Below are 115,343 nucleotides of genomic sequence, written 5' to 3' on the forward strand. Positions count from 1 at the left end.
CAGTTGCCACTGGATACTGCCTGATCCGAATAATGCACTTATTACCCCTTATTGCCAGATCAAGTTTGAAAATGGCGAATATCACCTTATAGATATTCAAGGTGGAATCGGTATTAATGATGAATCGCCTCAATTTGAACAACAACGACATATAAAAGTTAAAGATGGTGATGTTTTCCGTATCGGTTCTTATCAAATTAGATCACATTTGAAAGTCGTAGAAGTGGAAACGGAGCAACGTTATCGTGTGGCAGAAACTGCAGCTTCTAGTGTGCAAGAAACTTCTAGTGTACAAGAGACAACGCCCTCATATATTCCTCAACTCGATATTGATTTGCCAGTGGTGCGAGAGGTTCAAGCATCGAAAACCGAGGTTGAACCGTCCATAAAACAAGATGACCAGGAAAAGGAACTAAGGATGTCACCTTCAATCACTATCAGTACCAATGAAATTAATGAACCATTAGCAGCGAGTATTGCAGGGCTGTTAGCCATCCATAGCCGACAAGATAATTCTTTTCATTTATTAAATCGCAGTTTCCAGCCGATTCAAGATAACCCACTACAAATGGGATTAACGCCAGAAGAAACTAAAGACCTGATGTTTGGTGAAGAACGTAGCCTATTTCATCTAGAGCCTACTCAAGCGATTGAAAGTAGTTTTAAATCCATAGAATCACACAGCGAGCGAATGCATCAAGCAACAGAATTAGCCTTAAAATATTTACTTAATGAATTTTCACCTGAAACCTTGTTAAAGCGTTTTGAAACTTATCGTAAAAATGCACCAGATAATGTTGATAAAGATGCTTGGGCTTGGAAAATGTATCAGTCGTATTTTTCCGAGTTGACGTCGGGAAGACAAAAAGGTTTTGAAAAGCAGTTTTGGGAAGTGTTAGAGCAGTCATACGATACGTTACAACGTAAACATCCTTGAATGGAAATGAGCTTAATTTAAAAGCCTCTTACATTAAATTGGCCTCTATGCCCAAGTAACTTGGATATAGAGGCCTTGTTTTATATACCCAGTTACTAGGGTATCGTTTACTCTACTTCAATGATGCGCATGCAGTTCGTTGAACCCACTAAGTCCATCACATCGCCTTGCGTGATGATGACTTTATCGCCTTTCTCAAGTAGTCGATTTTCTTTTAATGTGGCAATAGCCGCTAATGCGCAAGGTAGGCCAGAACCAGCGTCATGCTCAAAAAATACTGGTGTCACACCACGGTATAGTGCTGCTCGGTTAAGAGTACTTTCATTACGAGATAGCGCAAAAATTGGCAGGCCAGAACTTAAGCGAGACATCATTAATGGGGTGCGTCCTGATTCAGTCATTGAAACAACAGCAGTGATGCCTTCCATATGGTTGGCTGAGTACATGGTTGCCATTGCAATGGTTTCTTCTGCTGATTGGAACTTACGATCTAGGCGATAATTTGACACATTAACTGATGGCATTTTTTCAGCACCAACACAAACTTCTGCCATTGATTTGACGGTTTCTACTGGGAAACTACCTGCTGCGGTTTCCGCAGAAAGCATTACCGCATCGGTACCATCAAGAACGGCGTTCGCTACATCCATCACTTCTGCACGTGTTGGCATCGGACTTGTGATCATTGATTCCATCATTTGTGTGGCAGTAATTACATTTCGGTCTAGGCTGCGTGCGCGTCGAATCAGTTGCTTTTGTACACCAACGAGCTCTGCATCACCAATTTCTACCCCTAGATCGCCACGTGCTACCATCACCACATCAGAGGCTAAGATAATATCATCCATGCTCTCTTCGCTGATAACCGTTTCTGCGCGCTCAACTTTGGCGACTAATTTAGCTTCAAGACCAGCGTCACGCGCTAATCGACGTGCATAATGCATATCTTCGCCATTACGTGGGAAGGAGATAGCAAGATAGTCCACTTTGATTTTTGCAGCCGTGATAATATCTTGCTTGTCTTTTTCAGTTAAAGCATCAGCGGATAAACCACCACCTTTTTTGTTGATGCCTTTATTGTTGGAAAGAGGGCCAGCAACGGTGACTTCGGTATGTACTTTATTGCCATCGACACTGGTTACTTTTAGTTGAACTCGACCATCATCAAGTAAAAGAATATCACCAGGACCAACATCTTTTGGTAGTTCTTTATAATCTAAACCAACAGCATGTTGATCACCTTGGCCTTTTTCAAGATCACTATCAAGTGTAAATTTATCACCAATATTTAATTGAATTTTGCCATCTTTGAAGGTTGATACACGAATTTTAGGGCCTTGTAAGTCACCTAAAATCGCCACATGAATGCCTAGTTTTGCTGCAATAGTGCGGACTTTTTCTGCTCGAATAATATGGTCCTCAGCCGAACCATGTGAGAAGTTCATTCGGACAACATTAGCACCAGCTTTGATGATATCTTCTAGTACATTATCTTTGTCTGTGGCAGGGCCAAGGGTCGTGACAATTTTGGTACGTCTTAAACGTTGAGACATGCATAACTCCATCTATATTTTAAAATTTCTTTTACGTTATCACTAATTGAACGGTGATTTTAGTAAATACTGTGAATAAATGTATCCACTCTATTATAGAGCGTACTTGCGAAAAGGTGTTTTATCATACAAATGTCTTACTAATTGAAATTTAACCGTGATATTTGTCACGCAATGGTTGTATGGGGCTTCACAATTAGTTCGCAGTGTAAAAAAATTGAGTTGGTTTTTTTTAAGGAGTACTTTATGTACATGGCTCAACCTGGTCACATTGATCAAATTAAGCAAGTCAATACAGGTCGTGTATATAAACTTATCGATCAATTTGGCCCAGTCTCTCGTATCGATCTATCAAAATTAAGTGGGTTGGCGCCAGCTAGTATCACTAAAATTTCGCGTGAATTAATGGAAGGGCACTTAATTCATGAAACGGTAGTACAAGAGTCATTAAGTCGGGGTCGTCCAGCTGTGGGGCTGCAAACCGATAATACTGGATGGCAGTTTTTGTCTATTCGATTGGGTAAAGGCTACCTAATTATTGCTTTACACGAACTTGGAGGGGAGGTTGTCACCGATTATAAGGTCGAGATAGAAGCCTCTGATCAAATTCGATTACAACAACAAATCTTAGATGAAATTGAAAGCTTTTTTGTTCAGAATGCCCACTTAGTTGAGCGGATGACCAGTATTGCAGTAACACTCCCTGCTTTGGTTAATTTTTCTGAAGGCGTGGTTATTCAGATGCCACATTTTAATATTAAAGATTTAGCTCTAGGCCCTGCGATTTATGCTCAAACAGGCGTGCCAGTTTTTATTGCCAATGATACCTGTGCTTGGGCTTTGGCAGAAATGCTATTTGGCCATTCACAAGAAGTTGATAATTCATTATTAATTAGTAATCACCAAGGCGTTGCGGCTGGAGTGATTTTAAATGGACGTTTGGCTTACAGTCGTAATGGCAACATCGGTGAGTTAGGGCATATTCAAATTGATCCTGATGGTACTGTATGTGAGTGTGGCAAACGTGGTTGTTTAGATACGGTTGCGTCTTCTCAAGCTGTGTGCCGTGTTGTGACAGAAAAAGTCGCGCAAGGCGAGCCAACAATATTATCGAGCACTAATATTACGATGGAAACAATTTGCTCAGCGGCTTTAGAAGGTGATGAATTAGCCAAACAAGCTATTGAGAAGCTAGGGAGAGATCTAGGTAAAGGCATCGCTATTATGGTAAATATCTTTAGCCCTGAGAAAATTTTATTAGGTGGTGCATTAACCAAAGCAAAATCGATTTTATTTCCAGCCATTGAACAAGCTTTGCAACAGTATAGTTTACCGATCTTTCATAAAGATGTGCCTTTAGTGGAAAGTAAGTTTTTTACTCAAACGACTATGCCAGGTGCGGCATTGATTAAGCAGGCACTTTATGATGGTTCGTTACTCTTGAAGGTGGTTGAAGGCTAATTTCGATAGAGAGTGATATTAATCAAGTGAATAAAAATAAAGCCAGCGTAATTGCTGGCTTTGTTGACTATTATGAACTCATTAAAGGTTTATGATTTAAATAGTTTATTTCTTTCTGGTTGAGCATCAATGCATTGACCGTGAACCTCTTGGCTTTCTGCTGCCATCAGGTAAACGTACAGCGGCATGATATCTTCGGCCGTTTTTAGCAGATTAGTGTCTTCCGCAGGATAAGCTGAGGCTCGCATTTTGGTACGAGTTGCGCCTGGGTTAATCGCATTAACGCGAATAGGGGTGTCACTGAGCTCATCTGCCAGAATTTGCATCATGCCTTCGGTTGCAAATTTAGAAATGGAATAACTTGCCCAGTAAGCTTTACCAATATGACCAACCGTTGAAGAGGTGAAAACAATGCGGCCGTTTTCTGATTTCTTAACCAGAGGCAGTAATGCTTGAGTCATTAGTAGTTGCGCTTTGACATTGACTTGCATCACTTCATCAAAAGCCTTTTCTTCAATTTGTTCAAATGGCGTGATCGAACCTAGTAGTCCCGCATTATGTAAGATGCCATCGAGTTTACCAAATTGATCTGCAATCGTATCTGCCATATCAAGGTAGTTCTGTTTGGTTGCCCCTTTCATATCAAGAGGGATAATCGCCGCTTGTGGATAACCTTTCGACTCGATCTCATCGTATGTCGCTTCTAGTTTGGACACGGTGCGCCCTAGTAGAATAACGGTTGCGCCATGTTGAGCGTAATGTAAGGCTGCTTCTTTACCTATACCATCACCAGCACCAGTGACTAAAATGGTTTTTCCAGTAAGAGCTGAAGGGGAAACTGAATAATTCACCGTATGTAATCCTTAATCTAACTGTATGTCATGTATATACCCAAGTAACTTCAAAATATAACGATAGCTATACCTTGAAGTCACTTGGGTATATGCAATAATGTACCGCTATTTCAAAGAATAAGTGGTTAGCATCAACGTAAACTCGCTTACCATACACTAAACCGCAAGTTTTGAGGGAATGATATTGGAATTTTTGTTGGATTATGGGCTGTTTCTAGCCAAAGTCGTGACGTTCGTCGTTGCGGTAATTGCATTGTTTGTTGGCATTAAAGTAATCGGTGGCAAGGGCGGTCATGCGAAAGGTGAATTGCAGATTACTGACTTGTCAGAAAAGCATACTGAAACGGTCTCACAACTAGAAGAGCACTTACACGATGAAGCATATTTAAAAGCTCGTCATAAAGCTCAAGAGAAAGAACAAAAAGAAAAGAACAAAAAAGAGGCGAAAGAAGCGAAAAAGGCCGCGAAATCTGGTGAGCTGGTTGATACTCGTAAGCCTCATTTATTTGTTTTAGATTTTAACGGTAGCATTGATGCCAAAGAGGTCTCTTCTTTACGTGAAGAAGTTACCGCGATTCTTTCTGTGGCTAAAGAAGGAGATGAAGTATTACTTCGTTTAGAGTCTGGCGGTGGTATGGTTCATGGCTATGGGCTTGCTTCTTCTCAACTCGATCGACTTAAAAATGCCAAGATTCCATTAACTATAGCTGTCGATAAAGTGGCGGCAAGTGGTGGTTATATGATGGCATGTGTTGCAGATAAAATTGTTTCTGCGCCATTTGCGATTGTTGGTTCTATTGGTGTTATCGCGCAAATTCCGAACTTCAATAAATTGCTGAAAAAGAATGATATTGAGTTTGAGCAAATGACAGCGGGTGAATATAAGCGCACCTTAACCATGTTTGGTGAAAATACTGATAAAGCGCGCGATAAGTTCAAACATGAGTTAGAAGAAACTCATGTACTATTTAAAGACTTTATTCGTGAGCATCGTGCAAATCTTGATCTAGAAAAAGTCGCAACCGGTGAGCATTGGTTCGGTACTCAAGCATTAGCGTTAGGGCTGGTGGATGAAATTAAAACTTCAGATGATTTGATTGTCGCTGCGACTAAAGAAAAATCAGTGCTCGCATTACATTATGTTCGCAAGAAAAAATTGTCGGATAAAATTTCTGGCAGTGCCGCGAAAACGGTTGATAGTATATTACTGAAATTGATATCTAGAGGTCAGCGTCCAATCGTATAATGGATACCTCTAATGAGGTAGGTGCATGAAGAACTGATTTATATCAATCTTTATTGAATTAAGCTCACATCATGTGGGCTTTTTTTTTAGATTGATGATTTTTTATTTTCAATCTTTTATCGTGGTTTTAGCCGATTTTCGCAGCTTTTTGGTGGTTTTTCATTAATAGTCTTTTGTTGTGAAATTAACTTTTTCTCACTTTGAACTATGATTAGAAAGCTTGAATTTGATCACATTAAAACGCAATATTCAGCCATCATCCTTACTTTGTATCTAATCGTTACGAGAGAAAAAATGGAAAATAATCAATTTGAATCGTTAATGCCCGCGGATATGGCCAAAAAGGCCGCTGAAGCTGGCGTCTATAAAGTGAATAAATCCTTCTTTAAAACATTTATGCTGGCAGTGACCGCTGGTATGCAAATTGGTATTGCATTTATTTTTTACACTACGGTTACTAGTGGTACTGCTGACGTTGCGCCAGGTTTTTCACATTTTGTTGGTGGTTTAGCATTTAGTTTAGGTTTAATTCTTGTCGTGGTTACTGGTAGTGAATTATTTACTAGCTCAACGTTAGTCGTCGTAGCGAAGGCAAGTGGTCTTGTGACTTGGGGACAATTAATCAAGAATTGGGCACAAGTTTATTTTGGCAACTTTGTCGGTTGTATTTTGCTGGTTGGTATTATGCTCGTTGCTCAACAATATATGAGCGATGCGGGTGGTATCGGTTTGAATGCCATGCATATTGCGCAGCATAAAATGCATCACTCATTCGCATCAGCTGTTGCACTTGGCACTATGGCTAATTTATTGGTATGCATCGCGGTCTGGATGTCTTATGCAGGCCGTACATTAACCGATAAAGCGTTAATTTTGATCCTACCTGTTGCCATGTTTGTATCATCAGGCTTTGAACATAGCATCGCAAACATGTTCCAAATTCCATTTGCAATTGGTATCAAAAATTTTGCACCTGCTGAATTTTGGGAAATGACAAACACGACAGCAAGTCAATTCGCTGATCTAAATATGGCAGATTTTGTAATGAATAACCTTATACCAGTGACTATCGGTAATATTATCGGTGGTAGTGTGTTTGTTGGTTTGTGGTTCTGGTCAATTTACCTACGTAAATAACCGTAAAATAAAATATACCCAAGTAACGTCAAGTAGAAAGATGCCCTAGCTGAGACTAGGGTATCTTTTTATCTATACCCAAGTAACTTGCCCTTCGGGAGCTTCATTCAAACCTTTATGCCGCGTCAGATTGGTTTGAAAGGTGTTTACATTCCTTCGCCAATCTTCCTTGCCTAAAGGGTTGAATGGTAGCTCTGAATCCTGCATCTTGAAGTCACTTGTGTATATACCCAAGTAACTTGCCCTTCGGGAGCTTCATCCAAACCTTTATGCATCGTCAGATTGGTTTGAAAGGTGCTTTTCCTTCGCCAATCTTCCTTGCCTAAAGGCTTGGATGATAGCTCTGAATTCTGCACCTTGAAGTCACTTGGGTATAAAGTGTAATTTCTGAATCAGTGTACCGTATTTTCTAAGGTGAACTCTTTAGATAAATGATGTGCTAGATATTTGAACATATTAAATACCGCAGTGGTTTTTTCAGTTGGTAATCCTTGTTCATCTAAGAAATATTCACCTTTGAAGATCAACACATCATCTTTTTCCGTGACGGATGTGGCGCGCATTCCTTCCATATAATTTGCATGTTCCTGAATGACTTGGTTTGCAATCAGAAGGAGTTCAAATTCGGAGATGGCTTTTTTACTACTCATAGTGGCCTACTTAGAATGAAAGTTAAGGTTTGGTTGAATATCATTAAATAAGGCGCTATTGTCCGCCTCAATTTGATTCCAAAGTTTATACCTAACTCGTTGCTTGGTATAGCGAATGGCAGTAAAAAAATCTGAATATTGTTTTTCAAAAATCGTAGCAGATGAGCAGTCGTCTTTTGGCATCTTAGTTGGCGATATGTCGTTCATTCAGAATGAAAAGTGAAAAAACAGGTTGATCTTATTTAAAACTCACTCGATAGTAAAAAAAGAAGCAATTAATTAAAGCAGCGTGCGTAATCAATAAACGCGACCTGATGAGGATGTTTAAAATTAGTTATGGGCAAATCTCTTGTTATTGTAGAGTCACCAGCTAAAGCGAAGACTATCAATAAATATCTTGGAAAAGATTTTGTTGTGAAGTCGAGCGTTGGCCACGTACGTGACTTACCTACTGCCGGCCAAAGTAGTGGAAAAAAAGCGGCCGCGATTTCAACTAAAGGTATGAGCCCTGAAGAAAAAGCTCGTATCAAAAAAGAAAAAGATAAAGCCGCCCTCATTAAAAAGATGGGTATCAACCCCTACCAAGGCTGGGAGGCGAATTATCAAATCCTTCCTGGTAAAGAAAAGGTTGTTGCTGAACTACAGAAATTAGCTAAAGACGCAGATTGCGTTTATCTCGCAACCGATTTGGACCGCGAAGGGGAAGCTATTGCGTGGCACCTTCGTGAGATCATCGGTGGTGATGATGCGCGATATAAGCGAGTGGTTTTTAACGAAATTACCAAAAATGCTATTCAACAAGCGTTTGAAACGCCAGGTGAATTGAACTTAGATGGTGTGAATGCTCAACAGACTCGACGCTTTTTAGACCGAGTGGTAGGCTTTATGGCATCACCTCTGCTTTGGAAAAAAGTGGCGCGTGGTTTATCTGCTGGCCGTGTTCAATCGGTGGCAGTAAAACTATTGGTTGAACGTGAACGCGAAATTAATGCGTTTATTCCTGAAGAGTTTTGGGATATTCATGCCGATACTACGACGTTAAATAATACTGATTTTCGTTTATTAGTCGCCCAGCAAGGTGGCTCAGCTTTCAAGCCAGTTAATGAAGCGGAAACCAAAGCAGCATTATCGGTACTTGAAAAAGCCACTTACGAAGTTTGTAAGCGTGAAGATCGTCCAACTTCAAGTAAGCCTTCTGCTCCATATATCACTTCAACCCTACAACAAGCGGCAAGTACTCGCTTAGGCTATGGGGTGAAAAAGACCATGATGCTTGCTCAGCGACTCTATGAGGCGGGTTACATCACTTATATGCGTACAGACTCAACTAACTTGAGTAAAGAGGCTGTAGAGGCTTGTCGTGAGTTTATTCAATCTGAATTTGGTGATGCTTATTTACCCGCAAGTCCTTTAGCTTATGGTAGTAAACAAGGTGCTCAAGAGGCTCACGAAGCGATTCGCCCATCTAACGTTGAGGTAAAAGCTGAAGACTTGAATGGCATGGAAGCAGATGCTCACAAACTTTACGCACTAATTTGGAATCAATTTGTTGCTTGTCAAATGACACCAGCAAAATACGATTCAACCACAGTGAGTGTTAAAGCTGACGACTTTACGTTAAAAGCCAAAGGTCGCATCTTGAAGTTTGACGGTTGGACTCGTGTTCAGCGTCCAATGGGCAAAAATGAAGATCAAATTTTACCAGAAGTGAAAGTTGGCGATACTTTATCGTTGAAACAGCTAGATCCTAAACAGCACTTTACTAAACCGCCAGCACGTTATACCGAAGCGGCATTAGTTAAAGAGCTTGAAAAGCGTGGTATTGGTCGCCCGTCGACTTACGCATCGATTATTTCAACTATTCAAGATCGTGGTTATGTAAAAGTCGACCAGCGTCGTTTCTATGCAGAAAAGATGGGTGAGATTGTTACTGACCGCCTAGATGGTAGTTTTAATGATCTGATGGATTATGATTTCACGGCTCGTATGGAAGAGAAACTCGATAAAATTGCGGAAGGTAATTTAACTTGGACTCAAGTTCTCGATGAGTTTTTTGATGCGTTCACTGCAGATTTAGATAAAGCAGAGTTAGACGAATCTGAAGGTGGCATGATGCCAAATAAGATCGTTGAAACTAGCATTGAATGTCCGACTTGTTCGCGTCCAATGGGCATTCGTACTGCTTCAACGGGGGTGTTCTTAGGTTGTTCTGGCTATGCACTGCCACCAAAGGAGCGTTGCAAAACCACCATTAACTTAGGTGACGAAGAAGGTGTTGTTAACGTTTTAGAAGAAGACGTTGAAACAGCCGCTCTTCGTGCTAAAAAGCGTTGTCCAATTTGTGAAACTGCAATGGACGCTTATCTAATCGATGACAAGCGTAAGATGCATGTTTGTGGTAATAACCCTAACTGTGATGGTTATGTGGTTGAGTTCGGTGAGTTCAAACCAAAAGGTTACGATGGCCCATTAGTTGAGTGTGACAAGTGCGGCTCAGATATGGTGCTGAAAAATGGCCGTTTTGGTAAGTACATGGGTTGTACTAACGAGGAATGTAAAAACACTCGTAAGATCTTACGTAATGGTGAAGTTGCGCCACCAAAAGAAGATCCGGTGCATTTCCCGGAATTACCTTGTTCTAATTCTGATGCTTATTTCGTACTACGTGATGGTGCTTCTGGTTTGTTTATGGCAGCCAGTAACTTCCCGAAATCTCGTGAAACTCGCGCACCATTAGTTGCTGAAATGGCAGAATACAAAGATCGTATTTCTGAAAAGTTCCACTACTTAGCCTCTGCACCAGTTGCCGATCCTGATGGGATCCCAACAGTGGTTCGCTTTAGCCGTAAGTCGAAAGAACATTACGTGCGTTCTGAAGTGGATGGTAAGCCATCTGGTTGGACTGCGCTGTATATCGACGGTAAGTGGGAAATTACAGACAAGCGTAAAAAAGCGAAAAAGTAATTTTCGGGTTTGAGTAATAAAAAAGAGCTTAATGTGTTGGCATTAAGCTCTTTTTGTATAAATTGGTTCCTGGTTCCTGGTTCCTGGTTCCTGGTTCCTGGTTTGCTACGCTAAGGCGACTGCTTCGACAGGAACGCCGCTATGAAAACGAAATTCAGCTTCTTCTCTCTGAATGAGTTGTGCTTCTCGTTCACCTATTAATCGTATTCGTTCAGAAATATCTTCCCCAGCAATGGCTTCAGCTAATGCTAGGTAATCTTGATAATGACGTGCTTCTGAGCGTAATAACGAAACATAAAACTTATTTAGCTCGTCATCTAAAAACGGTGCCAGTTTGGCAAAGCGTTCACAAGAGCGCGCTTCAATATAAGCACCGATAATCAACTTATCAATTAGGGCTGCGGGCTCGTAGGTTCTGACCGTTTTCATTAAACCTTTGGCGTAAGTTCCTGCGGTAAGGTTTTGATAAGGGATGTTTCGGCTTTCCATAATTTCTAATACTTGCTCAAAATGATGGAATTCTTCTTTGATTAACCGCACCATCTTATCAACCAAATCTTGACCATGCTCAAAGCCATCTTTTACGGTTAGGCTACTAGATTGCATAATGCTTTTTTCTGGAAACTCAACATTACGAATACACTTGTAGACATAATCTTCATAAGGTTTAGCCCATTGCATCAGCGTTTGATTACTTTGCTCATCGACCGCATATTTTCGCACCATAAACATGGCCGTTTGAGCGGCTTTTAATTCACAAAAGACTGTAGTTAAATTTCTAACTAAAAAATGAAGAGAAAATCGAGGGTTTTCAAAGATATAAAAGACAATGTTTTTATACTAAGCTTTTGTTTTTATATTTAATTTTAAAAGTAAAGCATTGTTTTTAAAGCAATATGCACTCGCAATACTTTAGAGGCGACGATGTGCATATTGATTATTACTATTCTTATTTTATTTATTTGTTGAGTAAGTTAGGCGAACCAGAATGGAAGCGAAATTCCGTATCATCAGAAGTGATTAATTCTGCTTCAACATTAGCGAAATGTTCAATGCGATCTGAAATGTCTTTTCCTGCTATTTGCTCGGCAAGCTCTAAATAATCTTGGTAATGCCTTGCTTCTGATCGAAGAAGGGAAATGTAAAACTTACCGATTTCTTTATCTAAATGAGGGGCGAGTTTAGCGAAACGCTCACACGAGCGAGCTTCAATAAATGCGCCAATGATTAACTTATCAATCAAAGCTTCTGGCTCATAAGTTCGGACGTGTTTAATCATTCCCTTGGCATATCGAGAGGCAGTAATAGGGCGGTATTCTAATCCCTGACTTTCAATGATTTCTAACACTTGATAGAAGTGGTGCAATTCTTCTCTGATCAGCAAAACCATCTTATCAATCATATCTTGACCGTAAGCACAGCCATCTTTGGGTTTAATTGATTTAGAAATGTTGCTTTTGCCTTTGAGTGTTTCAAGGCTACCCATTCCTTTATATGCAAAAAGCTCATAAGGTTCGACGAGTTGGGTAATTTGTTCTTTGCCTTCATCCGTCAATACATATCGTTTAAGTAAAAACACCGCACTTTGAGAAGCTTTTAACTCACACAGTAAATGATCCCGTAAAATCACGGATAGATTTTCAGGTTTGCGTGCTTCTTCAATCCAAGCGTCAGGAGTGGAGCATTTGAGGAAGTTGTTGATAGGTTTTAGTAGGTCCGTTGTCATAAGGATTCTTTCAAATAAATAATAAGATTATACTTTATATTAAAAATTGAAGTTCTAATAAGGTTTAGAATTTATAGCAATAAATAATGGTTGATTATTCATATGCTTCTGAATTTGTATGTGTAGTATAAGATAACATTGGAAATGTTTATAATCATTCGTAACCGATAGGAAAAATCTTACGCATACTCAACTTTATTTTGATCAGTTCAGAAAAGAAGTTAAGATTGATTTTAACATTCAGTTTGATGCTTATTTGATTGATGGTTTGATCAAGCAATATATGGTAGTAATTTGATGCTCTGTTAGTTACAGGACATTTTCTTAAGCTAAGGAGTAGTTGTGCAAATCGATGTTAAGGGTAAGGTTCAAAATCTCACATTATCGCCTAGTGATCGTCTTGTTCCAGTGTTCGAGGCTATTGTTAACTCAATTCAAGCAACTAAAAAAGATGGTAAAGCGGAACTGGTTGTTACTGCTTTTCGTCAAACGACTCAAGAAGTATTGAATGCAGATGACCGTAAATTTCAGCAGATAGAGTCTTTTGAAATTGTTGATTATGGCGAAGGATTTAACTATGACAACTATCAGTCTTTCAAAACAGCTGAATCAACTCACAAATCTAGTTTAGGTTGTAAAGGTGTTGGTCGCTTCACATGGCTTAAAGCTTTTGAAACTGTAGAGGTAGAAAGTGTCTATCTCGATAATGAAGAAAAGAAAAAACTAACTTTTGGTTTCTCCGTTGATGATGTTGATTTTGAAAGTGAAAAGTTAATCAATATGGAACAAACAGATAAGGTGATGACTAAGGTTTCCCTTAAAGAAATCCAAGAACCTTACAGAAACCGATTGCCGAAAGACCTTGATAATATAGCATCAGAGATCATCGAACATTGCCTTATCTACTTTCTAGAAGGCAAAATTAAATCATTTCAATTACTAGGTGATTGCGGTGAAAGTATTGACCTACTAGTCCTTTTTGAAACGAGCTATTCAAATGAAATAGCAAAAAGAGAGTTTTCAATTGGTTCTAACCGATTTACAGCTCATTTCTTTAAAAACGTTAAAACTAGCAAACAGAAAAATCATAAAGTCTTTCTCTGTGCCGATTCTCGTTCTGTAAGAGGTTGCACACTAAAAGAATATGAAGAAAATATACCGCCTATTTTTGAAGATATTGGTGGTGTTAAATTTAATTATTCTATTTATGTTACTTCTTCTTATCTTGATCAGTATGTTAACCAAGAGCGAACAGGATTTAGAATCGCTGACAAAGTTGATCTATGTGATGAATATGATGATACCCCTGCAATCAACACGATTATTATAGAGTTGATGGTTTATGGAAGAACTGTATTCGAACCGTTTCTCGAACCTATGTACGCAAAACACAGAGAGACGATTGAACGATATGTTAACCACGCAGGTTATGAGTATCGTCATATCATCAAAAATCGCCCACAGTGGTTAAAGAAAATACCGTTTGATTTGCCTGATGATAAGCTTGACCTTGAACTACACAAGCTTAATCGAAATTACGAGATTGAATTAAAGCAAGAAGCTCAGCGTCTGAAAGACGAACTAAAGCATAGTAAAATTAAAAATTACCCTGCTTATAAACAATCTTTGCAAAAATATACAGAAGATCTAAATGAGGTTGGCAAATCAAATCTTGCTAAGTATATCGTGCATAGAAAATCTGTAATCGATGCTTTGGAGTTCAGCTTAGAGTTTCAAGATAATGATAAATATGCGCTCGAAGATACAGTTCATGACATTATCATGGCAATACGCTCTACAAGTGATGATGTTCAAGAACATAACTTGTGGTTGATTGACGAACGTATGGCTTATCATAAATGTCTTGTTTCAGATAAATCATTCAAATCCGTAACGGATATTGACTCTACAAAACGACCTGACTTATTAGTTTTTAACAACCCAGTTGTATACGGTGATGATAAGCGAGAAACATCTACAGCTATCATTGTCGAGTTTAAACGGCCAATGCGTGATGACTATAACGATTCAGATAATCCTGTCGATCAGGTCACTAGGTATGTTCAAAAACTAAGAAAGCCTGATCAGATTAGAGATGCTCGAGGTAGAGAGATACATCTAGATAAACGTATACCAATCTATTGCTATGTTATTTGTGATTTAACTTCTTCAATCCGTGACATTCTTGACGTTAGAAATTACAAACCACTTTTAGATAATCAGGGTTATATCTTCTACAATGATAATCTTAACACTGTGATTGAAGTTATATCGTTTGATAAACTTTTGCGTGATGCGAAGAAACGAAACTTAATCTTATTTAAAAAATTGAATTTAGAGTGATGACACGATAAAGCCACCGGAAGGTGGTTTTTCATTAAGAGGATGTCTCAAACGTGATTTTCCCACAGAATAAACACTTAGAATTATCACAACTTAACTTTTCAGGAAGTGCATTTTTTGATTAGTTGATGTGTAGCCTTACTTTTCTTTTGACAAAACTTAACCTAATGGTTTGGAGATGATTCTAAGCAATACGCACACCTATGCCTTCTGCTCACAATTGCAGTGATCAATCAGCAAGGCGTTTAAATGTTTTGGTTGTTTGGCTTTTTCTATCCAAGAGTCTGGTGTTGAGCAATGCAGAAACTGGTGTATGGGAGTGAGTAATTCTTGGTACATGGTCAATTAACGTTAGTGGTGATGGCAGGGGATTTTATCACATAATGGCCCATTTTCGTTATTCAATCTGAATGTAGAACTATGAAAATGACACGATAAGCGTTATAACTAATCTTTATAAGAACTGTATCGTGTAAATGGAGAGGGAAGCCCATATGAAGTTACAACAGCTGAGATATATTGTTGAAGTTGTGAATAACAACCTTAATGTCTCTGCTACGGCGGAAAATTTATATACTTCACAGCCGGGTATTAGTAAGCAAGTTCGTTTGCTGGAAGATGAATTAGGTATTCAAATTTTTGAACGTAGTGGCAAGCACTTAACGACGGTGACTCCAGCGGGTCAAGAAATTGTACGTATTTCTCAGCAAATCTTATCCCGAGTAGAAAGTATTAAAGCGGTGGCAGGTGAGCATACTAACCCTGAAAGTGGCACTCTCAACATTTCGACTACTCACACTCAAGCACGCTATGCCTTACCTGATGTGATTAAAGGTTTTACCGCGCGTTATCCAAAAGTGTCTTTGCATATGCACCAAGGTACTCCGAGCCAAATGTCAGAGGCAGTTTCTAAAGGTACGGCTAATTTTGCAATTGCGACAGAAGCGCTGCATTTATATCAAGATGCCATCATGCTGCCTTGCTATCATTGGAATCGTTCTATTGTCGTTCGAAAAGATCACCCTCTGGCACAATTAGGAAAGGTAACGATTGAAGAGTTGGCTAAGTACTCTTTGGTCACTTATGTCTTTGGTTTTACTGGTCGCTCTGAGTTAGATACGGCATTTAATTTAGCAGGCTTACAACCTAAAATTGTCTTTACTGCTACAGATGCTGATGTGATTAAAACTTATGTTCGTTTGGGGATTGGGGTTGGTGTTTTTGCTAGTATGGCGATCGATAAAGAGCAAGATGATGATTTGGTGGCCATTGATGCCAGCCATATCTTTGGCGCAAGCACCACGAGTATTGGATTTAAACGCGGTACTTTCTTAAGAAGTTATATGTTTGATTTTATGGAACGCTTTGCTCCTCATTTAACCCGTCCGGTTGTCGAAAAAGCGATTGGTTTGAAGAATAACCAAGAAATAGAAACCATGTTTAAAGATATTGAGTTACCCGTTCGTTAATGTGTGAATCCCTCTCTCAGCGCTTTTCTGTACTAGATAAAGCGCTGATTTCTACTCAAGAATTTTGGCGAACCGAGCCGTTCCATTTAAGCATAAATGAAAGCTTACCTTGGCAAGCTGACCTAGATCTCTGTGAATTTCTGATCAACTTAGAAGTTGAAGAGATTGAGCAGCTAAAAGGAGATACTTCAAAGCTAGTTGAGTGTTTAACCCCTTTTATTCCTACTTTAACCTGTTTATGGGCTCAATGTGAATTAGAGAGCTTACCGCTAACTGATGAGTATGATACGCATCATTTAAGTGTTGGGATCCCGGGGAGAAAATGGCAACAAATCACCGCAATGGGAAAAGTAGCACTACAAGTTAACCGTTCTGATCAAAATTGGTTGGAATGGTGTGCAGGAAAGGGCTACTTAGGGCAATGGTTAGCGCAGCAATCACAACTTCCTGTGGTAAGTTTTGAATGGCAAGAAAGCTTATGTGTAGCCGGTCAGGCTTTGGCGGATAAACATCAACTTCCGGTGACCTTTGTTCAAGGAGATGCTCTATCTGATGATTGCCGTAAGGTTTTTAAGTCCAATCAACACGCGGTGGCATTACATGCATGTGGTGATTTACATGCCCATTTGATTGAGCATGTATGTCAGCAAAATTTATCTGGCCTGACGCTTTCCCCTTGTTGTTACCATTTAATTCAAGATGACGCTTATCAAGCGCTTTCAACACTAGGTAAACATTCACAACTTCATCTTTCAAAAACAGATCTCAGGATACCACTACAAGAAACGGTGACTGGTGGAGAGAGAGTGAAGCGTCATCGTGAACTTGAGATGACTTATCGTTTGGGTCTAGATTGTTTGCTGCAAGATGTTAGCAATCAACAAAGTTATACGCCTATTCCAAGTATTAAAAAATCACAACTAAGTCAAGGGTTTGCTAACTTTTGTCAATGGGCGAAAGAACAACGAAATTTAGATGTTGAGCTTAAGGAATTGGATTATTGGCAGCAAAGAGGACAAGAACGCTTTATTCAAATGGAGCGTTTGAGTTTAGTTCAGCAAGCCTTTCGAAGGCCGCTTGAAATGTGGTTAGTGTGTGATAAAGCCTTACGTTTAGAACAAGCGGGATATGATGTTTCACTTAGCACTTTCTGCCAACGAGACATCACACCTCGCAATATCCTTATTCAAGCGATTGAGAAGTGATTACTCTAACGCTTGTCTTGCATCTATGTAGGGTAGACCAAATTCTTCAGCGACTTCTTTAATGGTTAACTTACCATCGATAACATTTAATCCTTTTAAAAAGCCCGCATTTTCTAATAAAGCCTGTCGATAGCCTTTGTTCGCAAGTTTTAGAATATAAGGCAATGTCGCATTGTTAAGTGCGAAGGTCGAAGTTCTAGCAACGGCACCGGGCATATTCGCTACACAGTAATGGACGATATTATCGACTATGTAAGTTGGATCTGCATGAGTCGTAGCATGAGAGCTTTCAAAACAGCCACCTTGATCAATGGCAACATCGACGAGAGCTGAACCAGGCTTCATGGTTGTTAAATGTTGCTTATTGATAAGTTTTGGCGCAGCTGCTCCCGGAACTAATACCGCACCAATAATGAGATCAGCTTCGGTAACTAACTGATCAAGAAGTTCTCGAGTTGAGTAGGCCACTTTTGCAGAGCCTTGAAACTCCTCATCTAGTTTGCGAAGTGTGTCGATATTTTTATCTAAAATCGTCACATCAGCACGTAATCCTACTGCCATTCTTGCGGCGTTAGAGCCGACTACGCCACCACCAAGAATAAGCACTTTTGCCGGCATAACCCCTGGTACACCTGAAAGAAGTAAGCCACTGCCTCCGTGGGATTTTTCTAATGTTTGAGCACCTGCTTGGATAGACATTCGACCTGCAACTTCAGACATTGGCGCTAATAGTGGCAGACGACCCATATTATCTGTTACAGTCTCATAGGCGATACAGATGGCTTTGCTCTTTATTAGGTCTTCCGTTTGTGGAAAATCTGGTGCGAGGTGCAAATAAGTGAACAATATTTGTCCTGGTTTGAGTAAAGCTCGCTCAGTGGATTGAGGTTCTTTGACCTTAACAATCATATCTGCAATAGAATAGATCTCTTTTGCAGTGGGAAGAATGGAAGCGCCTGCGGCGATGTAATCGTTGTCACTAAAGCCGATACCGGCTCCAGCATGACTTTCGATAAACACTTGATGCCCGTGAGAGTATAGTTCTCTTACGCTAGCAGGGATCATGCCTACACGATATTCGTGGTTTTTGATTTCTTTTGGTACGCCAATTTTCATTCTGAACCCTCTTTTATTAGTGGTTGTTATGTCTGTCTAAAGGCTTAGTAGCTGGGCTAATGTAAAGTGTAGTTATGATTTAGTAATATTTGATTCTGAATATAAAGAGAATGTAGAATATATTTTTGCAGGGAAGTAATTAAGGTGAATATCAATGACAGATAATTATAAAAAGCCATCAAAGGATTTAGACAGGATTGACCGTAATATTCTAAATGAATTACAGAAAGATGGTCGAATTTCGAATGTAGAGCTTTCAAAACGTGTTGGTTTATCTCCAACACCTTGTTTAGAGCGTGTAAGACGCCTAGAACGCCAAGGCTATATTACCGGTTATACCGCACTACTTAATCCACAGTATCTTGATGCATCACTTTTAGTGTTTGTTGAGATTACATTAAACCGTGGTGCACCTGATGTGTTTGAACAATTCAATACCGCAGTACAAAAATTAGATGATATCCAAGAATGTCATTTAGTTTCTGGCGATTTCGATTACTTATTGAAAACTCGTGTATCAGATATGAGTGCTTACCGTAAGCTATTAGGTGACACTTTACTGCGCCTTCCTGGTGTAAATGACACGCGTACCTACGTGGTGATGGAAGAAGTAAAACAATCAAATCAGTTAGTGATTCAAACTCGATAACTAGGGTTTGTTGACCTTTTGTGATTATTTTTGCAGCGAGTTGTTGGGTATTTATACAAGGCAGAGGCTCCGCGGTGTAGCTAGCCTACACGAGAAGCCGATAACGCAGTTGAAATGACCAACAAACGCTGCCCGAAGGGTTAGGCTAAAAGCGTATTATGCTTCGTTAAGTCTCATTGACTTAGAATAGCTAGGTTACAATCGACTTGCCTCGCCTAAAACGCTTTTATCTCGAACAAAATCTAAGCATCAAAGATCAACAGACCCTAGAATATGTTCAAATGGTGTCAAGATGCGTTCAAATCTTCCTTTTGACGCTGTTTGGGTATAGGTTTTTCCACCTATTTCGGTTATTGTTATCGAGTGTTGTCTACCGAGCGGCTTAGGCCGCTCGTCGTATTTTGGACCACCGAGTGAATTATCCTTATTTTCATACCTAACTTGCTATTTTCAATAATGCAATAAGGTTTGACGTCATGTCTAAAATAAGAATAAGCGCCCATTAACCACTCGGAATAGGGGAACGTTTTGTTTACGTATAGTAAAAATATTTTCAAGCAAGGCAAATCAAAAACCGTCACCATCATCAAAGCGAAAGAATCTAAGTCGAGACCTCGTCTTAATGGTTCGCAACGTTTGAAAGAGTGTGGTTTGATCTTAGGCTTATTGATTGCCATTTTAATGATGGTGGCCCTTTTCTCATTTAATCCAGCGGATCCATCTTGGTCACAAACTGCATGGGGTGGTACAGTCCATAATGCTGGTGGTTATATCGGATCTTGGCTTGCAGATACTTTATTCTTCACCTTTGGCGTATTTGCCTACCCATTACCTTTTATCATTCTAGGCGCAAGCTGGGCATTTTTCCGTTCACGAGATGAAGGGGAGGGGATTGATTTTCTTCTATGGGGCACACGTCTACTTGGTCTAACTATCATGCTGTTAACTAGCTGTGGTCTAGCAGATATTAACTTTGATGATATTTGGTACTTCTCATCGGGCGGTGTCGTAGGGGATGTTTTAACCTCGGTTGCCACCCCGGCATTGAATATTTTAGGGTCAACTCTAGTCTTTATGTTTTTATGGGGTGCTGGTTTTACGTTATTAACCGGCATTTCTTGGTTGAGCATTGTTGAACATTTAGGGCAAGCGACTTTACGTTTTACCCAGCGTTTATTTAATCGCGCGCGTCACTCAGAACCGACTACCTTATCAGCGAACCATTACCAACAAGCTGAACTAAGTCAAATGCATATTGAAGGTATTGATGATGATGCTCTTTCTTTAAAAGCAGTTGATCTACAACAAGATGATGAATTTGATGTAGTTGATGATGTGCAAAATGTTGAAGCTGAGCAGAAGAAAAAGCCACGTTTTAATATTCATTTCCCACGTAAATCAGTGAAGAAAGCTCAAATTGAACCGAGCACACATGGTGAGCCAAACCTAGATCTTAGCGAAGACGATCTGGATGATCCGTTATTCTCAGCACCTTCAGCATCCGCAAAAGCTGTGCCAGTGCAATCTACTCAAACGGCAGAAATGGACCCGGAGCAAAAGGTGAGAACTCAGCAGACAATGAGTTCAGCATCTTCAGATATTACCAATAGTGCTGCGACACAATCATCAAATCGTTACCAAAATCCAAATGCAACGATTGCAGAATTGGATCAGCAAGCGGTTTCTGAAAATGACTTTGTTGAGCAAGAAGTTAATACTCCTGCTCCAGTACAAGCACCGATGCAAGCTCCTAATCAAACGCCTCAACATGTATCATCAGCAGTTGCTGAAGAGCAAAGTACAAGTAAGCCAGAAACTGCCATCGATGATATTGCTTTAGATGAAAATACTCCTTCAATAGGAAACCTTGATTCTGTTCTCGACGATGAATCTGAGCCATCTCAAACGGCATTTTCTGTAGATACTACGGCTGAACAAAATATTGCGGCACAACAGGCTAGTGAGCAGCCAGTAGTAGAACAGTCACCGCAAACTCACTCGCCTGCTGAGTCAACTCTTGTTGCTAATACGATAAATAATCAACATCTAGCCGAAGCGGCCTTGAATGATTCTTCATCGTCAGCGCATTCTGCAACTGAACAAACAGAATCTACTCAAACTCATTCAGAGTTCAATACTCAAGCCGAAAATGCTCAACAGCCAGTCATTCAATCGGAAGAGGTTGCTCAACCTGAGCAAAATCAAGCAACCGATCAAGATGCAGATGCATTCCGAAATATGGTTGCGACAGCACAAGCAAATGCTTTGGCATCACAAAACCCGTTCTTGGTTCAACAAGATGCAAATTTACCGGTACCAACATCACCAATGCCAACATTGGAACTGTTATATCACCCAGAAAAACGTGAAAGTCATATTGACCGCGATGCTTTGGAAGAGATTGCTCGCTTGGTTGAATCTAAGCTTGCCGATTATAAAATTGAAGCTCGCGTAGTGGATATTTTCCCCGGTCCGGTGATCACTCGTTTTGAATTAGATTTAGCTCCAGGTGTTAAAGTTAGCCGTATTTCTGGTCTTTCTATGGACCTTGCTCGTTCACTATCTGCTATGGCGGTACGCGTAGTAGAAGTGATTCCAGGCAAACCTTATGTTGGTTTAGAGCTACCAAATATGAGCCGAGAAACGGTTTATTTATCGGATGTAATTAGTAGCGAACAATTCCAAAAGAATAAGTCGCCAACTGCTGTCGTCCTAGGGCAAGATATTGCTGGTGAAGCGGTGATTGCGGATCTGGCTAAAATGCCTCACGTATTAGTTGCGGGTACCACCGGTTCTGGTAAGTCGGTTGGCGTAAACGTGATGATCTTAAGTATTTTGTATAAAGCGACCCCAGAAGATGTACGCTTTATTATGATCGATCCGAAAATGTTGGAACTATCGATCTACGAAGGTATTCCTCATTTGTTGTCGGAAGTTGTGACTGATATGAAAGATGCCTCAAACGCTCTACGTTGGTGTGTTGGGGAGATGGAACGTCGTTATAAATTAATGTCAGCATTAGGCGTTCGTAACCTGAAAGGTTATAACGAAAAGCTGAAAATGGCTGCTGATGCAGGTCATCCAATTCATGATCCATTATGGCAACCGGGTGATAGCATGGATGAAATGCCACCTCGTTTAGAAAAATTGCCATATATCGTAGTGATCGTAGATGAATTCGCTGATCTGATCATGGTCGTTGGTAAGAAAGTAGAAGAGTTGATCGCACGCTTGGCTCAAAAAGCACGTGCGGCAGGTATTCACTTAGTGCTGGCAACTCAACGTCCATCGGTAGATGTTATTACCGGTCTGATTAAAGCCAACATTCCAACTCGTGTCGCGTTTACCGTATCAACGAAAACGGATTCACGTACTATTTTGGACCAAGGTGGTGCTGAATCACTACTTGGTATGGGTGATATGCTGTATCTACCGCCAGGCTCAAACCACACCATTCGTGTTCATGGTGCGTTTGCCTCCGATGATGATGTGCATGCGGTAGTGAATGATTGGAAAGCACGTGGTAAGCCCGTTTATATTGATGAAATTGTTCATGGTGAGCCAACTGCAGAAAGTTTATTACCAGGTGAACAATTAGAAAGTGAAGAAGATGCTGATCCACTTTACGATCAGGTGGTTGAATTTGTAACAGAGTCTCGTCGAGGTTCAGTGTCTGGTGTTCAGCGCCGCTTTAAAATTGGTTATAACCGTGCTGCAAGAATTGTGGAACAACTTGAAGCTCAAGGTGTCGTAAGTGCACCGGGGCATAACGGAAACCGTGAAGTAATTGCTCCACCACCGATTAAGCAATTTGATTAATTAACGGTTCAATAAACCATTGATTGAAAGTGCAACAATTGCAAAATCAGGTTTTTATAATGTCGAGGATGGATATGAGAAATTGGCTACTAGTGTTGTTGTTGGCAAGTACCAGTGTTTTGGCAGCACCGAAAGATGAGTTGAATGCTCGATTGAGTCAGAATGATGGCTTTAGTGCGGATTTCACTCAAAAAGTGACGAGCCCTGAAGGTGAAGTGTTACTTGATGGTAAAGGAAGTGCAGATATATCACGACCAAGCTTATTCCGTTGGAAAACATCTGCGCCAGATGAAACTCTGCTCGTTTCTGATGGTAAAAATGTTTGGTATTACAGTCCATTTGTCGAGCAAGTGACGATTTTAAGTCAAGAGCAAGCCACCGCTCAAACACCGTTTGTATTGCTAACTCGTAACCGCGCCAGTGATTGGGCGAATTATGATGTTACCCAATCGAATGATACTTTTACTTTGAAGCCAACCGCAGCAGATACATCGGTAGGTACATTCCAAATTAAAATTAATGCTAAAGGTGTGGTTCAACAGTTTAATGTGATTGAACAAGATGGCCAGAAAAGCCAGTTTGAGTTTAGTCATTTTTCTATGAAGAAACCTGATGCTGCAATCTTTAGTTTTAGTGTTCCTAAAGGTGTTGAGGTTGATGACCAACGTCAATAATCAGGTAGGCTATACCGAAGTGACTTGGGTATACAATGAATAATTTTAGTTTAGATTTTTCAGCTGATGAAGACTTTCGCCCACTGGCCGCTCGAATGCGGCCAGTGTCGATAGAGCACTATTGTGGTCAGCAGCATATTCTAGGACCTAACAAACCATTACGTAGGGCGTTAGAAGCGGGTCATTTGCATTCAATGATCTTGTGGGGGCCTCCGGGCACAGGTAAAACGACACTTGCAGAAGTGGCGGCCAATTATGCCAATGCTGAAGTAGAGCGAATTTCTGCTGTTACTTCTGGAGTAAAAGATATTCGTCTGGCGATTGAAAAAGCTCGAGAGCATAAACTATCTGGTCGTAAAACAGTTTTGTTTGTTGATGAGGTACATCGCTTCAATAAAAGTCAACAAGATGCGTTTCTACCACATATTGAAGATGGCACTGTAACATTTATCGGCGCAACTACTGAAAACCCTTCTTTTGAATTGAATAATGCACTTTTATCTCGTGCTCGGGTGTATAAACTAACTTCACTTGATCATGCCGATATTATGGCGGTGCTTAAACAAGCGATCCAAGATCCTGAACGTGGTTTAGGTAAAGTTGCGGCAGTATTTGAAGATGAAGTACTTGAGCGTTTAGTCGATCTTGTGAATGGCGATGCTCGTATGTCACTCAATTATCTTGAGCTATTGTATGATTTAGCCGATGAAAATTCACAAAATCAAAAAGTTATTACCTTAGCTTTATTAGCGGAAGTTGCTGGTGAAAAAGTTGCCCGCTTCGATAATAAAGGTGATATGTGGTACGACTTAATCTCTGCGGTACACAAATCGATTCGAGGCTCTAACCCTGATGCGGCACTCTATTGGGCGGCACGTATGATGGCAGCGGGCTGTGATCCTTTATATATTGTTCGGCGCTTATTAGCTATTGCGTCTGAAGATATCGGCAATGCTGATCCTAGAGCAATGCAAGTTGCGATTTCTGCTTGGGATTGCTTTACAAGAATTGGACCAGCAGAAGGCGAAAGAGCAATTGCCCAAGCGATCGTTTATTTAGCTTGTGCACCAAAAAGTAATGCGGTTTATACGGCTTGGAAGCAAGCACTTTCTGATGCTCATAATCAACCAGAATTTGATGTACCACTGCATCTGCGTAATGCTCCCACCAATTTAATGAAAGACATGGGTTATGGGCAAGAGTACCGTTATGCGCATGATGAGCCCGGAGCTTACGCAGCAGGTGAAAATTATTTCCCTGAGGAAATGGCCGATACTCGTTATTATTTTCCGACAAATCGTGGCTTAGAAGGAAAAATTAACGATAAGCTAGAGTATTTGGCTGAATTAGATGCAAAAAGCCAACAAAAGCGCTATCAAAAATAGTGCTTTTTGGGTATCTTTTTAACCTAGTGCCTAGTTTATTTTAGATAATGACGTTAGACACTATAAAATCTTCTTAAAAGTAGCTTATAGGCTGCTTTAATCACACTTAGACCAACAGGATTAGCAATGCTTGATTCTAAATTATTTCGAACTGAGCTGGATAATACAGCTGCCAAATTAGCCCGCCGTGGCTTCACGCTGGATGTAGAAACCATCCGTAGCCTAGAAGAACAACGTAAGTCTTTACAAATTAAGACCGAAGAATTGCAGGCACTGCGTAACTCCCGTTCGAAATCCATAGGCCAAGCGAAAGCAAAAGGTGATCACGATGAAGCCGCACGTATTATGGCGGAAGTCGGAAACTTAGGCGCTGATCTTGATGCTGCAAAAACGGCTTTAGCTGAACTGCAAAATAAGCTAGATGAAATTACATTCTCAGTTCCAAACTTACCCGATGATTCTGTACCAAATGGTAAAGATGAAAACGACAACGTAGAGGTTGCTCGTTGGGGTGAGCCGAAAGCGTATGAATTTGAATTAAAAGATCACGTTGATCTCGGTGAGATGGGCGATGGTTTGGACTTTGCTAGTGCAGTAAAAGTAACCGGTTCACGCTTTATCGTAATGAGAGGCCAATTTGCTCGTCTGCACCGTGCTATCGCGCAATTTATGCTAGATCTACATACTGAGCAGCATGGTTACACAGAAATGTATGTTCCATACCTAGTAAACTCAGATAGCTTATTTGGAACTGGTCAACTACCTAAGTTTGGTGAAGATCTATTCCACACTCGCCCGCTAACTGAGCAAGTGAGTGATGAGCCATTAAAAACATTGTCATTGATTCCAACAGCGGAAGTGCCAGTAACGAATCTAATGCGTGACACCATTACAGATGAAGCAGATCTTCCTGTAAAAATGACAGCGCACACACCATGTTTCCGTTCAGAAGCGGGCTCTTATGGTCGTGATACTCGTGGTTTGATTCGTATGCACCAGTTCGACAAAGTTGAATTAGTACAGGTTGTTAAGCCTGAAGATTCAATGGCTGCACTGGAAGAGTTAACGGGTCATGCTGAAAAAGTACTACAATTGCTAGAACTTCCTTACCGCAAAGTTGTGTTGTGTACTGGCGATATGGGCTTTGGTGCAGTTAAAACTTATGATTTAGAAGTGTGGGTACCAGCGCAAGAAACATATCGTGAGATTTCTTCATGTTCTAACTGTGGTGATTTCCAAGCTCGTCGTATGCAAGCTCGCTTCCGCCGTAAAGGTGAAAAGAAACCTGAGTTACTACACACGCTGAATGGTTCAGGTCTTGCAGTTGGTCGTACTATGGTGGCGATTCTAGAAAATAACCAACAAGCGGATGGTCGTATTGAAGTACCTCAAGTACTGCGCCCATACATGAACGGTTTAACTCATATTGGTGGGTAGTATTTCGCTTAAAGCAACGTAATGTTTTACCACTTTATGAAACTCATCTAATAAAAAACCGAAGCGTTATGCTTCGGTTTTTTTGATCTATTCCTAAGTGGCTCCAATATGTAGAATTCAGAATTATGCTCTATGCCTCTAGGTATAGCATTCAAGTTTGCAGCTATTGGTATTTAAATATTTAAGGTTTACCGATAACAATTTCGTGATTATTTTTCTGCTTTGGCAGATTTATCATCATCTTTAGCTGTTGTCTTTTCTAGTTTAACGCGTGGTTGTACATATTTATGCGATACATCCACTAAGGCAGTATTATCAATGAAAGTACGACCTAGCAGTACAGGGTATTGAAGGTGAGTACGGTCTGTTAAAGTAAAGTCAGTTTTGGTTTTGTAGTCGCCGACTTGTACTTCCAATTGTACTACTGGGCGTGATGGCGATGGTTCTTCAGATGTTGATTGTACGACTTCTACCCAGCGAGTTACTGGGTAAGTCATCGTTTTACTTTGCCATTTTTTATGGGCGAGTTTGAAATCAACAAAGCTCTTACCATCTTTCTTATAAGTTTTGATATCGAGTGCACTAATCGAAGAGGATGTCGCGCCGGTATCAACACGAGCCAGTACATTACGATTAAGTGGTTTGATATATATCCACTCTTTCTCACCTAAGATCAAGTTACCGTTTGAGGTGTGAGTTTCAACGTTAATTTCTTGTGGTGTCACTTTACTTACAGGTTGTGCTTGTTCGGCTGCTACTACTGAGAAAGAGCAAGAGAATAAAGCAATAAGTAACCATTTAAACATATTAAGTAAACCTTAAATTTATTGGGTAAAATCTCTGGGTTAATGTTAACACAAACTCTTGATGTTACAGAATAAGCAAAGTACGCATTTTGCTGGTTACTTACAATTGTTATCAGTTTGCTATTTTTAGCGTTTACTTGGGGATATATTGAAAGCAATCATCGTTATTGAGGGCGAATTCAATTGTATCAACCAAGTGAGTGACCTGTTCAGGTGTAGTAATAAAAGGCGGCATAATGTAGATCAGTCGTCCAAATGGCCGTATCCAAACACCATTTTCAATAAATAGTTGCTGAATATTTTCCATATTGACCACCTGATAAGTCTCTACCACGCCGATAGCACCGAGCCAACGAACCGATTTGACACGTTGGTGATTTTGAAGAGCGGGTAGTGTGCTTGCAAAAACTGACTCTATCGCTGCCACTTGATGTTGCCAGTGCCCTTGCTTAATAATCTCCAAACTGGCGCTAGCAACCGCGCAAGCCAAAGGGTTTCCCATAAAGGTTGGCCCATGCATAAAGCAACCAGATTCTCCGCTACAGATAGTATCGGCAATAGTTTGACTCGTCAGTGTTGCTGAAAGTGTCATATAGCCACCGGTTAACGCTTTACCCAAACATAAGATATCCGGCTCAATACCTGCATGTTCAAAAGCGAACAGTTTGCCAGTACGACCAAATCCTGTAGCAATTTCATCTAAAATTAACAGTAGTTCATATTGGTCACATAGCTGACGGACCTCCTTTAAAAATTCAGGATGATAAATCCGCATCCCTCCTGCACCTTGTACGATCGGCTCTAAGATCACTGCCGCAATTTCTTGATGATGTTTGGCGATTTTATTTTTAAAGTCCGTTATGTCTTGCGGATCGTAAGTAGGCCATTGGCCTTGATTAATTTGGTAGCAACTTGGTGACTTGGCAAAGATATGTTCTGGTAAAAAGCCTTTATACATTTTGTGCATAGAGTTATCTGGATCGGTCACTGACATTGCCGCAAAAGTATCACCGTGATAACCATGTGAAAGGGTCAAAAATTTAGTACGTTTAGATGATTCAGGTATTTCAGCATTTTTAGTGTGCCAATATTGCATCGCCATTTTTAAAGCGACCTCGACCGATACTGAACCCGAGTCGGCAAGAAATACTTGTTGCAGACTTTGTGGCGTTAATTCCAAAAGGCTTTTGCAAAGTGAAATGGCGGGGTGATGGGTTAACCCTCCAAACATTACATGCGACATAGCGTCTATTTGCTTATGGGCTGCTTGATTGAGCTGCGGGTGATTGTAACCGTGAATTGCTGACCACCATGAAGACATACCATCAATCAGTGTTTCGCCACTCTCTAATTCAATATGTACACCATAAGCTCTACTGACCGGGTAACACTTTAGCGGAGCAAGCGTTGAAGTGTAGGGATGCCAAATATGTTGACGGTCAAATTCTAGATCGCAGCTTACCTTAGTATGATTGTTCGTTATTAAGTTCATTGTAAACCTTGTTATACTTATTTGGTTGACATGTTATCTTGCTTGATTAGACTAGCCAAGTTTTTGACATAAGATTTTTACATTAAGGCTTTTTAGATAAGGAAGAATTGTGGAAATAAGGCATAACTGGACTGTACAGCAAGTGCATGAATTACTTGATAAACCATTTATGGATTTATTATTTGAAGCGCAGCTTGTACATCGAGAATTTCAACAAGCGAATCACGTTCAAGTCAGCACATTACTTTCAATTAAAACAGGAGCTTGCCCTGAAGATTGTAAGTATTGCCCTCAAAGTGCCCATTATCGAACTGATGTAGAGAAAGAGCGTTTAATGGAAGTAGAGCGAGTATTAGATGCCGCTAAAAAAGCTAAAAACTCAGGTTCAACAAGGTTCTGTATGGGAGCGGCTTGGAAGAACCCTAAAGAGCGTGATATGCCGTATTTGATGGAAATGATCAAAGGGGTTAAGGATATGGGGTTAGAAACCTGTATGACACTTGGTATGTTAACGCCCGAACAGGCTCAAGATTTATCAAATGCAGGGCTTGATTATTACAACCATAATCTTGATACCTCCCCAGAATTCTACGGCAATATTATTACGACTCGAACTTATCAAGACCGTCTCGATACTCTCTCTCATGTTAGAGATTCAGGTATGAAAATATGTTCAGGGGGCATTATTGGAATGGGGGAAAGTGTCAGTGACCGAGCCGGTTTACTCGTTGAGTTAGCGAATTTACCTACTCATCCAGAAAGCGTGCCGATCAATATGCTGGTTAAAGTCAAAGGCACGCCAATGGAAAATGTTGATGATGTTGAACCATTCGACTTTATCCGCTTAATTGCTATTGCACGAATTATGATGCCATATTCTGCTGTACGTCTATCGGCAGGGCGTGAAAATATGAATGAACAAATGCAAGCGTTGTGTTTTATGGCTGGAGCTAATTCTATTTTCTATGGTTGCAAGTTGCTGACGACGCCAAACCCAGAAGAAGATACCGATCTGCAATTGTTCAAAAAGTTAGGTATTAATCGTTTAGAAGTGCATCAAAAACCGGATGAAGTGCAAGAAAGTGATTTAATCGAGCGAGTCATCGAACGTGTCGTTACTCGGCCAACGAAAGATGATTTGTTTTATGAAGCGCAGAACTAGTCATGATGTCTGATTCAAAAATCCAGTTTGATGCAAAAATCCAAAAAGCTTTAACAACTCGGCGTGAAAAAGGGTTACAAAGAAGTACTCAAGTTTTTTCACATTTTTCTGATAATCGGATTTCACTCTCTACATCGAATGCAACCGCTGAGTCTACGCCGTATATCAACTTTTCGAGTAATGATTATCTAGGTCTTGCCCGTGAGCCTGAATTAATCTCAGCCTGGCAGCAAGGACTCAATCTATATGGTTGTGGTAGTAGTGCTTCTCCTACCGTAACGGGGCTATCTATGGCTCATCAAAGCTTGCAAGATAAGTTGTGTGAATGGTTGGGATACCCTAGAGCGGTATTGTTCAATTCTGGCTTTAGCGCCAATCAAGCCTTGCTGTTTACCTTATTGGATAAACACGATCATCTTATACAAGATAAATTGAATCATGCTTCTTTGATGGAAGCTGGCATGCTTAGTCCGGCGCCAATGTCTCGCTTTAAACACAATGATATGAATGACCTTAGTTGTAAACTTGCCGCGCTTTCATTATCACAAGCCAAGCTAGTGGTATCAGAAGGTGTGTTTAGCATGGATGGGGATGTCGCACCATTGAATGAGCTTTCACATCAATGCCAGAAGCATCAGGCTTGGCTAGCCATCGATGATGCTCATGGACTAGGGGTACTAGGGGCATCAGGTGCAGGTGTTACTGAATTATTAGGCATTAAACCCAACATCTTAATTGTGACGTTCGGTAAGGCAGTAGGACTTTCAGGAGCGGCGATTTTATGTGATGAAAGCACGGGAGAATTCTTGAATCAGTTTGCGCGGCATTATGTTTATTCAACCGCAATGCCTCCAGCACAAGCTTATGCAATTAGTTATGCGATTACTATGATCCAACAACAAACATGGCGGCGTGAAAAACTCATTGAATTAGCTGAAATCTTGCATGAGTCACTCTCAACTCTTTCTGGGTACAGAGTGACTAATACCGCTATTAAGCCTTTGATATGTGGTAGTAGCCAACAAGCTATCGATTTATCGAGCTATTTAAAGCAGAAAGGAATGTGGGTTGGTGCCATTCGTCCACCGACAGTCCCCGCCAATTCTGCAAGGTTAAGGATTACCTTGAGTAGTTGCCATTCACCACAACAGGTCTCACGGCTTACTCAAGAAATTATTCAATATTATCAATTAAATAAAAAATCAAGAGGGCACGACTGATGGCCTTAGCATTAGATATTGAATGCCGAGATGTAGATAAAATAGCCGTTGCCCAAGCGTTTAGTAAAGCAGCGAAGACCTATGATCAACACGCTGCTTTTCAAAGACAAGTTGGACAACTGTTGATGGATAAACTATCGCATGATTTATCAGGGTTGAAAGTGTTAGATCTTGGTTGTGGTACGGGATATTTCACACAACTACTTGCATTACGTGGCGCGCAAGTAACGGCATTTGATTTATCCGATGACATGCTAGCGGTGTGTCAATCTCGCTGTACTAACTTGCCTGTTACTTACTTGAAGGGAGACGCTGAGCAGTTACCATTTGAACCACAAAGCTTTGATCTGATTTTTTCCAGTCTTGCATTGCAATGGTGTCATCAGGTAGATGCTTTAATGATATCACTCGTCCGAATATTAAAACCGCAAGGGAAACTGGTCTATTCAACACTTTTACAAGGGTCATTAATTGAATTACATACCGCATGGCAACAAGTAGATCAACAATACCGACATGTGAATCAATTTCATCAAATAGGTTACTTAAAATCGGCGGCATCTCAATCGGGGGCGAGTCAATGTCAGTTAGAAAGCCTTCAAATAATACTTAATTATTCTTCGGCAATTGAGTTAATGAAAGATTTAAAGGGGATTGGTGCGACGTATGTTTCAGGGCGTTCGCAAGGTTTAACTAAACCGAGAACCTTATTACAAGTCGATCAGGCGTATCGAATGTTTAAAAAATCGAATGGTGAACTCCCTGCCACTTATCAAGTTTGTTTAGGAGAGCTGACAAAATGAGTCATGGTGTATTTATTACAGGTACCGATACTGAAGTCGGAAAAACTTTAGTATCTCAAGCATTAATTAAGGCTTTTGCTAAGCATAATTATCGTGTTTCGGGATTTAAACCTATCGCAGCGGGCTGTGAACTTACCGAGCAAGGTTTGGTTAACGAAGATGCTTTAGCATTGCAAAAAGCGTCGAATGTTGAGTTAAGCTATGCTGAGGTTAACCCTTTTGCTTTGTTGTTACCAACATCACCACATATTGCTGCTAAACGTGAGTCAGCCACTATTGATTTTGAGCAGTTAGATATCAGCTTAGGGCTGCATAAACTCAAATCTGACATAGTCGTGGTGGAAGGCGCGGGTGGTTGGAAAGTCCCAGTTTCGGATAGTGAATTTTTATCGACTTGGGTTAAGCTGCAAAAGTTACCGATTATTATCGTAGTCGGTATACGACTTGGCTGTTTGAATCATGCTTTACTTACCTTAGAGTCAATTAAAAGTGACGGTTTAGAGATAGTCGGTTGGGTGGCCAATAAGGTCGATCCTTATTTTGGTTGTTATGACGAGAATGTTTCTTTTTTAGAAAGGCATATTACCGCGCCCAAATTAGCTGAAATCCCTTACTTATCTGCATCGGAAATGATAAAAGCGGAACAATACATTGATTTAAGTTTACTCAAGTTAGAGTGATTGAGTCACTTAGGTATAAATAAGACAAAAGCTGCATAATGAACAATATGCAGCTTTTGTTTTTTTGGATTGTTATCGAGACTTATATTATTGAGCTTGGTACTTCTCAGGAACCAGAGTGATAGGTTGTTCTGATTTCTTTTCTGCTAAACCTAAGCGCTCTTTTGCTTCTTCTTCCGATAAACCTAAGTGGCACGATAATAAATCGATCGCCATTTGGTAATTTTCCTTATCTGCCATAGTTATCATCCTTATTTGTAACCGTTATGGCGTTAAAATAAGGTGAATAAGTGCTATGAGCAATACGACTAAAGTATAACTGAGCGACAATTAATTAGGAAAAGGACTAATAAGCCTTATTATTCATTTACTTGAATATTAACCTACGAAGCATATATTTGAGCGCCTCGTCACAAATTGTATGCTTAATGAGCGCATGTGGGGTGATAGTTAATCAGTTTTATAGGAGTAGATAGAGCGACATTAAATGTTTCAATTTAGCGCTTAACCTTGAACTGAAAATGAATGACTATATCTATACTTAAACCGTGTTGGTATATACCGAAGTGACTTGGGTATACATTGTTTTCTCACCGTAGCCATAAGGTTATGATGATTAATGAATAAATAGTTTCTCAATGGAGACAGAAAGAATGAAACGAGTGATGTTATTTTTAGCAACCAACTTAGCAGTAGTGCTAGTTTTAAGTGTTGTTTTAAATATAGTTTATGCGGTAACCGGCATGCAACCAGGTAGTCTTTCTGGATTATTGGTGATGGCAGCTTTATTTGGCTTTGGTGGCTCATTCATTTCATTGTTAATGTCTAAAAAAATGGCATTGCGTTCTGTTGGTGGTCAGATAATTGAGACTCCAAGGAATGAAACAGAACATTGGCTAGTTCAGACGGTAAGTCGTCAAGCTCAGCAAGTCGGTATTGGTATGCCAACCGTGGCTATTTATGATTCACCAGATATCAATGCTTTTGCAACAGGTGCTAAGCGTGACGACTCTTTGGTTGCGGTATCTACCGGATTATTACATAACATGACTCGTGATGAAGCTGAGGCTGTACTGGCCCATGAAGTTAGTCATATTTCTAATGGTGATATGGTTACGATGACTTTAATGCAAGGGGTCGTGAATACCTTTGTTATCTTCTTATCTCGTACAATTGCAAATCTTGTGAGTTCAAGAGATAACGAAGAAGGTGGTGGCACTAATATGATGAGTTACTTTTTGATCTCTATGGTGCTTGAATTGGTATTTGGCTTTTTAGCGAGCTTTATTACTATGTGGTACAGCCGTCACCGTGAATTCCATGCAGACGCTGGCGCGGCAAACTTGGTCGGTAAGCATAAGATGATTGCAGCTCTTGAACGTTTAAAAATGAGCCACGAACCACAGCTAGAAGGTTCAATGATGGCATTTGGCATTAATGGTAAGCGCACCATGATGGAGTTACTAATGAGTCATCCACCGCTTGATAAGCGTATTGATGCATTACGTAATTCGTAAGAAAGGCTCTATCGTGTAAACCAATCCTCGCCTCTTATCGGGTAAAAGCGATAAGAGGCGAATTGTTTTAAATATGTGGCTCGATACTTGGGCATTTCACTGCTCGTTGCTCGAAAATGAGCCTAGTTCCTAGTTCCTAGTTCCTAGTTCCTAGTTCCTAGTTCCTAGTTCCTAGTTCCTAGTTCCTAGTTTTTTGATTAAATCTGCTTCAACAATTTTCAATGCTTCTAATGCAATGTTCGGATCGATTTCATTAGATTCCAGCAAATAAATAAGATCGACCGCCAATTTTATTTCTTCCGGCGCACAATCTAATGGGTTAGGTTGATGATTATTAGTAGTCATTACTTGGATTATGCCTTTCTCTATATGTAATTTGTTTTTCTATTTTTAATTTCGCTGATTGGCAACGTTCTAGTCGTTGTTCTGCAACTAAGAGATCTTGTTGAGCTTTTGCGCGTTGAAAGCTGCTACAGTGATCAACTTGATGTGTCTTTTGCAGCACTAAATCTTTCAGACGTATTTCCCACTCTTGGTGCTGAGATAAATCTTGATAAAGTTCGCTGATAGGCTTGCGATAATGACTGCTATGCTTTATTTCGTTATGGCGAATAGAACCTGTGGCTAATTCACGTTGAATGGCTTCCAATTGCGCTATTAACTTCTGAGAAAGGTGTTCAGCTCGTAACTGAGTCAGCCTGTTTGCTTGCTGTTCTCGAATGATGCTGTCATAGGTTGCTTGTGCTTCTGAAACACATGGGACTAAGAAACGAGCTCTACAGCTAAAAAGGTGCTCATCAAATAATGGCTGATGATGCTCTCCCTTTTGTCTATCTCGCTGAGCGGCTTGTTTGGCTAAGGTATCGAGCTTAGCTGCAATATCGCTGAAATGACTCATATTTACCTCAATTAAAACCAGGCTTCATAAGCTAACTTTATCGCCATAACACTCACTACGGTAACAAAAACAGGGCGAATGAATGCCGCACCAAAACGGATTGCTGAATGTGCACCAACGTAAGCGCCGGCCATCAAACACAGCCCCATCGTTAAACCTAATGCCCAATTAATATGACCTAATATGGCAAAGGTAACGAGAGAGGTAAAGTTACTAGTGAAGTTCATGGCTTTCGCTACGCCAGATGAAAGTAAGATATTCATCCGGTATAGAGCCATGTTACTGACTGTCCAAAACGCACCAGTGCCGGGGCCAATCGCACCATCATAAAACCCGAGAGTGAGTCCTTGAATAACTTGTTTTTTATGCGTTTTAACATCAAAGTTTGGCATATCGTTGCTGTTGCCTTTTGGCGACTTATGAAAAATAGTATAAATCGCCGTGGCTAGAATAATTAAAGGCAGTAACTTTTCTAACCAATCTGTACTGATAACATTAACCACAAGCGTACCGCTAATTGCACCAATTAAGGTAGCAATAAAGGAGCGATACCAGAACTCAGGTGTGAATAGACGTTTCTTATAATAAGTAAAAGCGGCAGTCGAAGATGCAAAAGTAGCAGACAGTTTGTTGGTACCGAGCGCCAAATGGGGAGGTAGACCAATGGAAAGTAGTGCTGGTACAGTGAGCATACCGCCACCGCCAGCCACCGCATCGATAAAACCAGCAGCAAAAGCAACAAGGCCCAGAATGATAAGCATCGTTGGGTCTAACATTTCCATAAATGATCTTCTTAGTTAGTATTCTATTTTCCGCTTAAAAGGCGGTAGGGCATCGAGTAATGATTTGCCGTAGCGTTTAGTGACTATGCGACGGTCTAAGATCACGACTCTACCAGAATCTGGCTCTTTCCGCAGTAAACGTCCAACAGACTGAATCAGTTTTTTACTGGCTTCGGGAACAGAGATCTGTAAAAACGGATTTCCACCTTTCTGCACAATATATTCGGAGTGTGCTTCTTCGACAGGTGAGGTCGGAACACCAAATGGAATTTTGGTAATGATCAGGTTTTCAAGTAACTTACCCGGTAAGTCAAGCCCCTCCGAAAAACTTCCGGTGCCAAAAATCACGCTGGTTTGGCCAAATTGGCAATACGCTTGGTGTTTATTGAGTATTTCAGTGCGTGAGCGTTTACCTTGAATTTGTAGATTCCATTTTTCTTTTAATGCGATAGATTCAAGCTTTTCTGCAACTTGATTCATTTGCCAGTAAGAAGAAAATAAAATTAAATTCGCTTTCTTTTCTTCAATATAGTTAGGCAGAATTTCACACAGATATTTAGTGAAATCGGGGTGCTGTGGTTCATATTTTACATTAGGGATCAGTAGTTCAGCATTATTTTGGTAATCAAAAGGTGATGCTAATGCCAGAAACTGGGTAGCGTCTTCGGTTTTCTGGCTAACGCCAGCCTGAATTGCAAAGTACTGAAATGAGTTTAATGCCCTCATGGTTGCCGATACTAGTACCGCACCAGCACAGCGACTCCACAATTGGCGATCAAGTTGCCAGCCAACTTCTAGCGGCGATACACTAATAATAAAGTCATCTTCCCGTTCAGGACTAATTTCTATCCAACGAGCAAGTGGCGCGCCTTTATCATGATTCGGTTCAGCCATTAAATGCCATACTTTAGCCAGATTTTCTAAGCGTTGTAGATAAAAGCCTGATTCAGCGAGAGCTGGTTCAGCAAGGCGTGAAGATAACTCACCATCTTTAACTCGTTCTGAAATCAAATCGGCGATTTTATTCATGGCCTGATGCGCTTTCTTACTCAATACTTTTAAGCACTTAGACTCTTCTTCTAACCAAGCAGGCAATTCTCCATGCTCAAAGCGATAAATACGCTCTTTAAATTCGTTGGCATTAAATCGAGTGCTTAATTGAGTGAGGGTTGGGATCAGCTGTTGGATGGCATCTTGTAATTCATTTCTAAATCGAGAGCTACGTTTGGCATCAGTCAAATTTACAATTTTTGCTACGGCTTTATTGAGGTTTTCTAACCAGCTAGCCGCGCCTTTCAAACTGGCGGCAGCAGAAGCATGTTCACGAGCTACATTCGGTAGGTGATGCGCTTCATCAAAAATATAAATACTTTCTTCTGGCTCAGGCAAGATCACACCTCCACCAAGATCGGCATCGGCCATCACTAAGCTGTGGTTGGCAATAATAATATCGGCTTTATCAAGATCTGCTCTCGCTTTCTGAAAAGGGCAGTCACGATGCGAAGGCATGGAGTTATTGCAACTGTGCTTATCACTGACGATGGTTTTCCAAATATCGTCGCTAATGGTTTCTGGCCAACTATCTCTGTCACCATCCCATTTTTGAGTCGAAAAGGCTTCATATAAATCTTGTAGTTGTTTTATATCTTGCTGCTTAGGTTTGTTCTCAAACATAGCCATCTGTTGGTCATCTTGTTGTCCACCGGAGGCTAGCATCAATTTTTCAGCGCAGCAGTAACGCTGACGTCCTTTCGCTAATAAAAAAGTAAAAGGGGTTTCAACCAAGCGCCGATAAAGGGGCATGTCTTTATTGATTAATTGTTCTTGTAAAGCGACTGTTGCGGTAGAAATAATGATTTTCTTTTCACCAAATTGGGCGAAAGGTACAGATGCCATTAAGTAAGCCAATGATTTGCCAATTCCGGTACCTGCTTCAGCCACAATAATTCGATTGGATTTATGATAGTTACCTGCCAGTGTTTTGGCGATCTCTGCAACTAGGTAGTTTTGAGCTCGGCGAGGAATAAAGCCATCTAATTGGTGAGAGAGATTTTGATAGCTGTGTTTGATGGCTTTTTGAATATTGGCAGATAGCATGCTTGAATTCCTTAATTGAACAACTGGATATTATCACAGTGGTCTAATGAAGTAACCTGCCGAATATGACGACTTAAATATATACCCAAGTAACTTCAAGATGCGAGTTTCAGCAAGAATAAAACAAGCTTTAGGCAAGGCAAATTGAATATGATCATAGTGATTCTATCTCTACTCAATTTAACGCGGCATAAAGCTTGTTTTAACTTGCCCTTCGGGAGCTTCATCCAAACCTTTATGCCGGGTCAGATTGGTTTGAAAGGTGCTTACATTCCTTCGCCAATCTTTCTTGCCTAAAGGTTTGGATGATAGCTCTGAATTCTGCATATTGAAGTCACTTGGGTATAAGGTGATATGAAAGGAATGTGACTTAGATTTATTTAATAAGCCATTACTGTCACCGAAAATGATAAACGCATTCAATGTCGTATAGGTCGAAATTTCACCGTTTAGTCACTGTATTGTCACAAAAAATAAGATCGGAATCACATATTGATGCATGAGATTTACTATTCACGAGCGTTTGTATGGCTTGTGTCTATTTTGGGTTTAAATTCTGTTTTTTCAGTGTATTTTGGTTTTTTGATGCGAGGTTTTTATGTTTTTTTAGTTTTTACCTCTGTATTTGTGCTTTTTATTACACTTTAGATGGCTGCTTTTCTTGTTCCTTTCTTTGGTTTTTTATTAGGCGGGGTTGTTTAAGTTGTTGTTTATTATTTGTTTTTATGTTTTTTGACTGGTAATTTACTTTTTTTTATTAAATTTGACACTTTCAGGGAACTTATTGCAATCTTTAGGTGCGAATCAGGTGTAGCGCTTGTTGGCTCGATGTTAACGAGCGATAAAATAAAAAAAGAAAGGAATCCCAAAGGGAATTTCAAATTAATAAAAGGCAGTGGATTATTATGAAAAAATCGCTTTTAGCTCTTGCTGTATCAGCAGCAGCATTCACAGGCGCAGCAAGTGCGGCTGAAATTCTAAAAACAGATGAAGCGTCAGTTGATTTTTATGGTCAATTACGTACCGAAATGCGTTTTTTAGATAAAGATGATTATAGTGCAGATCTTTCTACAGGCTCTTCGCGTGTAGGTGTAGATGCTAAATATAATGTAACAGATAGTTTTGGCGTTTTAGGTTTAGTCGAAGTTGGTGTTCCTTCAAATGATGATGGTAATGATGTTACAGTACGCCGCCACTTAATCGGTTTTGCTACAGATTTTGGTACTGTACAATTCGGCCGTGATTGGACTACTTCGGATGATCTAGGTGGTACAGATTATTCTTACTTCTTCGGTGGTACAGGTAACTTATACGGTCAGTTAAATGGCGCGCTTGCAGAGTCCCAAATTAAATACTCTCTTGATCTTGATAACTGGTGGGTTAAAGCAACTTATGGTTTAAATGATGACTCAACTAATCAAGATTTAGCTGAAGGTTTTGTGGGTGCATCTTTTGGTGCGTTTAGCTTCCATGCGGGTGGTGGTTACAACCGTAATCATGAGTATGGTGCTAGTGCAACAAGAAGTATTGATGTAAGCAGTACTTATTATGAAGCAACAGGTGTATTTGACGTTACTGATGCTTTACAATTAAGTGCTACATATTACGGTTCGCAAATCGATGTTGAAAATACTGACTTTGATGTTGACCAAAATGCAATTTCTGTTGGTGGTTACTGGACATTTGTTGAAAAGACCTCTTTGTACGCAGGCTATGAATATGTGAAACAAGATGCTGGTGACTACGGTGATGAAGATGGTAACAATGCCTTTGTTGGTGTTGAATACAAGTTTGCTAGCTGGGCTCGTGTATTTGCGGAAGTTGGTTATGCTGACGGTGCGACATTAGGTTTTGTTGATGAAAATGATAACCTTGTTGGGCCTACAACAGCAGATAGCGAAACAAACTTCGGCCTTGGTGCTCGCGTTTACTGGTAATCAAAGATTAAAGTTATGCTAATATCAAAGCTCGGTTTTTACCGGGCTTTTTTATTTTTTAAATAAGGGATGTATATGAGTAAGAAGTTTTTCTCTGCAGTAGGCTGCATTGCATTATTAGCGAGTCAATTGGTCCATGCTGAAGTTCAAATCCCAATTCCAGATAGTGTTAACCTACTGGTCGTTAATTCTCTCAAACCTAAAGTTGAAAAGGGCGGCTTGTTTGGAACTGATACTTTAATTTTGCCTGATGGTGAAAACCAAATTGTATTTAAGTTTCAACCCGGTGTAATGGAAAATGATACCTTACGTCGAGTATACAGTGATGTTATCGTTGCGAAGTTTACGGCTCAAGATGATGAATTGACATTTGTATTGCCAGAGTATCGAGATTTGAACCAAGCTCGTAATGAAATTAATGATTTTGAATGGTCTTTAGTCGATACTCAGGATAACGCTATTGATGTTAAAAAAGAGCCGTTATCAACGACAGGCGTTCAGCTTGGCCGCAACTTTATTGAAGATGTGATGGATTACAACATGCGAGGTGGTGTTGCAGCGATAACTACAGGATCTGTGGTAGCAAAGAGTTTACCAATGAATACTCAAACTAAGCCCGATAGTGAAAATATCTCTCAATTGAAAGCTTGGTACTTGAAAGCAAATGAGCAAGAACGAAAAGATTTTCAAATTTGGTTAATTGACCAAAAATAATAACCAAAATAGATGATGAAAGAAGCGGTCAGTGTGTCGCTTTTTTTCATTGAAAGCTCTGTGTAGTACTTTATTTTATGGGCAAACGGTTGCTATTCGGTGTCATATTGCTGCAATCTAATTTGATGGCTACAATTCAAATTCCTGTTCATAACCTACATAATCTCTATGAAATTCCCCGGCCAACGTAAATCTAAACACTATTTCCCTGTTGATGCTCGTGATCCGCTTGTCAGTCAAGCTCAAGAAAGTAAGCGAATGTCTCGTACTCATATTATCGGTATTGATCAAACTTTGGTTGATATAGAGGCGAAAGTAAGTGATGAGTTCATCGAAAAATATCAATTGAGCAAAGGGCACTCCTTAGTTATTGATGATGAAAAAGCAGAAGCATTATATAACGAATTAAAGGAATATGATCTCGTTACTGATGAATTTGCAGGTGGAACAATAGGGAATACATTACATAATTACTCCGTACTAGCTGATGATAAATCAACCTTATTAGGTGTGATGAGTAATAGTATTAAAATTGGCAGTTATGGATATCGCTACCTTTGTAATACTTCTAGCCGTATGGATTTAAATTATCTACAAGGCGTAGAAGGCCCAATTGGTCGTTGTTTTGCATTAATTAGTGAGAACGGTGAGCGAACCTTTGCAATTAATGAAGGAAAAATGAACCAGTTATTACCAACCAGTATCCCTGAGCATATTTTTGAAAATGCTTCAGCCTTAGTATTAACTGCCTATTTGGTACGTTGTAAAGCGGGTGATCCTATGCCTGATGCAACAATGAAAGCGATTGAATACGCAAAAAAATATGATGTTCCAGTGGTTCTTACTCTAGGAACTAAATATGTGATTCAAGATGATCCTGAATACTGGCGTAATTTTGTTGAGCAGAATGTTTCTGTTTTAGCAATGAATGAAGAAGAAGCTGAAGCTTTAACTGGAGAACATGACCCTTTATTAGCCTCAAATAAAGCGCTAGATTGGGTTGATTTAGTATTATGTACTGCAGGCCCTGTTGGATTATATATGGCTGGCTATACCGAAGAAGAAGCAAAGCGATCAACAAGTTTGCCTTTATTACCTGGCTCGATTGCTGAATTTAATCAGTATGAATTTAGTCGCCCAACGATTCGTTCTCAATGTAAATATCCAATTAAAGTGTACTCTCATATTGCACCTTATATGGGCGGTCCTGAGAAAATTAAGAATACTAATGGAGCCGGTGATGCGGCATTATCTGCGATATTGCATGATATGGCGGCTAATAAATATCATAAAGAAAATATCCCTAATTCAAGTAAACATGAATATCCATTTTTGACTTATTCATCTTTTTCCCAAGTATGCAAGTATGCTAATCGCGTAAGTTATGAAGTATTAGCACAACATTCGCCACGTTTATCTCGAGGCTTACCAGAGAAAGAAGATAGCTTGGAAGAAGCATACTGGGAAAGATAATACCAACTATACCCAAGTAACTTCAAGATGCGAGTTTCAGCAAGATTAAAACAAGTTTTAGGCAAGGCAAATTGAATATGATCATAGCTATTCTATCTCTATTTAATTTAACGCAGCATAAAGCTTGTTTTAGCTTGCCCTTCGGGAGCTTCATCCAAGCCTCTTCTTTTTTATAATAGAAAGGCTGCGTCATATTCGTTCGAAAGGTAATTACATTCCTGTACGAATCTTTCTTGTTTAAAGACTTGGATGACAGCTCTGAATTCTGCATCTTGAAGTCACTTGGGTATCAATGAATTAGATGACCAGAAATTGGGTATAGAAAGAGGCGAATAAAAAAGGGAGCTAAATGCTCCCTTTGTTGTTAATAATTAAATTATTATTTGATTAGGAAATCATCAATTGATTTACCTGCATCAAGAGCTTCTTGAATTGCAGAAGGCGTACGACCTTGGCCTGTCCAAGTCTTACGCTCACCATTTAAAGTATATTCATATTTTGCAGGGCGTGGCTGACGTTTTTTACGTGATTTAGATTTTGATTCACTGCCGCTCATTGCTGAGATAAGATCTTCTAAATCAATGCCGTCTTTTGCAATCATTGCCGCGTACTCGGCTAATTTAGCTTCACGTTCTGCTTGTTCAGCTAATTCTTTTTCTTCAGCTTCTTTTCTTTCTGCTACAACAGTAGTCAGTTTTTCTAGTAATTCTTCTACTTCCGCTAGGGTAAATTCGTCACGAGTGAAAGCACGAAGACTACGAATATTTAGTAACGCTGATTTTTTGATTTCTGACATGTTTGGATCCTATACAGTAGAATTGCTGAATTAAGTTTTATCTAAAATAAATATCCTTTCTAGATAAAGTTAAACTAATTTTATATAGCTTATCTTTTTTAGTCAAAAAATATATTTGTCTAAACAAAGAAATTTGAAGCCCATTTAATATTTATACTCAAATAACTGAGATATATACTATTACAAATAATATTGTTAATTTAGCTTTTGATTTAATATTTCATTTAATCGCTACAATTAAGTTTACTGGTTGTTTTTTGGTCGACATGGAAATGTTCGACTTTTGTCTTGCCATTTGATTTTTGATCATTACAATGAGCCGAATCTTGCTAGAACCCTTTGTAAATGTCCTGAAAAATGGTCATTTGTAAGGTGAATGTTTTAGTCTGATGTAGAGGCGCAATATTTATTAGTAATACGTTTTAGGGTGATGCCTTTGAGAGCGTATGAAAGGAAATATTGCCGAAGTAAGAGCTAATCAGTGCGTTTTGATTAGTTAGGCGTATCAGAGCCACTTGCTGGGGTTGCATTTAATAAGTGTAACACTGCCATAGTTTGCAGAGTGCTAATCTTAAAGATTGCATGCTGTGTTTTGTTACTATGGAGCGCTACTGTAGACACATGAAAGTGATTTGACTTTCAACGTTTATCAACAAGATGATTTATTGTTTTACGACTATACTCTTCAACAATATCCTTTCTGCAGTAGATCTCTAACCTATTTTGGTTTTTTTGATCATGAACTTAATCGATTTTACTTCTTCCGCCGCATCGTTGCTGCCTCCGGCAATTGCCTTAACGATGGCCATTCTGACCCGACGTGTTCTTTTATCACTTGGTTTTGGTATTTTGCTTGGTGCATTTTTGTTAGCTGATTTTTCGTTATCAGGTGCATTAAGCTATACCAGCTCTACCGTAGTTGGTGTATTTGTGAGTGATGGTGGATTGAACTGGGATAGCCTTTTTATCCTACTTTTCCTGGTTCTTCTTGGCATGATGACAGCCTTGTTAACGCTTTCAGGTGGTACTTATGCTTTTGCTGAATGGGCACAAAAGCGCATTAAAAGCAAAAGAGGGGCACAATTTCTTGCTGCTTGGTTAGGGGTATTTATCTTCATTGATGATTACTTCAATAGCTTAGCGGTTGGCGCAATTTCTCGCCCTGTGACTGATCGCTTTCAAGTTTCTCGTTCGAAGCTAGCTTACATTCTCGATTCTACTGCTGCACCTATGTGTGTGATTATGCCAGCGTCTAGCTGGGGTGCTTATATCATGACAGTAGTCAGCGGTATTTTAATTTCACATGGTATTACAGAATATTCGGCTTTAGGCGCATATATGCGTTTAGTCCCGATGAACTACTATGCGATTTTTGCTTTATTAATGGTATTTGCCATGATCTGGTTTGATCTTAATGTTGGCCCTATGCGTAGGCATGAGATTGCTGCAGGTCAAGGTAAAACGGATGATCGTGACGAGAATGCACCAGATTTAACAGAAGAGTCAGAAATTAAAGAAAGTAAAGAAGGGACGGTTTCTAACCTCATTCTTCCAATTGTTGCTTTAATTGTCGCGACCGTGTACTTCATGATTAGTTCAGGTGCAGATGCGTTAAGCGCTGATGGCCAAGCATTTAGCTTATTGAAAGCGTTTGAAAATACTAATGTTGGCCAGTCTTTATTCTATGGTGCGTTAGTTGGTTTGATTTGTGCTGTAGGAACAGTATTAAAACAAAAAATGCCAGCAAAAGATGTGTTAGTTACTTTATGGATTGGCGCTAAATCAATGTTCGGTGCGATTTTGATTTTAGCCTTTGCATGGGCTATCGGTGCGGTAATTAAAGATATGGGGACTGGGGCTTATTTATCGACACTAGTGGAAGGTAATATTGACGTACATTGGCTACCGGTACTATTGTTTTTACTTTCTGGTTTGATGGCATTTTCAACCGGAACGTCTTGGGGCACATTTGGCATCATGCTACCAATTGCAGGCGATCTTGCGGGTGCGACAGATTTAGCGCTTATGTTACCTATGTTGAGCGCAGTACTTGCTGGTTCTGTATTTGGTGACCACTGTTCTCCAATTTCAGATACTACAATTTTGTCATCGACAGGTGCTTGTTGTAACCATATTGATCATGTATCTACTCAGTTACCTTATGCATTGGCAACCGCGATAGTCTCATCTGTAGGTTTTATCGTTTTAGGCATGACAGATTCTTCTTTGATGGGCTTTGCTGCCGCAAGTGTGACGTTTGTGGTTTGCTGTGCAGTGATGTCGGTTATTTCTAAATCAAAAATGAAGAAAGCCATTATTTAAGTTCTGATTTTATTTAAGATATCAAAGGCTGAGTTAAAGAATAACTCAGCCTTTTTGTATATACCCAAGTAACTTCAAGATATTGAAAATTTCCGCTATCAAGCCTTTTCCTACGCAATTCCTGACCATCTAATTAATGTGATTGGTATGTCTTCAGAAGCAGAATTTACGTAGAGAAAAATAATTCAAATAAAGGCTTGAAAAAATATTCGAGCTTGGGTAGTGTGAAGTTATTGAAACTGATTGAGTAAACAGACACATGCGCACATTGAATATTAACATTCATCATCACCATCATCCTGTTATATCTTGCGGGTGAGTGTGTGCATCCGGAAGATACCTCTTCCGGACGTGAATCAGTAAAAAGATTCAAACCCTCGGAAGAGTTTTCTCTCCGGGGGTTTTTTCATTTAGGGACGTTAAAAATAACAAACCAAAAACACAGGGATAGAAATATGACAAATTCACGATTAAGAATTGCGATTCAAAAGAAAGGCCGCTTGAGTAAAGAATGCCAAGTTCTACTTAAAAAGTGTGGTGTTAAATTTAATATTGCTGGTGAAAGACTAGTAGTACACAGTGAAAATATGCCAATTGATTTGCTGTTAGTTCGTGATGATGACATTCCTGGCTTGATCATGGATGGGGTGGTTGACCTTGGCTTTATCGGTGAGAATGAATTAGAAGAAGTACGCCTAGATCGTAAAGCTGAAGGTTCACCATGTGAATTTAAAGCTCTACGCCGTCTAGATTTCGGTGGTTGCCGTTTATCTATCGCCATTAATAAAGATGAAACTTACAACGGCCCACAAGATTTAGCGGGTAAGCGTATCGCGACAACTTATCCACACTTATTAAAAAGCTATATGGATGAGCAAGGCATTAACTTCAGCACTTGTATGCTAACCGGGTCGGTTGAAGTTGCACCTCGTGCAGGACTTGCAGATGCAATTGCAGACTTGGTTTCAACCGGAGCGACTTTAGAAGCCAATGGATTAAAAGAAGCTGAAGTGATTTTCCGCTCGAAAGCGACGTTAATTCAACGTGTCGGTGAGTTTTCAGCTGAGCAAGATAATTTGATTGAAAAACTACTCACTCGTATGCAGGGTGTGATTCAAGCGAAAGAATCAAAATACATTATGCTACATGCTCCTTCCGATAAGCTTGAGCAAATTAAACAATTATTGCCGGGTGCTGAAGACCCTACAGTTCTGCCGTTATCTCAAGAAAAAAATCGTGTTGCAGTACACCTTGTTAGTACAGAAAACTTATTCTGGGAAACCATGGAAGGCTTGAAAGAACTTGGTGCAAGTTCGATCTTAGTGTTACCAATTGAAAAAATGATGGAGTAAGTAATATGAAAACCGTCGTTTGGCAATCATTAAGCGAAGAGCAACAAAATGCAGTACTTGAGCGCCCAGCAATTAGCGATGGTGCCAATATCACCTCAATTGTTTCTGATGTATTAAATCAAGTAAAACAAGATGGCGATACTGCAATCAAAGAGTTAACGGCTAAGTTCGATAGAGCGACGCCTGATTCTATTCGTGTATCGGAACAAGAAATTGATCAAGCGGCAGCACGCTTATCTGATGAAATGAAACAAGCGCTAGAACAAGCGCACAAGAACATTTCGGTATTTCACAAAGCGCAAAAAGCACAGCCATTGAGTGTCGAAACGCAACCAGGCGTAGTGTGTGAACTCGTGACTCGTTCTATCAACAAAGTTGGTTTATATATTCCGGGTGGCAGTGCGCCATTACCTTCTACGGTATTGATGCTAGGTGTTCCTGCACAAATTGCTGGCTGTAGGAAGGTGGTGCTATGTTCACCACCGCCGATTGCTGATGAAATTCTGTATGTAGCGAAATTGTGTAATATTGATGAAGTCTACAATGTTGGTGGTGCTCAAGCGGTTGCAGCAATGGCTTATGGTACTGAGACAGTTTCTAAAGTAGATAAAATCTTTGGCCCAGGTAATGCTTTTGTGACCGAAGCAAAACGTCAAGTAAGCAATGATTTCCGTGGTGCTGCTATAGATATGCCAGCAGGTCCTTCTGAAGTATTAGTGATTGCCGATGAAACTGCTGATGCTGATTTTGTGGCTGCGGATTTATTATCACAAGCCGAACACGGCCCAGATTCACAAGTCGTGCTATTAACGCCATCACCTATGATTGCTGATCAAGTAGCAGAAGCTGTACAGCAACAGCTTAAGTCTTTATCTCGCAGCGATATTGCAAAGAAAGCTTTAGGTTCAAGTTTGATTGTGATTACTGAATCTTTGACTCAATGCGTGTCGATTTCAAACTTCTATGGCCCAGAGCACTTGATTGTTCAGACGAAGAACCCTCGTGAATTATTGCCCTTACTTGATAATGCAGGCTCAATTTTCCTTGGTAAATGGTCACCTGAATCAGTAGGGGACTATGCCTCTGGTACTAACCACGTATTACCGACTTATGGTTACACTCGAACCTATTCAAGCCTAGGTTTAGCTGACTTCTCAAAACGTATGACAGTGCAAGAGTTATCCAAAGAGGGTTTGAAAGGCTTAGCTCAAACTGTCGTCACTATGGCAGAAGCGGAAGGGCTAGATGCACATAAACGTGCTGTGACGATCCGTATCGACAGTATTTGTAACGAACAGTTGAATCAGCAATAGGCAGGTAGAACATGGAAAAGTTAGCCCGTAAACAAGTTCAAGCTTTAACACCATACCTGTCGGCTCGCCGTATTGGTGGTAGTGGTGATGTTTGGTTAAATGCTAATGAGTCACCGTTTGATAATGAATACAAAACCAATTTTACTCGCTTAAATCGCTATAGTGAGTGCCAGCCTAAAGACTTGATTGAAGCTTACGCAAGCTATGCAGGAGTGTCAGCTGAGCAGGTCTTAACTTCTCGCGGTGCTGATGAAGGTATCGAGTTACTTATACGTGCTTTTTGCGAACCGAACCAAGATGCGATCCTTTATTGCCCACCGACTTATGGCATGTATGCAATTAGTGCAGAAACGATAGGTGTTGAACGTAAAATCGTACCTTTAACGCAAGAATGGCAGCTTGATTTAACGGCTATTCAAGCGCAGTTAGATAATGTTAAGTTGGTATTTGTCTGCAGTCCAAATAACCCAACAGGTAATCTGATCAAGCGAGAAGATATCGTTGCGTTGTTGGAAATGACACAAGACAAAGCCATTGTGGTGATGGATGAAGCCTATATTGATTTTTGCCCTGAAGCCTCAACAGTCGATTTACTTGAACAATATCCTAACCTAGCCATTTTACGAACCATGTCGAAAGCCTTTGCTCTTGCTGGATTACGTTGTGGTTTTACCTTAGCTAACGAAGAGTTAATCAATGTATTATTGAAAGTGATTGCTCCGTATCCTGTACCGATTCCAGTGGCTGAAATTGCTTGTCAGGCATTATCTGAAGCAGGGCTTGCGCGCATGAAATATCAAGTACTTGATCTTTCGGCTAACCGTGCTTATTTACAAGCGGGTTTATCAATGCTGCAAGGCGTGACAGTTTATGACGGTTGGGGTAACTATCTGCTTATTCAATTCCCAGAAGGTGATGCAATGTTTAAAGCTGCGTGGGATAACGGCATTATTTTACGTAACTCGCTAATTAAAGATTGCGTTCGAATCAGTATCGGTAATCGTGATGAATGCGAAAAAACCTTAAGCTTTATCCGTAATCAGATTAGTGCCATTGCGTAGCTTATTAACTTATATACCCAAGTAACTGGGTATAAATAACAGCATATAAAAAATTTGAGCCATCAAACTTAATTGGTGGCTGCTCTAAGAAAGGAAGTCAATGTGAGCCAAGCTAATAAAATTCTTTTTATCGACCGTGATGGGACCTTAATTGTTGAGCCGCCGGAAGATTTTCAAGTTGACCGTTTAGACAAGCTGAAATTCGAACCTAATGTCATTCCGGTATTATTAAAACTGCAAGATGCAGGTTATCGTTTAGTGATGGTAACCAACCAAGATGGTCTAGGTACCGATAGCTACCCTCAAGCTGATTTCGATGCCCCACATAATATGATGATGGATATCTTTTCATCACAAGGCGTTAAGTTTGATGATGTATTGATTTGCCCACACTTTGATGCTGATAACTGTACTTGTCGTAAACCGAAATTAGGTCTAGTCAAAGACTATCTACAGCAAGGTAGAGTCGACTTTAAAACGTCAGCAGTCATTGGCGATCGTGCAACCGATTTACAACTCGCAGAGAACATGGCGATCCGTGGTATTCAGTACAACCCTGAAACTATGAACTGGCTTGATATCTTAAAAGACCTAACAGTCAATGCTCGTACTGCCACCGTTGTTCGTACTACCAAAGAAACCGATATTCGTATTTCAGTTAATTTAGATGAACAAGGTGGCAACCAAATCTCAACCGGTATGGGCTTTTTTGATCACATGTTAGATCAAATCGCTACTCATGGCGGTTTTCAAATGAAAGTGGACGTTAAAGGTGATTTACACATTGATGATCACCACACCATTGAAGATACCGCTTTAGCACTTGGCCAAGCGTTAAAAGAAGCACTAGGTGATAAGCGTGGTATCGGTCGTTTTGGTTTTAGCTTGCCAATGGATGAATGTTTAGCGCAATGTGGTTTGGATTTGTCTGGCCGTCCTTACCTAAAGTTTGACGCTAAGTTCAGCCGTGAACAAGTAGGCGATTTATCCACTGAAATGGTGGTGCACTTCTTCCGTTCATTGACGGATACCCTGGCTTGTACGCTTCACTTATCTTCAACGGGTGATAACGATCACCACATTATCGAAAGCTTGTTTAAAGCCTTTGGACGCACTTTTCGCCAAGCGATAAAAGTGGAAGGTAATGAATTGCCAAGTAGTAAAGGAGTGCTGTAATGGGATCAACATCTATCACAAATGATGCTCAAAAAGTGGTGATTATTGATACCGGGTGCGCCAATGTTTCATCAGTCCGATTTGCCATTGAGCGCTTGGGTTATGCTGTCACAATTTCAAAAGATCCAGAAGTGGTGTTAGCCGCTGATAAACTCTTTCTACCGGGCGTTGGCACGGCTTCTGAGGCCATGAAAAACCTAGAAGAGCGTGACTTAATTACATTAGTTAAGAAGGTCGAAAAGCCATTGCTTGGAATTTGTCTTGGCATGCAATTGCTGGGCAAACTGTCTGAAGAAAAAGGTCAACAAGGTAAATCAGAAGTCAATTGCCTAGGTTTATGTAGTGGTGAAGTACGATTAATGGATACTGGTGATTTACCATTGCCTCATATGGGCTGGAACACAGTGCAACCACAAGAAGGCCACCCTTTGTTTAAAGATATTCCAGCAGACAGTTATTTCTACTTTGTACACAGTTATGCCATGCCAGTCGGTGAATATACCATTGCAAGTTGTGAATATGGCAATCCATTTACTGCCGCAGTACAAAGTGGCAACTATTATGGTGTGCAATTTCACCCAGAACGTTCTTCGAAAGCGGGCGCAAAGTTGATTCAAAACTTTCTTGAGCTAAACGTGTAAGCACGAAACGTATAAAAGGAAAAGATAGGATGATAATTCCTGCATTAGATTTAATTGATGGACAAGTCGTACGTTTATTTCAAGGCGACTATGGGCAAAAAACCGAATACAAAGTGGATCCTGTTGAACAATTTAACCTTTATCATCAAGCTGGTGCCGATTGGTTACACTTGGTGGATTTAACGGGTGCAAAAGATACTTCAGCGCGTCAACTAGACTTGATTGCTAAATTGCTTGCAGGCACACCCGCTAATATCCAAATTGGCGGTGGTGTACGAACTGAACAAGATGTGATTGATCTACTTGAAGCAGGTGCACAGCGTGTGGTGGTCGGTTCAACTGCGGTTAAACAACCAGAACTTGTGAAAGGTTGGATGGAAAAATACGGTGCTGAAAAAATTGTTTTGGCATTAGATATCAATATTGATGAGCAAGGCGTACGTCGTGTGGCGATTTCTGGTTGGCAAGAAGACTCAGGTGTGACGATTGAAGCCCTCATTGATGATTATCTAACCGTTGGCTTAAAACACGTGTTATGTACCGACATCTCCCGTGATGGCACTTTAGCGGGATCTAACGTTGAGCTGTATATCGATTTATGTAAACAGTACCCACAAGTGCAATTTCAATCTTCTGGTGGCATTGGTAGCCTAGAGGATATCGCTGCACTTAAAGGGACAGGGGTTGCGGGTGTTATCGTCGGTCGAGCACTCCTGGATGGTAAGTTTACCGCAGAGGAGGCATTCTCATGTTGGCAAAGCGAATAATTCCGTGTCTTGATGTTAGAGATGGCCAAGTCGTTAAAGGCGTGCAATTCCGTAACCATGAAATTATCGGTGACATCGTACCGTTAGCTCAGCGTTATGCGGAAGAAGGCGCTGATGAGCTGGTGTTTTATGATATTACTGCTTCTAGTGATGGTCGTGTGGTCGACAAAAGTTGGGTTGCTCGCGTAGCTGAGGTGATTGATATTCCGTTCTGTGTTGCTGGTGGGATTAAATCTGCGGAAGATGCCGCGCGGATTCTCGAGTTTGGTGCGGATAAAGTGTCTATCAACTCTCCAGCCTTAGCGAATCCTGAATTGATCACTGAATTGGCAGATAAATTTGGTGTGCAATGTATTGTGGTAGGTATTGATTCATACTACGACAAAGAAACAGGAAAATACCAAGTTTACCAATTTACAGGTGATGAAGAACGCACGAAAGCCACTAAGTGGGAAACCCGTGATTGGGTGCAAGAAGTGCAAAAGCGTGGTGCGGGTGAAATTGTATTAAATATGATGAACCAAGATGGTGTGCGTAATGGTTACGATATCGATCAATTGAACATGGTACGTGAAGTGTGTCAGGTGCCTTTGATTGCTTCTGGTGGTGCGGGCGCCATGGAGCACTTTGCTGAAGCTTATCAAAAAACGAATGTTGATGGTGCGTTAGCTGCATCAGTTTTTCACAAACAAGTGATCAACATTGGTGAACTAAAACAATACTTAAAACAACAAGGCGTGGAGATACGTTTATGAGTGAAGCATTAACAGAACAAACCACGTTTAACGCGTCAGAGATACAAGCTATTTCAGCGCGTATTGATTGGGAAAAAGTCGATGGTTTAGTACCTGTCATTATTCAAGATTACCGATCAAGCCAAGTACTAATGATGGGCTACATGAATAGCGATGCATTGCAAAAAACCGCCGATACTGGTTTAGTGACCTTCTATTCTCGTACCAAACAACGTCTTTGGACCAAAGGTGAAGAATCAGGAAACAGCCTAGGTTTAGTAAATCTTGCGCTAGATTGTGACAACGATACTTTACTTGCTAAGGTGAATCCCATTGGTCCTACTTGCCATACCGGTACCACCACCTGTTTTGATGGTGATCAACAAGAAGAATCCCAGTTGGTGTGGCTTCATCAACTTGAGCAACTACTGGCTGCCCGCAAGAGTGCCGACCCAGAGTCTTCCTACACTGCAAGTCTCTATGCTCGTGGCACGAAACGCATATCGCAGAAAGTGGGCGAAGAGGGCGTTGAAGTCGCGCTTGCGGCAACGTCGGGTGACAAAGCGGAATTGATTTGTGAGTCAGCAGATTTGATCTACCACTTGTTTGTACTGCTGCAAGACCAAGGTCTATCGTTTGATGATGTCATTAATAAGTTGAAAGAACGTCATAAGTAATTCTCATTAAGAGACTTGAAATGAAAGGCTAGGTATTTTTACCTAGCCTTTTTTGTGTTTGGTGACTTTTAAATTAATTACTTTATATACCCAAGTAACTTCAAGATGCGAGTTTCAGCAAGAATAAAACAAGCTTTAGGCAAGGCAAATTGAATATGATCATAGTTATTCTATCTCTATTTAATTTAACGCCGCATAAAGCTTGTTTTAACTTGCCCTTCGGGAGCTTCATTCAAACCTTTATGCCGTGTCAGATTGATTTGAAAGGTGCCTACATTCCTTCGTCAATCTTCCTTGCTTAAAGGTTTGGATGATAGCTCTGAATTCTGCATCTTGAAGTCACTTGGGTATATATCAATCAAATATAATATTTACTATACAATTGTGTAGTATTTTCTTGTCAAAGTAGTAAGTAATGCTTACTATATTTAGGTGTTCACACTTTGTATTTTTTATTTAAAACCAAAGTGACTCTCTCTAGCTGTTTTCATAAGGCTCTTATTGAAGGTTTTTCATGACTAAAACACCTGTTGGTTACCTACTGTCTGATGTATCACGTCTGGTTCGCAAAAAATTTCAGAATGATCCTGAGATAGGTTGTATTACTTTGGCGCAAGCAAAAGCATTAAACATCATTGCTCGCAACGAAGGCATTAAACAGGTTGAGTTAGCAGAATTATTAGAAATAAAACCAATGACAGTAGCAAGAGTGATTGATCAACTCGTTGCAGAAGGGCTAGTTAAACGCTGTGCTAGTCCTTCTGATCGACGAGCTCATTTGATTTACTTATTACCGGAAGCTAAATCACGTCTCAATATTGTGAGTAGTGTGGGTAATAAAGTATGGGAGTCAGGATTAGCAGGTCTAACCGAGCAGCAACGTGATCAATTTATTGCCACACTTGAGCACATCCACCGAAACTTATCAGACAATTAAAAATTTACTTTAGGTAATAATATGGCTAACGCACCAACTCAATCTATGGAAGAGGAATTACCTCAACCATCGCCTAAAAAATCAAAGTTTAAGTCTAAGCGCTTTTTACTTTTATTTGTTGTTCCACTGATCTTAATTGCTGGCAGTATCGTACTTTACCTGCATGGCGGTCGCTATGTAGAAACGGAAAATGCTTATGTAAAAGCCGATAAAACACCAATTAATGCTGAAGTGGCTGGCCGTGTAATTAACGTTCCAGTTGAAGAAAATCAGCATGTTAAAAAAGGCGACTTACTAGTACAGATCGATCCTACCCCTTATGAATATGCAGTTGATCGAGCTAAAGCCAACCTTGCTGATGTACGAACCGAATTGGAAACCTTAAAAGCAGAGTATCAAAGCAAATTAGCGAATATTGATGTGGCGCAAAGCCAACTAGATTACGCGCGCATTGAAGAAAAGCGTCAATATAACTTGCGTCAAAAAAATTATTCTTCTGAAGCAGATTATGATTCAGCGAGACAGAAAACCTTATTATTTGAACTACAAATAAACGCTTTACAAAAATCACTAAAACAAGTCGCTGAAAGCCTTGGTGGTGATCCAGAAGCACCAACTGAATTGCATCCTAAATATCAATTGGCATTAGCTGAACTTGATCAGGCAAAAAACGATTTAGAGCACGTTAATGTTTATGCACCAAATGATGGTGTAGTTTCTAAAGTATTAGAAGATGGACAATATATTACGTCGAATAGCACTACGATGTTGTTAGTGGCGGATAAGAACTTGTGGATCGAAGCTAACTTTACTGAAAAAGAAATGACTAATATCAAAGTCGGTCAAGAAGTGGATATCGAGATTGATTATGCTCCTGACCATCAATGGAAAGGACATGTAACAAGTATTAGCCCTGCAACAGGTTCTGAGTACTCAGTGATTCCAGCACAAAATGCAACGGGTAACTGGGTTAAAGTGACGCAACGCTTGCCGATTCGTATTTCAATTGAAGAAAAAGAAAATATGCCAACATTACGTGCCGGTTTAAGTGCCATTGTGACCGTTGATACTAAGCATACCCGTAATTTGTCATTTTAAGGCTAGGTTATGAGCGAAGTTACATTACAAGCTAACGAAAAAGAAGAGGGTGCGAAAAGGCTCCTGATCACTTTTTCGGTAATGTTAGCAACTATTATGCAAGCCTTGGATACTACGATTGCGAACGTGGCATTGCCACACATGCAAGGCTCAATGGGCGCAACTCAAGATCAGATCTCGTGGGTCTTAACCTCTTATATTGTTGCTTCTGCCATTGCTATGCCTTTAACCGGTTTCGTGGCCGCTCGTATTGGCCGTAAGCGTTTATTCATCTATTCGGTAATTGGCTTTACTATCGCGTCGGCTTTATGTGGTGCGGCACAATCGCTTGATCAAATTATCTTATTCCGTTTATTACAAGGAATTTTTGGTGCAAGTTTAGTCCCACTGTCACAGTCAGTCCTGTTAGATTCTTACCCTAAAGAACAACATGGTTCTGCGATGGCTTTATGGGGTGTTGGCGTAATGGTTGGTCCGATCCTTGGACCGTCACTCGGTGGTTGGTTAACCGAGTATTATAACTGGCGTTGGGTATTTTATATTAACATCCCGTTTGGTGCCCTAGCTTGGTTTGGTATTGCGGCTTATGTAAAAGAAACGGCAATTGAAGCCGATAGAAAGTTTGATCTGTTTGGTTTCACGCTTATTGCTTTTGCTATTGGATCATTGCAGTTATTTCTTGACCGAGGTGAGTCGCAAAACTGGTATTCCAGTATGGAGATTGTGGTCGAATCTGCAGTTGCTGCATTGGCATTTTATATGTTTATCGTCCACATGTTTACTGCGAAAAAGCCGTTCCTCGATCCTGAAATGTTTGCCGATAGAAATTTCGTAGTCGGTATTACTATCGGCTTTATGATGGGCGTGGTGTTACTGGCCACTATGGCACTATTGCCGCCATTTATGCAGAGTCTGATGGGCTACCCGGTACTTGACGTTGGACTCCTACTGACACCGCGTGGTTTTGGTACTATGGCAGGAATGTTGATTGTTGGTCGTCTCGCCCGAAAAGTGGACCTTCGTTATTTGATGGTTACCGGTACATCTTTAATGATTTTTTCATTATGGGAAATGACGTTATTTAATGCTGAAGTGAGCTCTTGGGATATTATACGTACGGGTGTCGTACAAGGGCTTGGGTTAGGTTTAGTGTTCGTACCTTTATCAACAATGACCTTCTCGAGCTTACAGCCTAAGTACCGCACAGAAGGAACGGCACTATATAGTTTGATCCGTAATATAGGTAGTAGCATTGGGATTTCAGCAGTAACTACTTATTTGGCGCATCGAGTTCAATATAACCATGAAGTGTTTGCTCAATACATCACACCATTCAGCCATTCATTACACATGGCAGCAGAAAAAGGCATGTATGACATTACAACTCAAGCTGGTTTATATGCGATTGATGCTGAGGTTAATCGACAAGCTGCAATATTAGGCTACTTACAAGATTACCGCTTAATGATGTTTGTGTGTTTGATTATGCTACCGATGATTTTTTTGTTTAAGAAGAGCCGTTAGATTAAACAACCTTAGATAAAAAAAGGTCCGAATATGTGTAGCGAACATATTCAGACTGCTTTTTTATTAACTTACTTACCCGCAACACTTCTTAAACTTTTTACCACTGCCGCATAGACAAGGATCATTTCTGCCTATTTTAGTATTGGCAATAGTTTGCGTGAGGCGAGGATCAATTTTATCTTCTGGCATCACACCATCGATATAGCACCAATGGCCATCTTCTTTAACAAATCGTGATCGCTCATGTAGGCAATATTGTTTGCCGTCTTCTGAGAAGTAAGCTTTAAACTCTACGAAACCTTCGTTGTCAGAAGGGGCGGGTGTATCAAGTACTTCTAGTCGTACCCATTCACTTTTAATCGATTGAGCAATGGCTTCGGCTTCTTGCTCTGCTTGGCAAGATGAATGATAGGTTTGAATGACAAACTCTACATTATCGAGCACATGAGCGCAGTAACGGGCACGCATCAGTTGTTCCGGCAATTGAGCATTAAGGGGATTTTGGTGAATAGGTTGACAGCATTGGTCATAAGGTTGCTGGCTACAGCATGGGCAAAGCATAGTGTTCTCTTTACGGTTGATTAAGAAGCTTGCCTTCTAAGCGAAGGTGATGATATTCAGGGGTAACCCAATTGAGTGCATTATCATAGAACTGACGAGTTAGCTCAGGGGAAATGTGAAGTTTATCAGTAAACCACTGAATACTTGAATTATCTTTTTTCTCATAGGCAATTGCCAAGCCTAAAATATCACCGAGAATACCGGTCTGTTGCGATAGCGCATTAATTGCAGCTTTGTTCAGTGGTAAGGTTTCAACTAGGTGACAAAGTGGTTGTTGAAGGAGTTTATCAAGTTGTGAAAACATGCCAACAAAATAAGCGTGTTCGGCATTTATTTTGAATTGATCCAATGCCGCGACTTGTTCACAGAAGTGGGCTCGATGCATTGAACTGAGATAATAATCCGATGGTGTCCACTCATGGGCTGCGGTAAGCGATAATTCAATAAAGAATTTGATTTTATCAAGGCCGAGAATATTGAAAGCATCTTCAAATGAGGTAAAGGTTTTGGATGAATAGGCATTGATAAACCGCATCAGCTTATAGGACATCGTAATATCATAGCGAATTAATCTTTCGATTAACTGGTAATCAATTGGAGTCTGATTGATGGCAATTTTTAGTTGATCAACCGTGAACGAAGATGATTCAATTCTTCGATGTTTGATTATTTCAGGTTCATGCAATGCATAGCCTTGGAAAAAGTCGAACCCAACCTTTTCAGCTTCTTCTAGTTCTTGTCGGTTTTCAATTTTTTCAGCTAAATAATAAAGTTCATCAGTTTTATGAGCTTTAATGAATTTGACAATATCTGATGTGCTGACTTGTTTTATATCGAATTTTATCGTGTGGATATAAGGTAGGAAACGCTCCCAGCTAGGAGAGGGGATAAAGTCATCAAGTGCTATTTTATAACCTTGTTGATGCATGTCACGTATTGCTGAGAATAATTCGTCATTAGGTTGGCAGTCTTCAAGTATTTCGATCATCAATAAGTCTGCAGGAAAAAGTGTTGGAATTTTTTCTATTAAACTTTGATAGGGAAAATTGACGAAGTATAAAGTATTCTCATGCCCTTGAGCGTTAGTAAGAAAAAAATGTTCAATTAATAATCGACTGGTAGCCAACTGTGGGTCCACTGAAGGGAATTTATTTTTAAAGCCTTCACGGAATAATAACTCATAAGCAACAATTTGCTTATCGATATTTACAATAGGTTGGCGTGCAATAAAAGAATACATCCTTGAATCTCTTTGCTTAGTTAACCAGAGTGATTTCTTATTATTAGAATCTCGGGTTTATTATTAATTAACTTATTAAACAATATAGAAAAATAGAAAAGCTTTCTAGGCTTCCTGCTACAAAGTCACAAGTTTGTTAGTTGACTCATAAATTCACAACAAAAAACATACGCTCTCTAAGAGACTTGTTACCAGAGTCACCATCTTTGCGTTGCTAGGGCCTGTTGATCTTTCGTTAAGTCTCACTTACTTAGAATAACTAGGCTACAATCGACTTGCCTTGCCTAAAACGCTTTTATCTCGAACAAAATTTAACCACGAAAGATCAACAGCCCCTAGTATAAGGATAGGTGAAAAGTCTGTGAATGGCTTGAATTTCTCAAGGTTTTCCAGATGCCAAGGTTTTTATCCAAGAGAGCGTTGCTGTAATTCACAACCATTTTCATTACAGACTAAGATAGAACCTTGAGTGTACCAATCACCAAGTACGATTCTAGTGGCAGAACCTTGATTTGTTTGATGTTTATGAGTGTTAGGGCGGTGTGTATGACCATGGATCATATGAGTGACATGGTGAGATTCAAGTACATTGACGACCTCTTCAGGAGTCACATCCATGATTTCCATTTGCTTAAAGTGCTTTTGCTGTTTGATTTTATTTTGTACGTTGGAAACGATCTTTTTTCTTATAAACAATGGGATACAGTGAAATAGGCGTTGTAACCACTTCTGATGAACGGTTCTACGAAATTCTTGATATTTCTCATCTTTGGTACAAAGGGTGTCACCGTGCAAAATAACAGTCGGTGTACCATAAAGATCTATAACTGCAGTTTCTGGCAGTAATTGCATTCCAGTTTCTTTACAAAAACGCTGACCCAGTAAAAAATCACGATTGCCTTGTATGAAATAACAGGCAACACCACTTGCCGTTAGTGCCTTAAAGGCGTCTTTAATAGTGACATTAAAAGGTGAGTTATCATCATCACCGATCCAAAATTCAAATAAATCTCCGAGTACATACAGTTTTTTAGCCATCGGTGCTTCTTCTTGCATAAAACGAAGAAAACAAGCAGTGATATCTGGACGTAGGGGGGATAAATGAAGATCAGCAATAAATAAGGTGGTCATGAATTATCAAATTGTATGAGAAAAATAAAAGGGGACAGGGCCCCTACAAATTCGATGCTTTTATACTTTTCGTACTTGAAGCTGCAGTTTTGTTGACGGCGTTCACTCGCCCCAATTACTTAGGCAAGCTAAGCTCATGGGGTGTTACTTACTTGTCGCCTCACTGCAACTCCAATTACTTTGAGTATATTATGCTTCGATTGTTGTACCGGTAATTACAACATCTTCTAATGGTACGTCTTGGTGCATACCGTAAGAGCCAGTGCTTACTGTTTTGATTTTTTCTACTACGTCCATGCCTTCAACAACTTCCGCAAACACACAGTAACCCCAACCATTCATTGTTTCAGATTTAAAATCTAGGAAAGTATTGTCATTAACGTTGATGAAGAACTGAGAACTTGCTGAATGCGGTTCCATCGTACGGGCCATTGCTAATGTACCTACTTTGTTACTTAGGCCATTATTTGCTTCGTTCTTAATTGTTGCGCGAGTTGCTTTCTCTTTAAGACCAGAAGTCATACCGCCGCCTTGAATCATAAACCCATCGATAACACGGTGGAAAAGAGTGTTGTCGTAGAAGCCATCTTGGCAATACTGTAGGAAGTTAGCCGCTGTTTCAGGTGCTTTTTCTTCGTTAAGTTGAATTTTAATATCGCCGAAGTTGGTGTGAAGGATGATCATGGTTAGGTCCTTTATCATTGGATTTAATTGGTATTGCTACTTGAGAGGTAGATTTTATAGCAACTTATCTCTAAAGCAACTTTAAACGTTATTATACCCAATGATAGCCCATTAAAGTTAGGCTTAATGTCGACTTAATTAGCTGATTCGGTATAATCGAAAAATTATAATTTTCACCAGACGCAGAAAGAGATCATGTTAAAAATATATAACACCTTGACCCGCCAAAAAGAGGAATTTAAACCCATTCATGCTGGAAAAATTGGCATGTATGTTTGTGGTGTGACCATCTACGATCTCTGCCATATTGGCCATGGGCGTACTTTTGTGTCGTTTGATGTGGTGTCTCGCTACCTACGCTTTGTTGGTTATGATCTAACTTTTGTACGAAACATTACGGATATTGACGATAAGATCATTAAACGTGCGGCAGAAAATAATGAAAGCTGTGAATCATTAACGGAACGTTTAATTGAAGAAATGTACGCAGACTTCGATGCGCTCAATATTAAGCGCCCGGATGTAGAGCCTCGTGCTACTCATTATATTAAAGAAATCATTGAATTAGTTGAGCGTTTAATTGAGCGAGGATTTGCCTACGTTGCTGATAATGGTGATGTGATGTTTGAAGTGAAAAAATTCGAACAATACGGCAAGCTATCTGGTCAGGATCTAGAGCAATTACAAGCTGGTGCTCGTGTTGATGTTGAAAGCGCAAAACGTAGTCCTATGGATTTCGTGGTTTGGAAAATGTCGAAGCCAGGTGAGCCTACATGGGAATCACCTTGGGGGCCGGGTCGCCCAGGTTGGCATATTGAATGCTCGGCAATGAACTCTTCTATCTTAGGTCACCACTTTGACATTCATGGTGGTGGTTCAGACTTGCAATTCCCGCATCATGAAAATGAAATTGCACAATCTTGCTGTGCTCACGATACGTCATACGTAAACACTTGGATGCATAGTGGTATGGTGATGGTTGATCGTGAAAAAATGTCTAAATCTCTAGGCAACTTCTTTACGATTCGTGATGTGTTAAAGCACTACGATTCTGAAACCGTTCGTTATTTCTTGATGTCTGGCCACTATCGTAGCCAGTTAAATTATAGTGAAGAAAACTTAAACCAAGCTCGTGCTTCACTGGAACGTTTATACACTTCTTTACGTGGTTTGGATTTATCTGTTGCGCCTGCTGGTGGTGAAGAGTTCGTCGCTCGTTTTAGCGCAGCAATGAATGATGACTTCAATACGCCAGAAGCTTACTCTGTGCTATTTGATATGGCTCGTGAAGTAAACCGATTGAAAACTCTTGATATGGATAAGGCATCGGCACTTGGGGCTTTAATGCGTGAATTAGCTGATGTGATCGGTATTTTACACCAATCACCAGAAGCGTTCTTGCAAGGTGAAGCGGGTAGTGATGATGAAGTAGTTGAAATTGAAGGGTTAATTAAGCTACGTAATGATTCTCGTGCGGCAAAAGATTGGGCAAACGCTGATCTTGCTCGTGATAAGTTAAACGAGCTGGGTATTGAGCTGGAAGATGGCCCTGATGGTACTACTTGGCGTCGTAAGTAAGGCGTCGTAAATCTGAATAATAAATAGGGCTTGTGGTATGACTGACATACTGCAAGCCTTTTTCTCGAAATTCGAAACTGATAACTAGAAAGGCTTTTTCTTTTGGCACAGATGTATTTTTATTACTCAGCGATGAACGCGGGTAAATCAACAACACTGCTTCAATCTTCTTTTAACTACTGTGAACGTGGTATGAACCCAGTTATATTCACAGCTGAAATTGATAACCGTGATGGTGTTGGTAAAGTGAGTTCTCGTATTGGTTTGCAGTCAGATGCACATTTATACAATGACACTACAGATATGTTTAATGCGGTTAAAGCTTTATGTGAAAAGGAAAAAATTCACTGCATCATGATTGATGAATGCCAGTTCTTAAATAAAGAACAAGTGTATCAATTAACCGAAGTGGTCGATAAATTACACATACCTGTATTATGTTATGGCTTGCGTAGTGATTTCTTAGGTGAGTTATTTGAAGGTAGCCAATATTTACTTGCTTGGGCTGATAAACTGGTTGAGCTAAAAACCATTTGCCATTGTGGACGTAAAGCTAACATGGTCATTCGCATGGATGAGCAAGGTAGAGCGATTGCAGAAGGTGACCAAGTAGCGATTGGTGGTAATGACCGCTATGAGTCAGTATGTCGTCTTCATTATAAAGAAGCATTAGGTAAATAACCTCAGCTGCGGATAACTAGAAGTCACTCAATACAGAACTTTAGGCGTCTAACTTCGTTAAAATCAACGCAATAGACCAGCTATTGACTTGTGATTTTGCCTTGTTATCCATCCCAAATGGCAGCATTGATAAAAAGTCATTAATCCCAGATGCCTGACAGATGTTTTTATCATTTGCATATCAGTGGTTAGCTCCATTATTGTGACACTCTTATCCGAAGCTGAGGTTAAATCACCTCAATTGAGGTCAAGTGATCGCCGACGCTAGGGGATTACTTTATAAAGCGTAAAATTAGGGCCTATGACTCGCGCTGAGTTATAGGCCCTTTTGTTATCTTTTCACTGTAAAACTATTTTCTGTAAACCTAGCTTCTGAAAACTACAGCTTAGAACTGTGGTTTTGAGGCAAATTGTTTTGCAGCATAAGCAACACGCTCTTCCGGCTTAGGGTAATCCAATGGCGTGCCTAGGTTTTCGATATGTTGTAAACGAGGCAGTAAACCAGCGCCATTAGCAATTTGGATCGCAAGCCCAGGGCGAGCATTGAGCTCTAGTACCATTGGGCCTTCTTCTTTATCCAATACCATATCGGTACCCATATAACCTAACCCGGTCATTTCCCAAGCACTGGATGCTAATACCAAGAGTTTTTCCCAATTGGGTACGACTAAGCCACTAAGTGGTTTATCAGTATCTGGGTGATGGGTGATAGGGCGGTCAAACTGAACAGCACGTACTGCCCGGCCGGTTGCAATATCTAAGCCCACGCCAACCGCACCTTGGTGCAAGTTCGCTTTGCCATCCGATGCGGCAGTAGAACACCGCATCATTGCCATAACAGGGTAACCTTTAAACACGATAACACGGATATCTGGCACACCTTCATAGCTGTAGCCATCAAACGAAACATCATCGAATTTAATTAGATTCTCAACTACCGCAACATCATTTTTGCCACCGAGCGAGAACAGGCCTGCTAATGCATTACTAATATGGCGCTCAACATCTTGTTCGTTAATCGCTTGACCTGATGGTTTAATGTAAACCCCATCTTTATGCGAAATAATAACCAAAATGCCTTTACCACCAGAGCCACGAGCCGGTTTAATAACAAAACCCGGCCAGTCTTTTACCATGGCGTGGATACGCTTTACTTCAGCTTGCTGACCAATAACACCAATCAACTTAGGTACTGTTGCACCGTGCTCTTGAGCAATGATTTTAGTTTTTAGTTTGTCATCCACTAGTGGGTATTTAGAACGGTCGTTATAGCGCCCAATATAGGCGCCATTACGTTTGTTCATACCCATAATGCCTTTAGCGTGTAGCTTTTGAGGAGACGTAAACATTGAAAACATCGTTTAGTCCTCCGCTAATGGTTTAAATCTTTTCAGTTCTAGTAGGCGATATCCAGTGTAGTTACCTAGCGATAAGATGCACGCTAATACGATGAACTGAGTACCGATGAAGTTGAAAGTAATATGTTGAACATATGGGTTAGTCATCGCTAAGTAGATAAGCACAGCGGTGAGTAGTGAGCCACCACCTTGCATAAATACTTCTTTTGCGCCTTCTTCTTCCCATAGAATAGACATACGTTCAATTGTCCAAGATAGAATGATCATTGGGAAGAACGTAATGGTTAAGCCTTGTGTTAATCCAATATTAAACGACACGATGGTGAAGATAGAAATAATTAAGATTACGGTAATAATTACCGCCGATATTCGCGACACCAGCAGTAAGTTAAGTTTGGATAAATAACCCCTGATGATTAAGCCTGTACCTACAATCAGTAAGAAACCGATGATACCTGGTAGTAGCTGAGTCTGAACAAAGGCAACCGCAATCAGTACTGGCATGAAAGTACCAGATGTTTTTAAACCGATAAGAACACGTAAGAATACAACGATTAACGCACCGATAGGGATCAACATGATGGTTTTAAACATCGCTTGTTCTTCTAGCGGTAGGCTATGAATTGAGAAGTTCAGCAAGTTATCAGCAACCACTTTCTGCTTAGTTGCACTACTTGGTGAAACGTCTTGAGCCAGCATTGAGAAGAATACTTTACTGTTTTTACCACCGATAACATCTAGTAATGAAACGTTCGATTCATCCCAAATTAGCATGTTACCTTGTTTACCCTGTTCAGTGCTTTCAGGATTAAACAGTTGCCATACTTCACCATCCCACACTTCAATCATAGGAATGATAGATTGGCGACGACGACCATCTTCTAATTCAATAACACCAACAGTTTTACTGTAGATTTCAGATGAAGATAAGATTTGACCAATTGCTTCAACTTTACTGAAGTCATCTAGAAGTAGGGAAGCATTTTGGTTGTCAGGATCGTTGAATTGTTTGATTAACTCACGAGCAAATGTTGTGTTATCTGCAGAACGTTCAGAAGCTTGGGTCGTAATTGCATCAACCGCTGCTTGTTGTGGACCAGTAAAAGTAGGTGCCACTAAGTCAGTTTCTACTGGTGGTAAAATTTCTGCTTGTGATTGAGGATCCACTAAGAACTGAGTTTTGTAATAAATGGTTTGTGGACCTTTTGCATCACGTACCGACCATTCAGCTCGACGGCCAGTATCAGTATTAATATAAGATAAACCATAGCCAGGTGATGAAGCACTTTCATCAATTAAGGTAAACCCATCTTGAGTATGTGGCGCAGCTAAAGAAACTTTAGCAGGGCCTCCTGAGGCGGTAAATTCTACGCGAGCTTCAATATCCCATATTTGTCGAGATTCACCTGGTCCCCAAGGAACACCATAGTCTTGATGACGCATGACGCTCAAAGTGAGCCCGGTGATAACAAGTATGGCAATGAGAAAATAAAATGGCACTCTAGACGTCATAACTTTTCCTTAACCAGTCTAAATTAATTGTTATTAAAATTATTTTTGTATACCCAAGCAACCTAAATCTTGAGGTCACTTAGATATTTGTGTTGGTGCTTTAGATTCAATAAACTCTCGGCTTACATCGACATAAGCAACATCTTGAATAAATTCACGGCCCAATAAAATAGGATAATCCATTTGAGAGCGATCAGCTAAAGTGAACTGAGCTTTTTCATGTACGCTGCCAATTTTTATCCAAAGTTCAACAACAGGTCTTCGTTCTAAAGAATTAGTACTCGATTGTCGAATTTTAACATGGCGAACGATGGGTGCTTCTACCCATTTACGATCTTCAGGCGCAGTTTCATCGGATACATGGAATTTAACCCATTTTTTTCCATTACGCTCAAATTCTTGTAAATCAACGGCATTAATTGAAGACGTTGTGGCTCCGGTATCGACTCTCGCGATAAAAGCACTTTTAACGATATCTATATCAATACTTTCTAATGACCCCAAGGTCACCATGCCAGGACGAGTTTGTGGTTCAAGGTTGGTCACGACAATATTTGAAGTTGCCGATGGTGAAGATGTCGTGGTTTGGGCTTTACGTGCTGTGGTAATAAAGCGTTGTTGATTGTGTTTTAAAACTTCAACTTCATTATTCAAATTAATGACTTCTGACTCTAAGCTCGCAATATAGTCAGTCTGTCTATCAAGGTTTGAGTCGAGCTCTTCAATTCTATTGGAAAGCTTTTCTTCGCTTTGATTAATGGCTGCAATGGTTTGCTCAGAATAATGTTCTCCGGTCATGTATGCACAACCTGAAAGTGAACCTAGGGCAAAAACTGCAAGACCTAATGATTTTTTGAGCATATTAAACCGTTATCATCCATGTTAAGTATTTGTTGTGCAAAGTTTAGCGTATCTCGATCCGACCGTGAAGCGCTTTCATCTCATGTAAGAAGATACTTTGCTTATTTAATGAACCATCTTTACTTTTTGTGATGAGCTAGCTTTTCATTACGGATTTTTGGCGATCAAAATAGCACGGCGAGGGGCTGGGTAGCCTTCAACCGTTTTACTTGGATCATTTTGATCAAGATAATCCGGTAATGAATTGTGAGTCATCCAATTGGTACTTCTTTGTTCTTCGGTAGACGTGATGTTTTCATCGACAATTTTCACATCAATAAAACCGCATTTTTCTAACCATACCTTCAATGCCTTGGCTGAAGGGAAAAAGTAAACATTACGCATTTGCGCGTAGCGATCTGCTGGTACTAATACTGCATTCTCATCGCCTTCAATCACTAAAGTTTCAAGCACTAGCTCACCACCAGACACTAATTGGTTTTTTAGTTGAAGTAGATGATCAAGCGGTGAGCGACGGTGATAAAGCACACCCATGCTAAAGACAGTATCAAAGGCTTTTAGTTCAGGTAGCTGTTCTATTCCGAGGGGGAGTAAGTGTGCGCGTTGATCGCCGCCCATTAACTTACGGATCGCTTCAAATTGAATTAAGAATAAATGAGATGGATCGATACCGACACATAAGCGAGCACCGGCACCAAGCATGCGCCACATGTGGTAACCATTTCCACAACCAACATCTAGAACTGAACGATGCCTTAAATCGGAGATGTGAGGTAGAACTCGATCCCATTTCCAATCTGACCGCCATTCGGTTTCAATATCCAAACCATGAACATGATAAGGCCCTTTTCGCCAAGGGTGGAAGGTGCGTAATAAGCTCTCAAGTTTTTTTTGTTCACCTAATGCAAAAGGTTGGTTGTTGGTAATACTAACTTGAGAAGTAATATCGATATTATCTGGTTTGATATCTGTTATTTTGTTGAGTGCTTTTATCCAGCGTTCAAAGTCGCCATGCTCAGCATTCTGCCAATCAGTCAGTTGTTGAGGTAGGGTATTCAACCAAGGTTGCAGACGGACATCTTGAGCAATCAGTTGATAAAAATTGGCAAAATTAAACATAACACTCTTTCTATTTTAAATACGGATATCGGGTATAGCTGAATCTTAAGGGTAAAAACCAGTTATTTAATGGCAAACATTGAACCAAAATTAAAGCATTGAAACCATACTTCGTAGCTGCTAAAGCCAATTTTTTCAAATCGTTGCTTGTGGCTTTCAATCGAGTCTGGTCGCATCACATTCTCTATCGCACTACGTTTTTGGCTAATTTCTAATTCACTGTAACCATTGGCACGTTTAAAGTCATGATGTAAATCGATCAATAATTCGTGTGCAGCTTGGTTTTCGAAAATGTACTTTTCAGATAAAATTAAAATGCCGCCCGGACGCAGCCCAGCATAGATCTTTTCGAGTAAAGAATAGCGGTCTTCTGGCGATAAAAATTGCAACGTAAAGTTCAGAACGACGACAGAGGCATTTTCAATTTTAATGTCTCGTATATCCGCTTCAACGACATTGACCGGGGTGTCTGAACGATAAGCATTGATGTGTAGTTTACAGCGTTCAATCATGGCTGGAGAATTATCTACTGCAATGATTTGGCAGTTTTCTTGCTCAATATGGCGACGCATTGATAACGTCGCCGCACCTAAAGAACAGCCTAGGTCATACACATTCGAACTTGGTTTGGCAAAGCGCTCTGCTAGCATGCCAATCGCTGAGATAATATTGCTGTAACCCGGAACCGATCGCTGGATCATATCTGGAAAAACTTCTGCCACTCTTTCATCAAATGTAAAGTCGCCCATTTTGTCTATTGGGGCTGAAAAAATCACATCACGTTGGCTCATGACAACTCACTTGAAATTAGTTTACTAGCCGAACATTGCTAATTGGCTAGGTGAAGATATGTTCTTATTTTAAGGGAAGTTGGCATATATCGCTATTGAGTTTGCAGGTTATTTGATTTTATTTCAGTTTACTGACGTAACCGAGCGATTTTTAACCGCATTCGGCTTTTTTATTGTGCGTAGGCTAGTGATTTAATAATTTTTCTTTTAGTTGGCTTGGTCATTGAGTTGGATAACTTATGAGCGGTTAACACACCTTTCACTCCTTTACTCGCGAAAAGCCAATAAATTGTGCTTCCGGTGGTCGATTTTTATCTGTTTTCCAAGTATAAATAGGAAAAGTTTTTTATACGGTGTTTTTGAGCGCTCTGCTCCACCGAAAATCATTCATTATTTAAATAAGAGATTGGGAAATTCATTATGCGCACCCAGTATTGTGGTCACCTGAACAAGTCCCTAGCAGGACAAACTGTAGAACTTTGCGGATGGGTTAATCGTCGCCGTGATCTAGGCGGTCTAATTTTTATTGATATGCGTGACCGTGAAGGAATTGTTCAAGTTGTTATCGACCCAGATATGACTGAAATTTTTGCAGAAGCAAACCAACTGCGTAATGAATTCTGTATCAAATTAACCGGTGAAGTACGTGCTCGTCCTGATAGCCAAATTAATAAAGATATGGCAACAGGTGAAGTTGAAGTGTATGCAACTGGCCTTGAAATCATCAACCGTTCTGAAGCACTACCTTTAGATTTCAACCAAACGAACTCGGAAGAGCAACGTTTAAAATATCGTTATATTGACCTACGTCGTCCTGAAATGAGCGATCGTATTAAACTACGTGCTAAAGCTTCAAGTTTTGTTCGTCGCTTCTTGGATGATAACGGTTTCTTAGATATTGAAACCCCTGTACTGACGAAAGCAACGCCAGAAGGTGCACGTGACTACCTAGTACCAAGCCGTGTCCATAAAGGGAGTTTCTACGCACTTCCACAATCACCTCAGTTGTTTAAACAATTGTTAATGATGTCGGGTTTTGACCGTTACTACCAAATCGTAAAATGTTTCCGTGATGAAGATTTACGTGCTGACCGTCAGCCTGAATTTACTCAAATTGATATCGAAACCTCGTTTATGACCGCTGACCAAGTTCGTGGCGTAACTGAGGCTATGGTTCGTGATATGTGGCAAGAGCTACTTAATGTTGACTTGGGTGATTTCCCAGTAATGCCATTTTCTGAAGCTATACGTCGTTTTGGTTCTGATAAGCCAGATCTTCGTAACCCACTTGAGCTAGTGGATGTGGCTGACTTAGTAAAAGATGTGGAATTCAAAGTGTTCTCTGGTCCTGCAAATGACGAAAAAGGACGTGTTTCAGTCATTCGTGTTCCTGGTGGCGCAGCATTATCTCGTAAGCAAATTGATGAGTACGGTAGTTTCGTAGGCATCTATGGCGCGAAAGGTCTTGCTTGGATGAAAGTGAATGATCTTGAAGCCGGTGTTGAAGGTATTCAATCTCCAGTTGCTAAGTTCTTAAATGAAGAAGTGATCAACGGTATTCTTGAGCGCACTGGTGCTCAAACGGGTGATATCATTTTATTCGGTGCAGATAAAGCCAACGTGGTATCTGAAGCAATGGGTGCTCTACGTATCAAGCTTGGTCTAGATCTTGAGCTTACTGATCTGCAAGCATGGAAACCACTTTGGGTCGTTGATTTCCCAATGTTTGAAGAAGATGATGAAGGTAACCTGCATGCTATGCATCACCCATTCACTTCTCCATTAGGCGTAACAGCAGAAGAACTAACAGCGAATCCAGCAGCCGCGAACTCGAACGCTTACGATATGGTATTAAATGGTTATGAAGTGGGCGGCGGTTCAGTTCGTATTCACAATGCGGAAATGCAATCAACAGTATTTGATATTTTAGGCATTGATGAAACCGAACAACGTTTGAAGTTTGGTTTCTTACTGGATGCTCTAAAATACGGTACACCACCTCATGCAGGTTTAGCGTTCGGTCTTGACCGTCTCGTTATGCTACTTTGTGGTACTGATAATATTCGTGATGTGATTGCTTTCCCTAAAACTACGGCAGCGGCTTGTCCTTTAACTAACGCTCCGAGTTTAGCAAATCCAGCAGCACTCGAAGAATTATCGATTGCGGTGACGGCAGCGAAAGAAAAAGAATAATCGAATAAGTCATATTGAGCGATCAATAACGCGAATAAAGCACCCACACTTGCTGATGTGGGTGTTTTTGTTTTTATCGCTGGTTATACTTTCAATACTTACGAATATAAATAAAGAGACAGTATGTCCATCATACTTGGAATTGATCCCGGTTCACGTATTACAGGCTATGGCGTTATTCGCCAAGAAGGGCGGCATTTGCACTATTTAGGCAGTGGTTGTATCCGCATGTCAGAAGAGGCTTTACCTAAGCGTTTGAAGCAAATATATGCTGGGGTATCAGAAATTATTACCCAATTTCAACCAGATGTCTTCGCGATAGAGCAAGTCTTCATGGCAAAAAATGCTGACTCTGCGTTGAAGTTAGGCCAAGCGCGTGGCAGTGCAATCGTGGCTGCAGTGAACGCTGATTTACCAGTTTATGAGTATGCAGCAAGGTTGATCAAACAAGCAGTGACAGGAACGGGTGGCGCAGATAAATCCCAGGTTCAGCATATGGTAAAAAGTATGCTTAAATTGCCAGCAAAACCTCAAGCGGATGCAGCGGATGCACTGGGTGTGGCAATTTGTCATGCTAATACTAATAAAACGCTTATTGCATTAGCAGGTAAAGCGAGTGGTGCGAAACGCGGCCGTTATCGTTAATAAAGATATAATACTGGATGTTTATCCAGTTAATTATTATGATATCTAAATTGAATAAAAATCTTGATAAGCTTGCCTTTACTCGTTGAGCTTAATGAAACAAAAATAAGGAACATAAAGTGATTGGTCGCTTACGTGGAATACTAATTGAAAAACAACCACCAGAAGTTTTAATTGAAGTCTCTGGGATCGGCTATGAAGTGCAAATGCCAATGAGTTGTTTTTATGAATTACCGAATGTAAACGAAGAAGCGATTATCTATACTCACTTTGTCGTTCGTGAAGACGCTCAATTGCTCTATGGGTTTAATACCGTTAAAGAGCGTGCGCTATTCCGTGAAGTTATTAAAGCGAATGGTGTTGGCCCTAAACTAGGTCTCGCTATTCTATCTGGTATGACAGCGTCGCAGTTTGTCACTTGTGTTGAACATGAAGATGTCAGTACTTTAGTGAAATTACCGGGAGTCGGTAAAAAAACCGCAGAACGCCTTGTGGTGGAAATGAAAGATCGCCTGAAAGGCTGGGTGACGCACGATTTATTTACTCCTGCTACCGATGCCGCGGCAATGGATTCAATTGCAGATTCACGTACCACTCACAATGCACAAGATGAAGCGGTTAGCGCACTAATTTCACTTGGCTATAAACCACCAATGGCTTCAAAAGTGGTTTCTCAAGTGGCTGGAGCTGATATGACGAGCGAAATGATCATTCGCGAAGCTTTAAAATCAATGGTATAGGCTGCTAGCCTGAGGTTAATTTAATGATAGAAGCGGATCGCTTAATTGCAGCAGATAGCCCGGTTTTCAAAGATGAAGATATCATCGACCGCGCGATTCGACCAAAACGCTTAGAAGATTATCAAGGGCAAGATCACGTCCGCGACCAAATGGAAATCTTTATTAAAGCGGCTCAATTACGTCATGAGCCACTTGACCATCTATTGGTTTTTGGTCCTCCAGGTCTAGGTAAAACGACGCTAGCAAATATAGTTGCCAATGAAATGGAAGTGAATATTCGTACTACCTCTGGACCTGTCTTAGAAAAAGCTGGCGACCTTGCGGCATTGCTGACCAACCTAGAAGAAAACGATATCTTATTTATTGATGAGATCCACCGTTTAAGCCCAGTGGTTGAAGAAATCTTATATCCAGCAATGGAAGATTATCAACTGGACATTATGATCGGTGAAGGCCCTGCTGCTCGCTCAATTAAAATCGATCTACCGCCCTTTACTTTAATTGGTGCGACAACGCGTGCCGGTTCGTTAACGTCACCTCTGCGTGATCGCTTCGGTATTGTACAGCGTTTAGAGTATTACAAAGTGAAAGACTTACAACATATTGTAAAACGCAGTGCTGATTGTCTAGGTTTATCGATGGAAGAAGAAGGCGCGTTAGAAGTGGCCAAGCGTTCTCGTGGCACACCTCGTATTGCAAATCGATTATTACGTCGCGTACGAGATTATGCCGAAGTAAAAGGTAATGGTCATATTTGCCTTGATACGGCAGACAAAGCGTTGAATATGCTAGATGTCGATAATCAGGGATTTGATTACATGGATAGAAAGCTTTTATTGGCCATTATGGAAAAGTTCTCCGGTGGCCCTGTTGGTTTAGATAACCTAGCTGCCGCAATCGGTGAAGAGAAAGATACTATTGAAGATGTGATAGAACCTTATCTGATTCAGCAGGGTTATTTACAAAGAACGCCAAGAGGGCGGATTGCTAGTGATAGAGCCTATCTGCATTTTGGCTTAGATAGACCGGCTTAAGAACAATTTGACTGAATAACGTACAAAAGGGTAACGAGGTGTTTGTTACCCTTTTTTAATACTTGCATGCCAAGCTGACTGCTCTAAAATCCACGAGATTAACGTGTTACAAGAATTCCTACATTAAAAAGACATAGAAAACACATAATATACCCAAGTGATTTGCAAGTTCCAGAATTCACTTGGGTATATTCTGTATTTTGTTCAAAAATAGTTTAGAAACCTTTTGAAACATCTGTGCTTAATGCGTAATATTAGCGACAACTATATTAGATAGTGCTTAACAAAATAATAACCATTTAGGCACATTTTTGTAACAAACCAAAGTGGTTTTGTTGAGTGTGTTTACTTTAACCATCCTAATCGTTGTATGAAGCTTGTTTCAGGCTCGGATAGCGACATAAAAAGGAGTTACCATGATTGATGTTGTTGATCTATCGCGATTGCAATTTGCAATGACAGCGATGTATCACTTCCTATTTGTTCCTTTGACTCTTGGTATGGCATTTTTACTTGCCATCATGGAGTCAGTTTATGTAATGACAGGAAAGCAAATCTACAAGGACATGACTAAGTTCTGGGGTAAGCTTTTCGGTATTAACTTTGCTCTAGGTGTTGCCACAGGCTTAACCATGGAGTTTCAGTTCGGTACTAACTGGTCATACTATTCACATTATGTAGGTGATATTTTTGGTGCGCCTTTAGCTATCGAAGCATTGATTGCATTCTTTTTAGAATCAACAATGGTTGGCTTGTTCTTCTTCGGTTGGGATCGTTTATCAAAACGCCAACACTTAGCAGTAACATGGCTAGTGGCGATTGGCTCTAACTTCTCTGCACTTTGGATCTTGATTGCTAATGGCTGGATGCAAAACCCAGTTGGTTCAGAGTTCAACTACGAAACAATGCGTATGGAAATGGTGAGCTTCTCTGAAGTGATCTTTAACCCTGTTGCGCAAGTTAAGTTCGTTCATACCGTTTCGTCTGGTTACACTTGTGGTGCGATGTTCATCTTGGGTATTAGTGCATACTACTTACTTAAAGGTCGTGATATTGCATTTGCTCGTCGTTCTTTTGCTATCGCCGCTTCTTTTGGTATGGCTGCGATTTTATCAACACTCGTACTAGGTGATGACTCTGGTTACGAGCTTGGTGACGTACAACAAGCAAAATTAGCAGCAATTGAAGCAGAGTGGCACACAGAGCCAGCTCCTGCAGCATTTACTGCATTTGCTCTACCAAACCAAGATGAGATGAAGAATGACTATGCGATTCAAATCCCATACGCATTGGGTATTATCGCAACTCGTTCTTTAGATAAAGAAGTGAAGGGTATTTCTGACCTTGAAGTAGAACATGAAGCTCGTATCCGTAATGGTATGATTGCTTATGATTTACTTGAGAAATTGCGCGCTGGTGATAAATCAGATGCAAACGTTGCAGCATTTGATGAAGTGAAAGGCGATTTGGGTTACGGCTTATTGCTTAAGCGTTACACCGATGATGTCTCTCAAGCATCAGAAGAGCAAATCCAAAAAGCGGTAAAAGATTCAATTCCGCAAGTTTGGCCACTATTCTGGTCATTCCGTATCATGGTTGCCGCTGGTGTCATTATGTTAGGTGTGTTTGCTTTTGCCTTTATCCAAACATGTCGTCAACGTATCGAGAAAAATCGTTTCTTACTTAAAGCTGCGCTGTTCAGCATTCCACTACCATGGATTGCGATTGAAGCTGGTTGGTTTGTTGCGGAATATGGTCGTCAGCCATGGGCAGTTGGTGAAATTCTACCAACAAATGTTGCAGCATCTGCATTATCGCGCGGCGAAATATTAACCTCAATTTTTGCAATCATTGCGTTCTATACTTGTCTGTTAATCGCAGAAGTATACTTGATGGTTAAATTTGCACGTAAAGGTCCTAGTAGCTTAAAGACAGGACGTTATCACTTTGAGCAAAACGATACCTCTTTAGAAGGTAAAGTTTCTCGTGAAGTTGAAGCATAAGCAGGGGATAATTCATGTTTGATTACGAAGCATTACGATTTATTTGGTGGGTACTGATCGGCGTATTATTCGTCGGTTTCGCTATCGCCGATGGTTTTGATATGGGTGTCGGTGCATTAGTACCTATCATCGGCAAAACTGACACTCAGCGTCGTGTGATGATTAACTCCATCGCACCACACTGGGATGGTAACCAAGTTTGGTTGATCACTGCGGGTGGCGCATTATTTGCGGCATGGCCTATGGTTTACGCAACATCATTCTCAGGTTTTTACCTAGCGATGATCGTAACATTGGCAGCACTTTGGTTACGTCCTGTAGCTCTAGATTACCGTTCAAAAATTGAAACAACAAAATGGCGTAACAATTGGGACATCTGTATCTCAATCAGTGGTTTCGTTCCACCGCTTATCTTTGGTGTAGCATTTGGTAACTTATTGCAAGGTGTGCCATTTGAACTGAATGAGTTCATGATGTCTCAGTATCACGGTAACTTCTTTGGTCTACTAAACCCGTTTGGACTTTTATGTGGTCTAGTTAGTGTATCTATGTTTGTTCTTCAAGGTTCAACATGGCTACAAATGAAAACATCTGGTGATGTTTACAACCGTGCACGTACTGTTTCGACTATTACAGGTTTATTAGTTGCAGTGTTATTTGTTGTAGCTGGTTTCTGGGTTCAAAACATTGACGGTTATGTTCTGAAAAGTGTGATAGACCATAACGGACCTTCAAACCCACTTCTAAAAGAAGTTGCGCGTGAACCAGGTGCGTGGATGACTAACTTTGCGACTTACCCGCTAATGTGGATTGCTCCAGTACTTGGTGTTGTCATGGCATTACTTGCAGTGGTGGCAACCAAAGCACAAAAGGGCGCTTTAGCATTCCTTGCTTCAAGCTTAACTTGTGCTGGTGTGATCTTAACTTCTGGCTTTGCAATGTTCCCATTCGTAATGCCATCTAGCTTAGATCCAAACGTAAGTTTCACATTATGGGATTCAACATCGAGCTTGTTAACCCTAGAAATTATGACAGGTGTTGCTTTTGTTATGGTTCCTGTGATTCTTAGTTATACGGCATGGACTTACTACAAGATGTTTGGTCGTCTTGATGATAAGTACATTGAAGATAATAAAAACTCACTTTACTAAGGAGCAATCATTATGTGGTACTTTGCTTGGATTCTAGGCGTATTACTTGCCTGTGCATTCGGTATTATCAATGCTCTTTGGTTAGAGCATTCAGAAATGATGGATGAGGATCGTGAATAATATTAGTCAAAAAATGACTGATATACACGCACCAATGGATAGGGCTCTTTTAAGAGCCCTGTTTTTTATCGTGACTGTGTTTCATATCAGTATGTTCATGTGGGAACCAAGAGCCTATGCTGAACAAATCGGTGGTTTTCACTCTTTGTTAACAGTTTTGTTTATTTGGTCTTTATGTAGTTCGTTAATCTATTGCGTCGGTTTCAAACCGATTTTATGGGTGTGGCAAATACTGTTTAGTCCGTATTTTTCAGGTTCAATTCTTGTCTACTTTACGGCGCTTTATTTTCTATAAAGTTACCCTTATTTTCACATGGTTAACCTTTGTTAAAAATAGCGATTTAACAAAGAGAACAATTGAAATTAATATTTTAAGTCACCATTATTCACTTTAGTTATGGTGGCTTTTTTGTGTTTAAAAAATAGGCACATTTAAATAGGTAGAGTATGAGAAAACACCAATTAATACATATTTAAACAAAAAAAAGTTAGAAGGTTATTATTCAACGCATTAAGTTGCTGTATAGTGATTTGAGTACTTTTTTAATCAAAGCAACCGTTTTGGATAAAACCAGCCTTAAATAGGTAACAACGTGACAGAACAAACAAAAATGACATTCAAATGGCCTATCACCATTTACTATGAAGATACTGATGCGGGTGGTGTGGTATACCATTCAAATTATTTGAAATTTTTTGAACGTGCTCGTACTGAATTACTGCGCGCTCAAGGTATTTCACAAAATACATTACTTGAACAAGAAATTGGTTTTGTTGTGAAACATATGGACATTGATTATATCCAAGGTGGGAAACTTGATGAGCATCTTGAGGTCTTAACATCAATTGTCAATTTAAAAAGAGCTTCTATCTCATTCTGTCAGGAGTTAGTCAATCTTGAAGGCAGAATCTTGTGTAAAGCAACGGTTAAGGTAGCCTGTGTCAACATTAAACAGATGAAACCTCAAGCCATCCCAAGCACTATTATGTCGGAGTTTGCCCGTGTCAGCTGATATTTCAATTTTTGACCTTTTTTTACAAGCCAGCCTACTGGTTAAGATTGTGATGCTAATTTTACTTGGAATGTCAGTATTATCTTGGGCTGTCATTATAAAAAGAAGTAAAATCCTTAATAAAGCGGCTAAAAATGCAGCGTCATTTGAAGAGAAGTTTTGGTCAGGTGTCGATTTATCGCAGCTATACCACGAAGTGAAAGCACGAAAGAATAACCTTCTTGGTTCTGAACAAATCTTCTATGCTGGCTTTACTGAGTTTGCCCGTTTGCGACGTACTAATGGCGCATCTGCTGAATACGTAATGGAAGGGGCTGGCCGTTCTATGCGTGTGACGCTTTCTAAAGAAATGGATGAGCTTGAAAACCAGTTACCATTTCTTGCAACTGTTGGCTCAATCAGCCCGTACATCGGCTTGTTCGGTACAGTATGGGGCATCATGACAGCTTTTATTGCACTAGGTGAAGTTAAACAGGCGACATTGGCAATGGTTGCACCAGGTATTGCTGAAGCGTTAGTGGCGACCGCAATGGGCTTATTTGCTGCTATTCCAGCGGTAATGGCATTTAACCGTCTAAGTAACCAAGTTACTAAGCTAGAGCATAATTACGCAACGTTTGCCGAAGAATTTCACAGCATTTTGCATCGCCAAGTAATGGCGGAGCATAAGGACTAAATTATGGCGGGTTATGTTCGTAAAAAACGCCAATTAAAAGCTGAGATTAACGTTGTTCCTTATATCGACGTTATGCTGGTATTGCTGATTATTTTTATGGTGACTTCACCTTTTGTTACCCAAGGGGTAGAAGTGGAGTTACCTAAGACAGAAACAGCAAAACCAGCGTCTGATATAGCAGGAGACTCAGATGCAAGCTTCATCATTGTTGAAATTGATAAACAAGGCAACTTGGGTGTCAGTGTGAATGATGAAGACATGGAACGTGGTTTATCGATGAATGAAGTGATCACCCGAGTTAAAGCTGAACGTTCGCTTTCTCCTGACTCACCGGTTGCCGTTGGGGGGGATCAACAAACCGCTTATGCTGATGTGGTACTGGTACTTGATCAATTAAATAAAGCGGGCATCGGAAAAGTAGGTTTACTAACAGATATTAAAGAGAATCGCTAATTTGTTAATGCTTAATAAAGAATACAAATCGGCTATATTGATCTCGGTTGTACTGCATATTATTTTGTTTGTACTGCTCTTAGGGGGATCATGGTTTTCTGATGACGATAAAAAGCCAAAGCATCAAATGGTTGAAGCCGTCGTTATTGATCCTAAAGCAATTGAAAAGCAAGCGAAAAGTATTCGAGACCAACGTGATGCAGCTAAGAAAGCGGAACAACAACGGGTTGAAAAGCTTCGCCAGCAAGCAGAATTACTAGAACAAAATCGTAAGAAAGAAGAAGAAAGGCTGCGTAGGCTTCAAGAACAAAAAGTACAGCAAGAAAAGCAAGCTCGGGAAGCTGAAAAGCAGAAACAGCTAGCGGAAAAACAAAAGAAAGAAGAACAGGAAAAAGCTCGAATAGAGAAACAACGAGCGGAAAAAGCAGAAGCAGAACGTAAAGCAAAGGCAGCGGCAGTAGCCAAAGCAGCAGCAGAGAAAAAAGCGGCTGAACAAGCGAAAGCTGCAGCAGAAGCAAAAGCCGCTGCGGAAGCTAAGGCTAAAGCTGATGCAAAAGCTAAAGCGGAAGCAGAAAAGCGCGCGAAAGAAAAAGCACAACAAGAAGCGGCAGAAAAAGCTCGCTTAGCAAGAGAGAAAGAAGCGCAAGAAGCCGCACTCAATGATATTTTCTCTGGCTTAGAAGCAGAAAGTGCACAAATATCATCGGCGCGACAAAAATATGTTGCTTCAGAGTTGGATCGCTATGGCGCGATCTACAAGCAAATGATTCAGGAAAAATTACTGACGGAAGACTCTTTTAGAGGTAAGTCATGTAAAATTAACATCCGTTTAGTACAAACAGGTAGCGATGCTATTGTCAGTAAAGTGACACCTATTGATGGTGAGTCGGCTGTATGTTCAGCGGCAAAACGGGCAATAGCACAAGTGGGCAATTTCCCAATGCCGAAAGAACAAGATGTCGCCAATCAATTGAAGAACATCAATTTGGTTGTTGATCTGTAAATAAGGAATATTCAGTGATTAAACGATTTTTATTAGGGTTATTTTGTATCACCATGGCCGTGAGCCAAACGGCCAATGCAGCATTGGAGCTGGTGATCACCGAAGGGACCAACTCCGCTCGTCCTATTGGCGTCGTGCCATTTAAGTGGGAAGGCTCGGGTCAACTACCACAAGATGTGTCGGCGGTTATCGCATCGGATCTACAACGCAGTGGTAAGTTTAATCCGGTGGCAACCTCTAAAATGCCACAAACGCCATACAATGATTCTGATATTGATTTCTCAGCGTGGAATAACCTAGGTGTTGACTCATTAGTGACAGGTAGTATTACGCCAGCAGAAGATGGTCAATATGTGATTGAATACCAACTGTCTGATATTGTGCGCGGCCAATTAACTAATGGACAAAATAAAGCGCTAAATGATAAAGGCCAGTTAGTCTTATCGAAAGATTACCTATTATTTAGCAAGCGCGCAGTGGTGCCGGCTAAACGTCTGCGTGAATACGCACACCGTATTTCAGATCTAGTTTATGAAGAGCTAACTGGAGAAAAAGGGGCATTTCTAACTCGTATCGCTTATGTTGTGGTCAATAACAGTAGCAACTACCCATACGAATTAAGAATTGCGGACTATGATGGTTATAACGAGCGTTTAGTGCTTCGTTCTAAGCAACCATTGATGTCTCCGGCTTGGTCGCCAGATTCTCGTAAACTTGCATATGTCAGCTTCCAAACAGGTCGTGCACAGCTTTATATGATGGATATCTATACTGGGAAAACCGAAGTATTAACTGCTTTCCCACGTCATAATGGTGCACCAGAGTTTTCACCAGATGGTAAAAAACTGGCATTGGTTTTATCTAAAACTGGTACGCTACAGGTGTATATCTTAGATTTGGAAACACGTAAGTTAACTCAAGTAACCAACGACCGTGCTAACAATACCGAACCATTCTGGATGCCAGATGGTAAATCACTTATTTTTACATCGGATAGAGGTGGCTTGCCACAAATCTATAAGGTGGACTTGTCTAATAAATCCACTACTCGATTAACATGGCAAGGCAGTCAAAATCTTGGTGGGCAAGTAACTCCTGATGGTCGATTCTTAATTATGGTGAATCGTGGCCAAGGTGGATTTAACATTGCAAAACAAGATTTAGAAACAGGGGCAGTTCAGGTGTTAACAAAAACACAGCTGGATGAGTCTCCAAGTATTGCACCAAATGGTAGTATGGTGATATATAGCTCTATGTATAATAGACAAAATGTTCTATCAATGGTTTCTCTTGATGGTCGTTTTAAAGCTAGACTACCGGCAACCAATGGACGAGTGAAAGCTCCCGCTTGGTCACCATTTTTATAAAATTAAAGATAGTTTGACAATATAAGGAAGAAAAATATGCAACTTAATAAAATTCTAAAAGGGCTAGCAATCGCTCTACCTCTACTAACAGTAGCAGCTTGTAGTTCTAGCGATGATGCAGCAAATGCATCTGATTCTCAAACCACAGCACAAGAAACAGCAGTTGCGACTCCAGTAGATGAGAGTGCAGCACTATCTGAACAAGAGCAAATGGAGCAGCAGCTTCGTGAAAACTCAACTGTTTTCTTCAAGTTCGATACTTCTGAAATCTCTTCTGAGTACGAAGATATCCTAGCAGCACACGCTAAATTCCTAAGCAACACGCCAGATGTTAACGTAACTATCGAAGGTTATGCTGATGAGCGTGGTACTCCAGAGTACAACATTGCACTTGGCGAGCGTCGTGCTGAAGCAGTATCTAAGTACCTACAAGCACTAGGTGTTCAAGCTAGCCAAATCTCTATCGTGAGCTACGGTGAAGAGAAGCCTCTAGAAATGGGTCAAACTGAAGCGGCTTACTCTAAAAACCGTCGTGCAGTTGTCGTTTACTAATAGGCGATAATTATGTTTGGTAACTTAAAGCGAGTTATTACGCTTTCGTTACTAGTAAGTGCAGCAGGCCCAGTGCTTGCTGCATCTGCTCCAGTATCTGATCTCAATGACTCCCACATCTCATCTTCTGGATCTTCAGAAACGAATGCTCAACGTCTGCAACGTTTGCTAGATAACAGCAACCGAGTACAGGCTCGTCTTCAACAACAAGTTGATAGCCAAGCTGCTGATCTTAGTAGCCTACGCGGTACTATTGAACGTAATAATTACGATATGAAGCAAATGGTCGAGCGCCAACGTCAATTATTTATTGAGCTTGATAAACTTCGCTCAGAAGTTAATGAGCTTAAGAAAAATGGTGTATCTCCCTCTACCACATCTACCGCTGCCGCAGGTGATGTTGCAGCATCTTCTGAAGTGATTAAAGCTTCCGGTGACGAGCAAAGCGCTTACCAAGGTGCCGTCGACATGATCCTAAAAGATCGCAACTACGATGGTGCGATTGTTGCGTTAAAAGATTTTCAAACAAAGTACCCAAACTCAGGCTATGCCGCCAATGCACATTATTGGTTAGGGCAACTGTATTTTGCGAAAAAGCAAGATGTAGACTCAGCGAAAAGCTTTGCCGCAGTTGTGAGTTATAAAGACTCTTCAAAACGTGCCGATGCTTTGGTGAAATTGGGTGATATTGCCAAGCGCAATAATAACGATACCGCAGCGAATAAATATTATCAGCAGGTGATAAGCGAATACCCGAACTCATCAGCTGCTAAATTAGCGCAAAAGAATCTGTAATCTAATCAGTCATTTTATACCCAAGTAACTTCAAGATGCTGAAACTCGCATCTTGAAGTTACTTGGGTATATGTGTATATCATTTAAGCCACCATCGTCTTAATCGAAATGGTGGCTTAATTATTTTTACTTTATTGAAACGCGAACCTTGAAGTTGCTTGGGTATACAAAGTCCGGTTTTAGTATTCCCCTTAATAGGTGTACAATAATCGAATTATTAAAACTGCGTAGAGTAAGAGCAATGGCGCATATCAACGATACAATCGATACCGTATATCCATTTCCCCCAAAACCAGTCGCTTTGACTGCAGAGCAACGTGCAGATTATATTCAAAAAATAAAAGCACTTCTGATAGAAAAAGACGCGGTGCTGATCGCACACTATTACACCGATCCTGAGATTCAAGCACTCGCAGAAGAAACCGGTGGCTTTGTTGGCGATTCATTAGAAATGGCGAAATTTGGTAATCGTCATTCAGCATCTACGCTTATCATTGCCGGTGTTCGCTTTATGGGCGAATCGGCCAAGATCCTTACTCCAGAAAAACGGATTCTTATGCCAACACTCGAGGCGGAGTGTTCATTAGATCTCGGGTGTCCTGCGGATAAATTTACTGAGTTTTGTGATGCGCACCCAGATCACACCGTAGTTGTTTATGCCAATACTTCGGCAGCGGTAAAAGCCCGCGCCGACTGGGTAGTCACCTCAAGTATTGCATTAGAAATTGTAGAGCACTTAGATTCAGAAGATAAGAAAATCATTTGGGGGCCTGACCGTCATTTAGGTTCTTATATCGCGAAAAAAACGGGTGCCGATATGCTGTTATGGCAAGGAGAATGTATCGTACATGATGAGTTCTCTGCCAAAGCATTAAAAGATATGAAGGCTTTATACCCAGAAGCCGCAGTATTAGTTCATCCAGAATCACCAGCTAGCGTAGTTGAACTTGCTGATGCGGTAGGTTCGACGAGCCAGCTGATCAAAGCGGCCAAAGAATTACCTCACCAAAAAATGATTGTGGCGACCGACAAAGGTATTTTCTTTAAAATGCAGCAACTAGTTCCAGAAAAAGAGCTAGTAGAAGCCCCAACCGCAGGGAATGGCGCAACATGTCGTAGCTGTGCACATTGTCCGTGGATGGCAATGAACGGACTAAAAGCGATTGAAAGTGCGTTATCAGATGGCGGTAAAGGGCATGAAATCTTTGTTGATGAAGAAACCCGTGTTAAGTCACTTATTCCATTAAACCGTATGCTAGATTTTGCAGAATCATTAAACTTAAAAGTTAAAGGGAATGCTTAGAAGCCGAAAAGCAATTTTGTTTCGGGTAGCGTGTTACGAGTAGCGTGGAAAAGATCGAAGCAAAGCGCTCTCGGTTCTCGGAACATCTTTTAGCTATTGAATAAGGCCGATATAACCCAATATATCGGCCTTAATTTTTAGCTTAGTTCTTGCTAGTTACTCGAGCGATTTTATGCTTTCTCGAAACTCGAAACTCGAAACTCGAAACTCGAAACTCGTTTAATGATTCGTATCTTGCGCCAACTGATTACCACGCAGCGTTAAACCACACAGCATGACAGGCATGGCATTGTAGATTTCAGCAAATTCGTCTAAGCCAGTTAAACCTTGATCAGATAGTGTCATAATAGCCGTTTCTGGATCATATAGCATGCTAACAGAAAGCAATACACCACCAAGTAAGGCATTATCTTCACTGTCTTCAGGCATCAAATTCTCCCAATCATCACGGCTAAGCTGCCAGCCTTGTAATAAGCCTTCAGCAAAGTCACGAACGGATTCTGTCACCACTTCTTCTTCATCTAGAGTGTAACCTTCCGGCCAGCTCCAGGTACCTTCAAGCAAAGCAGGGTGAATGCGGTTCCATTCTGCAATCACAAGCTCAGCATATTGCTCAAACTGCTCAGCACTTTCAAAAGGAGCCGTTTCTTCACCACCCCATAAGAACGGGAGCCATTCAGAAGGATTGAGCAAATGTGGTGCAGCCGCCATGGCAGTGATAAAGCCTTGTGTTTGTGCTGCATTTAATAATTTGTTTTCAAGCTCAGGTTGGCTTAGTAGTTCATCTAACGTCACGGTATTTACCTATTCACAAATGATGAGGTAATGATAGCAAGCTCATAGGTGAGAACATACCGTTATTAGAAAAGTTTAAAGCCCTTTGAGAAAAAGCCCAATCAAAAGGATAGTGAATCCGTTTGTATTATTTTAAATAACTAGATTTATTAACTAGGTTTACTTTAAAAATATAATTGTAAAATCCACCAAGTAATAATTAAATGGATTTTAATGCTTTGAATTGTCTGGCGTAATAGGAATATAATCTGCCTAAAGTGAGAAGGGGAGTAAATCGCGACTTAACTCACCATTTTTATTAGGCTTTTATTCTTGATAGGTAGGTACAAAAATGTCGATTTCTGGTTCAACCCGCTTTCGTCAAGCAGCAGCTGATATGTTTGCAATGGTAGTGTTTAGTTTTATTGCTGGTATGGCGATAGAGATCTTCGTATCAGGCATGTCTTTTCAACAATCTTTAGCCTCAAGAACCTTATCGATTCCAGTAAACATTATTATCGCCATTCCATACGGTTTATTCAGAGATTGGGTACTACGAAAAAGCCAACATATTTCAATGAGCCGTTGGATGAAGAAATTAGCTGATATGCTTGCTTATGTGATATTCCAATCGCCAGTTTATGCACTGATCTTATTAATTGTCGGCGCAACCTCAAATCAAATTTTAACCGCAGTGATCAGCAACGCAGTAGTCGCCGGTGGAATGGGTATTGTGTATGGCGTGTTTTTAGATGCATGTCGCAAGTGGTTTAGAGTACCGATGTATTCTTAAGTAGAAATATACAAATAAGCTAAATATTGACCACTTAACCATAAAACATGGGAAAATACCCCAAAGCGCTTGACCTTACTCAGCATAATCATTAAATTAGCGCCTCGTTAAGCGAAGCCTTAACCGACAAAATACGGTGAGTTGTCCGAGTGGCTGAAGGAGCACGCCTGGAAAGTGTGTGTACGGCAACGTACCGAGAGTTCGAATCTCTCACTCACCGCCACATTCGAAGCCCCAGTAGAAATGCTGGGGCTTTTTGTATTGATAAAATTAAAACGGTAAATATGGCCTTAAATCTTGATCGTTTTGTAAGACGATTTGTTGCCCCTGTGGCTTGCCATTTTGCGTGTACATATTCACGTTATACGCATCCAATATGTATTGAATGAGTGTTGGGTTCGTTTTTATACTTAAAACGCCATCAATCATCCCGAAATCGTGTTCAATCACAGCTCTTTGTTTTTCATCAAAACGTAAATCTGGCACAAATTGAATCTCTACTTTCTTATTCCAAAGCGTATCTTGCTGCTTACTATATTGTGTTTTGTCATTGATATCAGGAATTCCTCGAATACGGCTTAAAACAAAATCACGATAATCTTTTGCATGTTCACAATAAGCGCGTACATGCCAACGAAGAGGCGTGCAAACAAGAGTGTGCGGCGAAATAATCCGTTCGACTTCTAATCCATATTTCGGAGATGTGTAGCATATATCGACACGTTTCTTCTCTCGAATGGCCTGAATTAACGGGCGTAAAATCTCAGGTGAAATATTTCTAGCGACAGGACGAACCCAAGTTGTGTTATCAAAACCCATATTGAGATCTGAAAACGTATAAGTCATATCTTCACTGCGAGAGAGGATATGAAGATACTCATTAGCATGCCCTGTGGTGAGCTTGGGTACGAATGTACGACTAGGTTTATAACCTTTGAGATGCTTATCATAGATGAGATTACCAGGCGCAATTTCAGCCAAATAAGAGTTGATATCTTTAGAAGCTTGCTGACGTCCAATACCAAAGCTTTGCATCAAATGATTGGTTGTCAGCCTGCCTTCCCACAAGGCAATAATCTCAATTAAACGATAACGAAATAATAAATCCCAGCGTATTGGCCACTTCTTCATGTGATTATTTCCTGTCCAGTTTTGCGACGTGTGTATGTATTCAGTATTTACCTGTCGTTACTGTAGTCATATTATTTCGAGGGTACCTAAGAGTCAACGTAGAGCAAAGTTTGTTGGAATTTCATTTTACAAATAAGGAAATGATAGATGGCTGCACCGAAAAGTCTCATCTTTCAGCTACACCAACATTGGGAGGTGGTTGAGCAGTTAACTCGGCTTTCGAGAGAGTTTCCAGGATTTGATCTGAAAGCACTTGAACAGGTGATCAATCAGTACAAAAGTAAACATTCGGAAAGTAATACTGTACTCACCAGCCTTGTTAATGCAGACATTCTTCAGTCTATCAATCGTAGCAGCGACTATCAGCTAAATACGCTAGTTGTGGACTTTGTCAGAGGATTAACCCAGGAGCATGAGTTAGGTCTATCAGCGGTACTTAAAGCGCGAGTTGATGCGGTTAAAGATGCCACCAGCCAAGTGCTAGAAGGGCTCGATGCAGAGGACAACGATTTACTTCGTACTGGCGCGAACCGGCTATCGGAACTGATTAGAAAAATTACCCAACAGTTAACTCAGGACAAACAAGCCATCTTTGAAATAGCAGAATTGGCGAAGTCTGCGGACACCAGTGTCCCAATTGAGCGTCGTTACCGTGAAGTCTTGGAAGTGTATGACCAATACGTAGAACCCATGAACGAAATGATGGATAGCGGCCTTGGCGGCAGTTTCTACCCCTTATTAGAAAAGGCGGAAGAAGCACTCGATACTGCCGTTGACATACTTTCCATACGTGGTTCTTTGTATCAACAAAGGCTGGCAATGCGGCAGATAGCTTATCAAGTCAAAGACCTTCGATTCCAAGGTCGAGTCATTGCTCAGCAATGTGCTGATACCTTATTGCCATTAAGAGAGGAAGCTAGGCAGCACAATCAACTTTCAGCCGTGATCAGCAAGCAGTTAAGCCAAGTTCGTAAAAAGGGCTTAGTGCGAGGGCTGAATGCCGAAGATTTGCCTATGTGGAAAAGCAGCCGGGTGAGTAAGGTTCAATTGGGTAATGCAGTGCGTGAGCTGATGGCAGAATTTTTGGACTTTGAACCTAGATCTATGCCATTCCCGGATGAAGAGGAAGCACTAACTAGCTCAATTATCAACTGGGTTGATGAAGAGCTTTTGAGGGATCAGCTTGCTGACTCGCTACCGGTTTCGAATCTAATGATGTGGCTCAAAGGAAACTATCAGCACCTGACAGATGCAGAGTTGTTGCGACTCTATCACGAGCTTGTTCGTGATCCTCAATGGCAAAGCACATTAGGGATTAGCTCAAGTACCACAGCGCTGAATACAATAGTTGTAACCTACCACCCACATAGAATAAAGACGTTGATTGGCTCAACAAATACAAAGGATGTTGATAATGCAAACGAGCAAAATCGATTTAAATGAGCTGGCTCATTTGACTGAGCTATTTAGCCTTTTTAATTCTGGACGGCACCTAAATCGCTCGACGGATGCTGCTCTATGGCATGAGCTAGAACAGCAAGCAGAGCAGTACCAGCACCTATTTGCTAACTTAGGCTTTGATTTGCGTATTGATGGTCGGGGTTTTGCTTGGTTCCATGATGAAGATGGTAATCAGAACATCAATAAACAGTCACGTCAGTTAGCACTATTGCTGATGGTGATATTTGACTATCAAGCAGATAGCGGCCGCTCCCTTGGTCAGTTTTACCAATGGACGATTGATAATGCCTTGCTAGATGAGATCTACGAAAAGAATCAAGAGCTTTTGGATGCAGAAGAGCTCGACCAAGATGCACTAGAAAAGATACTTGATAATGCAGTGCGAAAAGGCTTTGCCGCTCAAGAGAACAATCATTGGCGTTTGCTGCCTTCGGTATATCGCTACCTAGACCATTTTGAAGCTATCACTGAACAAACAGCCGAAAGCGATGTGGCAGCTTATGAGGAAGATGAATCATGCTAAGTTACGGTTTTCAACGTTTAGCGTTAATTGGCAGTGCTGGCTACCAGCGAGCTGAACTTCCTCTTGACGACTCTGTGTCATTAATTGCGCCAAATAACCATGGTAAAACAAGCCTAATCAATGCGCTCCAATTTCTGCTCATCATTGATAAAAGAAGGATGGATTTCGGCTCTCATACATTAGAGAAAGCTCGCCGCTTTTACTTCCCGAACAACAGCGCTTACATTCTGCTCGAAGTTATCCTACCGCAAACTGGCACCGTGGTGTTTGGATGTGTCGGTAAAGGGGTAGGCTATGACTACGAATACTTCGCTTATAAAGGTGAATTAAACTTAGATGATTTCCGTATGGATGATGGCAATATCGTTGCCCAACCAAAGTTAGTCAACCACTTAGCGACAAAGCAACATCGAGTCTATAAATTTAATGATAAAGAATTTCGACACTCGATTTATGGCGGCGCAAAAAGTAAGAAAACCAGCGACATCGACTTTACGGTATTCAAACTGGAGAGTGTTAGTCATGCGAGCTCTTTCCAGCAAGTATTAACTAAAACGCTTAGGCTCGATAAGCTCAACTCCAGTGATGTGAAAGACTACTTGTTGAAGATATTCAGTCGAGATCAGCTAAACTACAGTATTGATTTTAAGCAGGAGTGGGAGAAAGCATTTCAAGACATTAATCTAGAGCGTGAGCAGTACCTAGCTGCTGTAAATAATTTGGAAACGATTCAAGAGATCGAACAAAAGTTTGAGCATACCTTGTCGCTACGAGGAAAGATCGCCGCATGCCAGTCTAAGGTTAATCAACTGCTGCAGGATTGGCATGGTCATGTTCAAACGCTCACGGAGAATCTATCAACACAAAAAAGTGAGCTGGAGCAAACACAATGTGAGCTCCGAAGCCAAGATATTGCCCGTGCAGGAGAGCGAACAGACTTAACCAATAAATTGAAAGAGTTAAACCGTACCGAGAAGCAGCGACAAGAGTTGGAAGAGCGGTTTGCCTTGATTCCTAGTCAATCATTTTTAGAGAGTCAATTGAACACTGCGGAGCAAAAATATGATGCTCAGGCTGCTTTGTGTATTCAATCACAGCGGTCTTCTTCTGCCGCGATTAGTAAACAATTGAAAGAGAAAGAAGAGCAGCTGCACAGGTTGCAGTCTCAGCATCAAACGTTGGGTGACAATTTATACCTTCATCTTTCTAAAGTGCTCAATGATTATGAATTAGAAAGACTGAACAAAGTTCTTAGCCAACGAGTAATGCAACTGCCACCTTCGCAGTATTCGTTTGACATCAATCAGCTTAGAGACATGCTCAATGGTGAATCTTCTGAGCAACTGTCACTTTCAGGTTTAAAACTTTCCCTTGAGGAGCTTATTCCTCAGCATGTTCAAAAAACAGAGCAGGAGTTGGTAGAGGAAATAGACGATGTTAATAAGCAAATAATAGAACTAAAACAATTGCTTGAAGTAAGTAGAGAAGGTGAAGCTGCTGAGAGGAAAAAGAACGAATTAAATCAAGCAGTAAAACAGTGTGAACAGGACTTGAGGGACTATCAACAGCTGCAACAATTCAAAAAAGACCAGGTACAGCGAATCGAGCAGAGACAGACATTTGAGAATCAGCTGGCAGCGATCAATACTACTCTTGATAATGCGGACAAGAAGTACAATGAACTTGCACAGCAAATCGGAGAGGTTACGGATAAGCTACATAAGCTTGTTTCGGACGATGAACTTGTTGAAAAGCTGAAAAAACAAAGAATTGATGATCAAGCACTGTTTAGCATGCTTTCGGAACAGCCTCATACCCCTTGGATTGTGATGGATGAATGGTCTCTCGAATATCTACCTGCTCGTCTCGAACAGTATATCGAGAATTGCAAAGACCTTGATAAGTTGTCCAAAGAATTGCGTCAAATGAAAAACGAGTTGAGTCAAAAAGGCCTCACTAAATTCCAGATGGCGCAAACTCAAGATGAAGAGTTAAAACGCATTATTCAATTCAGTTATCGTTTAGACGACGAAAAGCAAGCGTTAGAAAAGTGGGCGCGTTCTAAGGTTGTTACAGTGGCAGCGAGTTTAAGAGAGCTGCGTAGTGGTTTTTATACTTTGCAGAGTAAGATGAGGGAGTTCAACCGATTAATCAGTCACAGGCAGTTATCAGATCTCAAAGTATTCAAAATTGAGCCAGTTGAAGAAAGTCCACTTGTTGATGCGATGAATATACTAATCCAGCAAGCAGAGCAAACTGAAAGCGGTCAGAGTTTCGAGCTGTTTGATCAAGGCAGTATTCTTGATGATGCAGAGTTAGATCGAGCGAAGAGCCTGTTGATTGAAGAGGGTAATGCCCGTCATGGTCTGAGGGTAGCAGACTTGTTTAGACTTGAGTTTGTTGTTGCCAAGCAAGGACAACAGCAAGAGTCATTTGAAGATATTGATAGTGCGGCTTCTAACGGAACCGTATTGATGGCTAAGCTTGTGACTGGCCTTGCAATGCTTTACTTAATGCAAGACAAGCGCCACCAAATGAAAGCGGTATGTTATTTGGATGAGGCGTTAGCCCTGGATACCAAGAACCAAGCTAATTTGATAGAGATTGCTGACCAATTCGGTTTTGCATTGATTTTTGCCTCACCAGCACCGTTAACTACCGTGCGTTATTGTGTGCCAATCCATCAAGCGAATGGCAAGAACCACATCAGCAAAAATAGTTGGCAGATTTTCGAACCAATTGAGAGCAAAGAATTGTCGCAACCACAAGTGGAGCCATCACTATGAGCCAGATATTGGCTAAGGCACTAGCGCGACTAATCGAGGTTTACCCTGATCCCATTGCCGGAAGCACATTGACGTCATCTCAAAAGAAGCAGCTTGATGAGTTCAGTCGACAAACTCAGAGTGTACAAGTTATCCCTAAAGGCCGTGGTGTTGTCTACAGCATTCTATTGATAGATGTCGTTAAAGTCACATTAAAGCAGTTGGCACCAAATCAAAACGTGTCTCCATCAGTCCCGAAAAGAGCCGTAAACATAGCCTTGACACGTAGTAGTAAGCTAGGCAGAGCAGGCCACGATGTTACCTACGTGCTGGCTAAAGCTGTTACTAATCCGTTATGGGTGTCTTCCGGAGAGGCAACTGAACATTTAAATGTTACGACAGAAGAGTTTGGTGTTTTTTCCCTTGAAGTGGGTGGAGAAAGAAATAGGGATCTTACCACTCAGCATTCTATTTGGCTGGTGGAAAACCAAGCATTGTTTGACAGCTTAGATTGGTTACCTAATAACGAACCCACTACCGTTATATGGTACCGAGGGCAGTTACACAACAAACTGATCGAATGGCTATCAGTACCTGAAAGAGCATCGATGGTTTATTTTTTTTCTGACTATGATGGCGTCGGGCTAAACAACTACCGGCGCTTGTGGGAAAAGTTAGAAGATAGAGCAGAGTTTTGGATGATGCCGAATTGGAAGATACTTATGAACCGTTACGGACAAAACCAGCTTTGGGTTGATACGGCAAGAGAATTCAACTCATTTATTGAGAATAGTAGCAATTTGTTGGCTCATTCTTCTAATTTGCAAGAGCTAGTCACAGAGATGAAAATGAAAGGATTAGCTCTTGAGCAAGAAGTGATCTGGCTCTAGCTCAACTAATTTAATAACCGCATTATTTTATAGTTCAAATTCCGATCAAACCCGACCAAATCAGAGTTAATCGGATCTACGGTCTGTATCTGAAAGTCAAGAACATGATACAATAAATCGTTAATTTTCAAGAATGGATTTATCATGACTGACCGCTGGCTTTCTGTGGAAGAAATTGCCGCTTACCTCGGTGTAAGCAAAGATACTGTCTACGCATGGCGTGAGAAAAAAGGGCTTCCTGCTCATAGGGTGGGGCGACTTTGGAAGTTTAAAACTGACGAAGTTGATGAATGGGTAAGAAGCGGCAGTGCGGCAGAGCCTTCAGAGGGTGAGCAATAATGAGCAATACCAATGAAAAATTGTCACTCACCCTAAGACCTGCATTGATTCATGAAAGTATAATCATTGCTGAACAGTACATCCAATTTAAAGATTGGAGTTTGGTTCGTGAAGAAGTGTTAGCGAATAACCTGTTGCAAACGCGAACAGAAAGCACATCTAAAACCGTATATGGTGAGGTTTCTAAGCGATTGAAAACCCTATCTAATGATGAGCTAGCATTGATGACAACGTCAGACGTCGATGTAAAACATCTCGTTTGGTTGGCGATTTGTCGTCAATATCCATTTACGTATCAATTTGCTATTGAAGTGCTATCAGAGCGGTACAGTAAAAGCCAGTTTCAACTCTATCCAGAAGACTATGCCGCGTTTTTGAATGCTAAAGCCGAGTGGTATAGTAACTTAGATAAGATTACCCAACAGTCCCGATACAAAGCTCAGCAGATTATGTTCAAGATGCTAGTCGAGTGTGGTTTAGTGGATGAGAATAAAGTGATGATACACCAACAAATCTCCAAGGAGCTCGAGGAGTTAATCAAGCAAAGTAACGCTGACTACCTTCGAATCTACCCAGGAGAATACAGTTAAATGTCAGGTAAGTTTAACAGTGTGTTGACTAAGGCGAATCTCTCAGATGCATATACGCACTTAACCGATGTTTTATCAAGCGATCCATTTATCAAAATGGAAGGGCTTAACGGGGATATTCCTTTTCATATTTGTCCTTTTGAACCCTCACTTCAGAGTGAAATCAATGTACTGGTCAAGCAAGTTAAGAATTACCTAAGGGATGCGCAAGTAAAAGTTCTTGAAGTAAATCTCTACGATCTTGTTATTGATATCTCGAAAAAAGAAGGTGACTGGGAGTGGTTGTTAGATAATGAAACAACAATGTCAAAAGATGAACTAAAGGAAGAGCTTCAAGGGATTATTGATACTAAGACTATTTTGATCCCCGCGATTGTTCAGAAGATGGCTGAAAGTGTCTTTGACATTCTAATGATTACTGGAGTTGGTGAGGTGTTTCCATACATCCGTTCTAGTAGCTTATTAGAAAACCTGCAGATTAAAGCAAAAGACAAACCAATGTTGCTGTTTTTTCCTGGCAAATATAAGCATTCTCTTGAAAAAGGTTCATCGCTAATCCTGTTTGGTACCTTAGAAGATGACAAATACTATCGTGCATTCAATATTTTAGACAGGGCAAGCTAAAGGAAGTTGTTAATAATGAATATGAAATTAGAAGAACTATTCAATAAGAAAGTAGATCGCCCTATTGAAGGCGTCATCAAAGCTGATGATGATGTTGCTCTGTACGTAGAATTGGATGAATATGTTATTACGGATGAAGTAGCTAAGCGCTTAGATATTTTTTTAGACGCTTACCTTAATTATCAAGGTGCTAATGGGGTTTGGATATCTGGCTTTTTTGGTTCGGGTAAATCTCACCTTTTAAAAATGCTTGCCTTATTGCTTCAGAATAATCCGATAGAGGATGTTACACCATTAGAGCTCTTTTTGGAGAAGCGACCTTTGAATGAAGGTGGAATCTTTGCAAATGATCTCAAACGTGCCGTCAACATTCCGTCTGAGAGTATCCTCTTTAATATTGACCAAAAAGCCGATGTTATCAGTAAAACAGAGTTGGATGCTCTAATCGCCGTATTCGTAAAAGTGTTCGATGAACATTGCGGTTTTTATGGTAAGCAAGCTTACATTGCACAATTCGAACGAGAGCTAAAAGAAGATGGCCTTTTAGAACAATTCAAGAGTAAATTTGAATCTATCAGCGGTAAAAGCTGGGAGCACGGTCGTGCACGTGCAAAAAGAATGGCAGGTGCTGTTGATGAAGCCTACAACGCAATCACAGGCCAACAAGTTTCAGGCATTTTAGATAAGTACCGCTCAGATTATCGTCTTTCGATTGAAGATTTTGCTGACCAAGTTAAGAGTTATATTGCAGAGCAAGAAGATGGATTCAGACTTAACTTCTTTGTTGATGAAGTAGGTCAGTATGTAGCTGGCAACGTTAAATTGATGACTAACTTGCAAACTGTTGCTGAGAGCTTGGCGACAAAATGTAATGGTCAAGCTTGGGTCATCGTGACAGCTCAAGAAGATATGTCATCCGTTATCGGTGAAGTTGACCAACAAAGCGAAAATGATTTTACAAAGATCCAGGCTCGCTTCAAAAACAGAATGAAGCTGACCAGTCAAGACGTAGCAGAAGTCATTCAACGACGTTTACTGGAAAAGAAAGACGAGTTTATCCCCGCTCTGTCAGATTTATACCATGAACAAGAAAATAGCTTTAAGACCCTATTTGATTTTGCAGATGGGTCGCAGTCTTATAAAAATTTCAAAGACAAAGATCATTTCATTCAAAGCTATCCGTTTATTCCGTACCAATTTGGCTTGTTCCAGTCTGCAATTCAAAATCTATCGACGTATGGTGCTTTTGAAGGTAAGCATAGCTCGGTAGGTGAGCGTTCGATGCTGGGTGTGTTCCAGCAAGTTGCCGTTGCGATAAAAGACCATAAGCTAGGTGAACTGGCAACTTTTGATCTTATGTTTGAAGGTATTCGAACAGCACTGAAGACAGCAAACCAGCAAGCTATATTGAGAGCTGAGCTGAACTTAGACAATCAATTTGCTATCCGTCTATTGAAAGCCCTGTTCCTAGTTAAGTATGTCAAAGAGTTTAAGCCGACGCTAAGAAATCTATGCGTGTTAATGCACGATAGTTTCTCGCGAAATATTCCTTCGCTCAAGCTAGAAGTGGAAGGCGCTCTAAACCTTCTTGAAAAGGAAACCTACATTCAGCGTAATGGGGATCTTTTTGAGTACCTAACGGATGAAGAGCAAGATATAGAGAAAGCGATTAAAGACACAGAAATTGATTCTGATGTGATTGCTTCGCAACTAGATAAGCTTATCTACGATGGTGTTTTGAAAAATCGCAAAATTCGCTGGGAAGAGAACAACCAAGACTATCCTTTCAGCAGAAAGCTAGACGATAAATTGTCTGGTCGAGAAAGCGAATTAGCCATCAACTTTATCACATCGTTCCATGATTACCGTGATGCGTTTGAGAAACATAAGTCTGATACGTTATTCAATCATGAATTGAGAGTCGTGTTGCCTGAAAGTTCAAGACTGGTCAGCGACTTAGTGCTCTACAAGCAAACTGAGAAGTATGTTGCTCATGAGACGAAAGCAACTCAGCAAGATAACATCAAGCGTATTCTTACAGAGAAAGGGCTGCAGAATGTTGAGCGTTACAATCAACTTAAAGCGTTAACTTCAAAACTTGTGGGTTCCGCGACTTATTTTGTTGCGGGTAAAGAGGTAGAGCTATCTGGTGAAGATGGTCAAGGTAAGATCATCCGAGCGTTTGGTGAGCTAATTAAATATACCTATCCTAACCTCAAAATGCTGCGTGACATTACGTATCGTGAATCTGATATTCCCGACATTATTAAGAAAGCAGGCCAAGGTATTTTGGGATATGACACCCAATTGCCAGAGCCACAGCAGGAAATGTTCTCTCATATCCAAAGTAACAGCCGTGGTGGTGTAAGAACGACAGTTAAGTCTCTACTTGAGAAGTTTGAAAGCAAGCCTTATGGCTGGTCTTATGCAGCAGTGCTGTGCAATTTAGCTTACCTTTGTGCCAACAGTAAGGTAGAGGTTCGCGAAGCAACGAACTTGCTCGATGACGCGGAGCTATCACGTGCACTCCGTAACATTAGCGTTCATGGAAACCTTATTCTTGATCCTCAGGTGGAGTTTACGCCGTCTCAACTTAGAGCAGTAAAAGATTTCTACAACGACTATTTTGAAAAAGTTGCCCATGCATCTGAACCGAAAGCGATAGCAAAAGAGCTTCAAGAAGCTTTTCTAGAGCAGGCAAGTGGTCTTGATAAGCTACTATCTCAAGCATCGCAGTATCCATTCTTGCGAGTATTGTCAGATATTGTAGAAAAGATAAATGACTTCAAAACTAAACCTTATACATGGTTTATGACGGAATTGGTTAAACAAGAAGACACTTGGTTTGATTACAAAGAAAGAACCATAGATCCAGTAGTTAAGTTCATGAAAGGCTCTCAAAAGTCTATCTATGATGCTGCCAAACAAGCGCTAACGGACCAAAAAGCCAATCTCGAGTATGTTGAGGGTGATGAATATCAAAGTATTCAAAATGCACTAGTAAATGCAGACATTTACAAGGGCAGTTCGATTCAGCGGCTCAAAGCAGATACTGAAGCACTGCTAAGTAAAATTCAGGCGCAAGTAAAGGCGGAACAAAAGAATGCTATTGAGACTATCAGTTCTTTGGAAACAAAGCTGACTAGTTTTGAAGAGTTCAAAGCGTTGGAGCTACAAAGACAAGAGCAACTCAAGGCAGAATTTACGCGCGTTGTTGCTAAGCTTGAGCAACAGTCATTGATTGCAATGTTGCGTGATGAAGCCAGGCGCTTTGAAGAGCAGACATATAGCAAGCTTGTTCAAAAGTTGATGGAGTGGTCGCAACCAGCGCTTCCTGAGTCTCAAAATGGATATAAACCAGATATCAATTTTGGAGACAACACAACAGGCGATCAAACGCAAGTAAACGTTAAATCATCTGTAAAAAAACAAGTAAAAAGTGTTTCAGCTAAACAAATTAAAGTTGAATACACTAAGCCTTGGCTTTCAACTGTCGATGATGTTGAAGGATACGTTGAAGAGTACAAAAAGGCGCTATTACAAGCCATTAAAGATGGGAAGAATATACAGCTATGATAGATAAAATTTCTCTTGAAAATTTCACGCTTTTTGAACAGTTAGATATCGATCTTAGCCCAAAAATAAACATTATTATTGGTGAGAATGGTACGGGTAAAACCCAGCTTCTAAAGGCTGCATACGGTGCCTCTAGTACGCGGCAACAAATTGGTGCCAGTAATGATGATGTTATTCGCACCAAAATGACAGAAAGATTCATCGATCTATATATGCCTCTTGATGACAAGCTTGGGAAACTGCACAGAAATGGAGCTGAATCCAATGCCAAGGTAAAGCTTGTTTTTGGGAACGATAAGGATATCGAGTTAGGATTTTTTAATAACTCTCAGTCAGTTACGGTAAAAGGTAAAGGGCAGCTAGATGAAACCTTAGCAGCTCCAGTTTATATACCGACTAAAGAAGTTTTGTCCTTTATGAAAGGTTTTAGCAGTCTTTATGAGCGATTTGACCTTTCTTTTGATCAAACTTATCAAGATATATGTCTATCTCTTGATTTACCTGAAATTAGGGAAGGTGCTTTACAAGAGAAGGCTAAATGGGCGATCGATAAGATAAATGAAGTTGTTGGCGGCAAGTTTGTTTTTTACGGTGGTGGCAAAGTTACGTTTCAATCGGAGAATAATGAATATTCAGCGAACGTGGTGGCAGAGGGTTTCCGTAAAGCAGGAATGCTGGGAAGACTTTTAGAAACTGGAGCAATTCAGCCTGGGGTTTCTGGCACGTTATTTTGGGACGAGCCTGAATCCAATTTAAACCCAAAGTTGATGGAAATACTTGTCAAAATTCTTCTTGAGCTATCTAGAAACGGCTTGCAGATAGTAATAGCTACTCATGATTACGTGTTTCTCAAGTGGTTTGATCTTCTTTCTGATAAGGAAAAAGGTGATCAAGTGAGATACCACGCCTTATACAGAGATAAATCTAAAAAAATTCAACTAGATCATGCGGATAATTTTAAATCATTATCAGTAAATGCAATATCGGATACTTTCAGTGACCTTACTAAAGCGCAAGTCAATCTTAAAATGGGAGACTTAGGTAAGTGATTTTGATTGAAAGGGACTTGGAGTTTAATTTTACTGATGCGATCGACGCTATTGTCTTTGATGAGATGAGTGATAAGAAGCTACCAAATTACCATGGTATAGGTGCAATGCACCGAGTAGATTTTATTGTTGAATTAGAGCCCGCAATTTTATTTGTTGAGGTTAAAGACCCAAACAACCCGAATGCACGTGAGAAACAAAAGCGTAAATTTTTAAGAGAAGTAAACGAAGGCAAACTGAGTACGACTTTTGCTTCTAAGTATTTGGATAGCTTTATCTACAGGTGGGCTGAAAATAAAACAAATAAACCAATCCACTATATAAACCTAGTAACGTTAGAAGAAGAGTTGTTAGGTAACTTATCGGATGAAATAACGGCCAAGCTGCCACCGATGAATCACGATACACCACGGTGGCAGAGGCAAGTTGTTAACAATGTACAGGTATTTAACATTGAGTCGTGGAATGAAAATTTCCCTAAGTGGCCAGTTAGACGTGTCGTTCCAGAATAAATAAGAGAAAACGGTAATGGATACATCCAGACTAAAAAAATTCGCTCAATTTGCGCGTAGAAGCCTGATTGAACAAGTACAAACTAAACTAAAACTTGTTCTTGCAGAAGGTAGCTTAGCTCGTCGTGAGTCACCGAAAGCAGTTAAAGAATTAGAGAATAAAAAGCAAGAGCTAGGTGAAGAACAGCTTCTTGAGCAGGTAGCTTACACCTGGTTCAACCGTTTCTGTGCACTTCGGTTTATGGATGCAAATCAGTACAACCGTATTATGGTGGTTTCGCCTGTCGCTGGGCAGTTCCAGCCTGAGATCTTAGCTGAAGCAAAAGCCGGTCACCTAGATGACGGTATTTTCAATGAAAAAGCACGCGATGAAATCAATGGCCTATTAAATGGATCTATTCCGAGCCGTGATGGTCAGTCAGAAGCCTACCGATTAATGATTGTTGCTGTATGTAACGATTATCACCGTCTGATGCCGTATCTATTTGAACGTATTGAAGACTATACAGAATTGCTGATGCCTGATGATTTGTTATCGGGTAACTCGATTTTGGCGTATACCCGTGAGGCAATGACACCTGAAAACTGTGAATCAGTTGAATCGATTGGTTGGTTATACCAGTTCTATATTTCTGAGAAGAAAGACCAAGTTTTTGAAGGTCTAAAGAAAAATAAAAAGATTACGCCAGAAAATATTCCGGCAGCGACTCAATTATTTACCCCACACTGGATCGTTAGGTACTTGGTGGAAAACTCTCTCGGTCGCTTATGGATGTTAAATAATCCTAGCTCTAAGGTAGTTGAGCAGATGGATTACTACATCAAACCTGTTGAGGAAGAGAAAGACTACTTAAAAGTCTCTAGTCCGGAAGAGTTAAAGATCTGCGACCCAGCATGTGGCTCCGGTCATATGCTGACTTACGCCTATGATTTGCTCTATGCAATTTATTTGGATGCGGGTTATGACTCGTCAGAGATCCCTGAGAAAATCTTAACCCATAACTTATACGGTATCGAGATTGATGAGCGAGCAGCTGAGCTGGCAGCTTTTGCGTTAAGCATGAAAGCGCTTAAAGGTAATCCTTTAGATGAAGGCAATAATCGCCGTCGTTTTTTCCGAAACCCAATTGAGCCTAATATTTGTCATATTCAAAATATTTCGTTCTCTGGAATTGAACTTGATGAGTATTTTGAGTTTGTCGGAGTAGATCTGTTTACTAAAAACTTAAGAGCGACGCTTAAAGAGTTTGAAGAGGCCGATAATTTCGGTTCCTTAATTCAGCCAACTTTGAAAAATCCAGCGGATATTTTAGCGATGTTGGACTCTAAAGATGTCTCAGGACAACTCTTTTTAGCGGATACGCATAAATCAGTATTGAAAGCACTCAAACAAGCTGATTATTTGAGTCAAAAATATCAGATAGTTATTGCTAATCCTCCATACATGGGGAATCGAGGAATGAATCCTCGTTTGTCAAAATGGGCAACAGACAACTACCCGAAGACCAAGTCAGATCTTTTTTCTATGTTTATCGAACGCAACCTGAAACTAACAGTTTCTCGTGGTTACTCAGCTATGATAAATATGCAAAGTTGGATGTTTTTAGCTTCGTATGAAAAACTTAGGAACTATTTGCTTCGCCAAACAACAATCTCATCTATGATCCACCTAGGAACACGTGCATTCGGTAGTATTGGAGGGGAAGTAGTTTCGACTACTGCGTACGTTATCGAAAATATATCCAATAGAGATAAACTGGCCACCTATATTAATTTGGTTAGTGGTAAGTCAGAGGCTGCAAAAGACAATACATTACTTGAAGTTATAGCTAACCCAGATAGCAAATTGCGCATTGAAAAAAAATCCGGAGACTACTTGGCTATACCAGGAACTCCGTTGGCGTATTGGGCTTCAAAAAGCTTACTTAATGCATTTAAATCGGGTGTTCGTTTAGGGGATAATTTAGATACTGCACAGGGTATGAAAACACTCGACAATGATAGATTCATTCGGTTTTGGCATGAGGTATCTAAATACTCTATAAGTAAGGATTCGTCAGATAACAAGTGGTATCCAATCAATCATGGAGGGGGGTACCGGAAGTGGTTTGGATTTAATGATTGTGTGCTTAATTGGCAAGATGACGGATATGATATCAAATCATTTGCCAAAAAGAAGTACAACTCGATTACTCGTACCGTAACAGGTATGGGACATTATTTTAAGCCGGGGATAACGTGGAGTGCTATCTCGACTGGCTCAATCAGTGTTCGAAAGTTTGGTAAGGGGACTTTGTTTACCAATGCTGGGATGTGTGCATTCGGTAGTGAGTCTGAGCAATTAGTGTCTATGGCTTTACTCAACTCAAAAGTAGGAAGTGAATTTCTAAAAATATTAGCACCATCTGTTAATTTCGGGCCAAATCAAATCAGTGAAGTTAGGGTTATGTGCAACATTGAATCTCGTGAGAGAGTTTTGGACCTTGCCAATAAAGCAATCACTATTGCAAAAAATGATTGGGACCAAAATGAGTTATCACGCGACTTTACAAAACATGGTCTAATTGAAAGAGAAAGCGGATTAATTAGCGATGCGTACATTCAGCTTTCCAAGTTGTGGAACACATCGGTATGTGATTTGAAGAATATAGAGGAGGAAATCAATAGAATCTTTATTGAAAACTATAATCTTACTGAAGAGATCACTAACAGCATTCCAACAGAAGCTATCACTTTAAGTTGCAATCCATTTTATCGTTATAGTGGAACCATTCAGGATCAATCTTGTGCTGAGAATACCTTAAAAACAGATACGGTAAAAGACTTTGTGTCATATGGGGTTGGCTGTATTTTTGGAAGGTATTCAATTGATAAAGAAGGTCTGATTTTAGCTAATAAAGGCGATTCTTTAGAAACTTATATAGATAAAGTACCACAACCATCTTTTATGCTTGATAAAGATAATGTCGTTCCACTCATCGATTTTGAAGGTGATTGGTTTGAAGACGATATTACTGAATGTTTTAAGCAGTTCTTAAAAGTTACGTTTGGAGAAGATCACTTCAGTGAAAACTTAGCGTTTATTGAAGCTGCTATCGGTAAGGATATTAAGAAATATTTTGTGAAAGATTTCTATACCGAACATGTTAAACGCTACAAGAAGCGCCCAATATACTGGATGTTCTCTAGCCCTAAAGGTTCGTTTAATGCGCTGATCTATATGCATCGCTATAATAAAGATACTGTGGACGTTGTGCTGAACAACTACTTGCGAGAGTTCCGTACCAAACTGTTAGCGCGTAAAGAAAGCCAAGAGCAAACTGAAATCAGCGTATCAGCAAGCCAGAAAGATAAAACACAAGCAATCAAGACAATTGCGAAGATAAATAAGGTTCTTGATGAAATCAATGACTATGAGCACGATGTGCTCTACCCACTGGCGGGCGAGAAAGTTGAAATAGACTTAGATGATGGTGTGAAGCACAATTACCCGCTGTTTGGCAAAGCACTTAAAAAAGTACCGGGGTTATCGTAAGGCATCTCATGACAACAAGAATTACAGTCGCACTTAAACGTTTGTTCGAAAAAAATCGTGTCGTATTTTGGTACGACGACAAACGAGAGCTACGTGCGGATTTTGAGATCTTAAAGATTGAAAATGTTGAAAAAATTGAAATCGAGAATAACGAGTTTTCTATTAAATATAGGCTGTTGCGTGAACAGCCTAAAGCTAACTTCTTGCTGTATAAAGAAGATAAGCAGCCAGAACCGCTCAAGAACTGGTTATACGATATAGAGCTAGCGAATGCGGTGTTCGAAACTGATCAATCGGCTATCTGGCTGAGTGAGCTGGATTTGCCTGGTGAGTTTTCCGAGTTGGTAGAAAAGCACGCTAAGTTTTTTGAGCCGCAAGGAGATGATGAGACTGCTCGCTCACTATCTGAATCGCGCAAGAGTATATTGAAGAGTTTGCTTGATACTGATGACACCATTAGCCAGGTAAGGCTAAAAATGTTAGCAGTAGCGGCTGGCGCGAAGCAAAAAGGTGATGCTCGCTTAGATGTGATTTTGGAGCTGCTGATGGCTGATCAAGCTGTCGGTGACGTGTATTCTTTTGTTGTGAGCTGCAATCTCCAAGAGTTCTTATGGCAACAGGTAGCCATTCAATACGGTTACCAAAGTGACACACCGTCAGTTATGGATTTTGTTTTTGAACTGTTTAAGTTTAGTTATCTTGCAGAGCTATCAACAGGCTTACAAGGTGTCAGCTTAGATGCTGAAGCTTCACAGAAGCAAAACATGACCAACAACTCTCTGGTATTTTTCAAGCGCTGGAAGGACAGTCGTACGCATCAAAACACGTTTGAAAGTCTATCGAAGAAATGTGCTTCAGATTTAGACATCGAAAGTGATTTAAATCAACGTTCTTTGAAAGAGGTTCTGGAGCTTGACTATTTCGAACTAATAGACGTCAAAGTTATTCATGATCTCGTACATGGCGTTGCTCAGCGTACATACTCTCAAGGTGAGGTTACTCTTTGGTGCCGACAAAGAAGACAAGGGCATTGGTATAAAAAATATGAGCTTCTCTATGAAGCTGTAGATGTCGCCAGTCAGTTTTTCGCACTACTAGATACTGTTCAATTTGATATGCCCGACGCTTCCCAAGCGGTTAAGCGATACACAAGGCAATGGTTCAAGCTTGATCAGTTGTATCGACAGTATATTTATGCGCTGAAAGTCTCTTCACAACACTCGTTGCTAGACACGTTAACAAAACAGATTGAGAACCTATATATCAATAATTATGTCCAGCCACTTACTAATGCATGGCAGGCTCATGTTGATGCTATGACCGCATGGAAGGTCACCGATATTGAACCGCAAAATCGCTTTTTTAAGAAGTATGTAGAGGGGCAGTATTTAGCTAAGAAGAAAAAGGTCTGCGTCATTATTTCTGATGCGTTCCGTTTCGAAGCTGGTGATGAAATGGTAAGTCGTATAAGACAAGAAGATCGTTTTGAAGCAAAGTTGGATCATGCGTTATCTTCAATGCCAAGCTATACCCAACTGGGAATGGCTTCTCTATTGCCGCAATCGAAAGAGTATCCGTTACAGTTGGCTGACAACAAAACGGGCACAGTGCTGATGGGGGCTTTATCTACACAAGGTACTGATAATAGAGAAAAAATCTTAAAAGCTATTATTGGCGAACGAGCGAGTGCGGTCAAAGCTAAAGATCTTATTGAAAACACACAAGCTCACAACCGAGAGCTGCTCAAGGCTAATGATGTTCTGTATATTTATCATAACCGTATAGATCATACGGGTGACAAAATGCAGTCTGAAGGGGAAGCGTTTGAAGCGACCGAGAAAACTTTCGACGATCTCATGAAGCTTGTTAAGAAACTCACTAATGCTAATGCGAATAATATTATTATTACCGCTGATCATGGCTTTATTTATCAAAACAGCGTTCTAGAAGACAGTGATTATCTTGTAAAAGATGTTGAAGGTGAGATTTTATACAACGATAGACGCTTTGTTTTAGGTAAGGGCTTAATTTGCGGTAAATCACTAAAAGCCTTTAGTAACGATGGCCTTGGTGTTGTTGGTGATGTTCATGCTGTTGTGCCGAAGGGTATTCAGCGCTTGCGATTGAGTGGCTCTGGTAGTCGTTTTGTGCATGGTGGGGCCTCTCTCCAAGAAGTGATCATTCCAATCATTAGTATCAATAAAAAGCGTTCTAGTGATATTAGAATGGTTGAGGTTGACGTGATTAGAAGTGGCTCAAGTGTTATCACTAGTGGGCAGATAACCGTAACCTTGTATCAAGAAGAAGCAGTAACTGAAAAAATACAACCAAGAGCACTGCGGTTGGGCATCTACACGGAATCGGGCACGCTTATTTCTGACTGTCACACTGTCGACTTAGATTTGACTTCAGAGAATCCGCGAGAGCGTGAAATGAAATTACGTTTCTTGCTGAATCAAGAGGCTGACTCTGCTAACAATCAAGAGGTTATTCTTCGGCTAGAAGAGACGGTTGTAGGTACCAATCAATTCAAGTCTTACAAAGAACTGCGATATACCATTCGTCGTTCCTTTACGTCAGATTTTGATTTTTAGAAAGATTAATACACAGTTTCCAGCTGACAGGGATGTTGGTCAAGAAAACGCTAGGGTGAGTATATGAGTGAGCTTAACCAGAAAATTTGTGATGAATTTGCAGGCCTCGTTGTTAGGAAAGACCTAGTAAAAACGGTCAAAGGCAATGCGATTGTCCCATCGTATGTTTTGGAGTATTTGCTAGGGCAGTACTGCGCAACGAATGATGAAGCGAGCATAGAGTCTGGCATTCAAACAGTTAAAGAAATCCTCGCTAAGCACTATGTTCACCGAAATGAAGCTGGGTTAGTGCGTTCAACTATTCGAGAAAAAGGCCGACATAAAATCATCGATAAGGTCAGCGTATCCTTAAACGATAAGAAAGATGTATATGAAACTGAGTTTTCAAATCTTGGAATTAAGAAAGTTCTGATTGATTCAGGGACGGTAAAGAAACACCCTAAATTACTGGTTGGTGGTGTATGGGTAATTGCTGATATTGAGTACGATCATACTGATGACAAAGACGCTAGTCCGTGGTTGTTAAGTACGATAAAGCCGATCCAGATGTCGCACTTCGATTATGAAGGTTACATTGCTTCTCGTAACAAGTTTAATCTTGATGAGTGGATTGATGTTTTAGTGCAAAGCATAGGGTTCAACCCAGATTTCTTTGGCCGAAGAAGCAAGTTGATGCAGTTAGTTCGTTTGATTCCATTCTGTGAGAGAAACTATAACCTTATCGAGTTAGGTCCAAAAGGAACAGGTAAATCACATATCTACTCAGAGTTTTCACCTCACGGTATTTTGATTTCTGGTGGTGAAGTTACTGTACCTAAGTTATTCGTAAACAATTCCAGCGGCAAGCTAGGGCTAGTCGGTTATTGGGACACCGTTGCCTTTGACGAATTCGCAGGTAAGCAGAAGCGAGTCGATAAAGCCCTTGTCGATATCATGAAAAACTACATGGCGAACAAATCGTTCTCTCGAGGTGTTGAAACTCTTGGCGCAGATGCCTCAATGGCTTTTGTCGGAAACACAGAGCATAGTTTGCCTTATATGCTAAAGCACTCTGATCTGTTTGATGCGCTGCCAGAGAAGTTTTATGACTCAGCGTTCTTAGATCGTTTACATTTCTACATCCCAGGCTGGGAAGTGGACATTATTCGTGGAGAAATGTTCTCGGATGGTTATGGCTTTGTAGTAGATTACCTTGCAGAAGTACTTCGTCATTTGAGAAATCAAGATTACTCAGATCAATACCAAGAATATTTCCGGTTGTCGTCACAGATATCCACTCGAGATCGAGATGCAATCCACAAGACGTTTAGCGGATTAATGAAGATCTTGTTTCCTCAAGGTGGGGCGAGTGAAGCTGAAATAGAAGAGATCCTGAAGTTCGCGATGGAAGGTCGTAAGCGAGTTAAAGATCAGCTATTTAGAATCGATAGTACATATGCGGATGTTAACTTCGCCTATAGTGGCAAAGCCGGTAAAGAAGTTCCCGTTCAAACTTTGGAAGAGCTGCAATATCCTAACTATTTCAACAAAACTGTTGGTGACGTCGATGATATTGGCATGCCCGAACCAGAAGTTGCTTCAGTGCAGCCTAATAGTGAAAGTTCTAATCCAAGCTCAGAGGGTGCTAGAGATAAAGAGCTTAAAGAGCAGCACCTAACGTTTGCAGAGAATCAACGAGGTGTGAGTTATGACGGTTTGATAGGTCCTTATCTGAAAGGTGCTAAGCATATTACCATCACTGATCCATATATTCGTTTGTTCTACCAAGCAAAGAACCTGATGGAGCTGTTAGAAACGGTTGTTAAACAAAAACAAGAAGAAGACGAGATTGTTGTTAGCTTGATAACTGTTGAAGATGAGTTCAAAGGTGAGCAACAACGTGAATATTTTGAGAAGATTCAGGCATCGCTATTTGCTGTTGGTGTTAAGTTTGCTTATTCATTTGATACAACGGGTAGTCAGCATGCAAGGCACATCATTACTGATACCGGGTGGAAAATTTCACTAGATCGAGGCTTAGATATTTACCAACAGTACGATGTAAATGATGCTTTTAATTTAACAAATAGATTGCAACCATACCGTGCATGTAAAGCATTTGAAGTTACTTATATAAAACAATATGTGTAATTAATAAGAACTGATAAAAAATTGGAGCTTAATTTACGCGGACTTTCGAGTTCCAAGGTTATCTCCGTTGTATGATGTGGTCTTTACTACGCCTTATATTAATGGTGATGGTCTCGCTTTAAATATGGCGAATACTAAAAACTGGAAAGAGATGAATTTCAGTCATTTTGAACATTGGGCCAAGAAGGTTGGAGTACCTTGGCCGGCTATTCGTGCTCATTTGTTGGATGTTTTAGAAAAAGCACGTCAGTTATGGCCTGAAATGCTGAAGGATCTACCTATGCTAGAAGAGCACAAGGCATTATTAATTAAGCACTGGACTACAATGCATCAAGATTTCCAGATTAATACTTAAACAAAATTGAGTCGGATTATTTATCGTAATCATACTTTACAAGATGTGGTTTCTGTTCAGCCCTTTCATAAGTTCATGATGTTTCATCTGTAAAAATTAATCAGGATCTCGATATAGAGGTTGGGATTAGCTTGGATGCAATCATTGAAGGATACCTGCCTTGTTTTTTATTTTTGTCATTATCGTAACAATTTATGCCATTTCATATATTTATTAGCTATTATAGTGGCAATTATCTCTGTCATCCGTCTTGGATTTTTATCTCATCTGTTTTAATAAATCAATGACTACCATCACTCATTTTTTTGCTACAATAGTGGCAGTAATTTCGAGTTTTGTACTATTGTCGTTACAGTAGTAGCAACTTCTGAGGCATCTATGTTATCTCTTTATACCGCTTATGATCTGCAAATGGAGCTCAAAGAATTTATTAAGTCCGCTCGGAAAAAAGATAAGCTCAGTGTTCAGAAAATGGCTGACCTCTCTGGCGTGCCTTACGCAACGATCCGAAAGTTTGAGTCAACGGGCAATATTTCATTACGTCAATTCCTCATGCTTTATGAGACAGTAGGTGACTTGAAAAAAGTCAAAGAGCTGACACAGCCGTCTGAGCCTGAATTTAAATCAATAGAGGATGTGCTCAAACATGCTTAAATCAGCCCTGACCGTAAAACGAACGCTTAGCACTGGTGAAAAGGTACTTGTCGGCAAGCTCGTTGAAAATAGTAAGCAAAGCTTTTTTCAATTTGATGAGGCTTATTTGAGTGATCACCCAACCTCTCTGGCTCCTTTCAATTTAGAGGCGGATACAAGCCTGCAAGTTGCCCCTAAAGAACCGCATTACGGTATTCATGGGGTGTTTGGCGATAGTCTTCCAGATGGTTGGGGCCTTTACCTGATGGATCGTGTATTTAGACAGAATGGTCATAATCCCAAGGAAGTCACTGCCTTAGAGCGTTTAGCTTATCTAGGTGACAGATGTATGGGGGCGCTGACTTACGAGCCAGAATTAGATCTAGTTGATGAGTCCAAGGAATCGGTTGATATCATTACTCTTGGTCGAGCTGCAATTGAAGAGTTTGAAGGCACCGAGTCTGCTTTGCTTGAGCATTTGATGAATACAGGGGGATCGGGTGGTGCAAGGCCCAAAATGAACGTAACGCGTTTATCAAATGGGCAATATTCCACACTAGGTGAGGCACAAGGAACCAAGCTCATCGTAAAGCTGACATCTGAAAAGTTTGACTTGAAGCACTCAGAATCATTAGTCGAATATTGCTACATGCAAATGGCCCGCAATGTTGGTATTGAAGTTCCTAACTTTGATTTAATTGATGCGGGTAATGGACGGTTTTGGCTAGAGCAGGAACGATTTGATTGCACTGAACAAGGCGGTCGGCTCCATATGATTTCTGCGTGTGGGCTATTAGATGCACCTTTTCGAGAGCCTTCTTTGGACTATGTGGATTTAGTTAAAGCTACGCGTATCATGTGTAGTGTCACTGAGTCACAGAAGCTCATTAAGCGTTGCATGTTTAATTACTTAACGGTTAACCAAGATGATCACAGTAAGAACTTCAGCTTCCTTGCTAGTGATACTGATAACTGGTCACTATCACCTTTTTACGACATTGTTTACAGCCCAAGCCCCTACAAAGAGCATATGACGGCATTTGGTGGGTATGGTCGAACCCCAAAGAACGTGCTGGACCAGTTAGCTGCTCAATCGGGGTTATCTTCGAAGAAAGCCATTATGGTTATGGCTGAAGAAATATTTGAAACAACACGCTCGTTTAGTTATGAAGCTAAACATTTAGGCTTGTCAGCTAATCTAATTAAGGAGATTGATAAAGATATGGTGGAAAAGTTTAATGCGCTGCAAGTGTAGAGTTGGACTTTTCTTTATTTATCAATTCTGTACGGTTTTAAGTGTGCTGTCTCACTCGCCACATTCAAGAAAAAGACGTCCTAGGACGTCTTTTTTATTATCTAAAATAATTAAAAATCGATGCCTTACATTAACTTCACATCTCTTAACGTCTTTTAAAATCCTAACTATCATGTAATACCAAAAGTAATACTTGGTTTTTCATTGTTTTGCCTAAGGTTTCGGTATTATTTGAGAGATGCGTATGGTGTATAAATTGACAGTGGCTCAAACAAAGCCAAAAATCTAAGATGATGGATGTATAAGTAATCGATAAAAAAGCCAGCATTGAAGTGCTGGCAATTATTGCTCATTAGATAGACGTGAGACTATTGTGTTATCGACGTTGACGCACAAGCTGATATTTACGTGTTAGATATTCTACTGGTACGCTCCAAATATGAACTAAACGGCAGAATGGGAATAACAAAAACATTGTCATACCCAGTACAATATGGACCCGGAATATGAACGCAACATCATCTAAGTGAGCTGAAGAATTTGCCCCAAATGTCATGACTGATTGTGCCCAACCTACTAATTTCATCATTTCGCTGCCATCTAAATGCTGAGCAGAGAACGGAATAGTCAGTACACCTAACATCGCTTGGATCACGAGTAGAGTTAGAATAGCAATATCAGAAAAGCTCGAAGTGGCTCGAACGCGCGAGTTAGTGATACGACGCTTAAGTAGCATAACGCCACCGGTTACCGTCATCAATCCACATGCGCCACCTGCAATCATGGCCAATTTTTGTTTAGCAGCAATGGTGATAAAAGGGGCGTACATCCAGTGTGGTGTTAGCATCCCCACAAAGTGACCAGCAAAAATCCCTAAGATACCCACATGAAATAAGTTTGAGGCGATACGCATATAACGTTTGTCATTGCGACTGGTAAGCATTTGGCTTGAACCAGCACGCCACGTGTATTGTGCATAGTCGTAACGGATCCAGCTGCCAATGAAAAATACAGCACTGGCGATATATGGATACACATCAAAAAAGAATGTATTTAGAAAACTCATAGTTGTCCTCCAGATGCTGAATTAGAAGTTGATGGTAATGAATCTAAGCTGACATATTGTGGTTGTACACTGCCAGCAAAACGTTTTTGGTGCATGTTTTGTTCAGCAGAGGCGCAACCTTCTTCGCCTAAGAACTTAATTTGTTCTTCTTCCCAAACTGCATCCAAAGCTTCTGGTGTATCGTCGCGTTGTTCTTTGTTTACATTATCAGTTAAGTGATCAGGACGAATTTTAGTGCCTGATAATTCAAGTAATAAAGTGAATAAATGTTGGTAAATACTGTTGCGTTTTTCTAAACGAGCGCCAAGGAGGGCGAGAATAGGGGCAATATCAGCAAGACCTTGAACTGCTTCTTCACGAGTTTGTGTGGCCAAGTATTCAAGGTATACAGGTAAGTAATCAGGTAACTCAATGCTTTGAATTTCTAATCCTGCTACTTTGTATTGTTCCATTAAATCGATCATGGCTTGGCCACGGTCTCTTGATTCACCATGTACGTGCTCAAACAATAATAATGATAATGAACGGCCACGATCGAATAGCTCAATGTAACTAGCTTGAGCATCCAGTAAATCTTTTTCACACAACTCTTCGATGAAAGTGTATAAACGACTCATTTGAGCTGGAGAGAGAAAAAGCATCTCTCCAATATCCTTCATCAACTCATCTTTATGTAACCAGATTTCACGATCTGGATACTCAAGTAACAGTGAAATGATTTTTAAGTTCTCCATTACTTCACTCCTTTGTTGTTCATATCAGAAGAATCCATAAATTGAACACTATTCTGAGGTGAAGTTTTTGGATCAATATTGATAGCATCAATGCGTTTACTATCAAATAGGTTAAACTTATTCTCACTTCCTCCACCATGGCAGCCATCACCAAAACTAAATCCACAGCTATTTTTTTGTGCATAGGCACCCGTATCATCAAGTGCACCAGGGAATGACTCTTTAGTCATTTCACGATGGCTTGCTGGGATCACAAAGCGATCTTCGTAGTTCGCTATAGCAAGGTAGCGATACATTTCTTTTGCTTGAGCTTCGGTTAGACCTGCTTCTTCAAGCGCAGAAGTATCAATTAAGCCTTCAACAGTCTCCGAACGTTTATAATGTCGCATGGCTAGCATACGTTTAAGTGCATTGAGTACAGGTTTCTCATCACCAGCAGTTAACAAGTTCGCTAGATATTTCACAGGGATACGTAAGCGTTCGATTTCGGGTAAAACACCATCACCATCCAGTACTCCTGCATCAGTTACCGCTTGTATTGGCGATAGTGGTGGTACATACCAAACCATTGGAAGAGTGCGATACTCTGGATGAAGTGGTAGTGCAAGCTTCCAATCAACCGCCATTTTATACACTGGTGACTTCTGTGCTGCTTCAATTGTGCTCATTGGAATACCTTGAGCAAGTGCCTCTTTAATGACCGCTGGATCATTCGGGTCGAGGAATACATCTAATTGTTCTTGATAAAGATCGGTAACGTTTTCTGTTGATGCTGCTTGTTCAATTTTATCGGCATCATAAAGCATCACCCCAAGATAGCGGATACGGCCTACACAGGTTTCGGAGCATACTGTTGGTTGACCTGCTTCAATTCGTGGGTAACAGAAAAGACATTTTTCAGACTTCCCTGATTTCCAATTGAAGTAGATTTTCTTATATGGGCAACCAGTTAAGCACATACGCCAGCCACGACATTTATCTTGGTCAATCAAGACAATGCCATCTTCTTCACGTTTGTAGATCGAGCCGCTTGGGCAAGTTGCAACACATGTTGGATTTAAGCAATGCTCACAGAGACGAGGCAAATACATCATGAAGGTGTTTTCGAATTCACCGACCATTTCTTTTTGTTTTTGCTCGAAACCAAAGGCATTCAAGTTGTAATCTTTTGAACGCTTAGAGTACTCACCACCTAAGATTTCTTCCCAGTTTGGACCATTTTCAATTTTGTCCATACGTTGACCTGTGATCAACGAACGTGGGCGTGCGATAGGCTGATGTTTACTTTCTTTAGCATTTTGTAGGTGCTCATAATCGAAGGTAAACGGTTCGTAGTAATCATCAATCGATGGCATGTCTGGGTTATTGAACAATTTTGACAATACGCCAATCTTGCTTCCCATCTTGGGCTCTAACTTGCCGCCGCTTTTGCTTATAGGGGATGCTTTACGGATCCAACCGCCTTTCCATTGATCCTGGTCTTCCCAGTTTGCAGGGTAGCCAACACCAGGTTTGCTTTCTACATTATTGAACCACGCATATTCCATACCTTCGCGGCTAGTCCATACGTTTTTACAAGTGACTGAACAGGTATGACAGCCAATACATTTGTCTAGGTTAAGCACCATGCCGACTTGAGAACGGATTTTCATGCTTATTTCTCCTGTCCAATTTTGGTTGAAGCGTGTGGAATTGCTTTTTCTTGATCGCAATCGTTATTTTCGTCGTCTAACCATTTCACGTCTTTCATCTTACGAACAACAACGAACTCATCGCGGTTAGAACCTACGGTGCCGTAGTAGTTAAAGCCGTAAGATTGCTGAGCATAACCACCAATCATATGGGTTGGTTTTGGTGTAATACGAGTAACGGAGTTATGAATACCACCACGTTGATGAGTGATTTCAGATCCTGGAATATTGACTAAGCGTTCCTGTGCGTGATACATCATCACCATGCCTTCAGGTACACGTTGGCTAACAACCGCACGGGCTGTTAACGCACCATTACTATTAAAAGCTTCAATCCAATCGTTATCTTCAATACCAAGTTGTTTCGCATCATCTTCACTCATCCACACAATTGGGCCACCACGAGAGAGTGTTAGCATCAATAGGTTTTCACTGTAAGTTGAGTGAATGCCCCATTTTTGGTGTGGCGTGATGAAGTTAAGTGCTTTTTCTGGGTTACCATTACTTTTTTTATTGATTTGACTTTGCACTGAACGTGTATCAACCGGTGGACGATATACCACTAAGCTTTCGCCAAAATCACGCATCCATTGGTGATCTTGATACAACTGTTGGCGACCTGATAGCGTACGCCATGGGATCAGTTCATGAACATTGGTATAACATGCGTTATAAGAGACGTGTTCATCTTCTAAACCAGACCATGTTGGGCTTGAGATGATCTTACGTGGCTGTGCCTGAATATCACGGAAGCGAATTTTTTCATCTTCTTTGTTGGTTGCAAGGTGAGTATGGTCGATCCCGGTTTTTTTACTTAATGCTCTCCAAGCCTTCACCGCTACCTGACCGTTAGTTTCTGGTGCAAGAGACAAGATAACTTCCGCTGCATCAATGGCACTTTCAATGATAGGACGTCCTTCTGCCGCACCGTCAGTTTTGGTGTAGTTGAGCTGTTTTAAGAAATCGACTTCTACTTGAGTATCCCAATTGATACCTTTACCACCATTACCTTGCTCATCTAAAATTGGACCAAGTGAGGTAAAACGTTCGTAGGTATTTGGGTAATCACGAACGACGGTTTTTAAATGTGGTGCAGTGATGCCAGGGATTAGGTCACATTCGCCTTTTTTCCAATCTCTTACATCAAACGGTTGAGCAATCTCAGCCTTTGAATCGTGTTGGATTGGTAGTGAAACAAGGTCGGTTTCAACACCTAAATGGCCAACACAGACTTCAGAGAATTTCTTGGCAATTCCCTTGTAGATTTCCCAGTCACTTTTTGCTTCCCAAGCAGGATCGACTGCCGCTGAAAGTGGATGAATGAATGGGTGCATGTCTGAGGTGTTCATGTCATCTTTTTCATACCAAGTGGCAGTAGGAAGTACGATGTCAGAAAATAAGCAGGTGCTCGACATACGGAAATCAAGGGTAACAACGAGATCTAGCTTGCCTTCTGTGCCGGTATCTTTCCACTCGATTTCTTCTGGTTTTACCTTACCTTGTTGGCCAAGATCTTTGCCTTGAACGCCATTTTCAGTACCTAATAAGTACTTCAGCATGTATTCGTGGCCTTTACCTGACGAACCTAATAGGTTTGAGCGCCAGATAAATAAGTTTCGAGGGTAGTGATCTTCTGGTTGCTCAGATGCAAACTTGATGCTGCCGTCTTTTAAATGTTTCACCATGTAATCTTCGGAGCTTAACCCCTCAGCTTCAGCTTTCTCCGCCACTTGTAGGGGGTTAATGTCGAATTGTGGAGAAGACGGTAGCCAGCCCATGCGCTCAGCTTTTACATTCATATCGAGCAAGCTTGCGCTATAGCGTGACTTATCGGCCAGTGGTGAGAGCAAATCGTTAGAATTCACGGTTTCATAACGCCATTGGCTTGAATGGTTGTAGAAGAAAGACGTACCATTCATATGACGAGGCGGTTTTTGCCAATCAAGACCAAAAGCAAGAGGCTGCCAACCAGTCTGAGGACGAAGTTTTTCTTGACCTACGTAGTGTGACCAACCACCACCACTTTGACCCACACAACCACAGAAAATCAACATGTTGATGATGCCACGGTAAGACATATCCATATGGAACCAGTGGTTTAATCCAGCCCCTACGATGACCATAGAACGGCCACGAGTTTTTTCTGCGTTTTCACCAAATTCACGAGCAATTTTGATGATTTCTTCTTGTTTAACACCAGTTACTTGCTCAGCCCATGCTGGAGAATAAGCTTTTACTTCGTCGTAACTAGAGGCACAATTTTCATCATTTAATCCACGATCAACACCGTAGTTTGCCATGGTTAAGTCATAAACACTGGTCACGAAAATATCGTTACCCTGTGCATTGGTAATACGCTTTGCTGGCAGGTTATGTTGAATAACATCATTTAGTGTAACGTTTTGGAAATGCTCACTTGGTAAACCACCAAAGTATGGAAAGCCAACACTGACTATTTCGTCGTGTGTATCAACAAGGCTTAAACGTAGGTTACGTTCGGTGCTGGTTTTGCCATCTTTTTGCTCAAGATTCCATTTACCATCTTCACCCCAGCGATAGCCAATTGAGCCTTGTGGTGCAATCAACTCACCTGTTTGGTCATCAATCGCGATGGTTTTCCATTCTGGATTGTTGTCTTGACCAAGATTATCAATGAGATCCGAGGCGCGTAATTGGCGACCTGGAACAAAAGTACCATCTTCACGTTTTTCCAACTCAACCAACATTGGCATATCAGTGTATTGTTGGGTGTAGTTTTTGAAATATTCAACTTGACGCTTAGTATGGAATTCAGAGAGTAAAACATGGCCCATAGCAAGAGCCATTGCGCTGTCAGTACCTTGTTTTGGATTCAACCAGTGGTCACACAGTTTTGCTACTTCAGCGTAATCAGGGGTGACGGCAACGGTTTTGGTGCCTTTGTAACGGACTTCGGTAAAGAAATGTGCATCAGGGGTACGGGTTTGAGGCACATTTGAACCCCAAGCAATGATATATGAAGAGTTATACCAATCGGCAGATTCTGGAACATCGGTTTGTTCGCCCCAAGTCATTGGAGAGGCAGGGGGTAAGTCACAATACCAATCGTAAAAGCTTAAGCAAGTTCCGCCGATAAGTGATAGATAACGAGCACCAGATGCATAAGACACCAT

At 40.5% G+C, this 115,343-nt stretch carries 99 protein-coding genes, 1 tRNA gene, 1 pseudogene, 1 riboswitch and 1 other annotated feature (2 of these 103 running past the window's edge); of the genes and pseudogenes, 71 read left to right on the forward strand and 30 right to left on the reverse strand.

The window, feature by feature from the left end; genetic code table 11:
- Window positions 1-937: the 3' portion of a type VI secretion system-associated FHA domain protein TagH gene (tagH, locus tag QQJ93_RS14205; RefSeq protein ID WP_089123187.1), read on the forward strand. 113 nt of this gene lie to the left of the window's left edge; 937 of the gene's 1,050 nt are visible here — the last part of the coding sequence; its start codon lies off the left edge, out of view; its stop codon occupies window positions 935-937.
- A gap of 107 nt (window positions 938-1,044) precedes the next feature.
- Here the strand turns inward: tagH and pyk are convergent, their stop codons facing one another.
- Window positions 1,045-2,490 (reverse strand): pyruvate kinase, encoded by a 1,446-nt coding sequence (gene pyk / locus QQJ93_RS14210; protein ID WP_089123186.1) that lies wholly within the window; start codon window positions 2,488-2,490, stop codon window positions 1,045-1,047.
- A gap of 246 nt (window positions 2,491-2,736) precedes the next feature.
- On the opposite strand from pyk, the gene mlc reads away from it, so the two are divergent.
- On the forward strand, window positions 2,737-3,951 hold the full coding sequence (gene mlc, locus QQJ93_RS14215; protein ID WP_089123185.1) for a sugar metabolism global transcriptional regulator Mlc: 1,215 nt from the start codon (window positions 2,737-2,739) through the stop codon (window positions 3,949-3,951).
- Between the two features lie 89 nt (window positions 3,952-4,040).
- Here the strand turns inward: mlc and QQJ93_RS14220 are convergent, their stop codons facing one another.
- Entirely contained in the window at window positions 4,041-4,802 is a 762-nt protein-coding gene (locus tag QQJ93_RS14220) for a YciK family oxidoreductase (protein ID WP_089123184.1), read from the reverse strand.
- A gap of 181 nt (window positions 4,803-4,983) precedes the next feature.
- Between QQJ93_RS14220 and sohB the strand changes: the two genes are divergently transcribed.
- Window positions 4,984-6,051, forward strand: a complete 1,068-nt coding sequence (sohB, locus tag QQJ93_RS14225; protein WP_162497274.1) for a protease SohB — start codon at window positions 4,984-4,986, stop codon at window positions 6,049-6,051.
- Window positions 6,052-6,345: 294 nt separating this feature from the next.
- On the forward strand, window positions 6,346-7,188 hold the full coding sequence (gene focA, locus QQJ93_RS14230; protein ID WP_089123182.1) for a formate transporter FocA: 843 nt from the start codon (window positions 6,346-6,348) through the stop codon (window positions 7,186-7,188).
- Window positions 7,189-7,580: 392 nt separating this feature from the next.
- On the opposite strand, the gene QQJ93_RS14235 is transcribed toward focA, so the two are convergent.
- A complete protein-coding gene (locus QQJ93_RS14235; RefSeq protein ID WP_089123181.1) occupies window positions 7,581-7,838 on the reverse strand; it encodes a YciN family protein in 258 nt (85 codons plus the stop codon).
- Between the two features lie 336 nt (window positions 7,839-8,174).
- Between QQJ93_RS14235 and topA the strand changes: the two genes are divergently transcribed.
- Window positions 8,175-10,802 (forward strand): type I DNA topoisomerase, encoded by a 2,628-nt coding sequence (topA, locus tag QQJ93_RS14240; protein ID WP_089123180.1) that lies wholly within the window; start codon window positions 8,175-8,177, stop codon window positions 10,800-10,802.
- Window positions 10,803-10,907: 105 nt separating this feature from the next.
- Here topA and miaE (QQJ93_RS14245) read toward each other — a convergent pair.
- Both miaE (QQJ93_RS14245) and miaE (QQJ93_RS14250) read right to left on the reverse strand, forming a co-directional pair.
- Window positions 10,908-11,561, reverse strand: a pseudogene (miaE, locus tag QQJ93_RS14245) (tRNA isopentenyl-2-thiomethyl-A-37 hydroxylase MiaE); the annotation flags it as partial.
- A 199-nt stretch (window positions 11,562-11,760) separates the two neighbouring features.
- A complete protein-coding gene (miaE, locus tag QQJ93_RS14250; protein WP_089123179.1) occupies window positions 11,761-12,528 on the reverse strand; it encodes a tRNA isopentenyl-2-thiomethyl-A-37 hydroxylase MiaE in 768 nt (255 codons plus the stop codon).
- 342 nt (window positions 12,529-12,870) lie between these two features.
- Here miaE (QQJ93_RS14250) and QQJ93_RS14255 point away from each other — a divergent pair, with 342 nt between their 5' ends.
- Window positions 12,871-14,871, forward strand: coding sequence for a Shedu immune nuclease family protein (locus tag QQJ93_RS14255; RefSeq protein WP_089123178.1), 2,001 nt, complete (start codon window positions 12,871-12,873; stop codon window positions 14,869-14,871).
- Between the two features lie 201 nt (window positions 14,872-15,072).
- Here QQJ93_RS14255 and miaE (QQJ93_RS14260) read toward each other — a convergent pair whose 3' ends face one another.
- Window positions 15,073-15,210, reverse strand: a complete 138-nt coding sequence (miaE, locus tag QQJ93_RS14260) for a tRNA isopentenyl-2-thiomethyl-A-37 hydroxylase MiaE (RefSeq protein ID WP_089123177.1) — start codon at window positions 15,208-15,210, stop codon at window positions 15,073-15,075.
- Window positions 15,211-15,365: 155 nt separating this feature from the next.
- Here miaE (QQJ93_RS14260) and cysB point away from each other — a divergent pair, with 155 nt between their 5' ends.
- Window positions 15,366-16,340, forward strand: coding sequence for an HTH-type transcriptional regulator CysB (cysB, locus tag QQJ93_RS14265; protein ID WP_089123176.1), 975 nt, complete (start codon window positions 15,366-15,368; stop codon window positions 16,338-16,340).
- Window positions 16,340-17,545 carry a methyltransferase gene (locus tag QQJ93_RS14270; protein WP_089123175.1) on the forward strand — a complete coding sequence of 402 codons (1,206 nt, stop codon included), beginning with the start codon at window positions 16,340-16,342 and terminating at the stop codon, window positions 17,543-17,545. Before cysB ends, QQJ93_RS14270 begins: the two co-directional genes overlap by 1 nt.
- Here QQJ93_RS14270 and ald read toward each other — a convergent pair whose 3' ends face one another.
- Window positions 17,546-18,661, reverse strand: coding sequence for an alanine dehydrogenase (gene ald, locus QQJ93_RS14275; RefSeq protein ID WP_089123174.1), 1,116 nt, complete (start codon window positions 18,659-18,661; stop codon window positions 17,546-17,548).
- Window positions 18,662-18,815: 154 nt separating this feature from the next.
- Here ald and lrp point away from each other — a divergent pair, with 154 nt between their 5' ends.
- The 5 genes from lrp to serS all read left to right on the forward strand — a co-directional run bounded on the left by lrp (window position 18,816) and on the right by serS (window position 26,625).
- Window positions 18,816-19,310, forward strand: coding sequence for a leucine-responsive transcriptional regulator Lrp (lrp, locus tag QQJ93_RS14280; RefSeq protein ID WP_027697130.1), 495 nt, complete (start codon window positions 18,816-18,818; stop codon window positions 19,308-19,310).
- Between the two features lie 549 nt (window positions 19,311-19,859).
- The gene (locus tag QQJ93_RS14285; protein ID WP_089123604.1) at window positions 19,860-23,129 is read left to right on the forward strand and encodes a DNA translocase FtsK 4TM domain-containing protein; all 3,270 of its coding nucleotides are present in this window, start codon (window positions 19,860-19,862) and stop codon (window positions 23,127-23,129) included.
- A 74-nt stretch (window positions 23,130-23,203) separates the two neighbouring features.
- Window positions 23,204-23,803 (forward strand): outer membrane lipoprotein periplasmic chaperone LolA, encoded by a 600-nt coding sequence (lolA, locus tag QQJ93_RS14290; RefSeq protein WP_089123173.1) that lies wholly within the window; start codon window positions 23,204-23,206, stop codon window positions 23,801-23,803.
- 35 nt (window positions 23,804-23,838) lie between these two features.
- A complete protein-coding gene (locus QQJ93_RS14295) occupies window positions 23,839-25,188 on the forward strand; it encodes a replication-associated recombination protein A (protein ID WP_089123172.1) in 1,350 nt (449 codons plus the stop codon).
- Between the two features lie 126 nt (window positions 25,189-25,314).
- Entirely contained in the window at window positions 25,315-26,625 is a 1,311-nt protein-coding gene (gene serS, locus QQJ93_RS14300) for a serine--tRNA ligase (RefSeq protein WP_089123171.1), read from the forward strand.
- 209 nt (window positions 26,626-26,834) lie between these two features.
- Here the strand turns inward: serS and QQJ93_RS14305 are convergent, their stop codons facing one another.
- Together QQJ93_RS14305 and bioA are read right to left on the reverse strand one after the other, a co-directional pair.
- Window positions 26,835-27,431 (reverse strand): ATP-dependent zinc protease family protein, encoded by a 597-nt coding sequence (locus QQJ93_RS14305; RefSeq protein WP_089123170.1) that lies wholly within the window; start codon window positions 27,429-27,431, stop codon window positions 26,835-26,837.
- A gap of 133 nt (window positions 27,432-27,564) precedes the next feature.
- On the reverse strand, window positions 27,565-28,923 hold the full coding sequence (gene bioA / locus QQJ93_RS14310; protein ID WP_089123169.1) for an adenosylmethionine--8-amino-7-oxononanoate transaminase: 1,359 nt from the start codon (window positions 28,921-28,923) through the stop codon (window positions 27,565-27,567).
- Window positions 28,924-29,032: 109 nt separating this feature from the next.
- Between bioA and bioB the strand changes: the two genes are divergently transcribed.
- The 4 genes from bioB to bioD are packed head-to-tail and all read left to right on the forward strand — an operon-like array spanning window position 29,033 to window position 32,788.
- Window positions 29,033-30,085 (forward strand): biotin synthase BioB, encoded by a 1,053-nt coding sequence (gene bioB, locus QQJ93_RS14315; RefSeq protein WP_089123168.1) that lies wholly within the window; start codon window positions 29,033-29,035, stop codon window positions 30,083-30,085.
- 2 nt (window positions 30,086-30,087) lie between these two features.
- Window positions 30,088-31,305: an 8-amino-7-oxononanoate synthase gene (locus QQJ93_RS14320; RefSeq protein ID WP_284186103.1), complete on the forward strand. Its 1,218-nt coding sequence runs from the start codon at window positions 30,088-30,090 to the stop codon at window positions 31,303-31,305.
- Window positions 31,305-32,108 carry a malonyl-ACP O-methyltransferase BioC gene (bioC, locus tag QQJ93_RS14325; RefSeq protein ID WP_089123167.1) on the forward strand — a complete coding sequence of 268 codons (804 nt, stop codon included), beginning with the start codon at window positions 31,305-31,307 and terminating at the stop codon, window positions 32,106-32,108. The genes QQJ93_RS14320 and bioC overlap by 1 nt, the downstream gene beginning before the upstream one ends.
- Window positions 32,105-32,788, forward strand: coding sequence for a dethiobiotin synthase (gene bioD, locus QQJ93_RS14330; protein ID WP_089123166.1), 684 nt, complete (start codon window positions 32,105-32,107; stop codon window positions 32,786-32,788). Before bioC ends, bioD begins: the two co-directional genes overlap by 4 nt.
- Window positions 32,789-32,875: 87 nt before the next feature.
- Here the strand turns inward: bioD and QQJ93_RS14335 are convergent, their stop codons facing one another.
- On the reverse strand, window positions 32,876-33,028 hold the full coding sequence (locus QQJ93_RS14335) for a hypothetical protein (protein ID WP_089123165.1): 153 nt from the start codon (window positions 33,026-33,028) through the stop codon (window positions 32,876-32,878).
- 413 nt (window positions 33,029-33,441) lie between these two features.
- On the opposite strand from QQJ93_RS14335, the gene htpX reads away from it, so the two are divergent.
- Complete coding sequence (htpX, locus tag QQJ93_RS14340) at window positions 33,442-34,305, forward strand: protease HtpX (protein WP_089123164.1); 864 nt, start codon at window positions 33,442-33,444, stop codon at window positions 34,303-34,305.
- Between the two features lie 171 nt (window positions 34,306-34,476).
- Here htpX and rsmS read toward each other — a convergent pair whose 3' ends face one another.
- From rsmS to dinG, 4 genes are read right to left on the reverse strand one after another with little or no spacing between them, the layout of a single operon-like run.
- Window positions 34,477-34,650 (reverse strand): pleiotropic regulatory protein RsmS, encoded by a 174-nt coding sequence (gene rsmS / locus QQJ93_RS14345; RefSeq protein ID WP_089123163.1) that lies wholly within the window; start codon window positions 34,648-34,650, stop codon window positions 34,477-34,479.
- A complete protein-coding gene (locus QQJ93_RS14350) occupies window positions 34,640-35,203 on the reverse strand; it encodes a primosomal replication protein (RefSeq protein ID WP_089123162.1) in 564 nt (187 codons plus the stop codon). Before QQJ93_RS14350 ends, rsmS begins: the two co-directional genes overlap by 11 nt.
- Before the next feature lie 11 nt (window positions 35,204-35,214).
- Window positions 35,215-35,985, reverse strand: a complete 771-nt coding sequence (locus QQJ93_RS14355; RefSeq protein WP_089123161.1) for a TSUP family transporter — start codon at window positions 35,983-35,985, stop codon at window positions 35,215-35,217.
- Between the two features lie 15 nt (window positions 35,986-36,000).
- Window positions 36,001-38,082 (reverse strand): ATP-dependent DNA helicase DinG, encoded by a 2,082-nt coding sequence (gene dinG, locus QQJ93_RS14360; RefSeq protein WP_089123160.1) that lies wholly within the window; start codon window positions 38,080-38,082, stop codon window positions 36,001-36,003.
- Window positions 38,083-38,232: 150 nt separating this feature from the next.
- Here dinG and QQJ93_RS14365 point away from each other — a divergent pair, with 150 nt between their 5' ends.
- The 4 genes from QQJ93_RS14365 to QQJ93_RS14380 all read left to right on the forward strand — a co-directional run bounded on the left by QQJ93_RS14365 (window position 38,233) and on the right by QQJ93_RS14380 (window position 42,206).
- Window positions 38,233-38,379, forward strand: a complete 147-nt coding sequence (locus QQJ93_RS14365; protein WP_284186104.1) for a hypothetical protein — start codon at window positions 38,233-38,235, stop codon at window positions 38,377-38,379.
- Window positions 38,380-38,987: 608 nt separating this feature from the next.
- On the forward strand, window positions 38,988-40,019 hold the full coding sequence (locus QQJ93_RS14370; RefSeq protein WP_089123159.1) for a porin: 1,032 nt from the start codon (window positions 38,988-38,990) through the stop codon (window positions 40,017-40,019).
- Between the two features lie 75 nt (window positions 40,020-40,094).
- Window positions 40,095-40,733 (forward strand): DUF2057 family protein, encoded by a 639-nt coding sequence (locus QQJ93_RS14375; protein WP_160117481.1) that lies wholly within the window; start codon window positions 40,095-40,097, stop codon window positions 40,731-40,733.
- A gap of 168 nt (window positions 40,734-40,901) precedes the next feature.
- Window positions 40,902-42,206: an inosine/guanosine kinase gene (locus QQJ93_RS14380; protein WP_089123157.1), complete on the forward strand. Its 1,305-nt coding sequence runs from the start codon at window positions 40,902-40,904 to the stop codon at window positions 42,204-42,206.
- Between the two features lie 379 nt (window positions 42,207-42,585).
- Here QQJ93_RS14380 and QQJ93_RS14385 read toward each other — a convergent pair whose 3' ends face one another.
- Window positions 42,586-43,002 (reverse strand): H-NS family histone-like protein, encoded by a 417-nt coding sequence (locus QQJ93_RS14385; protein WP_089123156.1) that lies wholly within the window; start codon window positions 43,000-43,002, stop codon window positions 42,586-42,588.
- A gap of 384 nt (window positions 43,003-43,386) precedes the next feature.
- Window positions 43,387-43,621: riboswitch (Lysine riboswitch) on the forward strand.
- 119 nt (window positions 43,622-43,740) lie between these two features.
- On the opposite strand from QQJ93_RS14385, the gene QQJ93_RS14390 reads away from it, so the two are divergent.
- The 13 genes from QQJ93_RS14390 (at window position 43,741) to QQJ93_RS14450 (ending at window position 56,604) form a co-directional block, all read left to right on the forward strand.
- Window positions 43,741-45,324 carry a Na+/H+ antiporter NhaC family protein gene (locus QQJ93_RS14390; RefSeq protein WP_089123155.1) on the forward strand — a complete coding sequence of 528 codons (1,584 nt, stop codon included), beginning with the start codon at window positions 43,741-43,743 and terminating at the stop codon, window positions 45,322-45,324.
- A gap of 282 nt (window positions 45,325-45,606) precedes the next feature.
- Window positions 45,607-45,734, forward strand: a sequence feature (His leader region).
- Window positions 45,735-45,779: 45 nt separating this feature from the next.
- Entirely contained in the window at window positions 45,780-46,676 is an 897-nt protein-coding gene (gene hisG / locus QQJ93_RS14395) for an ATP phosphoribosyltransferase (RefSeq protein ID WP_089123154.1), read from the forward strand.
- Between the two features lie 5 nt (window positions 46,677-46,681).
- Complete coding sequence (gene hisD / locus QQJ93_RS14400; protein ID WP_089123153.1) at window positions 46,682-47,989, forward strand: histidinol dehydrogenase; 1,308 nt, start codon at window positions 46,682-46,684, stop codon at window positions 47,987-47,989.
- Between the two features lie 11 nt (window positions 47,990-48,000).
- Entirely contained in the window at window positions 48,001-49,050 is a 1,050-nt protein-coding gene (gene hisC, locus QQJ93_RS14405; protein WP_089123152.1) for a histidinol-phosphate transaminase, read from the forward strand.
- 102 nt (window positions 49,051-49,152) lie between these two features.
- Window positions 49,153-50,226: a bifunctional histidinol-phosphatase/imidazoleglycerol-phosphate dehydratase HisB gene (gene hisB / locus QQJ93_RS14410; RefSeq protein WP_089123151.1), complete on the forward strand. Its 1,074-nt coding sequence runs from the start codon at window positions 49,153-49,155 to the stop codon at window positions 50,224-50,226.
- A complete protein-coding gene (gene hisH, locus QQJ93_RS14415) occupies window positions 50,226-50,867 on the forward strand; it encodes an imidazole glycerol phosphate synthase subunit HisH (RefSeq protein ID WP_089123150.1) in 642 nt (213 codons plus the stop codon). The genes hisB and hisH overlap by 1 nt, the downstream gene beginning before the upstream one ends.
- 29 nt (window positions 50,868-50,896) lie before the next feature.
- The gene (gene hisA / locus QQJ93_RS14420) at window positions 50,897-51,634 is read left to right on the forward strand and encodes a 1-(5-phosphoribosyl)-5-[(5-phosphoribosylamino)methylideneamino]imidazole-4-carboxamide isomerase (RefSeq protein WP_089123149.1); all 738 of its coding nucleotides are present in this window, start codon (window positions 50,897-50,899) and stop codon (window positions 51,632-51,634) included.
- The gene (hisF, locus tag QQJ93_RS14425; protein ID WP_089123148.1) at window positions 51,616-52,389 is read left to right on the forward strand and encodes an imidazole glycerol phosphate synthase subunit HisF; all 774 of its coding nucleotides are present in this window, start codon (window positions 51,616-51,618) and stop codon (window positions 52,387-52,389) included. Before hisA ends, hisF begins: the two co-directional genes overlap by 19 nt.
- Entirely contained in the window at window positions 52,386-53,045 is a 660-nt protein-coding gene (hisIE, locus tag QQJ93_RS14430) for a bifunctional phosphoribosyl-AMP cyclohydrolase/phosphoribosyl-ATP diphosphatase HisIE (protein WP_089123147.1), read from the forward strand. Before hisF ends, hisIE begins: the two co-directional genes overlap by 4 nt.
- A gap of 155 nt (window positions 53,046-53,200) precedes the next feature.
- Window positions 53,201-53,347, forward strand: coding sequence for a hypothetical protein (locus tag QQJ93_RS14435; RefSeq protein WP_284186105.1), 147 nt, complete (start codon window positions 53,201-53,203; stop codon window positions 53,345-53,347).
- A 212-nt stretch (window positions 53,348-53,559) separates the two neighbouring features.
- On the forward strand, window positions 53,560-53,982 hold the full coding sequence (locus QQJ93_RS14440) for a MarR family winged helix-turn-helix transcriptional regulator (protein WP_089123146.1): 423 nt from the start codon (window positions 53,560-53,562) through the stop codon (window positions 53,980-53,982).
- Window positions 53,983-54,003: 21 nt separating this feature from the next.
- Complete coding sequence (locus tag QQJ93_RS14445) at window positions 54,004-55,080, forward strand: HlyD family secretion protein (protein WP_284186106.1); 1,077 nt, start codon at window positions 54,004-54,006, stop codon at window positions 55,078-55,080.
- A gap of 9 nt (window positions 55,081-55,089) precedes the next feature.
- Complete coding sequence (locus QQJ93_RS14450) at window positions 55,090-56,604, forward strand: DHA2 family efflux MFS transporter permease subunit (protein WP_089123145.1); 1,515 nt, start codon at window positions 55,090-55,092, stop codon at window positions 56,602-56,604.
- A 75-nt stretch (window positions 56,605-56,679) separates the two neighbouring features.
- On the opposite strand, the gene QQJ93_RS14455 is transcribed toward QQJ93_RS14450, so the two are convergent.
- From QQJ93_RS14455 to QQJ93_RS14470, 4 genes are all read right to left on the reverse strand, one after another.
- Window positions 56,680-57,168: a YchJ family metal-binding protein gene (locus QQJ93_RS14455; RefSeq protein ID WP_089123144.1), complete on the reverse strand. Its 489-nt coding sequence runs from the start codon at window positions 57,166-57,168 to the stop codon at window positions 56,680-56,682.
- A 10-nt stretch (window positions 57,169-57,178) separates the two neighbouring features.
- Window positions 57,179-58,408, reverse strand: coding sequence for an EAL and HDOD domain-containing protein (locus tag QQJ93_RS14460; protein WP_089123143.1), 1,230 nt, complete (start codon window positions 58,406-58,408; stop codon window positions 57,179-57,181).
- Window positions 58,409-58,813: 405 nt separating this feature from the next.
- Window positions 58,814-59,539, reverse strand: a complete 726-nt coding sequence (gene lpxH, locus QQJ93_RS14465; protein ID WP_089123142.1) for a UDP-2,3-diacylglucosamine diphosphatase — start codon at window positions 59,537-59,539, stop codon at window positions 58,814-58,816.
- Between the two features lie 189 nt (window positions 59,540-59,728).
- Entirely contained in the window at window positions 59,729-60,223 is a 495-nt protein-coding gene (locus QQJ93_RS14470; protein WP_089123141.1) for a peptidylprolyl isomerase, read from the reverse strand.
- A 195-nt stretch (window positions 60,224-60,418) separates the two neighbouring features.
- On the opposite strand from QQJ93_RS14470, the gene cysS reads away from it, so the two are divergent.
- Together cysS and QQJ93_RS14480 are read left to right on the forward strand one after the other, a co-directional pair.
- Window positions 60,419-61,801, forward strand: a complete 1,383-nt coding sequence (gene cysS / locus QQJ93_RS14475) for a cysteine--tRNA ligase (protein WP_089123140.1) — start codon at window positions 60,419-60,421, stop codon at window positions 61,799-61,801.
- 102 nt (window positions 61,802-61,903) lie between these two features.
- Window positions 61,904-62,482 (forward strand): thymidine kinase, encoded by a 579-nt coding sequence (locus QQJ93_RS14480; protein WP_089123139.1) that lies wholly within the window; start codon window positions 61,904-61,906, stop codon window positions 62,480-62,482.
- Between the two features lie 386 nt (window positions 62,483-62,868).
- Here QQJ93_RS14480 and QQJ93_RS14485 read toward each other — a convergent pair whose 3' ends face one another.
- The 5 genes from QQJ93_RS14485 to cmoA form a co-directional block, all read right to left on the reverse strand.
- Window positions 62,869-63,840 (reverse strand): alpha-L-glutamate ligase-like protein, encoded by a 972-nt coding sequence (locus tag QQJ93_RS14485; protein ID WP_089123138.1) that lies wholly within the window; start codon window positions 63,838-63,840, stop codon window positions 62,869-62,871.
- Window positions 63,841-63,843: 3 nt separating this feature from the next.
- The gene (locus QQJ93_RS14490) at window positions 63,844-65,352 is read right to left on the reverse strand and encodes an inactive transglutaminase family protein (protein ID WP_089123137.1); all 1,509 of its coding nucleotides are present in this window, start codon (window positions 65,350-65,352) and stop codon (window positions 63,844-63,846) included.
- 75 nt (window positions 65,353-65,427) lie between these two features.
- A complete protein-coding gene (locus QQJ93_RS14495) occupies window positions 65,428-66,213 on the reverse strand; it encodes an ATP-dependent zinc protease family protein (RefSeq protein WP_089123136.1) in 786 nt (261 codons plus the stop codon).
- A 147-nt stretch (window positions 66,214-66,360) separates the two neighbouring features.
- Complete coding sequence (cmoB, locus tag QQJ93_RS14500) at window positions 66,361-67,332, reverse strand: tRNA 5-methoxyuridine(34)/uridine 5-oxyacetic acid(34) synthase CmoB (protein WP_089123135.1); 972 nt, start codon at window positions 67,330-67,332, stop codon at window positions 66,361-66,363.
- Between the two features lie 62 nt (window positions 67,333-67,394).
- The gene (gene cmoA, locus QQJ93_RS14505) at window positions 67,395-68,123 is read right to left on the reverse strand and encodes a carboxy-S-adenosyl-L-methionine synthase CmoA (protein WP_089123134.1); all 729 of its coding nucleotides are present in this window, start codon (window positions 68,121-68,123) and stop codon (window positions 67,395-67,397) included.
- Window positions 68,124-68,543: 420 nt separating this feature from the next.
- Here cmoA and aspS point away from each other — a divergent pair, with 420 nt between their 5' ends.
- The 16 genes from aspS to nadA all read left to right on the forward strand — a co-directional run bounded on the left by aspS (window position 68,544) and on the right by nadA (window position 83,171).
- Window positions 68,544-70,316, forward strand: a complete 1,773-nt coding sequence (gene aspS, locus QQJ93_RS14510; RefSeq protein WP_089123133.1) for an aspartate--tRNA ligase — start codon at window positions 68,544-68,546, stop codon at window positions 70,314-70,316.
- A 123-nt stretch (window positions 70,317-70,439) separates the two neighbouring features.
- Window positions 70,440-70,961 carry a crossover junction endodeoxyribonuclease RuvC gene (ruvC, locus tag QQJ93_RS14515; RefSeq protein ID WP_089123132.1) on the forward strand — a complete coding sequence of 174 codons (522 nt, stop codon included), beginning with the start codon at window positions 70,440-70,442 and terminating at the stop codon, window positions 70,959-70,961.
- Window positions 70,962-71,080: 119 nt separating this feature from the next.
- Entirely contained in the window at window positions 71,081-71,701 is a 621-nt protein-coding gene (ruvA, locus tag QQJ93_RS14520) for a Holliday junction branch migration protein RuvA (RefSeq protein ID WP_089123131.1), read from the forward strand.
- A gap of 23 nt (window positions 71,702-71,724) precedes the next feature.
- Window positions 71,725-72,735 carry a Holliday junction branch migration DNA helicase RuvB gene (gene ruvB / locus QQJ93_RS14525; RefSeq protein WP_089123130.1) on the forward strand — a complete coding sequence of 337 codons (1,011 nt, stop codon included), beginning with the start codon at window positions 71,725-71,727 and terminating at the stop codon, window positions 72,733-72,735.
- 416 nt (window positions 72,736-73,151) lie between these two features.
- The gene (gene cydA / locus QQJ93_RS14530; protein ID WP_089123129.1) at window positions 73,152-74,738 is read left to right on the forward strand and encodes a cytochrome ubiquinol oxidase subunit I; all 1,587 of its coding nucleotides are present in this window, start codon (window positions 73,152-73,154) and stop codon (window positions 74,736-74,738) included.
- A gap of 14 nt (window positions 74,739-74,752) precedes the next feature.
- Window positions 74,753-75,889, forward strand: coding sequence for a cytochrome d ubiquinol oxidase subunit II (gene cydB / locus QQJ93_RS14535; RefSeq protein WP_089123128.1), 1,137 nt, complete (start codon window positions 74,753-74,755; stop codon window positions 75,887-75,889).
- Between the two features lie 12 nt (window positions 75,890-75,901).
- Complete coding sequence (gene cydX / locus QQJ93_RS14540; protein ID WP_027697179.1) at window positions 75,902-76,009, forward strand: cytochrome bd-I oxidase subunit CydX; 108 nt, start codon at window positions 75,902-75,904, stop codon at window positions 76,007-76,009.
- A complete protein-coding gene (gene ybgE / locus QQJ93_RS14545) occupies window positions 76,002-76,304 on the forward strand; it encodes a cyd operon protein YbgE (protein WP_089123127.1) in 303 nt (100 codons plus the stop codon). The genes cydX and ybgE overlap by 8 nt, the downstream gene beginning before the upstream one ends.
- Before the next feature lie 316 nt (window positions 76,305-76,620).
- A complete protein-coding gene (ybgC, locus tag QQJ93_RS14550) occupies window positions 76,621-77,022 on the forward strand; it encodes a tol-pal system-associated acyl-CoA thioesterase (RefSeq protein WP_089123601.1) in 402 nt (133 codons plus the stop codon).
- Window positions 77,012-77,698, forward strand: coding sequence for a protein TolQ (gene tolQ / locus QQJ93_RS14555; protein ID WP_089123126.1), 687 nt, complete (start codon window positions 77,012-77,014; stop codon window positions 77,696-77,698). The genes ybgC and tolQ overlap by 11 nt, the downstream gene beginning before the upstream one ends.
- A gap of 3 nt (window positions 77,699-77,701) precedes the next feature.
- Window positions 77,702-78,151 carry a protein TolR gene (gene tolR / locus QQJ93_RS14560; protein WP_089123125.1) on the forward strand — a complete coding sequence of 150 codons (450 nt, stop codon included), beginning with the start codon at window positions 77,702-77,704 and terminating at the stop codon, window positions 78,149-78,151.
- Between the two features lie 7 nt (window positions 78,152-78,158).
- Window positions 78,159-79,154 carry a cell envelope integrity protein TolA gene (gene tolA / locus QQJ93_RS14565; RefSeq protein ID WP_089123600.1) on the forward strand — a complete coding sequence of 332 codons (996 nt, stop codon included), beginning with the start codon at window positions 78,159-78,161 and terminating at the stop codon, window positions 79,152-79,154.
- Between the two features lie 53 nt (window positions 79,155-79,207).
- The gene (gene tolB / locus QQJ93_RS14570) at window positions 79,208-80,521 is read left to right on the forward strand and encodes a Tol-Pal system beta propeller repeat protein TolB (protein WP_222104085.1); all 1,314 of its coding nucleotides are present in this window, start codon (window positions 79,208-79,210) and stop codon (window positions 80,519-80,521) included.
- Between the two features lie 36 nt (window positions 80,522-80,557).
- A complete protein-coding gene (gene pal / locus QQJ93_RS14575; RefSeq protein ID WP_089123123.1) occupies window positions 80,558-81,073 on the forward strand; it encodes a peptidoglycan-associated lipoprotein Pal in 516 nt (171 codons plus the stop codon).
- Between the two features lie 12 nt (window positions 81,074-81,085).
- Entirely contained in the window at window positions 81,086-81,868 is a 783-nt protein-coding gene (gene ybgF / locus QQJ93_RS14580) for a tol-pal system protein YbgF (protein WP_089123122.1), read from the forward strand.
- A gap of 241 nt (window positions 81,869-82,109) precedes the next feature.
- A complete protein-coding gene (gene nadA, locus QQJ93_RS14585) occupies window positions 82,110-83,171 on the forward strand; it encodes a quinolinate synthase NadA (protein WP_089123121.1) in 1,062 nt (353 codons plus the stop codon).
- 219 nt (window positions 83,172-83,390) lie between these two features.
- Here the strand turns inward: nadA and QQJ93_RS14590 are convergent, their stop codons facing one another.
- Window positions 83,391-83,966, reverse strand: coding sequence for a UPF0149 family protein (locus QQJ93_RS14590; protein ID WP_089123120.1), 576 nt, complete (start codon window positions 83,964-83,966; stop codon window positions 83,391-83,393).
- A gap of 331 nt (window positions 83,967-84,297) precedes the next feature.
- On the opposite strand from QQJ93_RS14590, the gene QQJ93_RS14595 reads away from it, so the two are divergent.
- On the forward strand, window positions 84,298-84,738 hold the full coding sequence (locus QQJ93_RS14595; protein ID WP_089123119.1) for an L-alanine exporter AlaE: 441 nt from the start codon (window positions 84,298-84,300) through the stop codon (window positions 84,736-84,738).
- 135 nt (window positions 84,739-84,873) lie between these two features.
- Window positions 84,874-84,961 (forward strand) — tRNA-Ser (locus tag QQJ93_RS14600).
- 47 nt (window positions 84,962-85,008) lie between these two features.
- Here QQJ93_RS14600 and QQJ93_RS14605 read toward each other — a convergent pair.
- Window positions 85,009-85,869, reverse strand: coding sequence for a helix-turn-helix transcriptional regulator (locus QQJ93_RS14605; RefSeq protein WP_089123118.1), 861 nt, complete (start codon window positions 85,867-85,869; stop codon window positions 85,009-85,011).
- A 147-nt stretch (window positions 85,870-86,016) separates the two neighbouring features.
- Here QQJ93_RS14605 and QQJ93_RS14610 point away from each other — a divergent pair, with 147 nt between their 5' ends.
- From QQJ93_RS14610 to QQJ93_RS14685, 16 genes are all read left to right on the forward strand, one after another.
- Window positions 86,017-87,312, forward strand: a complete 1,296-nt coding sequence (locus QQJ93_RS14610; protein ID WP_089123117.1) for a hypothetical protein — start codon at window positions 86,017-86,019, stop codon at window positions 87,310-87,312.
- Window positions 87,284-87,853 (forward strand): condensin complex protein MksE, encoded by a 570-nt coding sequence (locus tag QQJ93_RS14615; RefSeq protein ID WP_089123116.1) that lies wholly within the window; start codon window positions 87,284-87,286, stop codon window positions 87,851-87,853. Before QQJ93_RS14610 ends, QQJ93_RS14615 begins: the two co-directional genes overlap by 29 nt.
- Complete coding sequence (locus QQJ93_RS14620) at window positions 87,847-90,639, forward strand: hypothetical protein (RefSeq protein WP_089123115.1); 2,793 nt, start codon at window positions 87,847-87,849, stop codon at window positions 90,637-90,639. The genes QQJ93_RS14615 and QQJ93_RS14620 overlap by 7 nt, the downstream gene beginning before the upstream one ends.
- On the forward strand, window positions 90,636-91,508 hold the full coding sequence (locus QQJ93_RS14625) for a DUF7281 domain-containing protein (protein WP_089123114.1): 873 nt from the start codon (window positions 90,636-90,638) through the stop codon (window positions 91,506-91,508). Before QQJ93_RS14620 ends, QQJ93_RS14625 begins: the two co-directional genes overlap by 4 nt.
- Window positions 91,509-91,652: 144 nt before the next feature.
- Window positions 91,653-91,847: a helix-turn-helix domain-containing protein gene (locus tag QQJ93_RS14630; RefSeq protein ID WP_089123113.1), complete on the forward strand. Its 195-nt coding sequence runs from the start codon at window positions 91,653-91,655 to the stop codon at window positions 91,845-91,847.
- Window positions 91,847-92,437 carry a DUF1819 family protein gene (locus tag QQJ93_RS14635; RefSeq protein ID WP_089123112.1) on the forward strand — a complete coding sequence of 197 codons (591 nt, stop codon included), beginning with the start codon at window positions 91,847-91,849 and terminating at the stop codon, window positions 92,435-92,437. Before QQJ93_RS14630 ends, QQJ93_RS14635 begins: the two co-directional genes overlap by 1 nt.
- A complete protein-coding gene (locus QQJ93_RS14640; protein ID WP_089123111.1) occupies window positions 92,438-93,061 on the forward strand; it encodes a DUF1788 domain-containing protein in 624 nt (207 codons plus the stop codon).
- 15 nt (window positions 93,062-93,076) lie between these two features.
- A complete protein-coding gene (gene brxC, locus QQJ93_RS14645; RefSeq protein ID WP_284186107.1) occupies window positions 93,077-96,637 on the forward strand; it encodes a BREX system P-loop protein BrxC in 3,561 nt (1,186 codons plus the stop codon).
- A complete protein-coding gene (locus QQJ93_RS14650) occupies window positions 96,634-97,686 on the forward strand; it encodes an AAA family ATPase (protein WP_089123110.1) in 1,053 nt (350 codons plus the stop codon). The genes brxC and QQJ93_RS14650 overlap by 4 nt, the downstream gene beginning before the upstream one ends.
- Window positions 97,683-98,198 carry a hypothetical protein gene (locus QQJ93_RS14655; RefSeq protein ID WP_089123109.1) on the forward strand — a complete coding sequence of 172 codons (516 nt, stop codon included), beginning with the start codon at window positions 97,683-97,685 and terminating at the stop codon, window positions 98,196-98,198. Before QQJ93_RS14650 ends, QQJ93_RS14655 begins: the two co-directional genes overlap by 4 nt.
- Before the next feature lie 16 nt (window positions 98,199-98,214).
- Complete coding sequence (pglX, locus tag QQJ93_RS14660; protein ID WP_089123108.1) at window positions 98,215-101,733, forward strand: BREX-1 system adenine-specific DNA-methyltransferase PglX; 3,519 nt, start codon at window positions 98,215-98,217, stop codon at window positions 101,731-101,733.
- A gap of 8 nt (window positions 101,734-101,741) precedes the next feature.
- Entirely contained in the window at window positions 101,742-104,327 is a 2,586-nt protein-coding gene (gene pglZ, locus QQJ93_RS14665) for a BREX-1 system phosphatase PglZ type A (RefSeq protein ID WP_089123107.1), read from the forward strand.
- 63 nt (window positions 104,328-104,390) lie between these two features.
- On the forward strand, window positions 104,391-106,457 hold the full coding sequence (brxL, locus tag QQJ93_RS14670) for a BREX system Lon protease-like protein BrxL (RefSeq protein ID WP_089123106.1): 2,067 nt from the start codon (window positions 104,391-104,393) through the stop codon (window positions 106,455-106,457).
- Window positions 106,458-106,470: 13 nt separating this feature from the next.
- Window positions 106,471-106,812 carry a HipA domain-containing protein gene (locus QQJ93_RS14675; protein WP_284186109.1) on the forward strand — a complete coding sequence of 114 codons (342 nt, stop codon included), beginning with the start codon at window positions 106,471-106,473 and terminating at the stop codon, window positions 106,810-106,812.
- A 378-nt stretch (window positions 106,813-107,190) separates the two neighbouring features.
- Window positions 107,191-107,466, forward strand: coding sequence for a helix-turn-helix domain-containing protein (locus tag QQJ93_RS14680; RefSeq protein WP_089123104.1), 276 nt, complete (start codon window positions 107,191-107,193; stop codon window positions 107,464-107,466).
- Window positions 107,459-108,700, forward strand: a complete 1,242-nt coding sequence (locus QQJ93_RS14685) for a type II toxin-antitoxin system HipA family toxin (RefSeq protein ID WP_089123103.1) — start codon at window positions 107,459-107,461, stop codon at window positions 108,698-108,700. Before QQJ93_RS14680 ends, QQJ93_RS14685 begins: the two co-directional genes overlap by 8 nt.
- A 376-nt stretch (window positions 108,701-109,076) precedes the next feature.
- Here the strand turns inward: QQJ93_RS14685 and narI are convergent, their stop codons facing one another.
- The 4 genes in view from narI to QQJ93_RS14705 are tightly spaced (at most 2 nt apart) and all read right to left on the reverse strand, a layout consistent with a single transcriptional unit that may run on beyond the window.
- Window positions 109,077-109,766 carry a respiratory nitrate reductase subunit gamma gene (gene narI / locus QQJ93_RS14690; RefSeq protein WP_089123102.1) on the reverse strand — a complete coding sequence of 230 codons (690 nt, stop codon included), beginning with the start codon at window positions 109,764-109,766 and terminating at the stop codon, window positions 109,077-109,079.
- Window positions 109,763-110,500, reverse strand: a complete 738-nt coding sequence (gene narJ, locus QQJ93_RS14695; protein ID WP_089123101.1) for a nitrate reductase molybdenum cofactor assembly chaperone — start codon at window positions 110,498-110,500, stop codon at window positions 109,763-109,765. The genes narI and narJ overlap by 4 nt, the downstream gene beginning before the upstream one ends.
- On the reverse strand, window positions 110,500-112,152 hold the full coding sequence (narH, locus tag QQJ93_RS14700) for a nitrate reductase subunit beta (protein ID WP_089123100.1): 1,653 nt from the start codon (window positions 112,150-112,152) through the stop codon (window positions 110,500-110,502). The genes narJ and narH overlap by 1 nt, the downstream gene beginning before the upstream one ends.
- A 2-nt stretch (window positions 112,153-112,154) precedes the next feature.
- Window positions 112,155-115,343 carry the 3' portion of a nitrate reductase subunit alpha gene (locus QQJ93_RS14705; RefSeq protein WP_089123099.1) on the reverse strand. It continues 588 nt past the right edge of the window, so 3,189 of the gene's 3,777 nt are visible here — the last part of the coding sequence; the start codon falls outside the window, past its right edge; the stop codon is at window positions 112,155-112,157.

The sequence above is a fragment of the Vibrio algivorus genome, assembly GCF_030161215.1.
In the GTDB taxonomy this organism is placed as follows: Bacteria; Pseudomonadota; Gammaproteobacteria; order Enterobacterales; family Vibrionaceae; genus Vibrio; species Vibrio algivorus.

What these genes read in the sequence shown, in the direction of transcription:
- pyk (WP_089123186.1), bottom strand. Translation starts at nt 2,490, where the DNA reads ATGTCTCAACGTTTAAGACGTACCAAAATTGTCACGACCCTTGGCCCT.
- mlc (WP_089123185.1), top strand. Translation starts at nt 2,737, where the DNA reads ATGTACATGGCTCAACCTGGTCACATTGATCAAATTAAGCAAGTCAAT.
- sohB (WP_162497274.1), top strand. Translation starts at nt 4,984, where the DNA reads ATGATATTGGAATTTTTGTTGGATTATGGGCTGTTTCTAGCCAAAGTC.
- focA (WP_089123182.1), top strand. Translation starts at nt 6,346, where the DNA reads ATGGAAAATAATCAATTTGAATCGTTAATGCCCGCGGATATGGCCAAA.
- QQJ93_RS14235 (WP_089123181.1), bottom strand. Translation starts at nt 7,838, where the DNA reads ATGAGTAGTAAAAAAGCCATCTCCGAATTTGAACTCCTTCTGATTGCA.
- topA (WP_089123180.1), top strand. Translation starts at nt 8,175, where the DNA reads ATGGGCAAATCTCTTGTTATTGTAGAGTCACCAGCTAAAGCGAAGACT.
- miaE (WP_089123179.1), bottom strand. Translation starts at nt 12,528, where the DNA reads ATGACAACGGACCTACTAAAACCTATCAACAACTTCCTCAAATGCTCC.
- miaE (WP_089123177.1), bottom strand. Translation starts at nt 15,210, where the DNA reads ATGTACCAAGAATTACTCACTCCCATACACCAGTTTCTGCATTGCTCA.
- cysB (WP_089123176.1), top strand. Translation starts at nt 15,366, where the DNA reads ATGAAGTTACAACAGCTGAGATATATTGTTGAAGTTGTGAATAACAAC.
- QQJ93_RS14270 (WP_089123175.1), top strand. Translation starts at nt 16,340, where the DNA reads ATGTGTGAATCCCTCTCTCAGCGCTTTTCTGTACTAGATAAAGCGCTG.
- ald (WP_089123174.1), bottom strand. Translation starts at nt 18,661, where the DNA reads ATGAAAATTGGCGTACCAAAAGAAATCAAAAACCACGAATATCGTGTA.
- lrp (WP_027697130.1), top strand. Translation starts at nt 18,816, where the DNA reads ATGACAGATAATTATAAAAAGCCATCAAAGGATTTAGACAGGATTGAC.
- lolA (WP_089123173.1), top strand. Translation starts at nt 23,204, where the DNA reads ATGAGAAATTGGCTACTAGTGTTGTTGTTGGCAAGTACCAGTGTTTTG.
- QQJ93_RS14295 (WP_089123172.1), top strand. Translation starts at nt 23,839, where the DNA reads ATGAATAATTTTAGTTTAGATTTTTCAGCTGATGAAGACTTTCGCCCA.
- serS (WP_089123171.1), top strand. Translation starts at nt 25,315, where the DNA reads ATGCTTGATTCTAAATTATTTCGAACTGAGCTGGATAATACAGCTGCC.
- QQJ93_RS14305 (WP_089123170.1), bottom strand. Translation starts at nt 27,431, where the DNA reads ATGTTTAAATGGTTACTTATTGCTTTATTCTCTTGCTCTTTCTCAGTA.
- bioA (WP_089123169.1), bottom strand. Translation starts at nt 28,923, where the DNA reads ATGAACTTAATAACGAACAATCATACTAAGGTAAGCTGCGATCTAGAA.
- QQJ93_RS14320 (WP_284186103.1), top strand. Translation starts at nt 30,088, where the DNA reads ATGATGTCTGATTCAAAAATCCAGTTTGATGCAAAAATCCAAAAAGCT.
- bioC (WP_089123167.1), top strand. Translation starts at nt 31,305, where the DNA reads ATGGCCTTAGCATTAGATATTGAATGCCGAGATGTAGATAAAATAGCC.
- bioD (WP_089123166.1), top strand. Translation starts at nt 32,105, where the DNA reads ATGAGTCATGGTGTATTTATTACAGGTACCGATACTGAAGTCGGAAAA.
- QQJ93_RS14335 (WP_089123165.1), bottom strand. Translation starts at nt 33,028, where the DNA reads ATGGCAGATAAGGAAAATTACCAAATGGCGATCGATTTATTATCGTGC.
- htpX (WP_089123164.1), top strand. Translation starts at nt 33,442, where the DNA reads ATGAAACGAGTGATGTTATTTTTAGCAACCAACTTAGCAGTAGTGCTA.
- rsmS (WP_089123163.1), bottom strand. Translation starts at nt 34,650, where the DNA reads ATGACTACTAATAATCATCAACCTAACCCATTAGATTGTGCGCCGGAA.
- QQJ93_RS14350 (WP_089123162.1), bottom strand. Translation starts at nt 35,203, where the DNA reads ATGAGTCATTTCAGCGATATTGCAGCTAAGCTCGATACCTTAGCCAAA.
- QQJ93_RS14355 (WP_089123161.1), bottom strand. Translation starts at nt 35,985, where the DNA reads ATGGAAATGTTAGACCCAACGATGCTTATCATTCTGGGCCTTGTTGCT.
- dinG (WP_089123160.1), bottom strand. Translation starts at nt 38,082, where the DNA reads ATGCTATCTGCCAATATTCAAAAAGCCATCAAACACAGCTATCAAAAT.
- QQJ93_RS14365 (WP_284186104.1), top strand. Translation starts at nt 38,233, where the DNA reads ATGATCATAGTGATTCTATCTCTACTCAATTTAACGCGGCATAAAGCT.
- QQJ93_RS14370 (WP_089123159.1), top strand. Translation starts at nt 38,988, where the DNA reads ATGAAAAAATCGCTTTTAGCTCTTGCTGTATCAGCAGCAGCATTCACA.
- QQJ93_RS14375 (WP_160117481.1), top strand. Translation starts at nt 40,095, where the DNA reads ATGAGTAAGAAGTTTTTCTCTGCAGTAGGCTGCATTGCATTATTAGCG.
- QQJ93_RS14380 (WP_089123157.1), top strand. Translation starts at nt 40,902, where the DNA reads ATGAAATTCCCCGGCCAACGTAAATCTAAACACTATTTCCCTGTTGAT.
- QQJ93_RS14385 (WP_089123156.1), bottom strand. Translation starts at nt 43,002, where the DNA reads ATGTCAGAAATCAAAAAATCAGCGTTACTAAATATTCGTAGTCTTCGT.
- QQJ93_RS14390 (WP_089123155.1), top strand. Translation starts at nt 43,741, where the DNA reads ATGAACTTAATCGATTTTACTTCTTCCGCCGCATCGTTGCTGCCTCCG.
- hisG (WP_089123154.1), top strand. Translation starts at nt 45,780, where the DNA reads ATGACAAATTCACGATTAAGAATTGCGATTCAAAAGAAAGGCCGCTTG.
- hisD (WP_089123153.1), top strand. Translation starts at nt 46,682, where the DNA reads ATGAAAACCGTCGTTTGGCAATCATTAAGCGAAGAGCAACAAAATGCA.
- hisC (WP_089123152.1), top strand. Translation starts at nt 48,001, where the DNA reads ATGGAAAAGTTAGCCCGTAAACAAGTTCAAGCTTTAACACCATACCTG.
- hisH (WP_089123150.1), top strand. Translation starts at nt 50,226, where the DNA reads ATGGGATCAACATCTATCACAAATGATGCTCAAAAAGTGGTGATTATT.
- hisA (WP_089123149.1), top strand. Translation starts at nt 50,897, where the DNA reads ATGATAATTCCTGCATTAGATTTAATTGATGGACAAGTCGTACGTTTA.
- hisF (WP_089123148.1), top strand. Translation starts at nt 51,616, where the DNA reads ATGTTGGCAAAGCGAATAATTCCGTGTCTTGATGTTAGAGATGGCCAA.
- hisIE (WP_089123147.1), top strand. Translation starts at nt 52,386, where the DNA reads ATGAGTGAAGCATTAACAGAACAAACCACGTTTAACGCGTCAGAGATA.
- QQJ93_RS14435 (WP_284186105.1), top strand. Translation starts at nt 53,201, where the DNA reads ATGATCATAGTTATTCTATCTCTATTTAATTTAACGCCGCATAAAGCT.
- QQJ93_RS14440 (WP_089123146.1), top strand. Translation starts at nt 53,560, where the DNA reads ATGACTAAAACACCTGTTGGTTACCTACTGTCTGATGTATCACGTCTG.
- QQJ93_RS14445 (WP_284186106.1), top strand. Translation starts at nt 54,004, where the DNA reads ATGGCTAACGCACCAACTCAATCTATGGAAGAGGAATTACCTCAACCA.
- QQJ93_RS14450 (WP_089123145.1), top strand. Translation starts at nt 55,090, where the DNA reads ATGAGCGAAGTTACATTACAAGCTAACGAAAAAGAAGAGGGTGCGAAA.
- QQJ93_RS14455 (WP_089123144.1), bottom strand. Translation starts at nt 57,168, where the DNA reads ATGCTTTGCCCATGCTGTAGCCAGCAACCTTATGACCAATGCTGTCAA.
- QQJ93_RS14460 (WP_089123143.1), bottom strand. Translation starts at nt 58,408, where the DNA reads ATGTATTCTTTTATTGCACGCCAACCTATTGTAAATATCGATAAGCAA.
- lpxH (WP_089123142.1), bottom strand. Translation starts at nt 59,539, where the DNA reads ATGACCACCTTATTTATTGCTGATCTTCATTTATCCCCCCTACGTCCA.
- QQJ93_RS14470 (WP_089123141.1), bottom strand. Translation starts at nt 60,223, where the DNA reads ATGATCATCCTTCACACCAACTTCGGCGATATTAAAATTCAACTTAAC.
- cysS (WP_089123140.1), top strand. Translation starts at nt 60,419, where the DNA reads ATGTTAAAAATATATAACACCTTGACCCGCCAAAAAGAGGAATTTAAA.
- QQJ93_RS14485 (WP_089123138.1), bottom strand. Translation starts at nt 63,840, where the DNA reads ATGTTTTCAATGTTTACGTCTCCTCAAAAGCTACACGCTAAAGGCATT.
- QQJ93_RS14490 (WP_089123137.1), bottom strand. Translation starts at nt 65,352, where the DNA reads ATGACGTCTAGAGTGCCATTTTATTTTCTCATTGCCATACTTGTTATC.
- QQJ93_RS14495 (WP_089123136.1), bottom strand. Translation starts at nt 66,213, where the DNA reads ATGCTCAAAAAATCATTAGGTCTTGCAGTTTTTGCCCTAGGTTCACTT.
- cmoB (WP_089123135.1), bottom strand. Translation starts at nt 67,332, where the DNA reads ATGTTTAATTTTGCCAATTTTTATCAACTGATTGCTCAAGATGTCCGT.
- cmoA (WP_089123134.1), bottom strand. Translation starts at nt 68,123, where the DNA reads ATGAGCCAACGTGATGTGATTTTTTCAGCCCCAATAGACAAAATGGGC.
- aspS (WP_089123133.1), top strand. Translation starts at nt 68,544, where the DNA reads ATGCGCACCCAGTATTGTGGTCACCTGAACAAGTCCCTAGCAGGACAA.
- ruvC (WP_089123132.1), top strand. Translation starts at nt 70,440, where the DNA reads ATGTCCATCATACTTGGAATTGATCCCGGTTCACGTATTACAGGCTAT.
- ruvB (WP_089123130.1), top strand. Translation starts at nt 71,725, where the DNA reads ATGATAGAAGCGGATCGCTTAATTGCAGCAGATAGCCCGGTTTTCAAA.
- cydA (WP_089123129.1), top strand. Translation starts at nt 73,152, where the DNA reads ATGATTGATGTTGTTGATCTATCGCGATTGCAATTTGCAATGACAGCG.
- cydB (WP_089123128.1), top strand. Translation starts at nt 74,753, where the DNA reads ATGTTTGATTACGAAGCATTACGATTTATTTGGTGGGTACTGATCGGC.
- cydX (WP_027697179.1), top strand. Translation starts at nt 75,902, where the DNA reads ATGTGGTACTTTGCTTGGATTCTAGGCGTATTACTTGCCTGTGCATTC.
- ybgC (WP_089123601.1), top strand. Translation starts at nt 76,621, where the DNA reads ATGACATTCAAATGGCCTATCACCATTTACTATGAAGATACTGATGCG.
- tolR (WP_089123125.1), top strand. Translation starts at nt 77,702, where the DNA reads ATGGCGGGTTATGTTCGTAAAAAACGCCAATTAAAAGCTGAGATTAAC.
- tolA (WP_089123600.1), top strand. Translation starts at nt 78,159, where the DNA reads ATGCTTAATAAAGAATACAAATCGGCTATATTGATCTCGGTTGTACTG.
- tolB (WP_222104085.1), top strand. Translation starts at nt 79,208, where the DNA reads ATGGCCGTGAGCCAAACGGCCAATGCAGCATTGGAGCTGGTGATCACC.
- pal (WP_089123123.1), top strand. Translation starts at nt 80,558, where the DNA reads ATGCAACTTAATAAAATTCTAAAAGGGCTAGCAATCGCTCTACCTCTA.
- ybgF (WP_089123122.1), top strand. Translation starts at nt 81,086, where the DNA reads ATGTTTGGTAACTTAAAGCGAGTTATTACGCTTTCGTTACTAGTAAGT.
- nadA (WP_089123121.1), top strand. Translation starts at nt 82,110, where the DNA reads ATGGCGCATATCAACGATACAATCGATACCGTATATCCATTTCCCCCA.
- QQJ93_RS14595 (WP_089123119.1), top strand. Translation starts at nt 84,298, where the DNA reads ATGTCGATTTCTGGTTCAACCCGCTTTCGTCAAGCAGCAGCTGATATG.
- QQJ93_RS14605 (WP_089123118.1), bottom strand. Translation starts at nt 85,869, where the DNA reads ATGAAGAAGTGGCCAATACGCTGGGATTTATTATTTCGTTATCGTTTA.
- QQJ93_RS14610 (WP_089123117.1), top strand. Translation starts at nt 86,017, where the DNA reads ATGGCTGCACCGAAAAGTCTCATCTTTCAGCTACACCAACATTGGGAG.
- QQJ93_RS14615 (WP_089123116.1), top strand. Translation starts at nt 87,284, where the DNA reads ATGCAAACGAGCAAAATCGATTTAAATGAGCTGGCTCATTTGACTGAG.
- QQJ93_RS14620 (WP_089123115.1), top strand. Translation starts at nt 87,847, where the DNA reads ATGCTAAGTTACGGTTTTCAACGTTTAGCGTTAATTGGCAGTGCTGGC.
- QQJ93_RS14625 (WP_089123114.1), top strand. Translation starts at nt 90,636, where the DNA reads ATGAGCCAGATATTGGCTAAGGCACTAGCGCGACTAATCGAGGTTTAC.
- QQJ93_RS14630 (WP_089123113.1), top strand. Translation starts at nt 91,653, where the DNA reads ATGACTGACCGCTGGCTTTCTGTGGAAGAAATTGCCGCTTACCTCGGT.
- QQJ93_RS14635 (WP_089123112.1), top strand. Translation starts at nt 91,847, where the DNA reads ATGAGCAATACCAATGAAAAATTGTCACTCACCCTAAGACCTGCATTG.
- QQJ93_RS14640 (WP_089123111.1), top strand. Translation starts at nt 92,438, where the DNA reads ATGTCAGGTAAGTTTAACAGTGTGTTGACTAAGGCGAATCTCTCAGAT.
- brxC (WP_284186107.1), top strand. Translation starts at nt 93,077, where the DNA reads ATGAATATGAAATTAGAAGAACTATTCAATAAGAAAGTAGATCGCCCT.
- QQJ93_RS14650 (WP_089123110.1), top strand. Translation starts at nt 96,634, where the DNA reads ATGATAGATAAAATTTCTCTTGAAAATTTCACGCTTTTTGAACAGTTA.
- pglX (WP_089123108.1), top strand. Translation starts at nt 98,215, where the DNA reads ATGGATACATCCAGACTAAAAAAATTCGCTCAATTTGCGCGTAGAAGC.
- pglZ (WP_089123107.1), top strand. Translation starts at nt 101,742, where the DNA reads ATGACAACAAGAATTACAGTCGCACTTAAACGTTTGTTCGAAAAAAAT.
- brxL (WP_089123106.1), top strand. Translation starts at nt 104,391, where the DNA reads ATGAGTGAGCTTAACCAGAAAATTTGTGATGAATTTGCAGGCCTCGTT.
- QQJ93_RS14680 (WP_089123104.1), top strand. Translation starts at nt 107,191, where the DNA reads ATGTTATCTCTTTATACCGCTTATGATCTGCAAATGGAGCTCAAAGAA.
- QQJ93_RS14685 (WP_089123103.1), top strand. Translation starts at nt 107,459, where the DNA reads ATGCTTAAATCAGCCCTGACCGTAAAACGAACGCTTAGCACTGGTGAA.
- narI (WP_089123102.1), bottom strand. Translation starts at nt 109,766, where the DNA reads ATGAGTTTTCTAAATACATTCTTTTTTGATGTGTATCCATATATCGCC.
- narJ (WP_089123101.1), bottom strand. Translation starts at nt 110,500, where the DNA reads ATGGAGAACTTAAAAATCATTTCACTGTTACTTGAGTATCCAGATCGT.
- narH (WP_089123100.1), bottom strand. Translation starts at nt 112,152, where the DNA reads ATGAAAATCCGTTCTCAAGTCGGCATGGTGCTTAACCTAGACAAATGT.